This is a genomic window from Caballeronia sp. ATUFL_F2_KS9A, assembly GCF_023630765.1.
Lineage (GTDB): Bacteria > Pseudomonadota > Gammaproteobacteria > Burkholderiales > Burkholderiaceae > Caballeronia > Caballeronia zhejiangensis.
The window spans coordinates 167,325-280,497 of record NZ_JALQEK010000001.1; the positions used below are offsets into that span (position 1 = coordinate 167,325).

Here is a 113,173-nt window from a genome sequence, read left to right on the forward strand (position 1 = left end):
GACCTGCGAGGCGTCCGTCAGGCGTTCCGCGCGCACCTTCTCGCGCAGTGATTCGAGCAGGAATTCCGTTGCATCGACGCCGGCGTCGGACATGAGCAGCGCGGTTTCGAGCTCTTCGTAGAGATCCTCGTCGATCTTCGCGCTGACGAAAATCCCTGTCAGATTGGAGCTCGTCTTCGAAAGACCGTGCCGCAGACGCGAGATCCACGATTTTTTCGCGGCCGCATCGAGCGTCGGCGGCGGCACGACTTCCTCGCTCGCCTGATCCGTCTCTGGGCCGCGCGCCCATTGCGATTGCGTGCGCCCTTGCCAGTATTCCTTCGATTCCTCCGAGGGCGGTGCGGCGGGCGGCGTGGGCGCAGCGGGAGCGACGGGTTCCGCGGGCGCCGGTTCCTCCGGCTGCACTTGCTCCGACGGCGTTTCCGCGGAAAGCGCCTGACGTTCCAGCTCGGCGTCGGAGATTTCTTCGTCTTCGGCCGCCTCGACGGATTCGTCCTGAGGCGCGTCGAGCGGCGCATCAGCCGGCTTTTTGAATTTCTTGAAGAAGCTGAACATGGATGTGTGACGATGATGCGCGCGTGATCCGATGGCCCTGTGCGCGCTTTCGAGTCGTTTTTGCGCGAGGCCCGCGCGATGGGATGGAAGCGGCATATTTTATCAGGCGCTGCCGTGCGCGCCCGTGCGGCTCCCGTCATGGCGTGCGTGTGGTAACGTTGGCTTTCATTGCTCGCGCCATCCGATCTCAAGCAAAAACACGCCGGCGCGCCCGACTCCCACCTTCCTTTTATGCCTCGCTCGTCCGCTACCCGCTCCGCCCTGACCAGCCACACGCCATCGCGCGGCGGCAAACCGCACACGATCCGCATCATCGGCGGAGACTGGAAGCGCACGCCGCTGCCCGTGCTCGATCTCGATGGCCTTCGGCCCACGCCGGATCGCGTGCGTGAGACCCTCTTCAACTGGCTCGGCCAGGATCTCTCCGGACAACGTTGTCTCGACATGTTCGCCGGTAGCGGCGCGCTCGGTTTCGAAGCCGCGTCGCGCGGCGCGGCGCGCGTGCTGATGATCGAACGAAGCGCGAAGGCGGCCGCTCAGATCCGCGCGAATCAGGCCAAGCTCGGCGCGCGCAACATCGAGATCGCGGAGGCCGATGCGCTGCGGCTCGTCGCGAGCCTCGCGCCCGGTTCGTTCGACGTGATCTTTCTCGATCCGCCTTTCGGCGATCACGCGTTGCTATTGCGGGCGCTCGAGCTGACGGCGCCGCTCGCTTCGCCCGATGGCGCGATTTACGTCGAATGCGGCGATGCGCTGGACATGTCCGGCATCGATGCGCTCGCCGGCTGGAGCGTCGTGCGCGAGGGCAAGGCGGGCGCCGTCCGCTATCATTTGCTGCGCCGCGAAAATGAGGAATAATGCGCGTTCCCGATTTCGACGCAGCCGATTTCGCGGGAAACGAGGCAGAGCTGGTCGTCGCAGCCACGCGGCCCAGTGTAAATAGAAGAGGAGAAGCTCATGGTTGTCGCCGTGTATCCGGGTACGTTCGACCCGCTCACCCGCGGGCATGAAGACATCGTGCGGCGCGCATCGAGCATTTTCGATCAGCTCGTCGTGGGCGTCGCGGACAGCCGCGCGAAGAAGCCGTTTTTCTCGCTGCAGGAACGGCTCGATATCGCGCACGAGGTCCTCGGGCATTATCCGAACGTGCAGGTGAGCAGTTTCACCGGGCTATTGAAGGATTTCGTGCGCAAGAACAACGCGCGCGTGATCGTGCGCGGATTGCGCGCCGTCTCCGATTTCGAGTATGAATTCCAGATGGCCGGGATGAACCGCTATCTGCTGCCCGATGTCGAGACGATGTTCATGACGCCGTCCGATCAATATCAGTTCATCTCCGGCACCATCGTGCGCGAGATCGCGCAGCTTGGCGGCGACGTGAGCAAGTTCGTGTTCCCGTCGGTGGAAAAGCGGTTGATGGACAAGGTCGGCGAGCAGACGCAGAAAGATCCGGCGGCGCCTTGAGACGCTGGGCCCGCGCACTTATCTGCGAAGGTGCGCGGGTTTATGCCGGAAGCCATCCGGCAAGAAGAGAGTGAAGCATGTCCCTGATCATTACCGACGAGTGCATTAACTGCGACGTTTGCGAGCCCGAGTGCCCGAACGACGCAATTTCGATGGGTCCCGAGATTTACGTCATCGACCCGAACAAATGCACGGAATGCGTCGGCCATTTCGACGAGCCGCAGTGCCAGCAAGTGTGCCCGGTGGAATGCATTCCGCGCGATCCGGCGCACGCCGAATCGCCCGAACAGTTGATGGCCAAGTACCACGCGCTGATGGCCGCGAAGGGCAATTCCTAAGCGACGATCTCCGTCAATGCAGCGACGAGCGCATCGCATTCGGCCGGCGTGCCGATGGAAATGCGCAGATGCTGATCGATGCGCGGCAGTTTGAAGTGGCGCACGAAAATTTCCTTCGACTTTAGCGCCGCGGCGAGCGTCGCGGCATCGTGCGCGGGATGTTTCGCGAAGACGAAGTTGGCTGCGGACGGAACGACATCGAATCCAAGCGTCTGTAGCTGCGCGCTCAACTTCTCGCGGCTCGCGATCACCTTCGCGCAACCCTCCTCGAACCACGCCTGATCTTCGTACGACGCGATTGCCGCGACTTGCGCGAGGCGGTCGAGCGGATACGAATTGAAGCTGTCCTTCACGCGCGTGAGCGCCTCGATGAGCGCCGGATCGCCGAACGCAAAGCCGACGCGCATACCCGCCAGCGAACGCGCTTTCGACGTCGTCTGCACGACGAGCAGGTTCGGATGGGCGTCGATCAGATTCACGGCCGATTCCGCGCCGAAGTCCACATACGCTTCATCGATGATGACGGGTGCATCCGGATTCGCCTTCAGCAGCACTTCGATTTCCGACAGCGGCAGGGCGCGGCCCGTCGGCGCATTCGGATTCGGCAGCAGCACGCCGCCGCATGGCGCGCGGTAATCGTCGACATCGATGGCGAAATCGGCGTTCAGCGGCACGGTCTCGTATTCGACGCCGTAAAGCTGCGCGTACACGGGATAAAAGCTGTAGGTTATGTCGGGAAAGCGGATCGGCTTGTCGTGCTTGAGCAGCGCCTGGAACGCGTGCGCGAGCACTTCGTCCGAACCGTTGCCCGCGAAAACCTGCTCGATGCGCAATCCGTGATGGTTCGCGACGGCCTCGCGCAATGCACGCGCGGTCGGATCCGGATATTTGCGCAGCGACGCGCCGTCCGCGCCGAGCTCGTGGCGGATTGCATCGACGACGCGCGGCGACGGCGGATACGGATTCTCGTTGGTGTTCAGCTTGACGGGATGCGCCAGCGCGGGCTGCTCGCCCGGCACATACGGCGTCAGACGATGGACGATATCGCTCCAGAAACGGCTCACTGTCGGCTCCAAATCAAGAATTGCGGTGCAGGTTCATCATCGCACGCTCGGTTTCGCCTGCGACGACGAACGGCATCACGGCGAGCGCGCGCTCGATCGACTGATCGATCACGTCCTGTTCCTCGCGGCGCGGCGGCTTGAGGACGAAGTTCGCGACATCGGGTTTCGCGCCCGCGCGCGCGCCTTCGGGAATCAGATCACGCGGATGCCCGATCCCGATGCGCAGCCGCCAGTACTGCTGCGACGAAAGATGCGCGGAGATGTCCTTCAGGCCGTTGTGTCCGCCGCTGCCGCCGCCGAGCTTCATCTTGACGGTGCCGGGCGGAAGATCGAGTTCGTCGTGCGCGACGAGAATTTCGTCGGGGAGAATCTTGAAGAACTGCGCGAGCGCAACGACCGATTGCCCTGAGCGATTCATGAACGTCTGCGGTTCGAGCAGATGCACTTCGTGGCCGTGCAGACGTCCTTTGCCGTAGAAACCGTGGAAACGGCGCTCTTCGCGCAACGTGGCGCCGGCGTCGCGTGCGAACTGGTCGACGAACCAGAAGCCCGCGTTATGCCGCGTCGCCGTGTATTCGGCGCCCGGATTGCCCAGGCCGACGATCAGCTTGATCATGTCGAGTCTTGTAGAACGAAAAAAAACCCGCCGGGGCTTGCGCGCCGGCGGGTCACGTCGACCGTTCTTGCGAACGGATCGAGAGGATAGCGATATTCCGCGTGCTTACTCGGCTGCCGGCTTGTCGCCTTCAGCTTCGCCAGTCCCTTCCGACACGACGGCAGCCGGAATGGTCGCCGAAGCCACCACCGGATTTTCCGCCTCGACGGAGATCGTCAGGCTCACGCCCTTCGGCAGCGGGATGTCCTTCGCGTGCATCGTCTGGCCGGCTTCGATCTTCGCCAGATCGATTTCCAGGAACTCAGGCAGGTCTGCCGGCAGGCATTCCACTTCCAGTTCCGTCACGACGTGCGAGATCACCGCGCCCGACAGCTTCACGGCCGGGTTGGTTTCCTGGTTCATGAAATGCAGCGGCACCTTGGTGTGCAGCTTCTTCTTCGCGTCGACGCGCTGGAAGTCCACGTGCAGCACGAGCTGCTTGAACGGGTGGTATTGCACGTCGCGCAGCAGAACTTGTTGCGACTTGCCGGCCACTTCCAGGTCGAGAATCGACGAGTGGAAAACTTCTTTCTTCAGGGCGTGCCACAGGGCGTTGTGGTCGAGTTCGACCAGTTGAACGTCCGTTTCACCGCCGTACACGATACCCGGGGTCTTGCCCGAGTTACGCAGGCGGCGGCTCGCACCCGTACCTTGCTTGCTACGCTCGAAAGCGACGACTTTCATATTCGACTCCTATATCTGCCCGCGACCAGGCAGGGAAACCGGGATCATCGAAAACGTGTGATCCCACAACAAGCGACGCGAACCTTCGTCCGTTCGCGCCGATCATGCAAAAACGCGAAGCCTCTGCTTCGCGTTCCTTGCTCGATTCTGATTAACCTTCGGCGAAGAGCGACATCACCGAGTCGCCGCGCCGGATTCGGGAGAACGTCTCCGCGAGCAAACCCGCGCTCGACAGCGGACGGATCTTCGCGCACGCGAGCGATTCGGCCGAAAGGGGAATCGTGTCCGTGACGACGAGTTCGTCCAGCTCCGACGCCGTGATGCGCGCCGCCGCGCCGCCCGACAGAACGGGGTGCGTCGCGTATGCGAAAACCTGTTTCGCGCCACGATCCTTCAATACTTGCGCGGCCTTGCACAGCGTGCCGGCGGTGTCGACCATGTCATCCATGATGACGCAGGTGCGGCCTTCCACTTCACCGATGATGTTCATCACTTCAGCGACATTCGCCTTCGGACGGCGCTTGTCGATGATCGCGAGGTCCGTGTTCAACTGCTTGGCGAGCGCACGCGCGCGCACCACGCCGCCGACATCCGGCGACACGACCAGCAGATGGTCATGGTTCTGCTTGCGCAGATCGCCGAGAAGAACGGGTGTTGCGTAGATGTTGTCGACGGGGATGTCGAAGAAGCCTTGAATCTGGTCGGCGTGAAGGTCCATGGTGATCACGCGATCGACGCCGGCAATTTCCAGCATGTTCGCGACGACCTTCGCCGAGATGGCCACTCGCGCGGAACGCGGACGGCGGTCCTGGCGCGCATAGCCGAAGTAGGGGATGGCTGCGGTGATCCGGCCTGCGGATGCGCGCTTGAGCGCATCGACCATGATCATCAGTTCCATCAGGTTGTCGTTCGTGGGAGCGCAGGTGGACTGCAGAACGAATACGTCTTTGCCCCGAACGTTTTCCTGAATCTCGACCATGATCTCGCCGTCTGAGAAGCGGCTGACCATCGCTTTGCCGAGAGGAATACCAAGGATTTTGACGACTTCCTGTGCAAGCGCGGGATTAGCGTTGCCAGTAAAAACCATCAGGCCGTCACTGCTCATCGTGCACCTGTCTGCGGCTGGAGGCGAGAGGAAAAACGCGAGAAAAGGAATGGCAGGGGAGGAAGGACTCGAACCCTCGCATGCCGGAATCAAAATCCGGTGCCTTGACCAACTTGGCGACTCCCCTACACAACTCTGAGTCTCGCCGGGAAGTGTAGGACATACCCGGCAAAACGAAACCTATGACGCGAAAGCGAAGAGAGGATGAGAATCCAGACTTGCCGTTACCACACTCTTCCAGCTTGCCGGCAGTTTGGCTTGCGCCATTTCTGCTTCGGCTCGGCTGGCGAAAGCGGCAAACACGCTTGCTCCAGATCCGGTCATTCGCGCCGGTGCGAGATTGGAAAACCACTCGAGCACCTTTGCAACTTCCGCGTACTTTCCTGCAACCACAGCCTGCATGTCGTTTCGACCGAAGCTGTCTGGCCAGTTTGTGTCTGACCTTTGCTGTGCAAGAAAGTCCATCATTGTGACGACTTTCGTATCCCGTGTCAAGCTTTTTTCGGAGAAAATCGCCGCGGTGGGGACGTGAGCATCAGGCGTTACTACGAGGAAGAAACGTTTCGGCAGATCGACTGCCTGGAGCGCCTCACCTACACCTTCTGCGAAAGCATTTTGCCCGAAGACAAAAAACGGCACGTCCGCGCCGAGTTGCAGGCCGAGATTCTGCAGAATCTCACGCGAAAGATCAACACCCCAGAGACGATTTAACGCTAAAAGAGTTGTCGCCGCGTCGGAACTGCCTCCGCCGAGGCCCGCGCCCATTGGCAAACGCTTGTCGATCTCGATCTCCGCGCCGAACTTCGTCCGCGTGTGCTGCTGGAGCAAACGTGCGGCCCGCACGACGAGATCGTGTTCTTCGGGCACGCCCGGCACGTCGGTCTTGCGCATGATGACGCCGTCGTCGCGACGCCTGAAGTGCAGATGGTCGCCCCAGTCGAGCAACTGGAAAACGGTCTGCAGCGAATGGTAGCCATCCGGACGGCGGCCCGTGATGTGCAGGAAAAGATTCAGCTTCGCGGGCGCGAGGCAGTCACGAAGCGTTTCGTTCGATGAGGACATGCGTGATGCTTTGAACCGAAAGCGGCTGAGTTATTGATCGAGCACGAGCTTGATGTCGAGCGGCGGTTCGCTGCGCGTGAGATTCACGCGCTTCACGCCGGTTGCCGGCGCGTCGGCATAGGCGAGATAGTCGATCGTCCATCCGTCCTGCTTGATTTCTTTCGGACGGCCGTTGTCCGCGCCCGGATCGAGCGTGGTCTGTGCACGCGAGCTAGGCGCGGCCGACGGCTGGAGCCAGTAGCGCAACCCTTCGACCGGCAGCGCGAAGCCGAGCGTGTTCTGCATGAGTTGAGATACGTTGTCGGCGCTGACGGGTTGCCGGTTCGGCAATTCGAGCGTCGCGAGCGACGGCGATGAAGTCACGATCGCCATCGTCTGGCCGAGGGGATTGCGCAACTGCAGCGTGACGGTGTCGCCCGTCTCCTGCCAGTCGAAATTGCCGTAGGCGTTGCGCGGCGTGCCGTTCTGGTCGTTGTACTGCACGGCGAAGCGTCCGTGATACATGCGGCTCGTCTGCGTCGCGAGCGACGTGGATGCGTTCGTCGTCGTGGGAACGCGCGGTTCCAGCGCGCAACCGGACATTACCAGCGCGGCGGCCGCCGCGATGCCGAGCGCGCCACGTCGAAGCGATGCGCCGGCGAATGAATCGAATGCGATCAAAGGTCGTTCACCTGAAGTCGTTTCAGCGTTTTGACGAGCGTGTCGTTGTCAGGTTCGAGCTTCTGCGCTTGCCGCCATGTGGCGCGTGCCTGATCCTGCTGCCCTGACTTCCACTGCACCTCGCCCAGATGCGCGCCGATTTCGGCATTCGGCTGAAGGTTGTAGGCGTTCTTGAGGATCTTCTCCGCCTCGGCCGCATTGCCCTGACGGAAGCGCGCCCAGCCGAGACTATCCATGATGAACGCGTCGTTCGGGGCGAGCGAAACCGCTCGTTCGATCAGCTTCACCGCTTCGTCGAGCCGCTGATTGCGATCGACGAGCGAATAGCCGAGCGCGTTGTACGCTTGCGGGTTGTTCGGCTGCGTCCGCATCAAAGTGCGAAGCTGCGTTTCCATGACGTCGTAGTGACCGTTCTTCTCGGCGGCCATTGCGTAGTCGTACGTCAGATCGGGATCGTCGGGGAACGCGGCGACCGCCTTCGCGAGATTCGCCTCCGCTTCCTTGTAGCGATGCGCCTCGAAAAGAATCGCCGAATCAGTGCGTGCGAGCAGCGCCAGATCGCGCGGATCCGAGCTTTGCAGATTGCCGATCAGCGCGCGTGCATCGTCGACCTTGCCTTGCTTCGCGAGCAGTTGCGCGCGCGTGATCTGCGCAGGCAAATACTGCTGGCTCGTGCGCGGAATCTTGTCGAGCCACTGGCTCGCGGCGTCGTCGTTCTTTTGTTCCAGCGCCAGTTGCGCGAGATAGATATAGGCCTGACCAGGATCCGCGCCCGGCGTGTTTTCCGCCGCCTTCGCGTATTGGTTCAAGAAATCCTGCGCCTTGTCGAACTGCTTTTTCTGGATGTTGATGAGCGCGAGCGCCATCAACGGCGTCAGGTCCTTCGGGTCGTTCTTGCGCATGATCTCGAACTGCTTCTGCGCGTCGTCGAGCCTGTCGGCGGACAGATACAACTGCGCGAGCGCGAGCCGCGCGTCATGCGATTTCGGATTCTTGTCGACGTATTTCTCGAACGACGCGATGCCTTCCTTGCGCTCTTCCGGGCCCATGCGCGCAAGCGTCAGCGCGGCAGGCAGGTAGTCCGGCTTGAGTTGCAACGCCTTTTCGAGCGATGCCTTCGCGCCCGGCGGATCATCCGCGACGAGCTGCTGACGTGCGAGCGCGAGTTGCGCTTCGGGCCGGTTCTGATCGTTTTGCGTCAGGTCCTTGAGCACGTTCAGGCCACCGACACGATTCGGCCCGCGCGCGAGTAAGGTCTGAAGAGAAAGTATGGCGTCGCCGCGCTGGTCCGGTGCCACCTTCGCGAGTTCGCGTTCGAGCGTCGGCTTCGCGTCTTCGGGCTTGCCGCCGACGATTAGCAGCGATGCGCTCAACTGCGCCGCGCGATCGGAATGCGGCGCGAACTGCTGCCAGAGCTGCGCCGACGTGAGCGCGTCGTTCGGGCTTTGCGCGGCGATCGCGATTTCAGTCGCGCGCTGCGCGAAACGCGGATCGTGCGTGTCGCGGGCGAGCGCGAGATAGGTCTGGAATGCGGGCGCGGGCTGGCCGCGCTGCAATGCGACTTCGGCCGCCAGAACCTGGAACACGATCTGGCTCGACATTGTCACATTCGGCAGATCTTGTGTCTCCGCGCCGCTGACGGGCGCGGTCAGCAGATCGGCGGCGTTTTGCGCGTCGGCCTGATCGTCGGCGCTCGGAACGGGCGTGGCGTTCTGCGCCTGGGCGTGCGCGGGCGCGAACGCGAGCGCGGCCATCGCGAGCGCAACGGCGCCGGCGATTCGCGACATTGGCATGGCGAACGAATGCGTCGAACTGGACTGACGCTTCGCAAACAGCTTCATGACGAACGAGTTCATGGAAATCCAGACAATGTTTCAGTCGATTGTAACGCGGTCGCTAAAATACCGGCACAAACGCCAGAGCAAGTCTCTCTCCAGAAAAATGCCCGAACTGCCGGAAGTCGAAGTCACTCGCCGCGGAATCGAACCCTATGTCGCCGGACGGCGCGTCGAGCACGTCGACGTGCGTACGCCCGCGCTGCGCTGGCCCATCCCGAAGCATCTTCCGAAGACGCTCGGCCATCTGAAAATCGACAAAGTAGAGCGGCGCGGGAAGTATCTGCTGTTCGAAACCGTCGAAGGCTGGCTGATCGTCCATCTCGGCATGACCGGCACGCTGCGGGTGCTGCGGCATGTGCCGCAGCCGCCCGAGGCGGCGAAGCACGATCACGTCGATATCGTGTTCGACGATTTCATTCTCCGTTTTCGCGATCCGCGCCGATTCGGTGCGATTCTCTGGCATCCGCGCTCGGACGGCGACGTGCTCGAACATCCGCTGCTCGCGAGCCTCGGCGTCGAGCCGTTTTCGCCGGAGTTTTCGGGCGCGCTGCTGTTCCGCGAGACGCGCGGGCGCAAGGTGTCGGTGAAACAGGCGCTGCTCGCGGGCGGGATCGTGGTGGGCGTCGGCAATATCTATGCGTCGGAGAGCCTCTTTCGCGCGGGCATCCGGCCGACGACCGCCGCCGGGCGCATCTCTCTCGTGCGCTATGACCTGCTCGCGGACGCCGTGCGCGTGACGCTCGCCGCCGCCATCGACAAGGGCGGCAGCACGCTGCGCGATTTCGTCGGCAGCAACGGCGAGTCGGGCTACTTCCAGCTCGACTATTTCGTCTATGATCGCGCGGGCCTGCCGTGCCACGTCTGCGGCACGGCGATCAGGCAAATCGTCCAGGGACAGCGCTCGACGTACTTCTGCCCGCGCTGCCAACGCTAATATCCGATGCTCGCTCTCACCGATTTTTCGTCGCGCCTCATCGCGTGGCAACGCATTCACGGCCGTCACGACCTGCCGTGGCAGAACACGCGCGATGCTTACCGCATCTGGCTGTCGGAGATCATGCTGCAGCAGACGCAGGTTTCCACCGTCATTCCGTACTACGCGCGATTTCTCGAACGCTTTCCGACGGTATCGGCGCTCGCCGATGCGCCCATCGACGACGTCATGGCGCTCTGGGCCGGGCTCGGTTACTACTCGCGCGCGCGCAATCTGCACCGCTGCGCGCAGGCCGTCGCGTACGAGCACGGTGGCGCGTTTCCGCAGACCGTCGACGAACTCGCGCTGCTGCCGGGCATCGGACGATCGACGGCAGCGGCGATCGCGTCGTTCGCGTTCGGCGCACGCGCGACGATCCTCGACGGCAATGTGAAGCGCGTGCTCGCGCGCGTGTTCGGCGTCGAAGGTTTTCCGGGCGAGAAGAAAGTCGAGAAGGCGATGTGGACGCTCGCGGAATCGCTCTTGCCGGAAGCCGCGAACAACAACGATGTGACCGCTTACACGCAAGGCCTGATGGACCTCGGCGCGACGCTGTGCGTGCGCGGCAAGCCGGACTGCCCGCGCTGTCCGTTCGCATCGGATTGCGTGGCGAAGGTCGAAGGGCGTCAGCGCGAGTTGCCCGCCGCGCGCCCGAAGAAAGCCGTGCCGACGCGCAAGACATGGATGCTGGTCCTGAGGGACGGCGATTCGATCCTGCTGCAGAAGCGTCCGTCGATCGGAATATGGGGCGGATTGTGGAGCCTGCCCGAAGCGGCGGACGAAGCCGCGCTAGCGCAAGTCGCGCAGCGTCTCGGCGCCGATGAACATCTGCAGCGACTCGCGCCGATGTCGCACGCATTCACGCACTTCAAGCTGGATATCGAGCCGCGGCTCGGCGAGGCGCGCCAGGCGCCGCGCGACTTGATGGACCTCGAAACCGTCTGGGCGTCGCTCGCGAAGATCGACGCCTATGGCGTGCCCGCGCCGGTGCGCAAGCTGCTCGACGCGCTGACAGGCACGCTCCTCTAAAGCAGTTGATGATGCTGCATGTAGTGATGCACGACGTCGATGCGCGCGCCGGCGTCCATCAACTCCATGAGCTTCTGGCGTGCGCGCATCGGGATCGGCAGGATTTCGGCGAGGCGGTTGGAGACCCAGGTGGGATCGTCGTATAGAAAGGGCTCGACGAAGGGCAGATTCTGCGGCTCGCGTTCCTTGATCGTGTCGATGATGCGCTCCAGCACTTCTGCGCACGCGCCGAATTTCGCGAGCGCCTCGGCGCCCTGCAGCGGCTGATCTTCACCCAGCAACTCGGCCGTGCCGACGATCAGATTGCTCGGCTCGACACGATGATCGGTGAGCCGGAAACGATCGGTTCCGCGTGCCTGCACGAGCAGGAGACCGAAGGTATCGACATCGCATTCCGCGATTTCGGCCAGGCAGCCGATGCTTTCCGGCACCGACGGATCGCCCGGCGAGGCGACTTCGTGCCCGCTCTTGAGCAGGCACACGCCGAACGGCGTCTGCTCGCGCAGACACTCGCGCGCCATGTCCAGATAGCGTGCCTCGAATATCTTGAGCGGCAGCAGGCCGCCGGGAAAAAGCACGGTGTGAAGCGGAAACAGCGGCAAGTCGGCCAGAACAGGATTCGCGGACATCGCGTCCCTCCAGGATGGACCGCCGGCGCGGCGATCAGGTTCGCGTGGATCGCGCTACCCGGCGGGGATGGGCGCGTCACGATGCCGCACGATCACATTTGCCGTCTCGCAAAAGCGCGCGGCGAGCGCCTCCGCGATGAACACCGAGCGATGCTGGCCGCCCGTGCAGCCGATCGCGACAGTGAGATAGCTGCGGTTGTCGTCGCGAAAACGCGGCAGCCATTTGCCGACGAACGCGCCGATATCGTCGATCATCTCGCCGACCAGCGGCTGCGCGGTGAGGAAATCGATGATCGGTTTGTCGAGGCCCGTGAACGGGCGCAATTCGCGGTCGTAGTACGGATTGGGCAGCGTCCGGACGTCGAAGACGAGATCGGCGTCGAGCGGCACGCCGCGCTTGAAGCCGAACGATTCGAACATCAGCGTGAGGTCGGCGGCGTCGGTTTCGACGAAGCGCTTGACCCACGCGCGCAGAACGTTCGCGCGCAAATTGCTCGTGTCGATCTGATGGCCGTATTCCGCGAGGCCCGCGACCAGTTCGCGCTCGCGTTCGATCGCTTCGGCGAGCGAGTTCAGCACGCCGACATCGGCTTCGCGCATCGGCGGGCCCGACAGCGGATGACGCCGGCGCGTCTCGGAGAAACGCTGGATCAGCGACTGCGTGCTCGCGTTGAGGAACAGCACGCGCAGATCGAAGTCCTTCGAGAGCTTGTCGATGATGGACGGCACTTCATCGAGCGAGAGACTCGAACGCGCGTCGATCGCGACGGCGAGGCGCGTCTGGCCTTCTTTCGCGAGATAGTCGGCGAGTTCGGGCAGAAAGCGCGGCGGCAGGTTGTCGACGCAATAGTAGCCGCCGTCTTCAAGCGCGTTCAGCGCAACGGACTTGCCGGAACCGGAGATGCCGGTGATCAGGATGATACGCATGGGTCTCGGGAAATTCGCTTTTCCTAAGCTTAGCACCTGCGCCCGATTCGTTTCGGCGCGCGCTCAGATCAGCTTGCCGGGAAACTGGCTGTCGGGATCCTGCATCGCAAGGCGTTGGCGATCCATGAAGTCGCGCAAGGTATCGATGCCGCGCAGTTGCAGAATCGTGTTGCGCACCGCGGCCTCGACCAGCACGGCGAGGTTGCGGCCCGCGGCGACCTGAATCGTCACCTTGCTGATCGGCAGGCCGAGCACGTCGACGGTCTGGCTTTCCAGCGGCAGGCGCTGGAATTCGCCGTCCGGCCGGCGCACGAGTTGCACGATCAGCTTGAGCTTCATCTTCCGGCGCACGGCGGTTTCACCGAAGATCGTCTTGATGTCGAGCAGTCCGAGGCCGCGCACTTCGAGCAGATTTTGCAGCAGCGGCGGACAGCGGCCTTCGACGAAATCGGGGCCGAGGCGCACGAAATCGACGGCGTCGTCGGCGACGAGTCCGTGGCCGCGGCTGATGAGCTCCAGACCGAGCTCGCTCTTGCCGAGACCGGAGTCGCCGGTGAGCAGCACGCCCATCCCGAGGATGTCGATGAACACGCCGTGCAGCGTCGCGCGCGGCGCGAGAATGCGCGACATGTACGCGCGCAGGCTGTCGATAACGGCCGCCGCCGACATGCGCGTCGTGAAGAGCGGCGTCGACGAGCGCGTGCAGCGCAGAACGAGCTCCGGCGGCGCGCCCACTTCGCCCGCGACGACTAGAAACGGCGGCTCGAGCGCGATCAGCTCGGCCATGTGGCGCGAGCGGTCTTCGTCGGACTGGCGCTGGTAGTAGTTGATCTCGGCGTCGCCGAGCACCTGGATACGGTTCGGGTGAATCAGGTTCAGGTGACCGACGAGGTCGGCGCTCGACGTCGCGTTGGCGACCGTCTCGCTCGAAAAGCCGCGTTCCCAGCCTTCATGCCCGGTGAGCCAGCTGAGCTTAAGAGCGGCGGCGTTGTCGTCGAAAATGCTTTGGGCGTTGATGCTGGACGTATCCATGAGACCGGAACTCCGTTGGAAGCCGGGAGCAGCCTTTGCGTCACGACGAAGCGGGTCGCTTCGATACGCTGCATGGCGCTGCGTTTGACCGATTGTGCCCCAGAAGCCTTGCGTAAGCGAGGCGCGCCCGGCGCCGAGGCGGCACGGACGCGCAACGCTATGTTCGGGTGGCTATTACGGTTGCCATTGCGTGAGCACCTGATAGAGCGCGTCACGATCTTCTTCCTTGTGCAGACGCTCGCGCGCCTCGGTGTCGGAGAGCAGTTGGGCGATCTCCGACAGAATTTCAAGATGCTGCTGCGTCGCCTGTTCGGGCACAAGCAGGAAGATGAGCAGAGAGACCGGCTGGCCGTCGGGGGATTCGAACGCGACGGGTTCGGCGAGACGCACGAAGGCGGCGAGCGGTTGCTTCAGCCCCTTGATGCGGCCGTGCGGAATGGCGACGCCTTCGCCGAGGCCGGTCGAGCCGAGGCGCTCACGCGCGAAGAGATTGTCGGTGACGGTGCTGCGAGCGATGCCGTTCTGGTTCTCGAAAATCAGGCCCGCTTGCTCGAATACGCGTTTCTTGCTGGTAACGGACAGTCCGAGAACCACGTTCTCGATGGGAAGAAATTTGGCTAAACGATTCATGTTGGCAGGCGAAAGCGTGGCCTGATAGCTCCTCATCGTGGCCGCTGTCTAAAAGCGCTCACGGCGATGGTGAAACGGAAAGTGCGCTGGCGGCGTTGCCTGCAGCGTGCCTGTCGTGCGACCCCGAAAATTACCGGACCATTATAGAACAGGGCACTGCCCGATGGTGCGCCGCGCAATGGCACGGTTTTCAATTCAATGTGCAGGACAAAGCCCTGAAAATCAATGGCTTGTATCACCTAGCGGCAGAAATCCAACAAAAAAGCCGCCAGTCCGGGCGGCTTCGGTTCGGTGCATGCGCCGATCCATCGTTTCCGGATATTCGAGGACTCCCTCCAATCAGCCCCGCCGTCCTGTGGCGGCGGGTTTGCTGTCATCCGGCGATCAGACTTCGTGCATGCCGTGCTTCATGCTCACGGCGACGGCGCTTCCATCTCATGCGACTCGCCGCGGTACTTCACGGACTCATGGGCGTGGCCCTGGATCTTGTCCTTGTGCTTGATGACCTGCCGATCCAGCTTGTCGACCATCAGGTCGATGGCCGCGTACATATCAGCGTCACAACTCTCGATGAAAATGTCCTTGCCCTTCAGGTGCAGGTTGATTTCCGCCTTCTGCCTCTTTTCCTTTTCCCTATGATTGTCGACCGAGAGGACCACGTTGCCGTCGATCACTTGATCGAAATGACGGAGCACCCTGTCCAGTTTCGTGATCACATACTCGCGCAACGCAGGCGTCAATTCGAGGTGGTGTCCACTGATCTTCAGATTCATAGTTGCTCTCCAAGCTAATGGCCGCTAGGCCACGTCGGCTCGTCCGATACCGGTCGGCAATGTGTCCCGCCGGCGCGTCATCCTGGCGCGCTTGACAAACGGGGCGCATCGGCCGGCACGTCCGCGCTTTCGCGTTGCGGCCGGTAAACGCCCATCGCAACACGCGATGGACTACAGAGACGGGTCATAGAGACTTGCGCAGATTCACTGCCGGGATCTTGAGGGCTTCGCGGTACTTGGCTACGGTGCGCCGCGCTACCACGAATCCTTGTTCCGCCAGCAGTTCGGCGATGCGGCTGTCTGAAAGAGGAGTTTTGGGGTCTTCCGCTCCTATCAGTTGCTTGATGAGGGCCCGGATCGCCGTTGACGATGCCGCGCCTCCTGTGTCGGTCGAAACGTGCGATCCAAAGAAGTACTTAAATTCAAGCGTCCCGAATGGGGTGAGCATGTACTTGCCTGTGGTCACACGAGAAACCGTCGACTCGTGTAAACCCAGCGTATCAGCAATCTCCCGCAAAACCAAGGGGCGCATGGCGATTTCGCCATGTGCAAAAAAGTTCTTCTGACGCTCGACAATTGCCTGCGCGACACGCAGGATCGTCTCAAACCTCTGCTGAATGTTCTTGATGAGCCAGCGCGCTTCCTGAAGCTGCTGACGCAACGAACCGCTGCCCGGATCGCCGCGATTGTTGCGCAGGATGTTCGCGTACAAATGGTTGATGCGCAGCTTCGGCACGATCTCCGGGTTGAGTTCAGCCGTCCAGCCGCCCGACGTCTTGCGCACGAGAATGTCCGGAACGACGTAGTCTGCTTCGCTCTTGCCATACGCCGCGCCCGGAAACGGCTCCAGCGACTTGATGAGCAAATGTGCGTCCCGGAGGGCGTCGTCGCTTGCCTTCAACTGTTTGCGCAGGCGCGTGAAGTCGCGCGCGGCGAGCAATTCCAGATGATTCGTGACGATCTCGAGCGCCAGCGTGCGCGTTGGCGAGCCATCGAGCCGCAGCAACTGCAGCTTCAAGCATTCCGATGCCGAGCGTCCGCCCACGCCGGGCGGATCGAAACTCTGCAGCAACGCGAGTGCCGCGCTCAGTTCGTCGAGATCGACTTCGAGTTCTTCGGGAAGATCGGTTTGGACTTCATCGAGCGATGCCGTGAGATACCCGTCCTCGTCCAGCGACTCGATCAGAAACGTGACGAGCGCCCGATCGCGCTGATTCGCCGCGGTCATGCGCAACTGCGCGGTCAGATGGTCGCGCAGCGTCGTGGTCGATTCGTGGATTTGCAGCGGCGGCAGATCGTCGTCGTCGGAAGCGTTGTTAGAACGGCCGTAGTCTTCCAGATTCCATGAACTCGAGTCCTGACCGCTGTCGGAACCCAGGCCGTTGTACTCGTCGACGCCTTGCGGCTCGCTGTTTTCCGAACGCTCGGAACTGGAACTGCTCGACGTGGAGCCGTTGCTCATCATCGAATCCGGCGGCGCGCTCGATGTGGCCGGCGCCGCGATCAGCGAACCGTCCGCGGCGACGCGCAAAGGGCTCGCAATCCAGTCGTCGTCGTTCTCGAGCAGCGGATTCTGAGCGATGGCCATCGCGACTTCCTGCTGCAGTTCGAGCGTCGACAACTGCAGCAGCCGGATCGACTGCTGAAGTTGCGGGGTCAGCGCAAGATGCTGCGAGAGGCGGAGTTGGAGGCTGGCTTTCATGGCAAAGTTTTAATCATTGTAGAGAGTTTGCCACGCGCGCGAAACCTCGCGGGGATTCCAAAAAAGCGCATGCCGCCCACGGGGGCGGCACGTAAGTTTTGCAACTTTCGCATGATGCGGCGCACTATCAATGCGGCCTTTGCGACGGTGCGCTCACATGCGGAAATGCTCGCCGAGATAGACGCGGCGCACGCTTTCGTTCTCGATGATTTCGCTCGGCGCGCCCGCCGCGAGCACGGTGCCGTCGCTGATGATGTAGGCGTGATCGCAAATGCCGAGCGTCTCGCGCACGTTATGGTCGGTAATCAAAACGCCGATGTTGCGCTGCTTCAGAAACTTCACGATTTTCTGAATTTCCAGCACCGCGATCGGATCGACGCCCGCGAAGGGTTCGTCGAGCAGGATGAAGCTCGGGTTGGTCGCGAGCGCCCGCGCGATCTCGACGCGACGGCGCTCTCCGCCCGACAGCGACAGCGCCGGATTCTCGCGAAGATGCGCGATCTGCAACTCGTCGAGCAAGGCTTCGGCGCGCTGTGTTATGGCGTCTTTTGACAGGCGTTTGCCCGACGCATCGGTTTGCAGTTCCAGCACCGCGCGGATGTTCTGCTCGACAGTGAGCTTGCGAAACACCGATGCTTCCTGCGGCAGATACGACAGGCCGAGGTGCGCGCGCTGGTGGATGGGCAGAAGGCTGATCGAGTTGCCGTCGAGATCGATTTCGCCGGCATCGAGCGGCACGAGACCGACGATCATATAGAACGACGTGGTCTTGCCCGCGCCGTTAGGGCCGAGCAACCCGACCACTTCGCCGCTCTTCACATCGAGCGACACGTCCTTCACCACGGTGCGCGAGCCGTAACGCTTCTTCAGATTGCGGACGACGAGCGAACTCGACTCGCCTTCCGGCTTACGGTGGGGCATGGCGGGCGAATTCACTGCTGCGGCGTTCCTTGAATGGTATTCGACGGAGAAAGCGTGGCAGGCGAACCGTTCAGCGGCGCGGCGCCGCCTGAACGCGGCGCGAGCATCGCGCGCACGCGGCCGCTCGGATTGCCGGGTCCGGCCTGGTCCTTGCCCGCGCTTGCCGTGTAGAAGTCCTTCTGGCCGTCATAGGTGATCACGCTGCCGTGCACTTCGTCCTGCACGGTCGTCAGGCCTTGCAGGCGGCGCACGACGGCGCGCGTCGTGAGCTTCGTGAAGTCGTTCTTACCGTCGTAATCGATTCGCACCGCGTTGCCGTCGATGTACTCGTTCAGACCGTCACGCTTCTGGCGGAAATACGAGAGATTGTTGCCGGTCGACGTGCCGGTCGCGTACTGATAACCCTGCGGGTCTTGCGTCACCTCGACGCGGTCGGCCTTGATCACGATCGTGCCTTTCGTCGCGACTACGTGACCGGTGAAGATGTTCTTCTGATTGAGATCGTCGTACGACATGTTGTCCGCTTCGATGTTGAGCGGTTTGTCGCGGTCGGCCTTTTCGGCGTGCGCCGGCAGCGCGGCCAGCGCGACCGCGATGGTCAGGGCGGCAGCGAGCCCGGCCCGCACGGCGTGCGTGGCACGGCGCGCGAGCATTGCGCGCGCAGGGCCGCCATCGGGACGAGGGAACCTTTCGTTCATGCAGTCACAATTCGGATGGGAGTGCCGGGATTACTTGGACGAACCGCCGTTGATATCCGTGGCTGCGATCGCGCCGCGCACGTTACCGAACAGCTTCATCACCCGGGTCACGTTGTTGTAGTTCATGCCAGAGGCCGTCATCACCGACGGGCCGCGCTGAAGTCTAACCGGTTTTTCCGTTTCGATGACATCGTCGTTCACCAGCACGCGAAAATGCTGGGAATCCGCCTGCATCTGCGGATCTCCGTAACCGGCCGCGCGCACGATGCGCGCGTCGTCGTAGAGATCGACGATCGAGACGTCGCCGTTGACCGTGCCGCGCTGGGCCGTCGCCGTGACGGTCGGCTTCATCGGCTGGAACATTCGCATCGCGGGCAGCGTGAGCTCGCTGATCTCGTCGTCTTCGTAATGCACCATCGACTTCGCCGTCAGACGATATTGCGTCGTGCCGGTGGCGTCGAGTTCGGAAACCGAAAAGTTGTTGGCGAAGTAGTCGGGCGTGTGGCGCTTCTCGGGCGCGGGCGCCTGCTGTGCTGGAGGCAGCGTGGCCTGCAGCAGCCAGTAGGTGATGCCGGCCAGCGCCGCCACCGCGAGAAGCGGCAGGAGCGAGGCGAGCTTTCCGGGGCGCGGCATGGCCTCAGCCTCCGAGCGCTGCGGCGAGCAGTTCGTCGTAGCGATGTTGCGCGCGCAGGATCGCGTCGCAGACTTCGCGCACGGCGCCGTGGCCGCCGCGCGCTTCCGCGACCCAGTGCACGCGCTGAGTTACTTCGGGATGCGCGTTCGCGGGCGCGGCCGCAAAGCCGCAGCGGCGCATCACCGCGAGATCCGGCCAGTCGTCGCCCATGTAGCCGCATTCGTCGGCCGGGATGCCGGTGGCTTCGAGAAGTTCGGCGAGCGCGACGGTTTTATCGCCGACGCCCTGATAGAGATGCGTGATGCCCAGCTCGCGCGCGCGCGCCGCGACGATGCCCGATTGCCGTCCCGTGATGATCGCCGTCTGCACGCCGACCGACTGCAGCATCTTCACGCCGTGGCCGTCGAGCGAATTGAACGACTTCATCGCGTCGCCTTCGGCGGTGAAATAGAGACTGCCGTCGGTGAAAACGCCGTCGACGTCGAACACCATCAGCTTCAGACGGCTCGCGCGTTCGGCGGCGGTGAGAGGCTTCTGCGCCATCAGATTACCTTCTTGGAGAAGAGGTCGTGCATGTTCAGTGCGCCGATCAGCGTCGCATCGGCGTCCACGACCAGCATCTGATTGATGCGAAAGCGCTCCATCAGTTCCACGGCTTCGACCGCGAGATGATCCGGCGCAATCGTGCGCGGATTACGGGTCATGACATCGGCGAGTTTCAACGCGCGGAAATCGCCGTCGCGCTGCAGGATGCGGCGCAGGTCGCCATCGGTGAAAATGCCGTGGACGTGACGATTTTCGTCGATGACCGCGGTCATGCCCATGCGCTTGTCGGTGATCTGGAAGAGCGCGTCCGCAACGGTTGCGTCGAGCGAAACGACCGGCACTTCGTCGCCTACGCGCATCACGTCGCGCACATAGGTGAGCAGGCGCCGCCCGAGCGCGCCGCCCGGATGCGAGCGCGCGAAGTCGTCGGGACCGAAGCCGCGCGCGTCGAGCACGGCTACGGCGAGCGCATCGCCGAGCGCCATGGCGGCGGTCGTGCTGGCCGTCGGCGCGAGATTCATCGGACACGCTTCCTTTTCGACGCGTGCATTCAGATGCATGTCCGCCAGTTGCGCGAGACTCGATTCGGGACGGCCGGTGATCGCGATCAGCTTTGCCCCAAGCCGCTTGATGAGCGGCAGAATGGCGACGAGTTCCTCGGTTTCGCCCGAGTTCGACAGCGCGATGAAGATGTCGTCGGCGGTGACCATGCCGAGGTCGCCGTGGCTCGCTTCGGCCGGATGCACGAAGAACGCCGGCGTGCCGGTGGAGGCGAGCGTCGCGGCGAACTTGCGCGCGACGTGGCCCGACTTGCCGATGCCCGAGACGACCACGCGGCCGCGGCAGCCGAGCAGCGTTTCGACCGCGTTCGTGAAGTTGTCGTCGAGGAGTTCGGAGAGCCCGCGAACGGCGTCGGCTTCGATCTGAATTACGTTGCGAGCCAGCGCCAGCGCCCGGTCGCCATTGATTTTCGCTATCATGCGCGGAGTATAGCAAAGGCGATTCCGGGCCGCCCCCTACGGAGCCCGGTGCGCCGCCGTCTATCCGCCCCCGCAAGCCCTGTCGTCAGGGGCCTTTTTAAGATGCCGGAGCGCCCGATTCACGCGCCTCGGAACGCTGACGAACGAGGACGCTAGTCGGATGCCGATTTCTCCGCTCGAAATGACGCTGTTGCTGCTGCTCTGCTCCGTGGCAGGCGTCGTCGTATTTCGCTATTTCAACCTGCCGCCGATGCTCGGCTATTTGACGGTCGGCATCATCGTCGGGCCGCACGCGGCGGGCATCGCGCCGGACACCGACCGCGCGCAGCATCTCGCCGAATTCGGCGTCGTGTTCCTGATGTTCTCCATCGGGCTCGAGTTTTCGCTCTCGAAGCTGCGCTCGATGCGGCGCATCGTGTTCGGACTCGGCGCGAGCCAGGTCGGTGCGACCATCGCGCTCGCGATGATCTTCGGCTGGATCGCCAATTTCTGGATCGGCATGTCGTGGCAGGCGAGCTTCGCGCTCGGCGGCGCGATGTCCATGTCCTCGACCGCCATCGTCAGCAAGCTGCTCGCCGAGCGGCTCGAGCTCGAATCCGAGCACGGCCGCAACATCTTCGGCGTGCTGCTGTTTCAGGATCTGGCGGTCGTGCCGCTGCTCATCATCATCGCGGCGTTCGGCAACGGCCAGTCGTCGCAGCTCGCGATGTGGCTCGGCATCGCCGCGGTGAAAATCGTCATCGCGTTGACGGTGCTGCTTTTCATCGGCCAGAAGTTCATGACGCGCTGGTTCGACCTCGTCGCGCGGCGCCGCTCGCAAGAGCTGTTCATGCTGAACCTGCTGCTCGTGACGCTGGGCGCGGCGTTCATCACCGACAAGTTCGGTCTGTCGCTTGCGCTCGGCGCGTTCATCGCGGGCATGCTGATCGCGGAGACGCCGTATCGGCATCAGGTGGAAGAGGACATCAAGCCTTTCCGCGACGTGCTGCTCGGTCTGTTCTTCGTGACGACCGGCATGCTGCTGAATCCGCGCGTGATCTGGGAGCATCCGTTTCTCGTGCTCGGCTTTTTCGTCGTGCCGATCCTGCTCAAGGCGGTGATGATCACCGGTCTCGCGCGCGCCTTCGGTGCGACGCCGGGCGTCGCGATGCGTACGGGCCTCGGTCTCGCGCAGGCGGGCGAGTTCGGCTTCGTGCTGCTGAATCTGATTCTGGATTCGCATCTCGTCGATTCCACGATCCTGCAAGCCATTCTTTCCGCGATGCTGCTCTCGATGCTCGCCGCCCCGTTCATCATCCAGAACGCGGACCGGATCGTGCTGCGGCTCTCGTCGACGGAATGGATGCTGCAATCGCTGCAAATGACGAAAATCGCGACGCAGAGCCTGAAGCAGAGCGGCCACGTCATCATCTGCGGATACGGCCGCGCCGGGCAGAACCTCGCGCGCATGCTGGAGCAAGAGGGCATTTCGTATGTCGCGCTCGATCTCGACCCGGATCGCGTGGCGGCGGCAGCGGCGGCGGGCGAATCGGTCGTGTTCGGCGATGCCGGGCGGCGCGAGTCGCTGCTCGCGGCGGGCCTGCATCGCGCGGCGACGGTCGCGATCACGTACGCGAACACGCCGTCCGCGATGCGCGTGCTGCACAACATCCACGAACTCGCGCCGACTTTGCCGGTGATCGTGCGCACCGTCGACGACGCCGATCTCGAAAAGCTCACCGCGGCGGGCGCGACGGAAGTGATTCCGGAGATCGTCGAGGGCAGCCTGATGCTCGCATCGCACACGCTCGTCCTGATGGGCGTGCCGATGCGCCGCGTCGTGCGGCGCGTGGAGGAAATGCGCGATGCGCGCTACAGCCTGCTGCGCGGCTATTTCCACGGCGCCGACGACGTCGACGACGACGATGGCCACGAGCAGGTCCGGCTACAATCCGTACCCATCGACGCAAATTCCGAAGCCGTCGGGCATTCGCTCGACGATCTCGGACTCGTCGGCAACGGTGTCGAAGTGACCGCGATCCGGCGCCACGGCATCCGGGGCGTCGCACCGGACCCCGAAACCAAGCTGCGCGCGAACGATATCGTCGTGCTGCGCGGCCTGCCCGAAGTGCTGGCGCAAGCCGAGGAACGGCTCTCGCGCAATCGCCGGGCAGCCTAGCTTCCCTCTTTTGTCACCAAGGCGAACGCGCGGCCTCACGGCGCGGACTCCGGAGAAGTCATGTCCATTACCCCCTCGCACGCCCAGCTCGACGCCGCGCGTTTCATCAAGGAGCGCGTGCGCACCGTCGATAACTGGCCGCAGCCCGGCGTGCAGTTCCGCGATATCACGACCATCCTGCAAGACCGCAAGGCGCTGCGCATGCTGATCGACCTGTTCGTGCAGCGCTATATCGACGAAAACGTGAACGTGATCGCCGGCATGGACGCGCGCGGCTTCATCATCGGGCCGATTCTCGCGTACGAGCTGAGCCTCGGTTTCGTGCCGATCCGCAAGAAGGGCAAGCTGCCGTACAAGACGCTCGAACAGTCGTACGAGCTGGAATACGGCCGCGCGACCGTCGAGATTCACGAGGATGCGTGCAAGCCGGGCGACCGCGTCGTGATCGTCGACGATCTCGTCGCGACCGGCGGCACCATGATGGCCGGCAAGATCCTGCTGGAGCGGCTCGGCGCGCAAGTAGTCGAGGCGGCGGCGATCATCGATCTGCCGGATCTCGGCGGCTCGAAACTGCTGCGCGAAAATGGCGTGCCGCTTTATACCGTGTGCGAATTCGCCGGACATTGACATGCCCAACTTTCTGCTCTTTCTCGCGGCTTCCGTCGCGATCACCGTCGCGCCGGGGCCGGACAATCTTCAGGTGCTCGCGCGCGGCATTTCGCAAGGACGGCTCGCGGGCGTAGTCGCGGCGTGCGGGTTCGCATTCGGCGTGATCTTCCATACGACGCTCGCGGCGCTCGGCATTGCGGCACTGCTGCGTTCGTCGCCGATGGCGTTTCAGGCGGTGAAACTGGCGGGCGCGGCGTATCTCGTGTGGATCGGCATCAAGGCGCTGCGCAGCCACGGCCTCGCGACCGCGCACGCGCGCCCGAGCCAGCCGCTTACGACCGTGTTCCGCCAGAGCGTGATCGGCAACATGTTGAATCCGAAAGTGACGCTGTTCTTCATCGTGTTCCTGCCGCAGTTCGTCGATCCGCACGGCGCGCAAAGCGTGATGCTGCAGATGTTCGAACTCGGCGCGCTCTTCATGCTGCAGACGGTCGTCGTGTTTTCGCTTTTCGGCATCGGCGCGGGAATGATCGGCGCGTGGCTGAAGCGCCGTCCGCGCGTGGGCGTGTGGCTCGACCGGCTCGCGGGTGTCACGTTCATCGCGCTCGGCATTCGCGTCGCGCTCAAGGACTGAGAGATGCCGCTCGCTTCGATCGTTGCCGCACGCCGCTTCGTTGCCGCCGCGCACCTACCGTTCTTTATCGGCGATGAACGCGTCGGCTGGATTCGCCGATCCGACGTCGACGCGCTGCGCCGCTGGCCGGACGTCTTCGTGATCGACGCCGCTTCGGTTCGCCTGCACGCAGCGCTCGCCGATGTGAACGCGCGCAGCGCCGCGCTAGGCGCGGTCATCGGCGCGCTTTTCGCCGAAGGCAAAATTCCCGGTTGGCGCGACGAAACCTACGCGATCCGCAACGGCTTCGACGCCGCGCCGCTCGCGTTCATCGAGCGTGCGGCGTCGCGCTTCTTCGGCACGATGACCTACGCGGTGCATCTGAACGGCATCGTAAAATACCGGGATAAGGCGCCGCAGTTGTGGATCGCGCGCCGCAGCGACACCAAGGCGACCGATCCCGGCATGCTCGACAACGTCGTCGCGGGCGGCATCGGCTGGGGTTTCGCACTCATGCCGACGCTCGTGAAGGAATGCTGGGAAGAGGCGGGCATGAGCGCCGAACTCGCTTCGACGGCGACGCCCGGCCGCACGTTTCATGTGCTTCAGTCGCTTCCGGAAGGCACGCAGGCCGAGCAGATCTTCGTGTACGACGTCTCCCTGCCGCCCGATTTCGCGCCGCACAATCAGGACGGCGAAGTCGGCGAGCATCGCCTTGCGCGCATCGAGGACGTCGCGCGCTGGATCGAAGAGGGCAAGCTCACCGTCGATGCGAGTCTCGCGACGCTCGATTGCATGCTGCGTCATCAGTGGATCGACGAAGACGCGTGCGAAGGCATCGACGCGCTGTTCGAAGCGCCGCAAATTTGAAAGAACCGAACGAGGAAAGGTCATGTCGACCGAACATAGTTTTTATCTGAAGTTGTCGTGTCCGGACCGGCCGGGAATCGTGCATGCCGTGTCGGGCTTCCTGTTCAATCTCGGCGCCAATATCCTCGATTCCGCGCAGTTCGGCGACAGCCGCACCGGCGAGTTCTTCATGCGCGTGCATTTCCAGCAAGTCGGCGGCGATCCGGGCCTCGACGCGCTGCGCAAGTCGTTCAGCGATCTCGCCGATGAATTCGGCATGCGCTGGGAACTGCACGACGCATCGGTCAAGCCGCGCGTCGTCATCATGGTGTCGAAGATTGGCCATTGCCTGAACGATCTGCTGTTCCGCTATCGCACCGGGCAATTGCAGATCGAGATTCCGGCGATCATCTCGAATCACAAGGATTTTTATCAGCTCGCGGCGAGCTATGACATCCCGTTCCATCATCTTCCGCTGCTCAACGCGACGTCCGAAGCGAAGGCCGCGCAGGAAGCGCGCGTAATGGAAATCGTCGATCAGCACGACACCGATCTCGTCGTGCTCGCGCGCTACATGCAGATTCTGTCGCCGGATTTGTGCGCGAAGCTGTCGGGACGCGCGATCAACATTCATCACTCGTTCCTGCCGAGCTTCAAGGGCGCGAAGCCGTACTATCAGGCGTTCGATCGCGGCGTGAAGCTGATCGGCGCGACCGCGCACTACGTCACGTCCGATCTCGACGAAGGCCCGATCATCGAGCAGGAAGTGGAGCGCGTCGATCACAACATGACGCCGGATCAACTGACGGCGATCGGCCGCGACGTCGAATGCGTGACGCTCGCGCGCGCGGTGAAGTGGCATGCCGAGCATCGCATTCTGCTCAACGGACACAAGACGGTCGTGTTCCGCTAGATCGCGCTTTCGGAAAGACAAAGCCCGCCGGTTCAGGCGGGCTTTTTTACGCTCAGACGAGCCGCAGATAAATCAGCTCGCGCTTGATATATCCGTAGAAAATCGGCGCGGCGATGACGCCGGGAATGCCGAACGCGGCTTCCATTGCGAGCATCGCGAGTAGCAGTTCCCACGCGCGCGCCTCGATCTGCCCGCCGATGATGCGCGCGTTCAGGAAGTATTCGAGCTTGTGGATCAGGATCAGGAACGCGAGCGACGCGACCGCCGTGCCGAACGACACCGACAGCGAAATGCCGACGATGATCGTGTTCGAAATGAGATTGCCGATCACCGGCAGCAGCCCGACGATGAACGTGACGAGCACGAGCGTTTTCGAAAGCGGCAGCCGTTCGTGAAAGAGCGGCAGTGCGACGAGAAGATACAGCGCGGTGAAGACTGCGTTGATCGCTGAAATCTTGATTTGCGCGAACACGATGCGGCGGAAGGCATCGGAGAAGCGCGACACGCGCGCGACGAGCGCGGTGGAAAGCGGCAGCCGATGGTGCGTCGCCCGCGGCGCGCTCACCGCGATAATCGCGCCGACGATCATGCCGATTACGATATGACCGAAGCCGCGCGCCATCTCCTTGCCGCCTTGCTGGAGCATCTCGGCGTGCTTGTGCATCAGCTCGGTGGCTTTGTCCTTCATCTGCACGGTGTCCACGGGCAGGTAATTCGCGAGCCAGTCGGGCACGGACAGCCGCGCGCTCGACGTGATGCTCATCAGCTGATCGAGCAATTTCTGGACGCTCGGGAAGTCGCGCTCGAAATGTTCGATGGTGGCGATGGTCGCGCCCGTCAGCCCGCCGACGATGATCGCCGAAATCAGCCCGACCGCGATGAGACGCGCGCCCCGGCTGACCACATGCCGCTCGATCAGCGGCGCGATCATGTGCGTAAGCTGAAAAACCAGCATGCCGGCGAGCAGGCCGCCGAGCAATTGCAGCCTGAGCGTGAGATACAGCGCCAGCAGCGCAAGGACGTAGCTGCCGATCTCCACCGCCGACAGCTTCGGCAAGCTCATGTCGCTCGTCAGCCTGACGTGGCGCGTGGGCAGGTCCCGTACACGCGCTTCCTCGTTGGCCGCTTCGTTGCGCTTCGCCATGACTGCGTTCCTTTTCCCCTGCTGCGTACGACGGTTATTCGTGCCGCGGCGCGCGCGGCGCATTTCGACGGTCCGGCTGACAGCGCTTCGGCAGCCAGACCGGCGCCGTGAATCAGGCCGCCGATTTGGCTCGTTGCAACAAGGGTGCCAGATATCTGCCGGTAAAGCTCGCCTTCGACTTCGCAACCTGCTCCGGCGTCCCCTGGGCGATGATCTGCCCGCCGCCGGCGCCGCCTTCCGGACCGAGATCGATGACCCAGTCGGCAGTTTTGATTACGTCGAGATTATGCTCGATGATTACGACAGTATTACCCTGATCGCGCAATCGATGAATCACTTCGAGCAAAAGCGCGATGTCGTGGAAGTGCAAACCGGTCGTCGGCTCGTCGAGGATATATAGCGTCCGACCGGTATCGCGCTTGCTCAGTTCCAGCGAAAGCTTGACGCGCTGGGCCTCGCCGCCCGATAGCGTCGTCGCGGACTGGCCGAGCCGGATATAGCCGAGACCGACGTCGAGCAGCGTTTTCAGCTTGCGCGCCACCACCGGCACCGCCTTGAAGAACTCGTGCGCGGCCTCGACCGTCAGGTCCAGCACTTCGCTGATGTTCTTGCCCTTGTACTGGACTTCCAGCGTCTCGCGGTTGTAGCGCTTGCCGTGACACACGTCGCAGGGCACGTAGACATCCGGCAAAAAGTGCATTTCTACCTTCAGAACGCCGTCGCCCTGACAGGCTTCGCAGCGGCCGCCCTTCACGTTGAACGAGAAGCGGCCGGGGTCGTAGCCGCGCTCCTTCGCCGCCGGCACGCCTGCGAACAGTTCGCGGATGGGCGTGAACAGTCCGGTGTAAGTGGCCGGATTGCTGCGCGGCGTGCGGCCGATCGGCGACTGATCGACGGCGATCACTTTGTCGAAGTGTTCGAGACCTTCGATCGACTCGTACGGTGCGGGCTCCGTCGCCGAGCCGTACAGATGCTGCGCGACCGCGTGCTGCAGCGTGTCGTTGATGAGCGTCGACTTGCCAGAGCCTGACACGCCCGTCACGCAGGTCAGAAGTCCGACGGGCAAATCGAGCGTCACGCGCTTCAGATTGTTGCCGTACGCCTCGACGATGCGCAGCGTGCGCTCGTCCGGCGCGGTGCGCTCGGCGGGATAGCTGATCGTGCGCTTGCCGGACAGATACTGCCCGGTAATGGAATTCGCGTCCTTTTGCACCTGCACCGGCGTGCCTTGCGCGACGATCACGCCGCCGTGCTCGCCCGCGCCCGGTCCCATGTCGACGACGTAATCGGCCATGCGGATCATGTCCTCATCGTGCTCGACGACGATCACCGAATTGCCGATATCGCGCAGATGCTTGAGCGTGTCGATCAGCCGGTCGTTGTCGCGCTGATGCAGGCCGATCGACGGCTCGTCGAGCACGTACATCACGCCCGTAAGGCCGGAGCCGATCTGCGACGCGAGCCGGATGCGCTGCGCTTCGCCGCCCGAAAGCGTCTCCGCGCTGCGTTCCAGCGACAGATAATCCAGCCCGACGTTGTTCAGAAACGAGAGCCGCGCGACGATTTCCTTGATGACCTTGTCGGCGATTTCGCCCTTCGCGCCCTCCAGACGCAGCGTCTGGAAATAGCCGAGCGCATCGCGTAGCGGCCAGCCGCTGATTTCATAGATGCCGCGCGCCTGTTCTTCTGCGCCGACTTTCACGAAGCGCGCTTCGCGCCGCAGACGCGTGCCTTCGCACGCCGGGCACGGCTGATTGTTCTGGTATTTCGCGAGTTCTTCGCGCACCGCCGCCGAATCGGTCTCGCGATAGCGCCGCTCCAGATTCGGGATGATGCCTTCGAACGCATGCTCGCGGACCGACGCGCGCCCGCGCTCGTTAATGTACGAAAACGGAATCGCCTGCTTGCCCGAGCCGTACAGAAGAATCTTGCGCACTTTCTCGGGCAGATCCTCGAACGGCGCGTCGATTTCGAATTCGTAGAATGCCGCGAGGCTCTGCAGCATCTGGAAATAGAACTGATTGCGCCGGTCCCAGCCCTTTACCGCGCCCGCCGCGAGCGACAGCGACGGATGCGCGACCACGCGCTTCGGATCGAAGAACGTGATCTGTCCGAGACCGTCGCATTCCGGGCACGCGCCCATCGGATTATTGAACGAGAAAAGACGCGGCTCCAGTTCCGGCAGCGAATACGAGCAGATCGGACACGCGAATTTCGAGCTGAAGAGCTTCTCCTTTTCGGTGTCCATTTCGAGCGCGATCGCGCGGCCGTCGGCGAGACGCAGCGCGGTTTCGAACGATTCCGCGAGGCGCTGCTTCATGTCCGGCCGCACTTTGAGACGGTCGATCACGACGTCGATCGTGTGCTTGTCGTTCTTCTTGAGCTTCGGCAGCGAATCGACTTCGTAGATTTTCGCGACGCCTTCGTTCGCCGTGCCGCCGCCCGAGCGGATGCGAAAGCGGATGAAACCCTGCGCCTGCATTTCCTCGAACAGCTCAACGTGCTCGCCCTTCCGATCCGCGACGACCGGCGCGAGGATCATCAGCTTGGTTTCTTCAGGCAGCGCGAGTGCGGCGTCGACCATTTGCGAGACGCTTTGCGCCTCCAGCGGAATCAGATGATCCGGGCAATACGGCGTGCCGACGCGCGCGTACAAAAGACGCAGGTAATCGTGAATTTCAGTGACGGTGCCGACCGTCGAGCGTGGATTGTGCGACGTGGCCTTCTGCTCGATCGAAATGGCCGGCGACAAACCTTCGATCAGATCGACGTCCGGCTTTTCCATCAGCTGCAAAAATTGCCGCGCATACGCCGAGAGGCTTTCCACGTAACGGCGCTGGCCTTCCGCATAGAGCGTGTCGAACGCGAGCGACGACTTGCCCGACCCCGACAGCCCCGTGATCACGATCAACTTATGGCGCGGCAAGTCGAGATTGACGTTCTTCAGATTGTGGGTGCGAGCCCCACGAATACGAATTTCTTCCACGAGTTCGTTCCGGCGTTTTTCGGGTGCTTTCGGATGTTTTCAGCGGCGCTTTCATCTGTCCGGACGGGCCACGAAGCCATTGCCGGGCGGAAAGAGAGGGGGCCAAACCTGCTACTATAACGACTTTTAAAGGGCGCAGCGCCCGAGCCCAAGGGCCGGATGCGCGTCGATCGGCCGGCGCGGGGACTTGCCGGCCAAGTACGGGAGAGCGCCGACGCATCGAGCGGCGCGCTTTTAGCCGTGCGATTCCATATAGTGCCGTTTCGAGCAAGAACAAGGCGGCCGCGCCTGGCTGCGCCGCAGGCCAGGCCAGACGCGACCCTCATCCTTTTCCCGTTTCTGATGTCCAATCCGTCTGCCACGTCCACACGTCTGTCTGCGCCGGAGTTGCGCGCGACCGTGTCGCTCGCTGCCATCTTCGCGCTGCGCATGCTCGGTCTTTTCATGATCATGCCGGTGTTTTCGGTGTACGCGAAAACCATCCCCGGCGGCGACAACGTGCTGCTCGTCGGCATTGCGCTTGGCGCCTACGGCGTCACGCAGTCGATGCTCTACATCTTCTACGGCTGGATTTCCGACAAGCTCGGGCGCAAGCCGGTCATCGCGTTCGGCTTGCTCGTCTTCGCGGTGGGCAGCTTCGTCGCGGCCGCCGGGCATTCGATGACGTGGATCATCGCCGGGCGCGTGATCCAGGGCATGGGCGCCGTTTCGTCTGCGGTGATCGCGTTCATTGCCGATCTCACGCACGAGGAAAACCGCACGAAGGCGATGGCGATGGTCGGCGGCAGCATCGGCGTGTCGTTCGCGGTGGCGATCGTCGGCGCGCCGATCGTGTTCCACTGGGTCGGCATGAGCGGGCTTTTCACGGTGATCGGCGTCCTGTCGATCCTCGCGGTGGGCGTGGTGTTCTGGATCGTGCCCGATCCGCCCGCGCATCCGGTTCACGTCAAGGCGCCGTTCGCGGAAGTGCTGCACAACGTCGAGTTGTTGCGCTTGAACTTCGGCGTGCTCGTGCTCCACGCGACGCAGACCGCGCTTTTCCTCGTCGTGCCGCGCATTCTGGTGGACGGCGGGTTGCCGGTCGCATCGCACTGGAAGATTTACCTGCCCGTGATGGCGCTCGCGTTCGTGCTCATGGTGCCGGCCATCATCGCCGCCGAGAAACGTGGAAAAATGAAGAGCGTGATGCTGAGTGCGATCGGGCTTATCCTGATCGGCCAGTTGTTATTGGGCGCGGCTCCCCATACGCTGTGGTCCGTGGCAGCCATTCTGTTCGTGTACTTTCTCGGCTTCAACGTGCTGGAGGCGTCGCAGCCGTCTCTGGTGTCGAAGCTTGCGCCGGGCACGAGAAAGGGCGCGGCGGCGGGCGTGTACAACACGACGCAGTCGATCGGCCTTGCCCTCGGCGGGGTGATCGGCGGCTGGCTGCTGAAGCTCGACGGGCCGAGCGCGGTTTTCTTCGCGTGTTCGGCGCTGGTGTTGGCGTGGCTCCTCGTCGCTGCATGGATGAAGCCGCCACCGCGCAGAACAGAGCGCGCGGCCTGAGAGAAATTGGAATCATCGAATCGAGCCGACAGGGTGCAATCGAATCCACGTCTGAAGACGAGATCGGTCCAATCGCATCTTTCGGCTGACAGTTAGCAAGGAATCTACCGGAGAAATCATGGCATCAGTCAACAAGGTCATTCTCGTGGGCAATCTGGGCGCCGACCCGGAAACCCGCTACCTCCCGAGCGGCGACGCCGTGGCCAATATTCGTCTCGCGACGACGGACCGCTACAAGGACAAGGCCTCCGGCGAATTCAAGGAACTCACGGAGTGGCATCGCGTGGCGTTCTTCGGCCGGCTCGCCGAAATCGTCAACGAATATCTGAAGAAGGGGTCGTCGGTTTACATCGAAGGGCGTATTCGCACGCGCAAATGGACCGATCAATCGGGCCAGGAGCGCTATTCGACCGAAATCGTCGCGGATCAGATGCAGATGCTCGGCGGTCGCGGCGGCGCCGGTGCCGGCGATGATGGCGGCTACAGCCGCAGCGCGCCGATGGATCGTTCGGGCGGCGGTGGCGGTGGCGGCGGCGGACGCGCGCCCGCAGGCGGTCGTGCGAGCGGCGGCTCAGCAGGCGGCGGTTCCAGCCGCCCGAGCGCGCCGGCAGGCGGCGGCTTCGACGACATGGACGACGATATCCCGTTCTAAAGAATCACCGGCAATTCGCGCATCGGAAGATGGGCCTCTGGCTGAAACAGCCTGAGGCCCATTTTTTTTTGAGTCGGCGAGGCGCTTCCTGATTGCGGTGTGATCTATTGCTCGCGCCGGAGCCTATTAAGCGCTCGGCGCCTGATAGTCGCGCTCGTACGCCATCAAGTGCACACCAACTATTCCGCAGTCTAATCGGATTTATCCTATGGCCTGCAAATTGGTCACATTCTATTTTTGAGGCGATTATCCGAGAAAATAAACGCAATCTTTATTTGCTTGTCGTCATCTAATTGAGGTTTTTGAAGGTTTGCGGTTTATGTGTTTCTGGTAAACGCGAATCGGAAAGCCGTGCTTAATCGTGCCGCGTGGATTAATCCGTTGCGCGCTGTTGCAGCCCACAAGCATTTTCACCGAGACCAAGAATAACCGGGGGCCTCTTGAAGCTTCGAATAGTACTGGCTGACGATCATCCTTTCGTTCTCCTTGGGATGAAGGCCATCTTCGCCGCCGCAGACGGATTAGAGGTCGTCGGCGAGGCGAATAATGCGAGCACTTTGTTGGCAGAACTCGCGGTCAAGCCGTGCGATGTGCTGGTCACGGACTTCGCCATGCCCGAGCCGGGCGTGGATGCAAATGACGGCCTCCGTCTCATTCGCAAGGTACGCCAGGATTTCCCCGACCTCTGCATCGTCGTGCTCACAAGCGTGAGCAACGTCGCGATTTTGCGCTCCATCCTGAATGCCGGCGCGATGAGCCTCGTTAACAAGGCCGAACCCATCGAACTCGTGGTGACGGCCGTGCGGCATGCGAGCGTCGGACGCCGTTTCGTGAGCGCCTCGTTTGTCGCGGCGCTTGCGGAAGCGGGCACGGAGACCGAATTTTCGCCGGAGGAGCCGCGCCTGTCCGTGCGAGAGATCGAAGTCGTCCGCCTGTTTGCCAAAGGCCATTCGATTACCGAAATAGCAAAAGAACTCGATCGCGATGTTCGCACGATCAGCCGTCAGAAACGTGATGCGATGAATAAGCTAGGCGTAAGAAACGATCCCGGGTTATTCGCGTTTGTGCGCGCACGCGGATTAGGATGAGTTTTTGGCGCACTGAAATGGTTTCGGATGCATCTTATGTATCTAAATTTTTCGATGCCGGATGATCGACCTTCTCTTTTTTGGATGTGAATTCTGGTCCGCAGGACTAGAAGGGGTTTGAGGCAATGGAGTTCTGGAACGGGAACCAGGTGTTCTCGCACGCTAAACGGATAAGGCTCGCAATAGCGGATGATCATCCTCTCGTCATCCTCGCCGTCGAGCGACTCGCTGGGAATTTTCCCAATGTAGAGGTGGTAAGTCGTCACGCTAATTCGACCCAACTCGAAGAGTCGCTTGCTCGCGGCGAGTGCGACGTCGTCGTCATCGACTATTTCATGCCGGGCGGACGTTACGGCGACGGCGTCGAGCTGATTCAGCATGTGGCGAACCAGTATCCGGAGGTCAGGATCGTCGTCATGTCGCGCAGTGGCGACGCCGCGCTCGTCAAGCAGGCGCTGGAAGCGGGAGCCCACGCGTTTCTAAGCAAGGAAGACCGGCTCGAACTGATCTACGTCGCGATTGTTTCGGTCATCGCCAATGAAACCTATCTTGGGCCCGCAATACGCCGCACGCTCGCGCTCGCGGATTCCGAAAGCCACGCGCGTTTCATTCGTCAGCGGCTCACGAGCCGCGAACTGGAAGTGATCGAGCGCTATGCACGCGGCGCGAATGTCACCGAGATCGCGAAGGAACTCGATCGCAGCGTGAAGACGATCAGCGCCCAAAAATGCGCGGCCATGCGAAAGCTCGATTTATCGACAGACGCGGATTTGTATCGATTTATCGCGGACAGTGGCTTGATCTAGACGCATCGCATAGCGCGCACGCCCCGCAAGCCCTGAGGCCAGCAAGAACGCATAACAGAATGAGAACAAGAACGCCGAAACGCGCCATCGTTGCGGATGACCATCCGGTCGTCATCAAGGGTATTCAAACCCTGCTCGAGCGAGATGGCGCGGTGCGCGTGGTCGCCACCGCGTGCGACACGCTGGAACTTGCCGAAGCAATCGATACCACGCCGTGTGACTTCATCTTCTCCGACATCGGTATGCGCGGTATCGACGGGGAAAGCAGCTCGATCACCTTTCTCAGGCGTCTGACCTGGCAGGAAAAGCGGCCGAAGATCATCGTGCTCACGATGATCTGCCAAACGCGAATGCTGGCCGGGCTCGTTCAGCTCGGCGTAGACGGCGTGATCGACAAGCGCGACGGACTCGAATGCCTGCACGACGCGATATCCGTCGCTGAAGCCGGCGGCTGTTTCCTCTCCCCAACCGTGGAGGCGGCCGTGCGCCATTTGCCCGCGACATCGCCGGCGCGCGTGGGCGTACTGAGCCGACGCGAATGGGAGGTCTTCCAGCTCTACGCTCGCGGTCTTCTGGTCCATGAGATCGCTGAGCACTTCGGACGAAGCCGCAAGACGATCGCGACGCAGAAGCGTGCCGGCATGCGCAAGCTGGGACTCGATAGCGAGGAGGAGCTGGTCGCCTACTTTCAGCAAGTCGGCCTGGTCTGAAGTGGTGTAGCCGTCGCCGATGCCCGGTTTAGGAGCAAATTGGGACGGTTCTGATTCGATCCTGATACGCAGCGGCTCAGACTCAAGACATTTGCACTCGACAGGCAAGCACGAAGCGCGGCGACTCGTAGCGGTCAAAAGCCGTGAATCGGCGTCATCGAGATCTTGCTCAGACGGCGCAGCAACGGTCCTTGCCGCGCCGGCCCGCATCCGAAGGATTCGAATTGAGATTTCTGTTCGCGCGTTGTTTGCTCCTTTTCAGCCTGATCGCGCCATCGTTCGGCAATGCGGCCGACCCGCATGCCTACGCTTCCCAGCCGACTTCTGGACTTCGAAAAAATACAAACGACGCAACGGCCAGCGTCCAACTCGATGAGCCCGAGCGCGGTTATTTGCGCACGCTGAATCCGATCGCCGTCGGCTTGATAGAAGCGTCACGCGGTCGTCCGGATCAGCCGCTTCAGCCGCCGGAAGTCGCGCTCGCCAAAATCGAACAGTCCCTCGGCGTCACGTTCGAGCCGAAGCGATTCAACGACTGGCCCACGGCCGCATCGGCGTTTCAACGCGGCGAAATCGAAATGATCGTCGCACCGAGCCCGCCCGGAACCTTGAACTACGCGATGCATTCCGAGTTGCAGCCGCTCGACCTGTTGATCAAGCGGGCGTTCAGGCAAGCCGAGACGCAAGCCGTCGCCAGGCAGGCGGCATCCGCGACCACGCATATCTCCGCGTTGCGCTTGCTGCCTGCGCTCATCGGCATCGCAGCCGTCTTGTTCGTGACGCTGCGCGCTTTCGTCCGATTGCAGCAGGAAATGGGACGGCGCATGGAGACCGAGCAGCGTCTGGCTACGCAACTCAGTTTCCAGCAGACCATGATGGAGGTGGTGCCGTATCCCCTCGTCGCGAAGGACATGCAGAATCGCTACATCGCGGTGAATCGTGCCTTCGAAGAAGCGCTCGGCGTTCGACGCGGAGACGTTCTCGGACGCACGAGCGTCGAAGTCACGGCGTGGGGAGACGCGCACAGCCGCGTGCTTCACGAGTTGACCAGCACGACGCTCAAAACGGGTCAACGTCAGGAAGTCGAAGCGGAATTTGCCGACAACAGCAATCACTCGCGCTGCGGGCTTTTCTGGACGGGCGCGTTCAATGCGTCGAACGGGGAGCGAGCGGGCGTCGTCGGCACGATGATCGACATCACCGATATTCGCGACGCCGAAACGCGCGCGCGGCAAACCGAGCGGCGTCTTCACGACGTGACGCGATCGCTGCCGGCGGTCGTGTTCCAGTTGCGCCGCGCGAGCGACGGCACGTACAGCCTTCCTTATATCGATGGCGATACGCGTCAGTTGCTCGGTCTGGACGTCGCCGCTCTGGCCGACGATCCGATTCACGCGCTGACGCACGTCCACGACGAAGACAGCGCCCGGCTTCTCGCGGAAATCGAAACTTCGGCGCGGACACTCGAGCCGCTGCACACCGAGTTTCGTTCGACGGTGGAAGGCGTGCACCGCTGGATTCGCGCGGATCTCGTCGCGCACCGCGAAGACGACGGCGCCGTGGTCTGGAGCGGCTATTGGGCCGACGCGAGTGTCGAGCACGCCCGCGCCGACGAACTCGCCCGCGCGCGCGACGCAGCCGAAGCCGCATCGCGCGCGAAGGACGACTTCCTCGCGATGATGAGTCATGAAATCCGTACGCCGATGAACGGCGTGCTCGGGCTCGTCGAAGTGCTCGAAAATACGCGTCTGAACCCCGACCAGTCGCAAATGCTCGGCATGATTCAGGATTCGGCGAGCGCGCTCCTGCAGATTCTCGACGATCTCCTCGACTATTCGAAGATCGAGGCCGGCAGGCTGACGATCGAGTCCACGCCGATCGATTTGCGCGAACTCGTCGATAGTGCGGTGGGCCTGCTCGCCGCAAGAGCGCACGAAAAGGGCCTGCGCGTGCGCGTCGACGTGGCGCCCGAAGTGGCCGCGGCGGTCAGGGGCGACAGCGTGCGGCTCAGGCAGGTTCTCTTCAATCTGATGAGCAACGCGATCAAGTTCACGATCAAGGGCGATGTCGCGCTGCACGTTCGCGCGGTCGAGCACACCGAGTCGGCGCAGGTGATCGAACTGTGCGTGAAAGACACGGGCATCGGGATCGCTCCGGACGCGCAGCGAAGCCTCTTCGAGCCGTTCGTGCAAGCTGAAACCTCCACGACGCGGCGCTTCGGCGGCACCGGGCCCGGCCTGACGATCTGCAATCGTCTCGTCGCGCTGATGGGCGGCGCGATGAGCCTTGAAAGCGCGCTGGGCGTCGGCACGACAATGACCGTTCGTCTCACGATGCCCGTCGAGACCTTGCATTATCAGATCGACGGATTGCGCGGCAAGCGAGGCATCGTGGCGATCGACGACGATCGCGTCGCGGCGGCCCTCGTGCACTATGGCGAGGCGCTTGGTCTGCAATTGCTGCGCTACACGCCCGACGAACTCGCGCGATCAGAACACGAGTTGCTCGAAGACATCGAGATCGTCTTTCTGAGCGATACGCACAAGCACGCTTCGCCATCCGCTTCGCGTGTGATCCACGTAACCGAAAAGCCGAAGCCGACCGGATACCGCATTCTCGAAGACGACATCCGCGTGAGCGTCAATCCGATTTCATGGCACGGCCTCGGCGCGGCCTGCGTCGCCGCATTGACAGGCATGCCGCAGGTCGCATCGGGCGTCACGCATTCGCACGAAGCGAAGATGGTGGCGCCCGACCGGGAAGACGCGCTGCGCAGCGGCAGGCTCGTGCTCGTCGCCGAAGATCATCCGGTGAATCAGGAGCTGATCCGAAATCAGCTTACCCTGCTGGGTTTCGCGTGCGATGTCGTGCACGACGGCGCCGAGGCATACGCTGCCCTCGCTGACACCCGATACGGATTCCTGATTACCGATTGTCACATGCCGAACATGACGGGCTACGAACTGGCTCGACGCATCCGTTCGGATGAATCCGGCGCGTCGCGTCGCTTGCCGATCCTCGGCGTCACGGCGAGCACGGCGCCCGACGAATTGCGCAAGTGCCGTGAGGCGGGCATGGACCACTGTCTCGTGAAGCCGACCCGGCTCGCTACCTTGCGGGAGCATCTGAACCGATGGTGGATCACGAATGACCCCGCGCCCGAAGCCGTTACACATTCCGCTCAGCGAACCGATGTACCGGCCCGCGACGATGACGAACTCGATCTGAGCGCCATGGCGCAACTATGGGGCAGCGAAGCGACCGTCAAGGCGTTGCTGGATGCGTTCGTGTCGTCGTTCCGCGAGGATCTCGTGGCGCTTCGGCAATTGCTCGATCGCGGCACGGTCGATGATCTGCGGGACTGGCATCATCGCGTCGTCGGGGCGGCGAGCGTGTTGCAGTATCGGCCGCTGCTCGGCGCGCTGGAGGAGTTTCGTCGCGATCTGCATGTGAAATCGCGCGACGTGCGCCGTCGCGAGGGACTTGCGTTGATCGCGCGATGCGAGCAGTCGTGGACCGTATCCACGCGCAAGGCGCCGCAATTCTCTGACCGGGCGCTTTCTTATTCCGTAGGTGTGCAGGGACTCGCATCGGCGAGTTCGCCATCGCGGAAATAGGCGAGCGCGAAATCGACGAACGCGCGTGTCTTGGCCGAAACGTGCCGGCGTCCCGGGTAGACGATAGACACTTCCTTGTCAGCGTCCTTGAGCGTATGGCCGGGCAGCAGTCGCACGAGCGAACCCACCTCGATATCCTGCGCCACGTAGCTCTCCGGGAGCACCGCGATTCCCATTCCGGAAAGCGCCGCCTGCCGCAACATGTGCGAACTGTTCACGTTGTATGCCGGATCGAGTTCGACGCTTTCCGTCTCTCCCGACGGTCCGATGAAGGACCACGTCGATCCATGGATATCCGAAGACGGCGCGAGAAACTCATGTGACGCCAGCGATGCCGGCCCGACGGGCGCGCGGCGTTGCGCCAGATAAGCCGGTGCGGCGACGAGCACCGCCGCGACTCTCACCAACGGGCGGTTGATCAGCATGCCGCTGTTCACGAGATGCGGCACGACGATGCCGACGTCGAAGCCCTCCGCGACGAGATCGACCGGACGATGCAGCAGCGTCAGGCGCAACTTCACGTTCGGGTATCGCTCGCGGAATCCGCGCAGCATTGGCGTGAGTCCGAGCAATGAGAATGATGCCGACGCGACGAGCTTGAGCGTGCCCGAAGGATCGACCGAACTGTTCCCCACTGACGCTTCGATCGTCTCGATCTGTTCGATCACTGCACGGCAGCCGTCCGCATAGGCGCGACCGGCCTCGGTTAGCGACACGCTGCGCGTCGTGCGGTTCAGCAAGCGCGTGTTGAGATGCGCCTCGAGCAACGAGACGTAGCGCGTTATCACGGCGTTGGATAGATCGAGCGCGTTGGCGGCACGGCCGAACGATTCGGTTTCCGCCACTTTCAGGAAGACGCGCATCGCCTGGAGCTGATTCATTGAGCGATCGATGTGAGAAGCGCATTTCGAACGCTTCGAGTATGCCGATAAATGCCGGCGGCTAAAGCGCGGCCTCGCGTGCGCGATGTTAGAGCGCGATGACAAGCTGGGGAATCGGAGTGTTCTGATCGGAGACGAATGTCTCAATGCGACCACTGTGGCATGAACGCAACTCGTGTCCATAGGCGCGTTCGCACGGCGCTAATCGGATGACGCGTAAGTCCATGCGGCCTAAGCGTTAACCCATCCCGAAATTGAACTTTTCGAATTATTCGAAAAGGTTTTTGTGATTCCTTTGGCGGTTTCTCAAAAATAGCGGGCAATAAACTTTGCCGTGCCGAATATCGGTGCTGAACAAGACGAGCGAAGACGGGAGTCCGAACTCGACAGGCGTTTGGCCTGAAGCAACCCATCGAGTCTCAAGACTCAAAGGAATACACATGAAAAAGACTCTGATCGTAACGGCCGTCGCCGCTCTGGCCGGTTCGTTCGCAACTGCTGCAAGCGCGCAAAGCAGCGTCACGCTGTATGGTCTGGTCGATGCGGGCCTGACGTACGTCAACAACGTGCAAGCTCCGTTCGGCGCAGGCTACGAAAAGGCAAGCGCGTGGGGCGTGACCAGCGGCAATCTGCAGAACAGCCGTTGGGGCTTGCGCGGCGCTGAAGACCTCGGCGGTGGCATGAAAGCCGTCTTCACGTTGGAAAACGGTTTCAACATCGCGAACGGCACCAGCGATGGTCGCCAGTTCGGCCGTCAGGCTTACGTCGGTCTGTCGATGGCGCAAGCGGGTACTCTGACGCTCGGTCGTCAGAACGACGCTGTTGCTGACTATCTCGGCCCGTTGAGCGCGACCGGCTCGTGGGGCGGCACGTACTTCGCGCACCCGGGCGATCTGGACAATCTGGACGGTAACGCTTTCCGCATTAACAACTCCATCAAGTTTGTGAGTGCGAACTATTCCGGCCTGTCGTTCGCTGGCGCATACGGCTTCTCGAACACCGCGGGCAGCTTCGCCGCAAACCGTGCATACAGCCTCGGTGCGGGCTATGCGAATGGTCCCTTCAAGTTCGGCGCGGCATATACGCAAGCGAACGGTTACAACTCGAACAACGTCGGCGCGATCACGGAGGTTCCGGTAACGCTGTTCACTCCGGCCGATCAAGACACAGCACGCGTGCGTACGTTCGGTGCGGGCGGTAGTTTCACGACCGGTGCTATGACGTTCGGTCTGGTTTGGACGCAGATCCGCCTCGACAACAATAGCAACGCCGCGCTTGATTCTTCGTCGATTACCAATAACTACGAAATCAACGGCCGCTACGCACTTAGCCCGGCACTGTCGGTTGGTGCGGCTTACACCTTCACGTACGCCAAGACCGAAGATCCGCTGGAGGAGTCCAGGCGCGTTCGCCGTCACCAGTTCGGTTTGCAGACGGACTATGCATTGTCCAAGCGCACCGACATCTATGCTGAAGGCGTTGTGCAGATCGCGAGCGGCGGTGGAGACGGCGTGTACCCGCGCGCTGCTATCAGCGGCGCAGGCGACGCTTCCTCGAGCAGCCGTCAGGTTCTCCTGACGACGGGTATCCGTCACCGCTTCTAAAGCGGTCAGAGCAGTACCAAGCTGTTGTAGCTAGCTAGAGAAGGGCGCCGCGAGGCGCCCTTTTCGCATGGGCGCGCCCGCTTTCACCGAAGAGAAATGCGTCACGCATTTGAATTGATCTACCATGGCGATGCGGTCCTACCAGCAAAACGCGCACTGACCGCGACCAGGAGAGCAATGATGATCTCGACATGCCGACCACATGTCCGCTGGATACCCATTCTGCTGCTCGCGACGCTCGCCGCGAGCCCCGCTCACGCCGACTCCGTCGCGCTAAAAGCGAACCTCCAGCCTTCGAGCGAAGTTCCGCCGCGCGTGAGCAAAGGCCACGGCATCCTCGACGCCACTTTCGACACCGACACCAAAGTGCTGACTTGGACCGCGACTTATGCGGAGCTATCGGGTCCGGTGACGATGGCGCATTTCCACGGCCCCGCGCCGGTCGGGCAGAACGCGAAGGTGCAAGTGCCCGTCGACAAGAAAGCGCTCGCGAGCCCGATGAAAGGACAAGCGACGCTGACGGACCCGCAAGTCACCGATCTCATGGCGGGTCAGTGGTATTTCAATATTCACACGCAGGAGAACCCGACCGGCGAGATACGCGGTCAGGTGGTGCCTGTCGATTGACGCTCGGCGACGATGAGTTGGCAAAGCGCCTTCGCGTGCTGGGTCGTAGCGAAACGCGTGCGTCCGCACAGCGCGCATCCCACGCTCGACGTCGAACTCGCGCGCGACTACGCGTCGCGCCGGCTCTGGTCGCCGCGCGTGCCGAAAGGATGGCGGCTCGACATCCGCGAGACAATCGGCGATGCACCGCTGCGCGGCGAATGGCTCATCCCGCCGACAACGCCGCGCGCAACGATTCTTTATCTGCACGGCGGCGGTTATTACTTTTGCTCGCCCCGCAGTCATCGAGCGATTACGTTCGGATTGGCGATCCGCGCGAATGCCAGCGTTTTCTCGCTTGATTATCGTCTTGCGCCGGAACATCGCTTTCCAGCGGCGCTCGACGATAGCGTCGCGGCCTATCGTCGGTTGCTCGAAAACGGGGTGCCGGCGCAATCGATCGTCATCGCGGGCGATTCCGCGGGCGGCGGCCTCGCGCTCGCGACGCTTCTCTCGCTGCGCGACGCAGGCGATCCGCTTCCGGCCGCAGCCGTGCTGTTTTCACCGTGGACGGATCTGACGTGCAGCGGCGAGTCGATGCGAACCAACGACGGCCGCGACCCGATGTATCACGCGTCGGCGTTTCCCAAAGTGGCCGAGCATTATCTCGGCGCGGCGGACGCGCGCAATCCTTACGCGTCGCCCGTTTTCGGGGATTACGAAGGCTTGCCGCCGCTCTTCATCCAGGCCGGCGATACGGAATTGCTCCTCGACGACGCCACCCGCGTCGCAGCCAAAGCGCGCGCGGCGGGCGTGCGCGTCGAAATGGAAATCTGGCGCGGCGTGCCGCACATCTTCCAGATCTGGGCGCCGTTCATGCCCGAGGCGCGCGAAGCGCTCGCGCACGCCGCCGCATTCATCGAATCGACGGCGGCGGCGACGAATGCTCATCGCCCGCCCATGACCTCGATCGTCTGATACGCGCGCTCGACCGCCGACGCGCCGTATCGACGCTCGAGTCTGCGCACGGTGAAGTGCCCATGCGCCATCTGCTGGAAATGGTCGATGAACACGGTGTTGACCATCGCGCCGAGCACCGCGCCGATCGCCGGAATCGACTTCGCCGCGACCTGCTCGCTGACCTGCACCGAAAACCGCGATGCGACCGTCTGCAGGAACTTGAGCAGCGCCGTCGATCCGTGACTGCTCAGACCCTTGGCGGCGATCTCGTTTGTCGCGCGCGAGACCGACTGCGCAAGCGCGCCGCGCACGATGAAATAGCCGAGATCGGCGTTGTCGTCGTCGGTTTTGGTGCCGCCCATGCCGAGCACCATCATGCATTGCAATTGCGCCTCGACTCGATGCACGTCCTCGCCTTCGCTGCGCGCGATATCGCAGATCGAGCGGAACATCAGCGTCGTCGTAACGGGCAACTCGACAGGCAACGCGAACAGTCCGAATGCGCCGCCCGCCGCGCCGGTCGTCGCGACGGCGAGTTTGTGCATCAGGTTGTGCGGCTTGTCGGGCGGCGGCGCGAGTAGCGAATCGGAGGGCGCGCTCTTGCCGAGCGTGCGCAGCGCGACCTGAAGGCATTTCTTCAGCGCGAGCTGCGTCGCGTCGTCGACTTTTTCCTGCGCGGCGGCCGGCAAGCGGCCCATCAGCTTTTCGATGGGCGCGCCGACGACACTCGCCAGCTTCATCGTCAGCGACGGGCTTTCCAGCAATTCCTTCGCGCGGGCAAGGGCCGCGAAATCTTCGGTCGTAAGCGGCGAGGTGATGATCGGCGTCGGTTCCATGCGAGGGTTCTATCCGGGAAAAGGTAAGTTGACACGCAGAATTAGAGTGCGCGCCCGTGCTATGATTCCATTTCCGTTGACTAGTCAATCATTGCGCTTACAAAGATGGCCGTTCATACAGCCGCGCATCATTCCAGCGGGCAGGTGCTGCCTTTTCGCGAATCCCTCATGGCGATGCTGGGCGTTTCGTTCGTCACGATGCTCGTCGCGCTCGATCAGACTGTGGTCGGCACCGCGCTGCCGACGATCGTCGCGGAGCTTAAAGGCTTCGATCTCTACGCGTGGGTCGCCACGTCGTATCTTCTGACTTCCGTCATCACCGTGCCAATTTTCGGACGCCTCGGCGATTACTACGGCCGCAAGCCGTTCGTGATCGCGTCGATCGTCGTGTTCACCGTCGCCTCCGTGCTGTGCGGGCTCGCCAACAGCATGATGTTCCTCGTGCTCGCGCGCGGCTTGCAAGGCATCGGCGGCGGGATGCTCGTCGGCACGGCGTTCGCGTGCATCGCCGATCTTTTCCCCGATAACGTCGTGCGCCTGCGCTGGCAAGTGCTGATGAGTTCCGCGTTCGGCATCGCGAACGCGGTCGGGCCGTCGCTCGGCGGCTTCCTCACGCAGTATTACGGCTGGCGTTCGGTCTTCTACGTCAATCTGCCGGTGGGCATCGTGTCGCTCTTTTTCGTGTGGCGCTTCCTGCCGCATCTGCGGCACGTCGCGCATGAAGGCAAGATGCGCCTCGACTGGCCGGGCGCCGCGCTGATCGCGGTGGCGCTCGGCGCGCTGCAATTGTTCGTCGAAATGCTGCCGAAACACGGCTTCGGCGCGGAATCCGTCGCGCTGCTCGCGATGAGCGTCGCCGCCGGCTTCGCGCTGTGGAAGTGGGAAATGCGCTGCGATTACGCGATCCTGCCCATCGACATGTTTCGCAACAAGGCGCTCGCCGCGCTCTTCACGCTCGCGATTCTCGGCGGTTTCACGATGTTCTCGCTGCTCTTCTATGCGCCGCTGCTGTTCCAGGGCGGCTTCGGCATGTCGCCGAAGGACGCGGGCATGATGATTACGCCGCTCGTCGTGTTCATCACGATCGGCAGCATCGTGAACGGGCGCATCGTCACGCGCCTGAAGAACGCCAATCTGATGCTGTACGTCGGTTTCGCGCTGCTCGCGGTGTCGTGTCTCGGCATCGTCGTCGCGACGCACAACATGCCGCGTTCGCTGCTGCTCGTCGTCATGCTGCTCGGCGGACTCGGCCTCGGCTTCGTCATGCCGAATCTCACCGTGTTCGCGCAACAGACCGCGGGCCGCGCGCATCTGGGCATCGCGACGGCGCTTTTGCAGTCGCTGCGCATGATCGGCGGGATGATCGGCACGGCGCTCACCGGCACGCTCGTCGCGCATCTCTATGCGAGCGGCGTGAATCTCGCGCTGGAAAAAGATCACGCGATGCATTGGGCCGCTGATCTCTCCGATCCGCAAATCCTCATCAATCGCGAAGGTCAGGAGACGCTGCTTGCGCAACTGAGCGCGGCGGGGCATAACGGCGCGATGCTGCTCGAAGCCGCGCGCGAAGCGCTCGTCGCCGCGATCCACATTGGTCTCGCGCTCGCGGCGGTGATCGCGGTGGTGTCGTTGTGGCAGTCGCGCCGCGTTCCGCCGGTGCGACTGAAAGGGCCGCAAGAGCCGGTCATCCTCGCCGAATGATAGAGAAAGAGCATGAATGAACAGGACCGTATCGCCGTGGTGCAGCAATTCGGGCGCACATATCGCGCGTTCATGTCGGCGTTCGAGACGGCCGTCGGCCAGCCGATGCCACGCTGGCGCATTCTGCTCGCGTTGCACGAGCACGCGGGCGTGCTGTCGCAGAAGCGGCTCGTCGAGCATCTGAAAGTGGACCCGGGCGCGCTGACGCGTCAGCTAAAGACGCTGGAAGGACTCGGTTGGATCGTGCGCAGCGTCGATGCACGCGACAATCGCGTGTCGAATGTCGCGCTGACGGCGCAAGGACGCGCCATCGCGGAAGATGGTTTGCCGCGACGCAATGCGTTCCTTCACGACACGATGGCTTCGCTGCCCGACGAGGCCATCGAGGCCTTGTCGAGCGCGCTGCACATGTTCGAGGGACGCCTTCAGGAAGTGGCGGCCGCGAATGCCGCATCGGCGGCCGCGCTAGAAGAAAAGGCTTAGAAGAACGTTTCGATCACTTCGGTGACGCGATACTTCGGGTCGACGACCAGAATCTGACGCCACTTGTCGAACGTCAGGCACGGATGCGAGATATCGAACGCGATCATGTCGCCGACTTTCACGTCGTCGCCCGGCTTGATGCGCAAGTACGCGTGCTGATCCATCAGGCCGAAAGTCTCCCAGCCTTCGTCGGGCGATACGTCACGCGGCGCTTCGTTGCCCGGACGATAATGCTTCGCCGGCTCCGGCATGCCCGCATCGAACGCGGAATCGCGCTTGCCCAGACCGATGATCGCGCGGTCCGGTTCCGGAATCGACTGCACGTACGCCCATAGTTGCAGCGCCGGCTTCAGACCTTGGCCCATCTTCTTCGCGATAGGATTGCGCGCGAAAATCTCGTTCTGCGCTTTCTTGTAGATGCCGACGTCGTGCGTCAGATAGCAGCCCGGCCGCAGGACGACCTCGATCGCATCGCTGTTGGCCTTCGCGAACTCGTCGGCGACGACGTCGTACCACGCCGATCCCGCGCCCGACAGAATCGCCGGCTTGCGCGCGATCTTGCCTTCGCCGATCAGCTTGCGCGTGACATCGACCGCGCTCTTCAGAAACTCGCGCACCTTGGTTTCGTCCTGCAGCACGCCTTCATACAACTCGATGCCCGCGAGTTCGATCGTGCCGTTCCAGCGCGCGATCGCGGCGAGCACGGCATCGCGCTGCGCGTCATCGCGCACGCCGGTGCGTCCGCCCGGCACCCCGAGTTCGATCAGCACGTTCAGCTTCTTGCGCACCGAGCTGAAAAATTCGCCGAGCTGATCGACGCCATCGGCTGAATCGACGAGACAGAAGAACTCGAAACTCGCGTCCGTGAGCAATTCGGCGATCATGCCCATGTTGCGTTTGCCGACGAGCTGATTCGCCATCAGGACGCGATGCACGCCGCCGCGATACGCCGCGCGCACCTGATGCGCGGTCGCGAGCGTAATGCCCCACGCGCCGGTGTCGAGCTGACGGCGGAAAAGTTGCGGCGCCATCGTCGTCTTGCCGTGCGGCGCGAGCTTCACGCCGTATTCGCCGACAAAATCCTGCATCCACTTCAGATTGTGTTCGATGCGATCCGAATAGAGGACGGCGGCGGGCAGGCTCACGTCCTCTTCGAGCAGATTCCATTGCAGGCGCGACGCGTCGTTCAATTGGATGCCCGTGCCGGGCACCATGCCGAGGCCCTTGCCGAACGGGTCGATCGTCGCGTTCTGATAGTTTGTAACTTTCATGTGCTGCCACTCCATCGTCCGTTTAAATAAACCCCGCGCGCAGTGCGATGTGCGTCAAGGTTGACGGTGCCATGTTAACCAAAGTAGCATCCGGGAAGGAAATGTTATTTAGTAACACGGGCTCATCGTAAACCATGAACGGCCACGCCGACACGCTCAGTTTCGACATCGTCGCACGCATCGCGGAGCGGGCGCCCGAGTTGCGCGGGGCCGAGCGCAAGGTCGCCGCGCTGATTCTCGACGACATCGTGAGCGCGTCGCGCGCGAGCATCGGCGCGCTGGCGGACAAGGCCGAGGTCAGCGTCGCGACGGTGACGCGTTTCGCGAAAGCCGTCGGTTGCGAGGACGTGCGCGAACTGAAGCTGCGGCTCGCGCAGGCGGCGGGCGTCGGACAGCGTTTCTTCCGGCGCGACGCGGACGCCGTGCCCGATTCGCTCGCCGCGCGCATCTTCGAGGAAGTGCAGGCGACGCTCGCGCAGAATCAGGGCGCGCTCGCCGCCGCGCCGATCGCCGAAGCCGCGGATGCGCTCGCGGCCGCGTCGATGATCTACGTGTTCGGCATGGGCGGCGGCTCCACGGCGCTCGCCGACGAAATGCGCTTTCGCCTCGTGCGGCTCGGGCGGCCGGTCGCGTCGTATCAGGACGGGCTGTTGCAGCGCATGGTGGCGTCGACGTTATCGAAGGAACATGTGGTCGTCGCGCTTTCGGTGACGGGGCAGACGCCCGAGATCGTCGAAAGCTGCGCGCTGGCGAAGCAGTACGGCGCGCGCCTGATCGCGCTGACCGCGCCCGCATCGCCGCTCGGCGCGCTCGCGGACTGGCTGATTCCGGTCATCGCGATCGAAACGGATTTCATCTACAAGCCCTCGTCGTCGCGTTACGCGATGATGATGGCGCTCGATTTGCTCGTCACCGAACTGGCCGTCAAGCAGGCCGATCACAGCCGCGAACTGTTGCGCCGCATGAAGCACGCGCTCGATTCGCATCGCGGCGGCGGCGAGCGTCAACCTTTGGGAGACTGATCATGGAATCGTTGAAGGCCGACACGCTGATCGTCGGCGCGCGCGTGATCGACGGCACGGGCGCGCCCGCCGTCGAACGCGATGTCGCCGCGCGCGACGGACGCATCGTTGCGATCGAGGCGCCGGGCGGTCTCGCGGACTGGAGCGCCGACGACGTGTTCGACGCGCAAGGCAAAGTGCTCGCGCCCGGTTTCATCGACGTCCACACGCACGACGACACGCACGTGATCCGCTCGCCGCAGATGATGCCGAAGATCACGCAGGGCGTGACGACGGTGATCGTCGGCAATTGCGGGATCAGCGCGTCGCCGGTGACGCTGAAGGGCGATCCGCCCGATCCGATGAACCTGCTCGGTGACGCCGCCGCGTTCGCGTACCCGACTTTCGCGTCTTACGTCGCTGCCGTGAATGCCGCGCGCCCGACGGTGAATGTCGGCGCGCTCATCGGCCATACGGCGCTGCGCAACAATCATATGGACCGGCTGGATCGCGGCGCGTCCGCCGATGAAGTCGCCGCGATGCGCGCGCAGCTCGAAGAAGCGCTGGATAACGGCGCGCTCGGATTGTCGAGCGGATTGGCGTATGGCTCGGCGTTCAGCGCGCCGCCCGAGGAAGTGCAGGCGCTCGCCGAGCCGCTCGCGAAAGCGGGCGCGCTCTACACGACGCACATGCGAACCGAGTTCGACGCCATTCTCGACGCGATGGACGAGGCGTATCGCGTCGGGCGTCATGCACGCGTGCCGGTGGTGATTTCGCATCTGAAGTGCGCGGGGCCGTCGAACTGGGGACGCAGCGCGGAAGTGCTCAAGTCGATCGAAGCGACGCGCGACGGGCAGCCGGTCGGATGCGATTGTTATCCGTATAACCGCAGTTCATCGACGCTGGACTTGAAGCAGGTGACGGGCGATATCGACATCACGATCACCTGGTCGACGCCGCATCCGGAGATGGCCGGCAAGCTGATCCGCGAAGTCGCCGACGAATGGAAGGTGACGCAGCAGGAAGCGGCGAAGCGCTTGCAGCCGGCGGGCGCGGTGTATCACAACATGTCGGAAGACGACGTGCGGCGCATTCTTTCGCATCCCGCGACGATGGTCGGTTCGGACGGTTTGCCGAACGATCCGCTGCCGCATCCGCGTTTGTGGGGCGCGTTTCCGCGCGTGCTCGGCCACTATGCGCGCGACGAAGGCGTGCTGACGCTCGAAGAAGCCGTGCGCAAGATGACGAGCCTGTCGGCGCGGCGTTTCAGCATCGCGGAGCGCGGCGAAGTGAAGGTCGGCTATCACGCGGATCTGGTCGTGTTCGATCCGGAGCGCGTGATCGATTCGGCGACGTTCGCGAATCCGCAGCAGGCGGCGGACGGCATCGACGCGGTGTGGGTGAATGGCGTTTTGACGTATCGCGAGCAGGCCGTGACCGGCGCGCGAGCGGGACGTTTCGTGGCGCGCGGTTCCGCATCCAAGCTGGATGCGGCCGGCGCGTTTTGAGCACTGATTCGAGTCAGGAAAAGGAGTCTGAAAGATGAAGCGTTATGGCGTGGAAGGTGGCAAGGGACAAGGCGGCGCGCATATGCCGTTCGCACGCGCGGTCGAGGCCGATGGCTGGCTGTTCGTGTCGGGCCAGACGCCGATGGAAGATGGCGAAGTGATCAACGGCGGCATCGTCGAGCAATCGCACAAGGCGATTCAGAACGTCATCGCGATTCTGAAGGAGGCGGGTTACGGCACCGAGCACGTCGTGCGCTGCGGCGTGTGGCTGGACGATCCGCGCGATTTCGCGTCGTTCAACAAGGTGTTCAAGGAGTACTTCGGCGCGAATCCGCCGGCGCGGGCTTGCGTGGTGTCGTCGATGGTGATCGACTGCAAGGTCGAGGTGGATTGCGTGGCTTATAAGAAGGCGTAAGAAGGCGAACATGCGATCGCGGCTCTGATTCCTGTGAAGCAGAGCCGCGTCGTTATTCACTGCCGCGCCAGCCGCGCATTATCCGGCATCGGCAAGTTGAAATTCGTTCTGAACGGATTGATATCCAGCCCGCCGCGCCTCGTATAACGCGCATACACCGCGAGCCGTTCCGTTTTGCACTCCCGCATGATGTCCATGAAGATGCGCTCGACGCATTGCTCATGAAACCCCGTATGTTCGCGGTAAGACACGATATACCGCAGCAATCCCGCGTGATCGATCTGCCCGCCGTAATAGCGGATCTGCACGCTGCCCCAGTCCGGCTGTCCCGTAACCGGGCAATTCGATTTCAACAGGTTCGAAAACAACGTCTCGTCGACGGGCGCTTCATCGTGCGCGGCCTTCAATAACGAAGGATCCGGCGAGAAAACATCGCAATCGAGATCGAGCCGGTCGAGCGACAAACCATCGAACTCTTCCATCGTGAGCTTGCCGAAATCGGCCGGCGCGGCGAGTTGCACCGAAACCGTCGCGCCGCAAACGGCGGACACATCGCGCTTGATTGCCGCGCGCACGTCGTCGATCGAATCGAATTGCGTCTGCGCGAACGAGCCGAGATACAGCTTGAACGACTTCGATTCCACGATGTTCGGCGAATCCGCCGGCACGAAGAACGTCGCGACCGCGATCTGCGGCTTGCCGCGCTTGTTCAGCCACGACAACTCATACGCGTTCCAGATATCCGTGCCGAAGAACGGCAGACGCGCGGGCACGGCGATCGCATCGCGCGCGCGCTTGCGGTCGATCGGAAACAGCAGCGACGCATCGTACTGTTCGGTGTAATGGACGGGCTTGCCGAGCGGAGATTGATCGGGTGTCATGATGCGTTCGCTATGCCGCTGAGAACGTGCCCCGTCGCGGTGACGACGCGAGCCGATTCGCAGTGGCGAATTTGATCGTCGAAGAAAAAGTCGGGTTCGAATTCGCGCAGGAATTCTCCCTTGTCGAGTCCGCCGAGAAACATCGCTTCGTCGATTTCGATGTTCCACGCCATCAGCGTGCGGATCGCGCGCTCGTGCGCCGGCGCGGACCGCGCGGTGACGAGCGCCGTGCGGATGTGCATCGGCTGATCGTCGTGATCGTCGGCGATGCGCTGCAATTTGTTGAGCGCGGCGAGCAGCGGCTTAAGCGGACCGTCCGGCAGCGGCGACTCGCGTTTGTCCAATTCATGCCCGACGAACGCATGCAAACCATCGCTTTGAAACACGCGCTCGGCTTCGTCGGAAAAGAGCACGGCGTCGCCATCGAACGCGATGCGGATTTCGTCCGCGTAACGGCTCGCGGCGCGCGGCGTTTCCGGCAGCACGCGCGCGGCGGGAAAACCGGCGGCGAGCGCGTCGCGCACATCGTCCGGATTCGCCGATAGAAACAGCGACGCCCGCAACGGTTTCAGATACGCAAACGGCGAACGGCCGCGCGTGAACACGCCGCGCTCGATCGCAAGTCCGTGTTCGCGGCACGAATGAAACGCGCGCAGCCCGCTGATCGGATCGCTGCGCGACAGGATCACCACTTCGACGCGCTGTTCATCCGCGTTCAGCGCGAGCAGCTTGCGGATCAGCCCGAACGCGACGCCGGGTTTCGCGGGCGTGTCGAGCCGCGAGCGTTGCAGCGCTTCGTATTGCGCGAGATCGCCGGTCTCGAAGACGCGGTTCTCTTCCTCGAAATCGAACAGCGCGCGCGACGAAATCGCGACGACGAGCTTGTCTTCGAGCGTGAACTTCGGCATTTCGATTTACGCCAGAAACAGCTTGTAGACCGGATTCGCGCCTTCGTCCCACCACGGATAGCCGAGCGTCGCGAGGAAGCGCTCGAACTCCGCGTTGTCCGACTGCGGCACCTGAATGCCGACGAGAATCGAGCTGTAATCCGCGCCCTGATTCCGGTAATGGAACAGGCTGATGTTCCAGTCGGGCGCCATCGACGAAAGGAACTTCATCAGCGCGCCCGGACGTTCCGGAAACTCGAAGCGCAACAGACGTTCGTCGCGCGCGAGCGGCGAATGTCCGCCGACCATGTAGCGAATGTGCTGCTTCGAGAGCTCATCGTGCGAAAGGTCGACGGTCGCGAAACCATGCTCGATGAACGACGACATCATCTGCGCGGTTTCCTTGCGCGACTTGATCTGCACGCCGACGAAGATATGCGCGGCTCTTTCATCGGCGATGCGGTAATTGAACTCGGTCACGCTGCGTGTGCCGACGAGCTCGCAGAAGCGCCGGAAGCTGCCGCGCTCTTCGGGAATCGTCACGGCGAACACGGCCTCGCGCGCCTCGCCGACTTCCGCGCGCTCCGCGACGAAGCGCATGCGGTCGAAGTTCATGTTCGCGCCCGACGTCACCGCGATGAGCGTCTTGCCCTCGATGCCCTCGCGCTCCGCGTACAGCTTCGCGCCCGCGACCGCGAGCGAGCCGGCGGGTTCGAGCACGCTCCGCGTGTCCTGGAAGACATCCTTGATCGCGGCGCAAAGGGCATCGGTATCGACGGTGATGACTTCATCGAGCAACTCGTTGCACAGCCGGAACGTTTCCTCGCCGACGAGCTTCACCGCCGTGCCGTCCGAAAACAGGCCGACTTCGGAGAGCGTCACGCGCTCGCCCGCCTTGATCGACTGCGCCATCGCGCAGGAATCCTCGGTCTGCACGCCGATCACCTTGATCTCCGGGCGCACCGCCTTGATGTACGCCGCGACGCCCGCAGCCAGCCCGCCGCCGCCGATCGGGCAGAAGATCGCGTGGATCGGACCCTGATGCTGGCGCAGGATTTCCATCGCCACCGTGCCTTGTCCGGCGATCACGTCCGGATCGTCGAACGGATGCACGAAGGTCAGGCCGCGCTCTTCCTGAAGCTGCACGGCGCGCGCGTAGGCGTCGCTGTACGACTCGCCCGCGAGCACGATTTCGACCGTCGGTCCGCCGTGCGCGCGAATCGCGTCGATCTTCACTTGAGGCGTGGTCGTCGGCACGGCGATCACCGCGCGGCAGCCGAGCCGCGCCGCCGACAGCGCCACGCCCTGCGCGTGGTTGCCCGCCGACGCCGTAATCACGCCGCGTGCGAGCACGTCTGCCGGGAGCTGCGCCATCTTGTTATAGGCGCCCCGAATCTTGAACGAGAAAACCGGCTGATTGTCCTCGCGCTTGAGGAACACGGAGTTGCGCAGGCGCGCGGACAGGTTGCGCGCGGGTTCGAGCTCGCTTTCACGCGCGACGTCGTACACGCGCGCGGTCAGCACTTTTTTCAGGTAGTCGGGATGTGTCATGCGAGAAATCGTCAGGCGGCCGCGATGCGCGCAGGTTTTTGAGAGCGAAAGCATCAATGATAGCGCCATCCGCGCGCGTTCCGGGCGCGCCGTGTGCTTCGACCGTCCGGACGGTCGTGTAAAAAAGCGTCGAAAATGACATGAACGCGTCGCGAATCCGCACGCAAAAGCCCCTTCTCGCTGCTAGCGCCCGCAAACGCGCGTTTGCCCGATGGGTTAGAATTTCCTTTTACGAATCAGCAATCAGGATCGGCAGATGCACCGGCAGCTTCGGATCGATTTTCTGGCGCATGTTTCCCGCGAGTCGCATCCCGCGGCGGAAAGGCATGCGCGCCACGCGCGATCGTGGCGTTGATCCAGGGCACACCGAAGGCGCTGTGACGAGCCCGGCGGCCTTCGCCAAGAGAAGTTTCATTCGAAAATTTGCGCCCCCACGCGCATCGCCGGCATTTCCGCTTTTCTAGCGCGAGCGCCGGCACACCGAACCGTCGAACATGAACGCACCTCAAGCCTTCGATCCGAACGGCGCCCATGCCGCCTTGGCGCTCGATATCGAGCCGCGTCTCCGCGAAATTCCCTATAACTACACGTCGTTTTCCGATCGTGAAATCGTCATGCGGCTCCTCGGCGACGAAGCCTGGGCCGTGCTCGACGAACTGCGCAACGAGCGCCGCACCGGCCGTTCGGCGCGCATGCTGTACGAAGTGCTCGGCGACATCTGGGTCGTGCGGCGCAATCCGTATCTGCAGGATGACCTGCTCGACAATCCGAAACGCCGGGCGCTGCTCGTCGAAGCGCTGAATCACCGTCTCGCCGAAATCGAAAAGCGCCGCAGCGCCGATCTCACCGCGCATAGCGACGAAGCCGGCAGCCGCGAACGCGCCGAGCGCGTGCAGTTGCTGGTCGCCGCCGCGCGCCGCGCCGTCGATGATTTCGCCGCCGAGTTCGGCCGCATGGCCGACTTGCGCCGCCGCGCGTCGCGTGTTCTGGGCAAGGAAACGCAGAAGGACAACATCAAGTTCGACGGCCTGTCGCGCGTCGCGCACGTCACCGATGCAACCGACTGGCGCGTCGAATACCCGTTCGTCGTGCTGACGCCGGACACCGAAGCCGAAATCGCCGGACTCATCAAGGCGTGCTTCGAACTCGGGCTTACCGTTATTCCGCGCGGCGGCGGCACCGGCTACACCGGCGGCGCGATTCCGCTCACGCCGTTTTCGGCGGTCATCAACACGGAAAAGCTGGAACAGCTCGGTCCCGTCGAAATGACGGATCTGCCGGGCGTCGATCACAAGGTCGCGACGATTTTCTCCGGCGCGGGCGTGGTCACGCGGCGCGTCACCGAAGCGGCGGAGCAGGCGGGCTTCGTGTTCGCCGTCGATCCGACTTCGCTCGATGCGTCGTGCGTCGGCGGCAATGTCGCGATGAACGCGGGCGGCAAGAAGGCGGTGTTGTGGGGCACGGCGCTCGACAACCTCGCGTGGTGGCGCATGGTCGATCCGGAAGGCAACTGGCTCGAAGTCACGCGTCTCGATCACAACTGCGGCAAGATTCACGACGTCGAAGTGGCGCGTTTCCGGCTCGACTGGTTCGACGGCAATCGTCCGCCGGGCGAGAAGCTGCTGCGCACCGAAAGCCTCGACATCGCCGGGCGCACGTTCCGCAAGGAAGGGCTCGGCAAGGACGTCACCGATAAATTCCTCGCCGGGCTGCCCGGCGTGCAGAAGGAAGGCTGCGACGGTCTCATTACGTCCGCGCGCTGGATTTTGCACAAGATGCCCGCGCATACGCGCACCGTCTGCCTCGAATTCTTCGGCCAGGCGCGCGATGCGATTCCGAGCATCGTCGAAATCAAGGACTATCTGTTCGAGACGTCGAAGCAGGGCGGCGCGATCCTCGCCGGCCTCGAACATCTCGACGAACGCTATCTGCGCGCGGTCGGCTACGCGACCAAGAGCAAGCGCAACGCGTTTCCGAAGATGGTGCTGATCGGCGATATCGTCGGCAATGACGCCGATGCCGTCGCCGCCGCCACATCGGAAGTCGTGCGCATGGCGAACGGCAAGAGCGGCGAAGGCTTCGTCGCGGTGAACGCCGAGGCGCGCAAGCGTTTCTGGCTCGACCGCTCGCGCACGGCCGCCATCGCGAAGCACACGAACGCGTTCAAGATCAACGAAGACGTCGTGATTCCGCTCAATCGCATGGGCGAGTACACGGACGGCATCGAGCGCATCAACATCGAGTTGTCGCTGAAGAACAAGCTGCAACTCGTCGACGCGCTCGAAGCGTTCTTCCGCAACGGCAAGCTGCCGCTCGGCAAGTCCGACGACGCGAACGAAATTCCGAGCGCCGAACTGCTCGAAGACCGCGTGCAGCAGGCGCTCGATCTGCTGAAGCGCGTGCGTGAGCGCTGGACGTTCGTCGGCGACAAGCTCGACATGTCCTTGCGCGAGGCGCAGCACTATCTCGTCAATCTGGGCTACGAAGCGCTCGCGGAAAAGTTCGCGGATCGCGTCGACATTCAGCCTGACGCCAACGTGTTCCATGTCGCGCAGGACCGTACGGTGCGCGTGTCGTGGAAGCAGGAAATCCGCGCGGAACTGCGCCAGATCTTCAACGGCGGCGAGTTCAAGCCGATCCTCGACGAAGCGCAGGCCATCCACAAGCAAGTGCTGCGCGGGCGCGTCTTCGTCGCGCTGCACATGCATGCGGGCGATGGCAACGTGCACACGAACATTCCCGTCAACTCCGACAACTACGCGATGCTGCAGGACGCGCATCACGCGGTCGCGCGCATCATGAAGCTCGCGCGTTCGCTCGACGGCGTGATCTCGGGCGAGCACGGCATCGGCATCACGAAGCTGGAATTCCTGACCGAAGACGAAATCGGCGATTTCCGCGCGTACAAGCAGCGCGTCGATCCGCATGGCCGCTTCAACAAGGGCAAGCTGTTCGACGGCGCCGATCTGCGCAACGCCTACACGCCGTCGTTCGGGCTGATGGGCTACGAGTCGATCATCATGCAGCAGTCGGATATCGGCGCGATTTCCGAGTCGATCAAGGACTGCCTGCGCTGCGGCAAGTGCAAGCCGGTCTGCGCGACGCACGTGCCGCGCGCGAACCTGCTCTACAGCCCGCGCAACAAGATTCTCGCGACGTCGCTGCTCGTCGAAGCGTTCCTGTACGAAGAGCAGACGCGCCGCGGCGTGTCGATCAAGCACTGGGACGAGTTCAACGACGTCGCCGATCACTGCACGGTCTGTCACAAGTGCGTGACGCCGTGTCCGGTGAAGATCGATTTCGGCGACGTGTCGATGAACATGCGCAATCTGCTGCGCAAGATGGGCAAGAAGAAGTTCAACGCCGGCAACGCGGCGGGCATGTTCTTCCTGAACGCGACCAATCCGCAGACCATCAATCTCGCGCGCAACGTGATGATGGACTTCGGCTACAAGGCGCAGCGTTTCGGCAACGATGTGCTGAAGAAGATCGTCAAGAAGCAGACGGCGCAGCCGCCCGCGACGGTCGGCAAGCCGCCGGTCGTGACGCAGGTGATCCACTTCGTCAACAAGAAGATGCCGGGCAATTTGCCGAAGAAGACGGCGCGCGCGCTGCTGGATATCGAGGACAACAAGATCGTTCCGATCATCCGCAATCCGCAGACGACCACCGTCGATTCGGAAGCCGTGTTCTATTTCCCCGGCTGCGGCTCGGAACGTCTGTTCTCGCAAGTCGGGCTCGCGACGCAAGCGATGTTGTGGGAAGCGGGCGTGCAGACCGTGCTGCCGCCGGGCTATCTGTGCTGCGGCTATCCGCAGCGCGGTTCCGGCCAGTACGACAAGGCCGAGAAGATCGTCACCGACAATCGCGTGCTGTTCCATCGCGTCGCGAATACGCTGAACTATCTCGATATCAAGACCGTGGTCGTGTCGTGCGGAACGTGCTACGACCAGCTCGCGGGCTATGAATTCGAGAAGATCTTCCCGGGCTGCCGGATCATCGACATTCACGAGTTCCTGCTCGAGAAGAACATGAAGCTCGACGGCGTGACCGGCACGCGCTACATGTATCACGATCCGTGTCACTCGCCGATCAAGACGATGGACCCGGTCAAGCTCGTCAACGATCTGATGGGTTCGCAGAACGACGGCTACAAGATCGAGAAGAACGATCGATGCTGCGGCGAATCGGGCACGCTGGCGGTCACGCGTCCGGACATCTCGACGCAAGTGCGCTTCCGCAAGGAAGAAGAGATTCGCAAGGGCGCGGCCAAGTTGCGCGGCATTCCGCTCGTCGCGGAAGCGGGCTCGAACGCGATCAATCCGATGAACGCGTCTGCGGGCTCGGCCGGCGCGGCGCCCGGTTCGGTGCTCTCCGCAGGCGATGGCGCGCAGACCAACGGCACGGACGTGAAAATCCTGACGAGCTGCCCGTCGTGCCTGCAAGGTCTGTCGCGCTACAACGAGGACGCCAACGTCGAGGCGGACTATATCGTCGTGGAAATGGCGCGCAAGGTGCTCGGCGAAAACTGGATGGAACAGTACGTCGAACGCGCGAACAATGGCGGTATCGAGCGCGTGCTGGTGTAATAGCGAAATCGAGGTTTGATTCGCTAGAGGTATGAGATGGACTGTGTGTTTTGCCGTGAAGACGGCGGCGAAGTGCTGTGGTCGGACGACACGTTGCGCGTCGTCCTTGCCGATGAGCCCGACTGGCCGGGCTTGTGTCGCGTGATCTGGGGCGCGCACGTCGCCGAAATGTCCGATTTGCCGGATGCCGACCGCGTGCGCGTGATGACCGCCGTCAACGGCGTCGAGCGCGCGATGCGCCGCGTGCTCGTGCCGGAAAAGATCAATCTGGCAAGTCTCGGCAATCAGGTGCCGCACGTCCACTGGCACGTCATTCCACGCTTTTCCAACGATTCCCGCTTTCCTCTGCCGATCTGGGCGCCGCGCCAGCGCACGGTGTCCGAATCGCAGCTATCGAAGCGCCGCGCGCAGGCCACGCTTTTGCGCGAACAGGTGCGCAACGAGCTGAACCAGGCCTTCGGCCATCAATAAGACGAGATCATGAGCGGACTCACTTCCACGACGCCGATTCCCACCGGCGTCGTCGTGCATTCGAAATCGCGCGTGCTGGAGCTGCAATACGGCGACGAGTCGTATCGCGTGCCGTTCGAGCTTCTGCGCGTCTATTCGCCGTCCGCCGAAGTGCAGGGCCACGGCCCCGGACAGGAAACGCTGCAGACGGGCAAGCGCGAGGTGACGATCATCGGCGTCGATCCGGTCGGGCACTATGCGCTGCAACTCAATTTTTCGGACGGTCACAATACCGGCATCTATTCCTGGGACATCCTGCACGACCTGGCGACGCGTCAGGACGAACTGTGGCGCGAGTATCTGGCGAAGCTGGAAGCCGCCGGCGTGGACCGAGACGCGCCGATGGCCGCAAAACCATCCGGCGGACACTGTCACTGAGCAATAGGGCTGCGGCATAACGCCGCATAGCCGGCGCGAGTTTTGCGCAGACATAGAACGAACAACAGGCGAGGAAAACGCGCGATGAGCAAGACCCACTTCGGATACGAAACGGTCGAAGAGCAGGACAAGGCGAAGAAAGTGGCGGGCGTGTTTCATTCCGTCGCGGGCAACTACGACTTGATGAACGACCTGATGTCCGGCGGACTGCATCGGATCTGGAAACACTTCACGATCGGGCAGGCCAAGGTGCGGCCGGGCTACAAAGTGCTGGACATCGCCGGCGGCACGGGCGATCTCGCGATGGCGTTTGCCAAGCAGGCCGGCGAGACGGGCGAAGTCTGGCACACGGACATCAACGAATCGATGCTGCGCGTGGGCCGCGACCGGCTGATCGACAAAGGCGTGCTGACGCCCGCGCTGCTCTGCGACGCCGAAAAGATCCCGTTCCCGGCCAATTATTTCAATGTGGTTACAGTTGCCTTCGGTCTTCGTAACATGACGCATAAGGATCGCGCGTTGGCCGAAATGACGCGCGTGCTGAAACCCGGTGGAAAGCTGCTCGTGCTGGAATTTTCGAAAGTATGGGAGCCGCTAAAGAAGCCGTACGATGTCTACAGTTTCAAGATTTTGCCGTGGCTTGGCGAAAAAGTGGCCAAAGATGCGGATAGCTATCGGTACTTGGCCGAGTCCATCCGCATGCACCCGGACCAGGAAACTCTCAAAACAATTATGGAACAAGCGGGCCTGGATCGAGTCGAATATTACAATTTGTCAGGTGGCGTGGTAGCGTTACACGTCGGGACCAAATTTTGATGTTCCACTCTCTTAAGGATTCGATATGTTCGATTCGCGCAAACCCCAATCCCGGGGTTTCCTGAACCTCTTCTTCAGGAAGGCCGGAATCTTGGCGCTGGCTGGCGTTATTGCGGCCGGCGCAATCTTCGCGGAAACGGCGGAAGCCAAGCGCATGGGCGGCGGCCGCAGCATGGGCCGTCAGTCGGCCACGGCAACGCAGCAGCATCAGGCGACGCCGCCTTCGCAGTCTCAATCGATGCAGCAGAACAACGCAGCGCAGGCACAGCGCGCGCCGGCCGCGCCGGCCGCACCCGCCGCGGCGCAACCCGCGCGCAATCGCTGGCTCGGGCCGATCGCCGGTCTCGCGGCGGGTCTCGGCATCGCGGCGCTCCTGTCGCACTTCGGGCTGGGCGAGGCGTTCGCCGGCGCGATGGCCAACATGATCATGATCGCGTTGATCGTGCTGGCGGCCGTCATGCTGTTCCGCTTCATCATGCGCAAGCGTCAGGGCAACAACACGCCGGCATACGCGGGTGCCGGATCTGCTTCGGGTTCGCCGTACGGCGCGGCCGCGCGCCAGAGCCTGAATCAGGAACCGCCGCAAATGCCGCAGCAGCCGACCGGTTTCGGTGCCAACTACATCGAATCGCCGGCGACGCAAGCGGTCGCGAATCCCAACGTGCCGGCGGGCTTCGACACCGAAGCATTCGTGCGTAACGCGAAGGTCTACTTCGTGCGTTTGCAGGACGCGTGGGATCGCGGCAACGTCAACGACATCCGCGAGTTCACGACGCCCGAGATGTTCGCCGAGGTGAAACTCGACGTCGACGCACGCGGCAGCGCGCCGAACCGTACCGACGTGGTTCAGCTCAACGCCGATGTGCTCGGTGTCGAGGACCGTGCGTCCGAGTATCTGGCGAGCGTGCGCTTCCACGGCCTGATCCGCGAGTCGGAAGGGGCGGCGGCGGAACCGTTCGTCGAGGTCTGGAACCTGTCGAAGCAGAAGTCGGGCAACGAAGGCTGGCTGCTGGCGGGCATTCAGCAGGTCAGTTGAGCTTGACCATGCCCTTGGCCGAATGGCCAGGGCGCCGGCAACCGTCGGTGTGATGGCCGGTTGCGAAGGTAGAATAGAAACCCGCGCGAGAAGTGTCCCGCGCGGGTTTTTTCATCTCACAGCCGATGACGAACGCAGACGAATCCGCCCGTCCCGCAGCAAATCCCGCCTTGAAGACCGCGTCCAGTGGATTCGCGGCCGCCGTGAACCATCTGCTCGTGCGCGAGCCCTGGGCGCTCGAGCGGCTCAAGCCTTATGCAGGCAAGCGCGTGAAGCTGTCGTGCGGGCCGGTTTCGATCGCGCTCGTCGTGCAGCCGGACGGTCTCTTCGCGGCAACCACGGAAGCGGAAGCGGGCGCATTCGACGTGACGATCGCCGTGCCGCTCGACGCGCTGCCCGCGTTCGTGCAAGGCGGCCAGGCGGCGGTGATGAAACACGTTCGCATCGAGGGCGACGCCGAATTCGCGACGACGCTCGCCAAGCTGGCCGAACATCTGCGCTGGGATCCGGAAGAGGATCTGGCGCGCGTAATCGGCGACGCGCCCGCGCATCGCGTTGGCATCATCGCGCGGGCGGTGCAGGAGCAGGCGCAGCGCACCGGGCGCAATCTTCTTGACACCTTCACCGAGTATTTCCTCGACGAGCGCCCGCAACTCGTGCGCAAGAGCGCGCTCGACGCATTCAATGCCGAGCTTTCGAAAGCGCGCGATGCACTGGCGCGCGTCGAAAAGCGCATCGAAAGAATCGAACGGCAAACCGAACAATCCCGGCCGGCGAGCGGCGCCTCAGCGCGATCCGGCGGCGAGTCTGTGCGCGACTCGCACGAATAACGAGCTGAAGCAAATTCGAACCATGCGTTTTCTGCGTTTCCTCAAGATTTTTTTCACGATCGTCCGATTCGGTCTCGATGAGCTGGTGATGAGCGGCATCGACGATCGTCGCGTGCGCTACCTCATGCGTATCACGACGTTCGGCCGCAGGTTCGACGTCGAGCGCGGCATCCGCTTGCGGCTCGCGCTGGAAAGCCTCGGGCCCATCTTCGTGAAGTTCGGGCAAGTGCTGTCGACGCGGCGCGATCTTCTGCCCGTCGATGTCGCCGACGAGCTCGCCAAGCTTCAGGATCAGGTGCCGCCGTTCGATTCGGCGGTGGCCGTGTCGATCATCGAGAAATCGCTCGGTGCGCCCATCGACGAATTGTTCGACGATTTCGAGCGCGTGCCGGTGGCGAGCGCGTCGATCGCGCAGGTGCATTTCGCGAAGATCAGGAACGGCGAGCACGCGGGAAAGGCCGTCGCGGTGAAGGTGTTGCGCCCAGGCATGCTGCCCGTGATCGACTCCGACCTCGCCCTGCTGCGCGACATCGCGACGTGGGCCGAGCGCCTCTGGGCGGACGGCCGGCGTCTGAAACCGCGCGAAGTGGTCGCGGAGTTCGACAAATATCTGCACGACGAGCTCGATCTGATGCGCGAGGCCGCCAACGGCAGCCAGTTGCGCCGCAATTTCCAGGGGCTCGATCTGCTGCTCGTGCCGGAGATGTACTGGGACTTGTCCGCGCCGACGGTGCTCGTCATGGAGCGCATGGTCGGCGTGCCGATCAGCCAGGTGGAGACCTTGCGCGCCGCGGGCGTCGATATTCCCAAGCTGGCGCGCGAAGGCGTCGAGATTTTCTTCACACAGGTGTTCCGCGACGGCTTCTTTCACGCCGACATGCATCCCGGCAACATTCAGGTGAGCCTCGATCCGGCGACGTTCGGGCGCTATATCGCGCTGGATTTCGGCATCGTCGGGGCGCTTTCGGACTTCGACAAGAACTACCTCGCGCAGAACTTCCTCGCCTTCTTCAAGCGCGACTATCACCGCGTCGCGACGCTGCACCTCGAATCCGGCTGGGTGCCGCCGAGCACGCGCGTCGAGGAACTGGAAAGCGCGATCCGCGCGGTCTGCGAGCCCTATTTCGATCGCGCGCTGAAGGACATTTCGCTCGGGCAGGTGCTGATGCGCCTTTTCTCGACGTCGCGACGCTTCAATGTCGAGATTCAACCTCAACTCGTGCTTCTGCAAAAGACGATGCTCAACGTCGAAGGACTCGGGCGCTCGCTCGATCCGGAGCTGGATCTGTGGAAAACGGCCAAGCCGTATCTCGAGCGCTGGATGAACGAGCAGATCGGCTGGCGCGGCTGGTACGAGCGCCTTCAAATGGAAGCGCCGCAGTGGAGCAAGACGATTCCGCAGCTGCCGCGGTTGATTCACCATATTCTGGCGGAGCGCCACGACGCGCCGAAAAGCGGCAGCGACGAACTGATGCGAATGCTCCTTGCGGAGCAGAAGCGCACGAACCGCCTGCTCGTCGCGGTGCTCGTTGCCGGTGTCGTCGCGATGGCGGGCGCGGGCTTCGTAATCGCGCAGTTCTGGCTCCATCCCTGAGGGCGCGCAGCATGAGCGATCCGACGAACTCAAACGTTCCCGATTTCGAAAACCGCGATCCGAACTCGCCGGGCTTCTGGGATGAACGTTTCGGTCAGCACTTCACGCCGTGGGATCAGGCCGGCGTTCCGGAGATGTTCAAGAGTTTCGTCGCGTCGCGCAGTGCGCAGAGTGTGCTGATTCCGGGCTGTGGCAGCGCGTACGAAGCGCTCCATCTTGCCGAACGCGGCTGGCCGGTCCGCGCAATCGACTTCTCGCCGGCCGCTGTCGAGGCGGCGCGCGCGCAACTCGGCGCGCATGCGGGCGTCGTCGAAGAGGCGGATTTTTTTGCGTATGTGCCGCCGTTTTCGCCGGATTGGATCTACGAGCGCGCGTTTCTCTGCGCGCTGCCGAAGACCCGCTGGCAGGATTACGCCAGCCGGATGGCGGCGTTGCTTGCGCCCGGCGCGCTGCTGGCGGGCTTCTTTTTCATCGGAGCGACGCCGAAAGGGCCGCCTTTCGGAATCGAGCGCGCCGAACTGGATGCGCTGCTGTCGCCGCACTTCGAATTGATCGAAGACCGCGAGGTGAGCCACTCGATACCCGTATTCGCCGGCCGCGAGCGCTGGATGACGTGGCGGCGAATCTGAGCCAGCCGGCTTGAAATTCGCCGCCGACGCCCTGAAATATTGCGCGGTTAATCTTGCGCCCGCGGTCCCGAAAAGCGCGGGCCAATATCGGTTTGCGGCTATAATTCAAGGCTTTGCAAGCGTCGACAGATCATTGTAGGAAGAGTGCCATGCCGATTTACGCGTACCGTTGCGCCGACTGCGGCCACGAAAAAGACGTGCTTCAGAAACTGAGCGATGCGCCGCTCACGCAGTGTCCCGCCTGCGGGAAGGACACTTTTTCGAAGCAGGTGACTGCCGCCGGATTCCAGTTGAAGGGTTCAGGCTGGTATGTCACCGACTTCCGTGGCGGAAACAGCAATGCCGGCAACAAGAGCAACGCGGCCGCGTCTGACGCATCGGCGGCGAAATCGGACGATGCCGCTTCGGCCGGTTCCGGCAACTCTAATTCGAGCGATAGCGCGACGCCGGCGAGCACGCCATCATCCTCGGATGCCGCCAAACCCGCCGCGGGCGCGTCCGCATCGTCGAGCGCCGCCTGAGCGCCAGACGGCCGGCGCGGCGGGCCACATGCCGCGCCGATGACCTCGTAGACCGCGCTCAGCCGAGCGCGACCCGCCTGCCAAGCCGAATCTCCGACGCACTCGAGAGCCGGCGCAGCCTTCGCCCCGTGTAAATGACCACGAAAAAGACTACGCTGAAAACCGTGTTCCTCACCGGCCTGCTCGTGCTGGTGCCGCTCGCCATCACCTTGTGGGTGCTCGGGCTCGTGATCGGAACGATGGACCAGACGCTGCTTCTGCTGCCGCAATCGTGGCAGCCCGAGCGGATCGTCGGCTTTCATCTGCCGGGCGTGGGCGCGGTGCTGACGCTTGCGTTCATTTTCATCGTCGGGCTGTTGACGCAGAACTTCGTCGGCCAGAAGCTCGTGAAATGGTGGGACGCCATCCTTCGTCACATTCCGGTCGTCGGCCCGTTGTACACGAGCGTGAAACAGGTGTCGGACACGTTGCTGTCTTCGAGCGGCAACGCGTTTCGCAAGGCGCTCCTGATCGAGTATCCGCGCAAAGGCTCGTACACCATCGGATTTCTCACGGGCATTCCGGGCGGCGACGTGCTGAATCATCTCGATGAAGAGCACGTGAGCGTCTATGTGCCGACGACGCCGAACCCGACGTCCGGCTTCTTCCTGATGATGCCGAAAAGCGAAGTCGTCGAACTGGACATGACCGTCGACGCCGCACTGAAGTACATCGTCTCGATGGGCGTGGTGGCCCCTTCGCCGAGCGCACCGACACCGGTCGCGCCAGCCCGCCGCCCCACCGAGCCGCCGATGTAATGCCGGCGCGCGCGCAGCGAGAGTCAGCCGCGAGAGAGCATGACCCGAGCGCGCGAGCCGTTGATTAACGAACAACGAAAGACACAACATCATGTCGATGCGATCTGAATACTGCGGTCTGGTGACCGAGGCCCGACTGGGCGAAACCGTCTCGCTGTGCGGCTGGGTGCATCGCCGGCGCGATCACGGCGGCGTTATCTTCATCGACTTGCGCGACCGCGAAGGCCTCGTTCAAGTCGTCTGCGACCCGGACCGCGCCGAGATGTTCAAGGTGGCCGAAGGCGTGCGCAACGAGTTCTGCGTGCAGGTGAAGGGCGTCGTGCGCAACCGTCCGGAAGGCACCGTCAATGCGAACCTCACGAGCGGCAAGATCGAAGTGCTGTGCCACGAACTCGTGGTGCTGAACGCATCGGTGACGCCGCCGTTCCAGCTCGACGACGACAACCTGTCAGAGACCACGCGCCTCACGCATCGCGTGCTCGACCTGCGCCGTCCGCAGATGCAGAAGAATCTGCGCCTGCGCTATCGCGTCGCGATGGAAGTGCGCAAGTATCTCGACGCGCAGGGCTTCATCGACATCGAAACGCCGATGCTGACCAAGAGCACACCGGAAGGCGCGCGCGACTACCTCGTGCCGTCGCGCGTGAACGCGGGCCAGTTCTTCGCGCTGCCGCAGTCGCCGCAATTGTTCAAGCAATTGTTGATGGTCGCGAACTTCGACCGTTACTACCAGATCACCAAGTGCTTCCGCGACGAAGACCTGCGCGCCGACCGTCAGCCGGAATTCACGCAGATCGACTGCGAAACCTCGTTCCTCACCGAGCAGGAAATCCGCGATCTGTTCGAGAACATGATCCGCCACGTCTTCAAGGAGACGATGGAAGTCGCGCTGCCCGAGAAATTCCCGGTCATGCTGTACTCGGAAGCGATGCGCCGCTTCGGCTCCGACAAGCCGGATCTGCGCGTGAAGCTCGAATTCGCCGACCTGACGGATGCCGTGAAGGACGTCGACTTCAAGGTGTTCAGCATGCCGGCCAACTCGAAGGACGGCCGCGTCGCGGCGCTGCGCGTGCCGAAGGGCGGCGAGTTGTCGCGCGGCGACATCGACGGCTACACGGAATTCGTGCGCATCTACGGTGCGAAGGGTCTCGCGTGGATCAAGGTCAATGACAAGACCAAGGGCCGCGACGGCCTGCAAAGCCCGATCGTCAAGAATCTGCATGACGCGGCGCTCGCGGCGATCATGGAGCGCACGGCGGCGGAAGACGGCGACATCATCTTCTTCGCGGCGGATCGCGCGAAGGTCGTGAATGACAGCCTCGGCGCGCTGCGTCTCAAGATCGGTCATTCGGAATTCGGCAAGGCGAACGGCCTGCTGGAAACCGGCTGGAAGCCGCTGTGGGTCATCGACTTCCCGATGTTCGAGTACGACGAGGAAGAGAACCGCTACGTGGCCGCGCATCACCCGTTCACGAGCCCGAAGGACGAGCACCTCGAGTATCTGGAAACGGACCCGGGCCGCTGCCTTGCGAAGGCGTACGACATGGTGCTGAACGGCTGGGAAATCGGCGGCGGTTCCGTGCGTATCTTCCAGGAAGACGTGCAGAGCAAGGTGTTCCGCGCGCTGAAGATCGGCGCTGAAGAAGCCCGCCTGAAGTTTGGCTTTTTGCTCGACGCGCTGCAGTACGGCGCGCCGCCGCATGGCGGCATCGCGTTCGGTCTGGACCGCATCGTCACGCTGATGTCCGGCGCCGATTCGATCCGCGACACGATCGCGTTCCCGAAGACGCAGCGCGCGCAGGATCTGCTCACGCAGGCCCCGAGCGAAGTGGACGAGCGCCAGTTGCGCGAGTTGCACATCCGTCTGCGTCAGCCGGAGCAGAAAGCGCAATAAGCAGCTTTCGTTGTCGATGTGATGAAAAAGGCGCCGGGTGCGCCTTTTTCGTTTTTTGCGTTACAGTCTTTGGGCATAGACAGATAAAGAAACGCGCGTTCAAAAGCTCATGCAGAAGCCGCCCAAAATTCCCGAATCCGTCCTCGTCGTCATTCATACGCCCGAGCTCGACGTGCTCATCATCGAACGCGCGGATCACAAGGGCTTCTGGCAATCGGTGACGGGCTCGAAGGATCACATCGACGAGCCGCTCATCGAGACCGCCGCGCGCGAGGTGCAGGAAGAGACGGGCATCGTGATAGGCAGCGCGCTCGTGCCCGAGAACGCGCTGCTCGACTGGCATCACAGCATTCAGTACGAGATTTATCCGCAATGGCGGCATCGCTACGCGGAAGGGATCATGCGCAACACTGAGCATCAGTTCAGCCTGCTCGTGCCACATTGTCTCGAAGTGACGCTCGCGCCGCGCGAACACACCGCGCATCTCTGGCTGCCGTTTCGCGAGGCCGCCGACCGATGCTTCTCGTGGTCGAACCGGGAAGCGATCCTGCAATTGCCCGAGCGCCTCGCGGCGCATAACCGATGATCGGACTGCGTCCCCGGCGCAGTTTCAAGCGGCTGCGCCAGGCGCTGTTCTCCGGCCGCCGGCCGCCGCGCTTATGCTTTACGACGGGCAATCACGTCAGGCTCTTCAAAGGTGGCGTGCAGTTCTTTCCGGCGTTGATCGAGCGGATCGACAACGCGCGCAAATCGGTGTCGCTCGAAACCTACATCTTCGCCAACGACGACATCGGTCGCGCCGTCTCCGATGCGCTCGTGCGCGCCGCCGAGCGCGGCGTCACGGTGCGCGTGATCACGGATGGCATCGGCACGGAAAGCAATCTGCCGATGTTCGAGCTCTGGAAGGCGCGCGGCGTCGAGCATCGCATCTATAACCCGCATCTGCTGTTCGGTCCGCAAGGCTGGTCGCGCACGCATCGCAAGCTCGCGCTGATCGACGAGACCTTTGCGTTTTGCGGCGGCATCAATATCGTCGACGACTACGACCAGAACGGCACGCGTCTGGAGCGTCCGCGCTGGGATTTCGCGATGGAGGCGCAAGGCCCCGTCGTCAAGGACGTGCGCGAAGCGTTCGATCTCCAATGGCAGCGCATCCGGCTCGGCGTGAAGCCGCGTCAGCCGTCGCAGCCGGGTTGTGAAACGCAAGAGAGCGATCGCGCGCCCGGCCGATGGAACGCCCGTCGCGCCATGCTGGCACGCCGGCGCGCGCGTCTCGGCGAGATTCACGCGGTCGATCGCCCGTGCGTCGCGTTCGTCGCGCGCGACAATCTGCTCAACCGGCGCGCGATCGAAAAGGCGTATCTGCGGGCGATCGCGAACGCCGAGAGCGAAGTCCTGCTGGCGAATCCTTACTTCATGCCGGGTCGCAAGCTGCGGCGCGCGCTTGTCAACGCGGCGGAGCGCGGCGTGCGCGTGTCCCTCGTCATCGGTCGTAAAGAGTTCGTCGCGCTCGATTACGCGACGCCGTTTCTCTACGGCAATCTGCTCAAGCATGGCGTGAGGATCGCCGAGTATGAGAAGACGATGCTTCACGGCAAGGTCGCGGTAGTGGACGCGGACTGGGCGACCATCGGCTCATCCAATCTCGATGCGCTTTCGCTCGTGCTCAACAACGAGGCCAACATGGTGCTCGTCAATCATTCCGAGATCGCGGGGTTGCACGACGCCATTCTTCAGGCTTTTGACGAAGGCCGCCCCATCGACGAAAAACACTATGCGGCGCGGCCCGTTACGGAGCGCACGCTTAATTGGCTGGCTTATAACACGTACCGGCTGATGATGAAGGTGATCACTATCGGGCAGTACGATTAACCTGCCTTTTAGCAGCGATTGCGCAAAAATACATACCGACAAGCAGCGCTGGAGAAGGCTTCCCACGAATCGGGAAATTCGGGCAGTCACTTACAGGCAGTCCGTACATAAAACGCGACAATGAACCCGGACATTGTTGAGATTTATCCTATAGACAAGGCTTGGCGTTTTAGAAATGCGTGTCTAAAAATCTGCTTGTATCACCAACGTTCGGCCATAATAATAGAACGGCCGTTCGATTTTACGGGTCACATAAGAACGGTAGGGACATCATGCGAAAAGGCGAACAGACGCGGGCCGCGATTCTCGACGCAGCGCTGGAGTTGGCAAGTCGGGACGGGCTGGAAGGGCTGACGATCGGCCTGTTGGCCGAACGGATGCAAATGAGCAAGAGCGGTGTGTTTGCGCATTTCGGGTCGCGCGAGGACTTGCAGGTGGAAGTGGTGCGCGAGTACCACAGGCGCTTCGAAGATGAGGTGTTCTTTCCGAGCCTGCGTGAGGTGCGAGGCCTGCCGCGATTGCGCGCGATGATGAATCGCTGGATGGAGAAACGCATCCAGGAAGTGACCACGGGTTGTATCTATATCAGCGGAGCGGTGGAGTACGACGACCGCGCCGCGAGCGCCGTGCGCGAGCAGCTCGTGCATAGCGTGAGCATGTGGCGCGAGGCGCTGCTGCGCGCGATCCGCCAGTCGAAGGACGAAGGGCATCTGAAGGCGGAAACCGATCCGCATCTGATGTTGTTCGAGCTGTACAGCTTTACGCTCGGCCTGCATCACGACGCGCGCTTCCTGCATCTGCCGGAAGCCGTGCAACTGACGCGGGACGCGCTGGAAAAGACGATTCAGTCGTATCAGACGTCGAGTGCGGGCGCGAATGGAAGCGTTGCGCAGCCGACTCCGATCCCGGCCACGAATCTGACATCGCAACAGACCGACAGCCGTTAGCGGCGCCGTTCGAATCGACAAAGGGTTCGGCGGCGCGCAACCAGACGCTTGAAGAAACTGGAGAGACTCATGGGACAGTACGCCGCCCCCCTTCGCGACATGCAGTTCGTGCTGCACGAAGTGCTGAACGTGGAAGCCGAATTGAAGAGCATGCCGAAGCATGCCGACCTCGACGCCGACACCATCAATCAGGTGCTCGAGGAAGCCGGGAAGTTCTGCTCCGAAGTCGTGTTCCCGCTCAATCAGAGCGGCGACCGCGAAGGCTGCACTTACGAGGGCGATGGCGTCGTGAAGACGCCTGCCGGCTTCAAGGAAGCTTATCGGCAGTACATCGATGCAGGCTGGCCCGCGCTCGGATGCGATCCCGAGTATGGCGGCCAGGGTTTGCCCGCGTTCGTGAACAACGCGCTCTACGAAATGCTCAACTCGGCGAATCAGGCCTGGACGATGTATCCGGGCCTGTCGCACGGCGCCTACGAATGCCTGCATGCGCACGGCACGCCGGAGCAGAAGTCGACGTATCTCTCGAAGCTCGTCTCGGGCGAGTGGACCGGCACGATGTGCCTCACGGAACCGCATTGCGGAACGGACCTCGGCATTCTGCGCACGAAGGCCGAGCCGAATCCCGACGGCTCGTACGCGCTCACCGGCACGAAGATCTTCATTTCGAGCGGCGAGCACGACATGGCCGAGAACATCGTTCATCTGGTGCTCGCGCGTCTGCCCGGCGCGCCGATGGGCACCAAGGGCATCTCGCTTTTCATCGTGCCGAAGTTCGTACCGGACGCGAACGGTGCGGTCGGTGCGCGCAACGACATCAAGTGCGGCTCGATCGAGCACAAGATGGGCATTCATGGCAACGCGACCTGCGTGATGAACCTCGACGGCGCGAAGGGCTGGCTCGTCGGCGAGTCGAACAAGGGCTTGAACGCGATGTTCGTGATGATGAACGCAGCGCGTCTGGGCGTCGGCATGCAGGGTCTCGGGCTGACTGAAGTCGCGTATCAGAACTCGCTCGTGTACGCGAAAGAGCGTCTGCAGATGCGCTCGCTGACCGGCCCGAAGGCGCCGGAGAAGGCCGCCGATCCGATCATCGTGCATCCGGATGTGCGTCGCATGCTGCTCACGCAGAAGGCCTATGCCGAGGCAGGCCGCGCGTTCACGTATTGGGCGGCGTTGAATATCGACAAGGAACTGTCGCATGCGGATGAAGCCGTGCGCGCCGAAGCCGCCGATTTTGTCGCGCTGCTGACGCCGGTCATCAAGGCTTTCCTGACCGATAACGCGTTCGAAGGCACGAACATGGCGATGCAGATCTACGGCGGACATGGCTTCATCTCCGAATGGGGCATGGAGCAATACGTCCGCGATGCGCGCATCAACATGATCTACGAGGGCACGAATTCCATTCAGGCGCTGGACCTGCTGGGCCGCAAGATTCTCGGCGACATGGGCGCGAAGCTGAAGCGCTTCGGCAAGCTGGTTGCGGACTTCGTCGAGCAGGAAGGCGTGAAGCCGGAGATGCAGGAGTTCATCAATCCGCTCGCGGATATCGGCGAGAAGGTGCAGAAGCTCACGATGGAGATCGGCATGAAGGCCATGCAGAATCCCGATGAGGTCGGGGCTGCTGCTGTGCCCTATCTGCGCACTGTCGGGCATCTCGTGTTTTCTTATTTCTGGGCGCGGATGGCGAGGGTTGCGCTCGATCGTGCCTCGGGCGGTGATGCTTTCTATAAGGCCAAGCTGGCCACCGCGCGGTTCTATTTCGCCAAGCTGCTGCCTGAGACCGCTTCTACGATTCGCGCTGCTCGGGCCGGTGCCAAGCCTATGATGGATTACGACGAAGCGTTGTTTTGATGTTTTTGCTTTCGCTTCTGCTTTCGCTTCCGGGTGATCCCGTTTTCGTGTCGGTCTATTAGCACTGCCCCTGTGCGGGGCGGCAGTGCTAATGGACCGACGCGAAAACAGGATTGCACGAAGGCGGAAGCGAACCCGAGCGAAAGCGAAAGCGAACAAAAAAGCGAAAGCCGCAGCAAGACGAAACCCCAAACATTCACGAACCCCGGAGTGACCCCACCGTGAACGTCAAAAAAGTCGCCGTGCTCGGCGCGGGCGTGATGGGCGCGCAGATCGCCGCCCATCTGATCAACGCCCGCGTCCCGGTCATGCTCTTCGACCTTCCGGCCAAGGAAGGCCCGAAGAACGCCATTGCGCTGAAGGCCATCGAGAATCTGAAGAAGCTGTCGCCCGCCCCGTTCGGCGTGAAAGACGACGCTCAGTACATCGAGCCCGTGAACTACGACGACGACATCGAGAAACTGAAAGAATGCGATCTCGTGATCGAAGCCATCGCGGAGCGCATGGACTGGAAGCACGATCTCTACAAGAAGGTCGCACCGCACATCGCGCCGCACGCGATCTTCGCGAGCAACACGTCGGGCCTGTCGATCACGGAGCTGTCGAACGGCTTCTCCGATGAACTCAAATCGCGCTTCTGCGGCGTGCACTTCTTCAATCCGCCGCGCTACATGCATCTGGTCGAGCTGATCCCGACCGCATCCACGAAGCCCGGGATCCTCGATCAACTCGAAACGTTCCTGACGAGCGTGATCGGCAAGGGCGTCGTGCGCGCAAAAGACACGCCGAACTTCATCGCGAATCGCGTCGGTGTGTTCTCGATTCTCGCGGTCATCGCCGAAGCCGAAAAGTTCGGCCTGCGCTTCGACGAAGTCGACGATCTCACCGGCTCGCGCCTCGGCCGCGCGAAGTCCGCGACGTTCCGCACAGCCGATGTCGTCGGTCTCGACACGATGGCGCACGTCATCAAGACGATGCAGGACAACCTGCCCGACGATCCGTTCTTCGCCGTCTACAAGACGCCGCCCGTGCTCGACGCGCTCGTCAAGAACGGCGCGCTCGGCCAGAAGACGGGCGCGGGTTTCTATCGCAAGGAAGGCAAGGCGATCAAGGTTCTCGATCCGAAGACGGCTTCTTATGTCGATGGCGGGGCGAAAGCCGACGAACTCATCGGCCGCATTCTGAAGCGTCCGCCAGCCGAGCGTTTCAAGCTCTTGCGCGAAACGGACAACAAGCAGGCGCAGTTCCTCTGGGCGATCTTCCGCGACGTGTTCCACTACATCGCGGTCCATCTGGAATCGATCGCGGACAACGCGCGCGACGTCGATCTCGCGATCCGCTGGGGCTTCGGCTGGAACCAGGGACCGTTCGAAAGCTGGCAAGCCGCGGGCTGGCAGCAGATCGCGAAGTGGGTCCAGGAAGACATCGATGCAGGCAAGGCGCTCTCGAACGCGCCGCTGCCCGCGTGGGTGCTCGATGGTCCCGTCGCCGAGAAGAACGGCGTGCACACGGACGAAGGTTCGTGGTCGCCCGCCGCGCGCCGTTTCGAGCCGCGCTCGAGGCTGCCCGTGTACGAGAAGCAGGTGTTCCGCGCGCCGCTCGTCGGTGAGACGGGCGCCGATCCGAAGACCTACGGCAAGACGCTCTTCGAAACCGAAAACGTGCGCGCGTGGCTCGACGACGATCAAAGCGATGTCGTGATCGTGTCGTTCAAGTCGAAGATGAACACCATCGGTCCGGGCGTGATCGACGGCCTCACGCAAGCCATCGAACTCGCGGAGAAGGAATACCGTGGCGTCGTGATCTGGCAGCCGACTTCGCTGCAACTCGGCGCGCCGGGCGGTCCGTTCTCGGCGGGCGCGAATCTCGAAGAAGCGATGCCCGCGTTCATGATGGGCGGCGCGAAGGGCATCGAGCCGTTCGTGAAAAAGTTCCAGCAAGGCATGATGCGCGTGAAATACGCGAACGTGCCGGTCGTGTCGGCGGTTTCGGGCATTGCGCTCGGCGGCGGTTGCGAGCTGCTGCTGCATTCGGCGAAGCGCGTCGCGCATGTCGAGAGTTATATCGGTCTCGTCGAAGTGGGCGTCGGTCTCGTGCCGGCGGGCGGCGGTCTCAAGGAAGCGGCACTGCGCGCGGCGGAAGCGGCGAGCGCCGTCAACGCGACCAGCGATCTGCTCAAGTTCCTGCAGAAGTCCTTCGAAAACGCGGCGATGGCGAAAGTGTCGTCCTCCGCATTCGATGCCCGCGCGATGGGCTATCTGAAGCCGTCCGACACGATCGTCTTCAACGTGCACGAACTGCTCGACATCGCGAAGAAGGAAGCGCGCGCATTGAGCGCATCGGGCTATCGTCCGCCGTTGCGCGCGAAGCAGGTGCCGGTCGCGGGCCGCTCGGCGATCTCGACGATCAAGGCGTCGCTCGTCAACATGCGCGACGGGCGCTTCATCAGCGATCACGACTATCTGATCGCGAGCCGTATCGCCGAAGCCGTGTGCGGCGGCGATGTCGAAGCGGGCAGTCTCGTCGACGAAGAATGGCTGCTGGCGCTGGAGCGCCGCGCGTTCGTCGAGCTGCTCGGCACGCAAAAGACGCAAGAGCGAATCATGGGCATGTTGCAGACCGGCAAGCCGGTGCGTAACTAAGCGGAGCTGCATAAGATGAGCAAACAACTTCAAGACGCATACATCGTCGCCGCGAGCCGCATGCCGATCGGCAAGGCGCCGCGCGGCGTGTTCAGGAACACGCGCCCGGACGAGCTGCTCGTCCACGCGATCAGATCGGCCGTCGCGCAGGTGCCGGGGCTCGATACGAACGTGATCGAGGACGCGATCGTCGGCTGCGCGATTCCCGAGGCCGAGCAAGGACTGAACGTCGCGCGCATGGGCGCGTTGCTCGCGGGCTTGCCGAACACCGTCGGCGGCGTCACGGTGAACCGCTTCTGCGCGTCGGGCCTGACGGCGCTCGCGATGGCGGCGGACCGCATCCGCGTCGGCGAAGCCGATGCGATGATCGCCGGCGGCTGCGAGTCGATGAGCATGGTGCCGATGATGGGCAACAAGCCTTCGCTGTCGCCGCATATCTTCGATCGCAACGAAGATGTCGGCATCGCGTACGGCATGGGGCTGACGGCGGAGCGCGTCGCGGAACGCTGGAAGGTGAGCCGCGAGGCGCAGGACGCGTTCGCCGCGGAGTCGCATCGCAAGGCGTTGGCCGCGCAGCAAGCGGGCGAATTCGCCGATGAAATCGCCGCATACACGTTGAACGAGCGCTTCCCCGATCTCGCATCGGGCGAAGTTCGCGTGAACGCGCGCGAGATCGCGCTCGACGAAGGTCCGCGCGCGGATACGTCGGTCGAAGGTCTCGCGAAGCTGCGTCCCGTGTTCGCGAACAAAGGCTCGGTGACGGCGGGCAACAGCTCGCAGACGTCGGACGGCGCCGGCGCGCTGATCGTCGTGTCGGAAAAGATCCTGAAGCAGTTCAACCTCACGCCGCTCGCGCGCTTCGTGAGCTTCGCGGTGCGCGGCGTGCCGCCCGAGATCATGGGCATCGGGCCGAAGGAAGCGATTCCGGCCGCGTTGAAGGCGGCGGGCCTGAAGCAGGACGATCTCGACTGGATCGAGCTGAACGAAGCGTTCGCGGCGCAGGCGCTCGCGGTGATCGGCGATCTCGGACTCGATACGTCCAAGGTCAATCCGCTCGGCGGCGCGATCGCGCTCGGCCATCCGCTCGGCGCGACGGGCGCGATCCGCGCGTCGACGGTCGTGCACGGCCTGCGTCGCCGCAACCTGAAGTACGGCATGGTGACGATGTGCGTCGGCACCGGCATGGGCGCGGCGGGCATCATCGAGCGGCTTTGACGCAAACGGTCCGCGAGTGCCGAAAGCTCGCGGACCGACAAAGGAGACAGCGGATGGAGATTCAGATCGAACGCGCGGACGGCGTGCTGAGCATCGTGCTCAATCGTCCGGAAAAGAAGAACGCGATCACCGCGGCGATGTATCAGGAAATGGCCGACGGCCTCTACGAAGCCGAGATGGACCCGACCGTGCGCGCGGTGCTGATCCGCGCGAACGGCACGACGTTCTCCGCCGGCAACGACCTCGATGACTTCCTGAACGATCCGCCGAAGGGACTCGACGCGCCCGTCTTCCAGTTCCTGCGGCGCATCGCCGGTTTTCCGAAGCCGATCGTCGCGGCGGTCGCGGGCACGGCGGTCGGCATCGGCACGACGATGCTCCTGCATTGCGACATCGTCTACGCGAGCCCGAACGCGAAGTTCTCGCTGCCGTTTTCGCAACTGGGGCTGTGTCCGGAAGCGGCGTCGAGCCTGCTGCTGCCGCGCACGGCGGGTTATCAGCGCGCGGCGGAAAAGCTCTTGCTGGGCGAAGCGTTCGACGTGAACGAAGCGATCGGCATGGGCTTCCTCAACGGCGCGATCGATGCCGCCGAACTCGACGCCTACGCGTTCGACAAGGCGAAGCGGCTCGCGCTCCTGCCGGCGTCGTCGCTGCGCGTGACCAAGTCGCTGATGAAAGGCGCGCACGCGCACGAAGTGACCGCGCGCATGGAAGACGAAGCCGCGCATTTCTCGCGGATGCTCGTCGCGCCCGAAGCGCGCGAGGCGTTTCAGGCGTTCTTCGAGAAGCGCAAGCCGGACTTCAGCAAGTTCGAATAGCTCGGATAGTTCGAATAGCGCGCTTCACTCGACATCGTATTCGACGAAGCTGTTCTCGCGCGCGAAGCTGACGAGCCGCAGGCCCGCCTGCTTCGCGATCGAAATGGCGAGCGAGGTCGGCGCGGAAATCGTCGCGATCATCGGCACGCCGACGCGCGCCGATTTGCGCACGAGTTCATAGCTCGCGCGGCTCGACAGGAACACGAAACCTTGCGTCGTGTCCTCGCGGCGCAGGATCAACTGGCCGATGAGCTTGTCGAGCGCGTTATGCCGCCCGACGTCCTCGAAGGCGTAGCGCACTGCGCCGTTTTCGTCGCACCACGCGGCGGCGTGCAGACCGCCCGTCAGCTTCGTCAATTGCTGATGCGCGGGCAATTCGCGCGCGGCGCGTTCGATCGCATCGGGCGCGAGACGATTCAGAAAGCCGGTCTCCGGCACGCGTTCCGGCTGAAGATCGAGCAAGTCGATGCTTTCGATGCCGCACACGCCGCATCCGGTGCGCCCGGCGAGCGCGCGCCGCTTGTCCTTCAGCGACGCGAAAGCCTGCTGCACGACCTGCAGATGCACTTCCGCATGCGGCAACGCGACGCCGTCATCCCGCAAATAAACCTCGATATCGTGGATATCGCTGCCGCGCTCAACTATGCCTTCCGTCATCGAAAAGCCCACTGCGAACGCTTCGAGATCGCGTGGCGTGCACATCATCACCGCGTGCGAAATGCCGTTGAAAACCAGCGCGACGGGCCATTCCTGACCGACGTTGTCAGCGGCGATCGCAACTTCGTTCTTGCGATGCCTGCGCACCTGGCGCTCGACGAAGCCGGGTTGGTCGTCGGTTTCGAGTTGTTCCACTTCAATGCTCCTGACCGCTCACTTCGAGTAAAGTCGGGTATGTGACTTGCTGCCAAAAGTTGCTGTCCGCACGCATCGCGACGCGAACAGCGGCTAGATTGCAATGGTTCCAGCCAGATCCAAGGCCCTACAATAACTTAAGCGGGCATCGCGCGCCGCGCCGCCCGCTTCAATCCAACGAGGCTTCGCTATGGGACTTTACGACGCCGCGCGTCTCTTCGGATTCGAAGTCGAATCCTCTGACAATCTGCGCTTCATTCCGCTTGCCGTGCGCTTCAATCTCGACCGCTTCGGCATGCGCATCTCGCTTGACCAATGGCAGCAGCTTCCTTACGAAGATCGCGCGTTGCTGGCGCGCTTTCCGATCGAAGAAGAGGCCGAGCTCGAGAAGAACTTCGACCTCGCGCTTGAAGAGATGCTGAAGACGCACGCCAATGCCGCGCCCGAAAAGATCGAACGCGACCCCGATCCGGTGTGGATGCACGCCGATGCCGTGCCGGAAACCGTGATCCGTCAAAGCAGCCTCTCCGGGATCAGCGCGCCGAGTCTCGATCGCTGGGGCCAACTCGATCGTTTCCAGCGTTACGCGCTCGCGAAACTCTCGCGCAACACGGACAAGGTCAATCACGATTTCCTGCCCGCGATGAAAGAGTTCGGTCTCACGGAGTGAGCACGCGGCTCGCAAACGTTAAGCAGCCGCTTTAATCAGATTATTTGCGGGTGAGCCCTAAATGTCGGGCGAGAGGCGCCGTTAATGGACGTTATCCATTAATCGGGCGTGGAGCCGTTCGCCACGCCGCGCATTGCGTTCGATGTGCGCGCATCAAAGGGATTAGCCCGCTCTTCATGACTCGATTCCTCTCCAGAGGTTTGCTCGTCAACATTGCCGTCGTGCTGGCCGCGCTCGGCGCCAACGCGTTCGTCGCCTGCGAGCGGATCGGCGGTCTGCGTGAAAGCGACGCGCGCACCTTGCGCTCGATGAGCCTGCTGCGCGACCTCGCGAACTATCGCAGCACGCTCGGCGAATCGCTGACGCAACTGAGCCGCTTCGAAGCGACCGGCATCGCGGAAACCGCAGCGGGCCATCAGGAACGCGTGGCGCATCTCGACGCGCTCGAAAGCGGCCTGCGCGCGCAGTTCGAGATGGAGCCCGGCATGATGGGCGCATTCGATGCGCTCGCCGCCCGCGCCGCCGTCATGCGGCACGACGCCGACGTCGCCTTCGAGCGCGCGAGGAAGGCGAGCCCCGACGCGTCCCGTGCATGGGCCGATGCGGCGTTCGTTACGCTCGGCGAGGATCAGCAAGGCGTCGACGACGAGCTCGCGGCGGTGCGCTCGCGCATCGACAACGCGACGATCGGCGCGCTCGATCAGTCCGCGCGGGCGTCGAGCGGCGCCATGCTGCTGCTCGTCTTCACGATGCTCGCGGGCAGCGCCGTGCTGATCTGGCTCTTCGCGAGTCGCGAGCGGCAATCGCGCGAGAAGCTCGGCGCGGGGCGCGCGCGCCAGCGCAGCAACGAGCGCTTTCGCGGCATGTTCGAGGCGCATCCGGTGCCGATGTGGATCGTCGATAGCGAGACGATGCGCTTCGTTGCCGTGAATCAGGCCGCGATCGAACACTTCGGCTTCAACGAGCCGGAGTTCATGAACATGACGCTGCGCGATCTGCATCATGCGGACGACTTCGACAGCTTCGCCGCGCGTCTTGCGCGCAGCGGCGGCGAAGGCGGCGAGCGGGGCGAGCGCGCTCAGTCGGGACGAGGTTCGGCGGGCGTCTGGCGCTATCGCTGCAAGGACGGATCGATCGTGGGCGCGGACGTGTCGCATCACTCGCTCATCTACTCGAGCCGGCCGGGCATCTTCATGCTGGCGAACGACGTGACCGACCGCATCAACGCGGAAGCCGAAGCGCGCCGCTCGAACGAGATGCTCGAAGCGGTCATCGACAACATTCCGCAGCGCGTGTTCTGGAAGGACCGCGAACTGCGCTATCTCGGCTGCAACAATGCGTTCGCGCGCGATGCGGGTCTCGCGTACAACGAGCAGGTCATCGGCAAGACGGATTTCGACTTGCCGTGGAGCGCGCTCGCGGATCTCGTGCGCGCGGACGACGAAGAGGTCATCGTCACGACCGTGCCGAAGATGCATCACGAGCGCGACATCGTGATGGGCGACCAGTTGCGCACCGTCGTTTCGAGCAAGCTGCCGTTGCTCGACGGCGAAGGGCAGACCATCGGCGTGCTCGGTTCGTATCACGACGTCACCGATCACAAGCGCGCCGAACTCGCGCTGCGTCTGCAAAGCCGCGCGCTGGACGCGAGCGTGAACGCGATTCTGATCACCGGCGTCGTCGATGGCGCGAACGTGATCGAGTATGCGAATCCGGCGTTCAAGCGCATCACGGGTTATGACCCGAGCGAGGTCATCGGCCAGGATTGCCGCTTTTTGCACGGCCCGGACGGAGATCAGGAAGGGCTAACGTCGATCCGCCGCGCCCTCGATGCGAACATGGAAGCGAGCGTCGTCGTGCGCAACTATCGCAAGGACGGCGCGCTCTTCTGGAACCAGCTCTTCGTCGCGCCGGTGCCGAACGCGCAGGGCATGACCACGCATCACATCGGCATCATCAACGACGTGACCGATCTGATGCGCTATCAGGAAGAGCTCGAATATCAGGCGAATTACGACACGCTCACGCGCCTGCCGAATCGCAATCTGCTGAAAGATCGCCTGCAGCACGCGATAGAAACGGCGCGGCGGCGCGATGCGAAGATCGCAGTCGTGTTCATGGATCTCGACGGCTTCAAGAACGTCAACGACAGTCTCGGCCACAGCGTCGGCGACCGTCTGCTTGCGGTGATCGCGGAGCGGCTCGCGCGCTCGGCGCGTACGAGCGATACGGTCGCGCGTCACGGCGGCGACGAGTTCGTCGTCGTGCTGCCGGACATCACCGACGAAGCCGGTCTCATCGTGTGGATGGAGCGCACGCGCGCGGCGATCTCCGAACCGGTGTGGATCGACGACACCGAGCTGTATGTCGGCTGCAGCATGGGCGCGAGTCTTTATCCGCAAGACGGCGACGACGCCGAAACCGTGATGAAGAAGGCCGACCTCGCGATGTATCGCGCGAAGGACATGGGCCGCAACAACTATCAGTTTTATCAGCCGGAGATGAACGCGAGCGTCGGCGCGCGCATGAATCTCGAACGGCGCTTGCGGCGCGCGCTGCGCGACGGCGAATTCCTGCTGCACTATCAGCCGCAGGTCGACATGTCGACGCGTCAGATCGTCGGCATCGAAGCGCTCGTGCGCTGGCACGACCCCGAGCAAGGGCTCGTGTCGCCGGCGTCGTTCATTCCGGTGGCGGAGGAGAGCGGGCTGATCGGACCGCTTTCCGAATGGGTGCTGCGCGAAGCGTGCCGGCAGAACAAGGCGTGGCAGGATGCGGGGCTGCCGCCGGCGCGCGTGTCGGTGAACTTGTCGGCGCGGCATTTCCAGCAGCGCGACATCGCCCGGCTCGTGACTTCTGTGCTCGAAGAGACGGGCCTTGCGCCGCGCTATCTCGAACTCGAACTCACCGAAAGCGCGATCATGCGCAACGCCGAGGAAGCGATCACGATGCTCTCGGAGCTATCGGCGCTCGGCATCGGTATTGCAATCGACGACTTCGGCACCGGCTATTCGAGCCTGTCGTATCTCAAGCGCTTTCCGGTGCATCGGCTGAAGATCGATCGCTCGTTCGTCGCGGATATCGGCTCGTCGGGCGACGATGAAACCATCACGTCGGCGATCATCGCGCTCGCGCATTCGCTCGAGATGCAGGTGATCGCGGAGGGCGTCGAAACGCACGCGCAGCACGATTTCCTGCGCGAGCGCGATTGCGACGAAATGCAGGGCTACCTTTTCTCGCGCCCGATGCCGCACGAGGCGATTCCGGGCCTTTTGCAGCAGGGCGTGCTGCCCCACTAATCGATTTTTATCAGTCCAGCGACGGCAGCACGCGCGGGCGGCGATCGCGGTCAGTCGCGACGTAGGTGAGCGTCGCTTCCGTCACCTTGACGACTTCTTCGGCGAGGCTCATGCGCTGCGCCCAGACTTCGACCGACACCGTGATGGACGTGTTGCCCGTCTTGACGATGTCGGCGTAAAAGCTCAGCAGATCGCCGACGAAAACCGGGTGCTTGAACAGGAACGAATTCACGGCGACGGTCGCGACGCGGCCGTTCGCGCGGCGGCTCGCCGGAATGGAGCCGGCGATATCGACCTGCGCCATGATCCATCCGCCGAAGACGTCGCCGTGGACGTTGGCGTCGGCGGGCTGCGGCACGACGCGCAGCGCGACGTGTTTCTCAGGAAGATTGGGATGGTCGGTCATGGGAGGCGTTCCGGTTTGCAAGGCGGCGCGAAGGCTGGCGCGCGTGAGCGGCCTCTTGAACCTTCTGCGACAATGCCTATTTATGAATGAGCCCGATTGCGCGCGACGTCGCGCCAGGGCTTGCAGCAAATTGTACGGGAAAGCATCCAGACGAAGTTGCGCCCGTTTCGACGATAAAAACCTTCCCCACGCCGCGCCCGACTCCATTCGCGCGACGCGCTCGAACGATACGAACTCATGCGCCGCTTCCCGAACGCAGAGCCCGGGCCCGCGCAGCAAGGCCCGCGCAACGACTGGCAGACGATCCGCTCGCTGCTGCCTTATCTCACGACGTACAAATGGCGCGTCGCGTTCGCGCTGACGTGCCTCATCGGCGCGAAGGTCGCGAACCTCGGCGTGCCGATCGTGATGAAGCGCATCGTCGACGGCCTCGCTTCCGTGCAGCATCTCACCGCGCTCGGACGCGCGAACGATTCGCCGGGCATCGTGCTGATCGGCGGAATCGGGCTGCTCGTCGTCGCGTATGCGGCCGCGCGGCTTTCTACGTCGCTCTTCACCGAGTTGCGCGAACTGCTCTTCGCCAAGGTCACGGAAAGCGCCGTGCGGCAACTCGCGCTGCAAGTGTTCCGGCATCTGCATTCGCTGTCGCTGCGCTTTCATCTGGAGCGACAGACGGGCGGCATGTCGCGCGATATCGAACGCGGCACGCGCGGCATCCAGCAGCTCGTTTCGTATTCGCTCTACAGCATTCTGCCGACGCTCGTCGAGGTCGGGCTCGTGCTCGCGTTCTTCGTGACGAAGTACGAGGCGTATTACGCGATCGTCACGTTCATCGCGCTCGTCACGTATATCGTGTTCACGGTGAAGGTGACGGAGTGGCGCACGCACTTTCGCCGCACGATGAACGATCTCGATTCGAAAGCGAATTCGCGCGCGATCGATTCGCTGCTCAACTACGAGACCGTGAAATACTTCGGCAACGAAGAGTGGGAAACGCGCCGTTACGATGAAAATCTTCAGCGCTATCGCGCGGCCGCGATCAAGTCGCAGCGCTCGCTGTCGATGCTGAACTTCGGGCAGCAGACGATCATCGGCGTGGGGCTCGTTTTCATCCTCTGGCGCGCGACGCAGGGCGTGATGGCGGGGCGTCTGACGCTCGGCGATCTCGTGCTCATCAACACCTTCATGCTGCAGTTGTACATTCCGCTGAATTTTCTCGGCGTCGTGTATCGCGAACTCAAGCAGGCGCTGACCGACATGGATCGCATGTTCACGCTGCTCGGCGCGGGCCGCGAAGTGCCCGATGCGCCGAACGCGCCCGCGCTTGCCGTGCGCGGCGGCGAAGTGCGCTTCGAGAACGTGAGCTTCGCGTATGAGAAGGCGCGGCCGATCCTGCATGGCGTCGATTTCACGATTCCCGCGGGCACGACGACGGCGGTCGTCGGACACAGCGGCTCGGGCAAATCGACGCTCGGCCGGCTGCTCTTTCGCTTCTACGATCTCGATCGCGCGCAGGGCGGCAGCATTCGCATCGACGGGCAGGACATTCGCGACGTCACACAGGATTCGTTGCGCGCGGCGATCGGCATCGTGCCGCAGGACACCGTGCTCTTCAACGATTCGATCTATTACAACATCGCGTACGGGCGTCCTTCGGCGAGCCGCGACGAAGTGATCGCGGCGGCGCGCGCGGCGCATATTCACGATTTCATCGAGGCGTTGCCGGCGGGCTATGACACGGCCGTCGGCGAGCGTGGATTGAAGCTGTCGGGTGGCGAGAAGCAGCGCGTCGCGATCGCGCGCACGCTGCTCAAGAATCCGCCGATTTTGATCTTCGACGAAGCCACGTCCGCGCTCGATTCGAAGTCCGAGCGCGCGATTCAGCACGAACTCGACTCGATCGCGCGCGAGCGGACGACCCTCATCATCGCGCATCGGCTATCGACGGTCGTGCATGCGCAGCAGATCATCGTGATGGATCACGGGCGCATCGTCGAGCGCGGCACGCATGCGGAGTTGCTGCGTGCGGGCGGGCTGTTCGCCCAGATGTGGGCGCTTCAGCAACAGCGCGCCGCCAGCTCCGGCGAAGGAGAGGCGGCGCTGGCGACACTGGGCGAATGACGCGCTGTCCTCACTCCATCGCGTGCGCGCCGCCGATGGCGACGCCATCGTGCGATTGCGAAGCCGTCGACGACCAGCGCAGCCACTGACCGCGCAGTACGAAGAGCGCGCCGAACGCGCACGTTGCGAGCACGCCGAACGTGGCGAAGCCCATTTGATAGCTGCCCGTGCTTTCCTTCGCGATGCCCATGATGACCGGCAGATAGAACCCGCCGATACCGCCCGCTGCGCCGACGATTCCCGACAGCAATCCCGTCTTGCCCTTCCAGCGATGCGGGACGAGCTGGAACGTCGAGCCGTTGCCCAGGCCGAACGCGATATACAGGCAGATGAGAATCGCGAGACCGCCCGCGACCGGCGGCATCCAGATCGCGAACGCGAAGTCGCCGATGGCGATGGCCGCGAGCAGCACGAGCAGCGCACGCACGCCGGTCACGCGATCGGCGACATAACCGCCGAACGGACGCACGATCGCGCCGAGAAACGCGAGCAGCGACATGAAGAGGCCGGCTTCGAGCTTCGGCATCTGATAAAGCGAGGTAAGCAGCAGCGTCACATACGACGACATGCCGACGAAACCGCCGAACGTGATGCTGTAAATGAGCATGATGACCCACGTATCGCGCTCGCCGAGCACCGACCGATAATGCCGCGGCAGCACCGCGATCGCAATGAGCGCGCCGATCACCGGCAAGAGCAGCACGCCCGCCTTGCCGCCGCCGAACACGCCCGCGTTGACCGCGAGCACCAGCACGATCAGGCTCACGAGCGTCACCGCGAAGCTCGACAGCGCGCGCATCGTGCTGCCGGTTTTCACGCCGGCGTCGGACGCCCATGCGAAGAGCGCGACGCCCGTAATCGCGAGCAGCGGCAGCGCGGCGGCGGTCGACATCTGCCAGCCGAAGGCATCGGCGAGATGCGGGAACAGGAAGCCGTCGAGCACCGCGCCGATGTTGCCTGCCGCGGCGAGTCCGAGCACGAGGCCCTGCACCTTCGGCGGATAGTTGCTGCCAGCCATCGGCAACGCGACGGCGAAGCTCGCGCCGCCCATGCCGAGGAACACGCCGAGCACAAGCAACACCGCATACGACGGCACGCCGGGCATGAGCGGCAGCACGATCGACGGAATCGACGAGAGCAGGACGCCCATCAGCGCGACGCGCCGTCCATCGGTCGATTGATAGAGGTTGCCGAGCGTCACGCGCAGAATGGCGGCGGCCAGCACCGGCACCGCGACGAGAAAGCCTTGCTGCGCGGCGGACATCGTCACGTCGCGTCCGATGAACGGCGCGAGCGGCCCATACAGTACCCAGACGGTAAAGCCCGTATCGAAGTAGAGGAAGCAGGCGAGGAGCGAGCGCCAGTTGCCGCTCTTGAGCGATGCGATCAGATTGGACATTGCGGGTTCCGTATATGCGCGTACTGCCGAATGAGCACGCGACGGCCCCGAAAATTGCAAGCATCATGCCAATGGAATGCATATTTACCGATGCGCCGGGTAGCGCAAGGGTCGGCGAGGGATCAGAGCACGCGTGAGGTTCCGCGTCCCGCAAACCGACAGCACCGCGTCCGTGCGTGACCGCATGCGAATGGTGCGCCGCGCCTTCGCACGGCTCATGCGCCCGCTAGAATGCGTTCTTTGCCAAGGAAGCGCCGCGCGCGCCCGAGAAACGCATGGAACTGAAATGGCTGGAAGACTTCGTGTCGCTCGCGGAGACGCGCAGCTTCAGTCGATCCGCCGAGCTTCGGCACATCACGCAGCCCGCGTTCTCGCGACGCATTCAGGCGCTCGAAGCGTGGCTCGGCACGGAACTCATCGACCGGTCGGTGTATCCGACGCGCCTCACGCAAGCCGGCAACGTGTTCTACGAGCAGGCGCTCGCGATGCTCTCGCAGTTCCACGAAGCGCGCACGCTGTTGCGCGGACAAGGCGGCGTGCCGTCGGCGACCATCGAATTCGCCGTGCCGCACACGCTTTCGCTCACGTATTTTCCGCGCTGGCTCGAACACATCGAGGCGCGGCTCGGACGCATCCGCACGCGGCTGCGCGCGCTCAATGTGCACGATGCGGTGCTGTCGCTCGTCGAAGGCGGTGTCGATCTCGTGATGGGCTATCACCATCCGAGTCATCCGGTTGCGCTCGATCCCGCGCGCTACGACATGCTCACGCTCGGCGCCGAACCGATCAGCCCGTTTTCCGCCGTGACCAAAGGCGGACGCGCGCGCTTCACGCTGCCCGCGACGGCCGAATCGCCGGTGCCGTATCTGTCGTACACGCCTAATGCGTACCTCGGGCGCATGACGGAAGTCATCATCGCGACCGCGCCGACGCGCCTCTATCTCGACAAGGTCTATGAAACCGACATGGCCGAAGGTCTGAAAGCGATGGCGCTCGCCGGTCATGGCGTCGCGTTCCTGCCGCACAGCGCTGTCGAGGATGCAGTGGAAGAAGGGCGGCTCGTGCGCCTCGATCGCGGCACGCGCGGCACGCCCGCCGGCCAGTTCACGCTGACGATGGAAATCCGCCTTTATCGCGACAAGCTCGCAGCGCAGGGCGAAGAGCCGCGACAGGCATTGATGCGCGCGCTATGGGACGCGGTCGGTGAGGAATTGCTGAAGGCGCAGCCTGAGAAGCCCGCGGCATAAGGCTCCGCGACGTTATGCAAGTTTTGCATGACGGGATAAGGAAACGGCATTGGATTTGGAAACGACGTTTTTCGACAATGAGCGAATTCCTTCACCGCTGGAGCATCAATGTCTGCCTCGAAGCAACCTGTGCAAGCGCCGGACGCAAAACACGCTATCCCGTCGTATCTCCATGCCGATGATCTCGGTCCCTGGGGAAACTATCTGCAACAGGTCGATCGCGTTGCCCCGTATCTCGGTTCTCTCTCCCGCTGGCTCGAAACCCTCAAGCGCCCGAAGCGCATTCTCGTCGTCGATTGCCCGATCGAGCTGGATAACGGCACCGTCGCGCATTTCGAGGGTTATCGCGTGCAGCACAACACGTCGCGCGGTCCCGGCAAGGGTGGCGTGCGTTACCACCAGGACGTGACGCTCTCCGAAGTGATGGCGCTGTCCGCGTGGATGTCGGTGAAGAACGCGGCGGTAAACGTGCCGTACGGCGGCGCGAAGGGCGGCATTCGTGTCGATCCGCGCACGCTGTCGCGTGGCGAACTGGAACGCGTGACGCGTCGCTATACGAGCGAGATCGGCATCATCATCGGGCCGAACACGGACATTCCCGCGCCGGACGTGAACACGAACGAGCAGATCATGGCGTGGATGATGGACACCTACTCCATGAACCAAGGCCAGACGGCAACCGGCGTCGTGACCGGCAAGCCGATTTCGCTCGGCGGTTCGCTCGGCCGCAAGGAAGCGACGGGGCGCGGCGTGTTCGTCGTCGGCACGGAAGCGGCGCGGCGCATCGGCATGGAGATCGAAGGCGCGCGCATCGCGGTGCAGGGCTTCGGCAACGTCGGCGGCATCGCGGCCAAGCTGTTCCAGGAAGCGGGCGCGAAGGTCATCGCCGTGCAGGATCACACGGGAACGATTCATAACTCGAAGGGCATCGATACCGTCGCGCTGCTCGATCACGTCGCGAAGAACGGCGGCGTGGGCGGCTTCGCGGGCGCGGATCCGGTACAGGCGGAAGAATTCTGGATGATCGAAAGCGACATCCTCATTCCGGCCGCGCTGGAAAACCAGATCACCGAGAAGAACGCGTCGAAGATCCGCACGAAGATCGTCGTCGAAGGCGCGAACGGCCCGACCACGACCGCGGCCGACGACATCCTCAACGACAAGGGTATCCTCGTGATCCCGGACGTGATCGCGAATGCGGGCGGCGTGACCGTGTCGTACTTCGAATGGGTGCAGGACTTCTCGAGCTTCTTCTGGACCGAGGACGAGATCAATCAGCGTCTCGAGCGCGTGATGCGCGAAGCGTTCGCGGGCGTGTGGCAGGTCGCGAGCGAGCACAAGGTATCGGTGCGCACGGCGGCGTTCATCGTCGCGTGTACGCGCATTCTGCAGGCGCGCGAGATGCGCGGGCTGTATCCCTGATTCGGTGTCAGGCGGTCGTGCCCTTTAATTGATTGCGGGCGGCATTTCATTCGGAATGCCGCCCGCATTTGCATGAAAGCGACAAGTCGGCCGACTCGCTGCATTCGGTCAAGCATGGTCACAAAAACGCCAGTAATATGCGCGGTCGCACCGGGTTGCACCCTTACGGCGACAGCGTCTCAGAAATAAGACGGTCGTGGGTTAACAATCATTCTTTCAGAATAATTACCCTGCTAAACTTGCCCCGGTTTTTCGCCACAGGAGATCGAACACATGAAGGTTAAAAAGGCTGCGCTGCTCGTCGCCGCGCTCGGGTTTCTCGCCACCGGCGCATACGCTCAAGACGCCGGCACGCTGAAGAAAATCAAGGACACGGGCGTGATCTCGCTGGGGCATCGCGAATCGTCCATTCCGTTTTCCTACTATGACGACAAGCAGCAAGTCGTCGGCTACTCGCATGAGTTCGCGCTGAAGGTCGTGGACGCGGTCAAGCAGAAGCTCGGCATGTCCGACCTGAAGGTGAAGCTCACGCCGATCACTTCGCAGAACCGCATTCCGCTCGTGCAGAACGGCACCGTCGATATCGAGTGCGGCTCGACGACGAACAACGCCGAGCGTCAGCAGCAAGTTTCCTTCTCGAACACGATCTTCGTGATCGGCACGCGCCTCATGACCAAGAAGGATTCGGGCGTGAAGGACTGGGCCGACCTGAAGGGCAAGACCGTCGTGACGACCGCCGGCACCACGTCCGAGCGCCTGCTTCGCAAGATGAATCAGGACAAGAACATGGGCATGAACATCATCAGCGCGAAGGATCACGGCGAGTCGTTCCTGACGCTGTCGACCGGCCGCGCCGTCGCGTTCATGATGGACGATGCGCTGCTCGCGGGCGAGCGCGCGAAGTCGAACAACCCGAACGATTTCGTGATCGTCGGTGCGCCGCAATCGCATGAAGCGTACGGCTGCATGATCCGCAAGAACGATCCGGAGTTCAAGAAGGTCGTCGACGACGCGATCGCCAAGGTCGAAACCTCGGGCGAAGCCGACAAGATCTACAAGAAGTGGTTCGAAAGCCCGATTCCGCCGAAGGGTCTCAACCTCAACTTCCCCGAAAGTGAAGACATGAAGGCTCTCTACAAGAGCCCGAATGACAAGGCAATCGACTAACCGGTTCGGTAATCGAACAGACGAAACGGAAGGAGCTTGCTTCTTCCGTTTCTTTTTGGAGTGAGTCCATGTCTTATCACTGGAACTGGGGCATCCTGCTGAGTCCGGTTTCGACCGGCGAGCCCACCACCTATCTCGGCTGGCTGATTTCCGGCTTCTGGGTGACGATCACCGTGTCGCTCGCGGCCTGGGTGATCGCGCTCGTGGTCGGCTCGTTGTTCGGCATCTTGCGCACGGTCCCGAATCGCACGCTGGCGGGCATCGGCACCGTCTACGTCGCGATCTTCCGCAACATTCCGCTGATCGTGCAGTTCTTCGTCTGGTATCTCGTGATACCGGAATTGCTGCCGCCTTCCATCGGCAACTGGTTCAAGCAACTGCCGCCCACCGCGCAGTTCTTTTCGTCGTCGATCATCTGTCTCGGGCTTTTCACTGGCGCACGCGTGTGCGAGCAGGTGCGCTCGGGCATCAACGCGCTGCCGCGCGGACAGCGCAACGCGGGTCTCGCGATGGGCTTCACGCAATGGCAGACGTATCGCTACGTGCTGATGCCGGTCGCGTACCGCATCATCGTGCCGCCGCTCACGTCCGAGTTCCTCAACGTGTTCAAGAACTCGGCGGTCGCGTCGACCATCGGTCTGCTGGATCTGTCCGCTCAGGCGCGCCAGCTCGTCGATTACACGGCGCAGACGTATGAATCGTTCATCGCGGTGACGATCGCCTACATGCTCATCAACCTCGTCGTGATGCAACTGATGCGCTGGGTCGAGGCGAAGACGCGGTTGCCTGGCTACATCGGAGGCAAATAAATGCATCAGTTCAACTGGAGCGGTGTGCTCGCGTCGTGGCCCACGCTGATGACGGGCGCGAAGATCACGCTGCAGATCACCGTGCTCGCCATCGTGGTCGGCATCATCTGGGGCACGATTCTCGCGCTGTTCCGCCTTTCGGGCGTGAAGCCGCTGCAATGGTTCGCGAGCGCGTACGTCACGCTGTTCCGCTCGATTCCGCTCGTGATGGTGCTGCTGTGGTTCTTCCTGATCGTGCCGCAGCTGTTGCAAAACGTGCTCGGACTGTCGGCCGACATCGACATCCGTCTTGCCTCGGCGATGGTCGCGTTCTCGCTGTTCGAAGCCGCGTACTATTCGGAAATCATCCGCGCCGGCATTCAAGCGGTGCCGCGCGGTCAGGTGAACGCGGCGTTCGCGCTCGGCATGACCTACGGCCAGGCGATGAAGCTCGTCGTGCTGCCGCAGGCCTTCCGCGCGATGGTGCCGCTCTTGCTCACGCAGGCGATCGTCCTGTTTCAGGATACGTCGCTCGTCTACGTCATCAGTCTCGCGGACTTCTTCCGCACGGCGACGAACATCGGGGATCGAGACGGCACGTCCGTCGAAATGGTTCTGTTCGCGGGCGCGTGCTATTTCGTGATTTGCGTGGTGGCGTCGGCGCTCGTCAAAAGTCTTCAGAAAAAGGTCGCAAGATGATCTCTATCAAGAATGTTTCCAAGTGGTACGGGCAGTTCCAGGTGCTCACCGACTGCACGACCGAAGTGAAGAAGGGCGAGGTCGTCGTGGTGTGCGGCCCGTCGGGTTCGGGCAAGTCGACGCTCATCAAGACCGTGAACGGCCTGGAGCCGTTCCAGAAGGGCGAAATTACGATCAACGGCCAGTCGCTGACGGACAAGAAGACGAATCTGTCGAAGCTGCGTTCGAAGGTCGGCATGGTGTTCCAGCACTTCGAGCTGTTTCCGCATCTGACGATCACGCAGAACCTGACGCTCGCGCAGATCAAGGTGCTCGGCCGTTCGAGCGACGAAGCCACGCAGAAGGGCATGAAGCTGCTGGATCGCGTCGGCCTGCGCGCGCATGCGGACAAGTTTCCGGGCCAGTTGTCCGGCGGTCAGCAGCAGCGCGTGGCGATTGCGCGCGCGCTGTCGATGGACCCGATCGCGATGCTCTTCGACGAGCCGACGTCCGCGCTCGATCCGGAGATGATCAACGAAGTGCTCGACGTGATGGTCGAACTCGCGCAGGAAGGCATGACCATGATGTGCGTGACGCACGAAATGGGCTTTGCGAAGAAGGTGGCGAATCGCGTGATCTTCATGGATCGCGGGCTCATCGTCGAGGACGATCAGAAGGAAGCGTTCTTCGCGAATCCGAAGTCGGATCGTGCGAAGGATTTCCTCGCGAAGATCCTGCACTGAGTCTCGGCTCGGCAAAGCAAAACGGCGCTTCCGAAAAGAAGCGCCGTTTTTTATTCGATCCCGAGTTCCGATTCCATCGCCGCTGTCGTCCGTATCTCGTCGATCTTCAGCGCGGATCCGATGCACGCCTTCGCGAGCGGTTCGGCCGCTTTCCTCGCCACTTCCTCCGGCACCGGAATATTCGTCGCGCGGGCGAGATCGCCGCACTGGAACATCGCGAGATCGCCGGGGGCGAAGCGCGTCCAGATTTCGTTGTCGGTGAGCGGCGACGTCGCGATCACGGCGACGCGGTCTTCCGGCGTCGTGTACTTGGCGAAATCGATCGACATGTCGGCATCGATCAGATGCGCGGTCGAGAACGGCCAGCTACGCACCAGGTAGTACAAATGCGTCGAGCAGTGCGAGAAGAGCGCCTGCCCGTTCGACATCAGAAAGTTGAAGACGCCGTATTGCGTGATGTCGCGGGTAAGTTCGGCGAGCGCGTCGAAGAGTTCGTCGAGCGGCGGCTGCGAGCACGGAAACGCGCGCCGCAAGCCTTGCAGGAGCGCGCAGAAGGCAAGCTCGCTGTCCGTCGTGCCGACCGGCTGATATACGCCGGTGAGTTCGGGTGCGTGGCCTTTGAGGTCGCCGTTGTGCGCGAAGATCCAGTGCCGGCCCCACAGTTCGCGCATGAACGGATGGCAGTTCTCGAGCAGGATATGCCCCTGCGTCGCCTTGCGGATATGCGCGATCGTGTTCTTCGACTTGATCGGATAGCGCTTCACCATGTCCGCGAGCGGCGAACTGGCGGACGACTGATGATCGATGAAAAGCCGGCAGGCCTTGTCCTCGAAAAACGCGATGCCCCAGCCGTCGGCATGATGATCGGTGACGCCGCCGCGCGCCGCGAAGCCGGTGAACGAGAACGTCACGTCGGTCGGTTCGGCGCAGTTCATTCCGAGAAGTTGGCACATGATGCTGAGGCGGTCGGCTTTTGGCCTGTTGTTACAATACGTCCGACAAGCATATCACCGAGACCGAATCGAAAAAAACGCGCAAACGCTCGTCGATGCGCGCGTTGTGGAAATTCCACGGCGATTTTTTCCGGTCCTTGCGTGGACTTGCGCCATTCCAACGTTCCCCGTCATCTCGCCATGTCCGCTACTTCATCCTCGCCCAATTCGCTCACGATCGCGCGTCCCGACGACTGGCATCTGCACGTGCGCGACGGCGCGACGCTCGCGGCCGTCCTGCCGCACACGGCGCGCCAGTTCGGCCGCGCAATCATCATGCCGAATCTGAAGCCGCCCGTGACGACGACGGAAATGGCCGCGGCCTATCGCGAGCGCATTCTGGCGGCGCTTCCGAAGGGCGCGCGCTTCGAGCCGTTGATGACGCTCTATCTCACCGACAACACGCCGCCCGACGAAATCCGCCGCGCGAAGGAAAGCGGCTTCGTGCATGGCGTGAAGCTGTATCCGGCGGGCGCGACGACCAATTCCGACGCAGGCGTGACGGATCTGCTCGGCAAATGTGCGAAAACGCTCGAAGCGATGCAGGAAGTCGGCATGCCCTTGCTGACTCACGGCGAAGTGACCGATAGCGACATCGACGTGTTCGATCGCGAGAAAGTGTTCATCGACCGCGTGATGACGCCGCTGCGCCGCGATTTTCCCGCGCTGAAAGTCGTGTTCGAGCACATCACGACGAAGGACGCCGCCGATTACGTGCGCGACGCGGACGGCGAGATCGGCGCGACGATCACCGCGCATCACCTGCTGTACAACCGCAACATCATGCTGGTCGGCGGCATGCGTCCGCATTACTACTGCCTGCCGGTGCTGAAGCGCGAGACGCATCGCGTGGCGCTCGTCGAAGCGGCGACGTCGGGCAATCCGCGCTTTTTCCTCGGCACGGACAGCGCGCCGCATCCGAAGGGCTTGAAGGAGCACGCGTGCGGTTGCGCGGGTTGCTACACGGCGCTGCACGCGCTCGAACTCTATGCGGAAACCTTCGACAAAGCCGGCGCGCTCGACAAGCTCGAAGGCTTCGCGAGCTTCCACGGCGCGGACTTCTACGGTCTGCCGCGCAGCAAGGAATCGGTGACGATCGAGCGCGGTTCGTGGACGTTGCCCGCCGAATTCACCGCCGGCGATTCGACCGTCGTGCCGCTGCGTGGCGGCGAATCGATCGGCTGGCGTTTCGTGGACGCGCAGTAAGCACGCCGACGTGAGCGCGGGTTTCGCCGATATCGACTGGGCGCGGCCTTGGCTCGCGTCCATCGAAGCGCGCGGCAGGCGCTGGCAGACGGCGGCGCTCGCGGGTTACGACAACTATCTCGCGACATTGAACGACGACGCCACGGCCGCCGCGCAGGTCACGGGCCGCGGCAAGCCGCTTGCATTCATCGCGCAGGAAGCGCTGCCTTCGGGTGCGTCGTACGAAGGTCACATCGCGCAGACCGGCTGCGTGCCGACGCGCCACAATCTCCACGATTTCTTCAACGCCTCGATGTGGTTCGCGTATCCGCGCATCAAGGCGGCGCTCAACGCGCGGCAGGCCGAGCAGATCGATACGCTCGGCATCGGACCGACGCGCGGCGGCGTGCGCGACGCGCTAACGCTCTTCGATGAAAACGCGGTGTTCTTCGCCTGCGCCGATGCATCGCTTGGACGCGCGCTGCGCGGTTTCGGCTGGCGCACGCTCTTCGTCGGCGAGCGCGCGGCGTGGGGCACGCGCTGCGAGGCGCGCATTTTCGGGCACGCGTTGCTGGAAAAGCTCGTCGCGCCGTACAAGGCGTGTACGGGACACGCGTGGATCGTCGATGTTCCCGCCGACTATTTTTCGCTCGACGATGCCGCGCGCCGCGCGTTCATCGACGGATGCGTGTCCGAACGGCTGAACGCCGCGCCGATCGACAGCCGCGCGTTCGCGCCGCTGCCGGTGCTGGGCGTGCCGGGCTGGTGGGACGCGAATGCATCGCCCGATTTCTACGACGACGTTTCCGTCTTTCGACCGGGCCGCCGATCGCGCGGATGCTAAAATGACGAGTTGCAAAGCGGGCCAGGCAATCGCGGCCTCCGAGGTGAAAGCCGAAGAGGGCGAGGAAAGTCCGGACTCCACAGGGCAGGGTGATGGCTAACGGCCATCCGTGGCGACACGCGGAACAGGGCAACAGAAAGCAAACCGCCGATGGCTCCGGGCGCAAGTCCGGAGATCAGGTAAGGGTGAAACGGTGCGGTAAGAGCGCACCGCGGACGTCGCGAGACGTTCCGGCACGGTAACCTCCACCCGGAGCAATTCCAAATAGGCAGGCGCGCATCTTCGCGATGCAGGACGGGGCCCCCGTTCGTCTGCGGGTAGGAAGCTTGAGCGCGTCAGTAATGACGCGTCTAGAGGAATGATTGCCACGCGCGTCGCTTTCGGGCGGCGCGTGCACAGAATCCGGCTTATCGGCCCGCTTTGTCGTCATTCAAAAGAGAAGAGCCGGCGTCTCGCGACGTCGGCTCTTTTCGTTTTTGCTTCCGATGAAACTTACGCTTCGACGATCTCGAACGAATGCGTCAGCTCCGCCGATTTCGCCAGCATGATCGACGCCGAGCAATATTTGTCGTGCGACAGGTTGATCGCGCGCTCGACGGTCGCCGGGTTCAGGTTCTTGCCCGTCACGGTGAAGTGAAAGTGGATCTTCGTGAAGACTTTCGGGTCTTCGCTCGCGCGGTCGGCCTTCAGCGTGACCGAGCAGCCCTGGATTTCCTGACGGCTCTTTTTCAGGATCATCACGACGTCGTAGGCGGTGCATCCGCCGGTGCCGAGCAGCACCATTTCCATCGGGCGCGGTGCGAGATTGCGGCCGCCGCCTTCCGGTGCGCCGTCCATGTTTACGAGATGGCCGCTTCCCGTCTCGGCGGCGAAGGCCATGCCGTCTTGTCCCATCCAGCTAACTTTGCATTCCATGCTCAGGCTCCAGCTGCTCAGCGCGTCGTTACAGAGGCTACATTGTAGCGGTTCGGAATTTTTCCACCGGTCGCTGCTTACGAGCATCTACCGGTTGACGAAGCGTAAATCGGCGCGGCGATTCTGATGCCGGCCGTGAGCGCGCCAGTCGAGGACGGGCTCTAAAGGCTCATCGCGACGGCGTCCAAGCAGTCGCGGCCCGTAAACATCTGAAAATAAAGGCCTTTCTGGGGACATGTCCATTGTGCTCACATTCCAGATTATGAAATCATCTTCCACCATGCAAATCTTCTTGCTTTGCAGCATGACCGTGCCTATACTCGTTTCTGTCTCCTCCACCTCCTCCTTTGGTGGATTAAGCCCGAGCCAAGCTGCTCGGGCTTTTTTTCGTCCTCGCGCCTGTCGAAGCATTCTTTTGACGCGGCGACCAAATTCCCTTTATAATTCAAAGTTCTCTTCGCCACACGCCCGCGGAGAGAGGCTTGTGAGAGCCTGCACGCGCCCGGTTTCGACCTGAGCGCACTCATATAAGCAGGGCCGAACAAGACACAGTTCAAGGGCAGATCAATTTTTTGGATCGATCATGAAGACGTTTTCCGCAAAAGCCGAAGAGGTGACGCGCGAATGGTACGTGATTGACGCGACGGATAAGGTTCTCGGCCGTGTCGCCAGCGAAGTGGCACGCCGTCTTCGCGGCAAGCACAAGCCTGAATTCACTCCGCACGTCGACACCGGTGATTTCATCATCGTCGTCAATGCCGGCAAGTTGAAGGTCACCGGCAACAAGACCACGGACAAGAAGTACTATCGTCACTCGGGCTACCCGGGCGGCATCTACGAAACGACGTTCGGCAAGATGCAAGAGCGTTTCCCGGGCCGCGCGCTCGAGAAGGCTGTCAAGGGCATGCTTCCGAAGGGTCCGCTCGGCTACGCGATGATCAAGAAGCTGAAGGTCTACGCCGAAGCAACGCATCCGCATACGGCTCAACAGCCTAAAGCGCTCGAGATCTAAGGGGAGCCCACATGATCGGTAACTGGAACTACGGTACGGGCCGCCGCAAGAGCGCCGTCGCTCGTGTCTTCATCAAGTCGGGCAAGGGCGAAATCATCGTCAATGGCAAGCCCATCGCCGACTACTTCTCGCGTGAAACGTCGCTGATGATCGTGCGCCAGCCGCTCGAACTCACGAACCACGCCACCACGTTCGACATCAAGGTCAACGTGAACGGCGGCGGCGAGACGGGTCAAGCCGGTGCGGTTCGCCACGGCATCACCCGCGCGCTGATGGACTACGACGCTACGCTCAAGTCGCAACTGTCGAACGCAGGCTTCGTCACGCGTGACGCGCGTGAAGTGGAACGTAAGAAGGTCGGTTTCCACAAGGCACGCCGCCGCAAGCAGTTCTCGAAGCGTTAAGCGCTTCTTGCCGGACGGGTTCCGGCGAAGCTGCAAAAGCCGCCCGCACGCCCTGTGCAGGCGGCTTTTTTCGTTTTGGCGCGTTTGGGCTGGACCATGTCGAATTTTCATATAGCCCATTGATTCCATGGACATTCGGCACGATATTGAGATCAGCCCTACAATAGCGGCTAGAAGCTTAATTGGAGAATTCGAATGAGCGCTGTCAGCGACACCCCCACGACCGAAATGCCGATGCCGTTCGTCTTCACCGACGCGGCTGCGGAAAAGGTCAAGTCATTGATCGATGAAGAAGGCAATCCGGATCTGAAGCTGCGCGTGTTCGTGCAAGGCGGCGGCTGCTCGGGTTTCCAGTACGGTTTCACGTTCGACGAAGAAGTGAACGAAGACGACACCGTCATGGACAAGGCTGGCGTGCAGTTGCTCGTCGATTCGATGAGCTATCAGTATCTCGTCGGCGCGGAGATCGACTATAAGGACGACATCAACGGCGCCCAGTTCGTCATCAAGAATCCGAACGCCACGACGACTTGCGGTTGCGGTTCGTCGTTCTCGGTCTAAGCGTGCATTTCTGACGCTGAAGAAAACGGAGCCTCAGCGGCTCCGTTTTTTGTTAACGCGGATAAATCGCGCCGAGCACGCGCTCGCCCGCCGCGCCCGTCACCGCGGGCAGATTGCCCGGCTCGCGCGCGACACAGCGCATCGCGAGCCACGCGAAAGCAAGCGCTTCCACTTGTTGCGGCGGCACGCCGAGCGCCTCGGTCGTCATCACGGGAACGCCTGCGATTTTGCTGCCTTCGAGCGCCTGCTGGAGCATCTTCATCAACACAGGATTGCGTGCGCCGCCGCCGCACACGTACACGGCGCGCGTGTCCGGCGCGTGTCGCGCGATCTCGCGCGCGACGGTCGTCGCGGTGAGGGCCGTGAGCGTCGCCTGGACATCGGCGGGAGCGAGGTTCGCGAAGGCTGCGAGCTTCGCGTCCATCCACGCCGGATTGAACAGATCGCGCCCTGTGCTCTTCGGCGGCGCGAGGTCGAAAAACGGTTCGTCGAGTAGCGCGTCGAGAAGCGATTGATCGATTCGGCCTTTGGCTGCGAACTGCCCGCCGTCGTCATAGGCGCGCTGTGTGTGGCGCAAAGCCCATTCGTCGATCAGCGCGTTGGCCGGGCCGCAATCGAAGCCGCGCACGTCTCCGTTCGCCGCGAGAATCGTGATGTTGCTGATGCCGCCGAGGTTGCACACGACGCGCGTCTCGTTCTTTTCGCCGAACACGGTCGTGTGGAACGCCGGCACGAGCGGCGCGCCCTGGCCGCCCGCGGCGACATCGCGGCTGCGGAAATCGGCGACCACGTCGATGCTGGTCATCTCCGCGAGCAACGCCGGATTGTTGATCTGCCGTGTGTAGCCTTTGTCAGGCCGGTGCCGCACCGTCTGGCCGTGCACGCCGATCGCGCGCACCTTCGTCGCCGAGCATCCGCTCATGCTCTGCAGTTCGTGGCAGCAGACGGCATAGCGTGTCGCGAGCGCATTCGCGGCGAGCGCTTCGCGTTCGAGTTCGTTGTCGCCGGGCGACTGCAATTCGAACAGCGCATCGCGCAAGCCTTTGGAAAAGGAGACATGCGCCTCGCCGAGCACGACGGGCGGCTTGCCCGTCGCGAACTGGACCGCGACACCATCGACGCCGTCCATGCTGGTTCCGGACATCAAACCGAAGTACACGCCGTCCGCCTTGCCGGTTTCGATTGCTTCGGTTTTCTTTCCCACGCTGATCTCCTCGTCGATGCCGATGTTGCCAATCAGCGGCGATTATCCGCGTTACGGGGCGAATCGTTAAGACGCGATTCCACACTCCTGAGCGCCGAATGCCGCGCAAAACCGCGCGATCAGACACGAAAGGGCGCGAATGCCCGCGTCATCGCGTAAAATCGTGAGCCTGAACAAGCAATTGCGCGCGATTTCGTCATTTTCCGCGCCCCACTTCTCGACGCGGCATCTGCGCAGGCCACGCCACCGCATCGCCGGTCATCGAACCCTTTTGACTTCACAAGCCGCAAGCATGACCACTGATTCCAACGCGCCCAGCTTCCCGATCACCGAAGATGTCAAAAGCGCGCTCGCCATCGCCAAGCGCGGCTGCGACGAACTGCTGATCGAAGACGAATTCGCGCAGAAGCTCGCGCGAAGCGCCGCGACGGGCAAGCCGCTGCGTATCAAGCTCGGCCTCGATCCGACCGCGCCCGACATTCACATCGGCCATACGGTCGTGCTGAACAAGATGCGCCAGTTGCAGGATCTCGGCCACCAGGTCATTTTTCTGATCGGCGATTTCACGTCGCTGATCGGCGATCCGTCTGGCCGCAACGCGACGCGCCCGCCGCTCACGCGCGAGCAGATCGAGATGAACGCGAAGACGTACTTCGAGCAGGCGGCGCTCGTGCTGGATCGCGAAAAGACCGAAATCCGCTACAACAGCGAATGGTCGATGCCGCTCGGCGCCGACGGCATGATCAAGCTCGCATCGCGCTACACGGTCGCGCGCATTCTTGAGCGCGAGGACTTCACGAAGCGCTTCCAGGGCGGCGTGCCCATTTCGATCCACGAATTCCTCTATCCGCTGATGCAGGGCTACGATTCCGTCGCGCTCAACGCGGATCTCGAACTCGGCGGCACGGACCAGAAGTTCAATCTGCTCGTCGGCCGCGAGTTGCAGAAGCAGTACGGCCAGGAACAGCAGTGCATTCTGACGATGCCGCTGCTCGAAGGTCTCGACGGCGTCGAAAAGATGTCGAAGTCGAAGAACAACTACGTCGGCATCAGCGAGAAGCCGACCGAGATGTTCGGCAAGCTGATGAGCATTTCGGACGTGCTCATGTGGCGTTACTTCGAACTGCTGTCATTCCGCCCGATGAGCGAAATCGAAGGCTACAAGCGCGAAGCCGAAGGCGGCCGCAATCCGCGCGACTTCAAGGTGATGCTGGCGCAGGAAATCGTCGCGCGCTTTCACTCGCCGGCGGATGCCGAGCGGGCGCTCGAAGACTTCAATCATCGCGCGAAGGGCGGCGTGCCCGACGACATTCCGACTGTCACGCTCGCAGGCGCGCCGGTCGCGATCGGCCAGCTGCTCAAGCAGGCGGGACTCGTGCCGTCGACGAGCGAAGCGCTGCGCAACATCGAGCAGGGCGGCGTGAAGATCGACGGCGCGACGGTCTCCGACAAGGGGCTGAAGGTCGAAGCGGGCGAGTTCGTCGTGCAGGTGGGCAAGCGCCGCTTCGCGCGCGTCACGCTGACGGCGTAAGCCGATGATCGCGCTCATTCAGCGTGTGAAGCGCGCCGATGTGCGCGTGGGCGAGCGCGTGACCGGCGCGATCGACGCGGGCCTGCTCGCGCTGGTCTGCGCCGAGCGCGGCGACAGCGAAGCCGCCGCCGACAAGCTGCTCGCGAAGATGCTCGGCTACCGCGTGTTCAGCGATGCAGCGGGCAAGATGAATCTCTCGGTGCAAGGCGTTGCCGGCGGCTTGCTGCTCGTCTCGCAGTTCACGCTTGCCGCCGACACGAACAGCGGCTTGCGCCCGAGCTTCACGCCCGCCGCGCCGCCCGACGAAGGCAAGCGGCTCTTCGATTATTTCGTGACGCAAGCGCGCGCGAAGCATCCCGTCGTCGAAACGGGCGAGTTCGGCGCGGAAATGCAGGTGTCGCTCGTGAACGACGGGCCAGTCACTTTCTGGCTTCAGGTACGACCATGACGACTCAGGTTCTCTTTATTCGACACGGCGAAACCGACTGGAACCGCATCAAGCGCATTCAAGGGCATATCGACATCCCGTTGTCCGAACATGGCTTTCTGCAGGCGGAACAGCTCGGCCGGCGTCTGGCGCACGACGGGCGCATCGACGCGGTCTATTCGAGCGATCTGCAACGCGCGCAGCAGACGGCGCGTCCTTTCGCGGATGCGCTCGGGCTCGACGTGCGGTTATCGGAGAACTTGCGCGAGCGTTTCTATGGCGCGTTCCAAGGCCACGACAGCGACGAGATCAACGACAAGTTTCCCGCCGAATATATCGAATGGCAGACGCGCGACCCCGGCTTCTCGCCACCCGGCGACGGTGAATCGCAGCGCGTGTTTTATCACCGCATCGTGCATGCGATTGAACCGATCGTCGCGGCGCACGCGGGCGGGCGCATCGCGGTCGTCGCGCATGGCGGCGTGCTCGATTGTGTGTACAGGTTCGCGATGAACCTGCCGTTGCAGGAGCCGCGCAACTGGCCGCTGCTCAATTGCAGCGTGAACGTGGTGGACTATGCCGATGGCGGCGCGAAGGTCGCGTCGTGGGGCGATATCGCGCATCTGTCGACGGACACGGACGACGACAATCTGCGCAAGCGGGCCTAGCCGTTGTTCGTATCCCAAAGATCCCGAATCGGCCCCGCATCCGGCGCAGCAAGACCGAAGTGCCGATACGTGAGCATCGTCGCGACCCGTCCGCGTGGCGTGCGCTGCAAAAAGCCCTGCTGAATCAGATACGGCTCCAGCACGTCCTCGATCGTGTCGCGCTCCTCGCCGATAGCCGCAGCGAGGTTATCCACGCCGACCGGCCCGCCATCGAACTTGTGCAGGATGGCTTCGAGCAGCTTGCGGTCCATCAGATCGAAGCCGACGGGATCGACGTCGAGCATTTTCAGCGCTTTGTCGGCGACGTCGGCGGTGATCATGCCGTTCGCCTTTACTTCGGCGTAATCGCGCACGCGGCGCAGCAGCCGATTCGCGATACGCGGCGTGCCGCGCGAGCGCTTTGCGATTTCCAGCGCGCCTTCCGGCACGATCTCCGCCTTCAACAACGACGCCGATCGCGACACGATGCGCGCCAGTTCGCTCGCGTTATAGAACTCCAGCCGCGACACGATGCCGAAGCGGTCGCGCAGCGGGTTCGTCAGCATGCCCGCGCGCGTGGTCGCGCCGACTAGCGTGAACGGCTGCAGATCCAGTTTCACGCTGCGTGCGGCCGGCCCTTCGCCGATCATGATGTCGATCTGATAATCCTCGAGCGCCGGATACAGGATTTCCTCGACGACCGGCGAAAGCCGATGAATTTCGTCGATGAACAGCACGTCGTTCGCTTCGAGATTCGTGAGCAGCGCGGCGAGATCGCCCGCGCGCTCGAGCACCGGTCCCGACGTCTGCCGCAGATTCACGCCCATTTCCCGCGCGATGATGTGCGCGAGCGTCGTCTTGCCGAGACCCGGCGGCCCGAACAGCAGCACGTGATCGAGCGCTTCGGAACGGCGCTTCGCCGCCTCGATGAAGATTTCGAGCTGGCCGCGCGCCTTTTCCTGCCCGATGTATTCATCGAGCTTGTGCGGACGCAGTGCGCGCTCGAACGCTTCCTCGTTCGGCGAGACGGGCGAGGCCGAGATGACGCGTTCGGCGGCGAGTTTGTCGGTTTCGATCATTTTTCGATTGTACAGCGAGCTTTTGCGCGACGAAGCTGGCCGAATGGCCTAGGCAATCAGCCCTTCGAAAGCGCCTTCAACGCCAGCTTGATGCCCTCGGACACGCCCGTTCCGGCCGGCACGTTCTTGACCGCGGCGAGCGCTTCCTTCTCCGAATAGCCGAGCGCGAGCAGTGCGTTGAGAATGTCGGACGCGTGATCGGACTGCGAAACCGTGCCCGCGATGGCGCCGAGATCCGCGCCGAGCTTGCCTTTCAGTTCGAGCAGCAGGCGCTCCGCCGTCTTCTTGCCGATGCCCGGCACGCGCGTGAGGCGCGCGGCGTCCTGCGTCGTCACGGTTTGCGAGAGCTCGTGCACGCTCATGCCCGAAAGCACCGCGAGCGCCATGCGCGCGCCGATCCCGCTGATCTTCAGCAACTCGCGGAACGTCGAACGCTCCTGCGCGGTGAGAAAACCGTACAGCAGATGCGCGTCCTCGCGCACGATCAACTGCGTGAGAAGCACGACCTTCTCGCCGGCATTCGGCAGGTTGTAGAACGTGCTCATCGGCACGTCGATTTCGTAGCCGACGCCGTTGCAATCGACGAGCAAATGCGGCGGATTTTTTTCCAGCAGAACGCCGGCGATGCGACCGATCATGTTTGGTATTCGTAGAGGAAATTAGCCGATGAGACGACCGCGCCGCACGCGCAAGCCCTTCTTGGCCAGCCCCGGCGCGATGCCGCCCAGGGCCGCGAGGCCGGTGCCGCCGTGCGCGTGACAGATCGCCATGCCGAGCGCATCGGCGGCGTCGGTGCCGGGCACGCCGGAAAGCGACAGCAGACGCACGACCATCTGCTGCATCTGTTCCTTGGTCGCGCGTCCGTAGCCGACGACCGCCTGCTTCAGTTGCAGCGCCGTGTATTCGGCAACCGGCACGCCGCTCGCGACGAGCCCGCAGATGGCCGCGCCGCGCGCCTGCCCGAGGAGCAGCGTCGACTGCGGATTCACGTTGACGAAGACTTTTTCGATCGCCGCCTGATCCGGATTGTGCTGCGCGATGAGCGTCGAGATGCCGCTGAAAATGGTGTTGAGACGCGAAGGCAGATCCGCCTCGGCCGTCTTGATGACGCCGCTCGTCACGTAGTTGAGCGTGTGCCCCGTCTTCTCGATGATGCCGAAGCCCGTCACGCGCAGGCCGGGGTCGATGCCAAGGATTCTCATTCGTTCGCGTTTCGCGGCTCGTTGAAACTAAAAAGGCCTGTTTGCGCCGTTCGAAGCGCAAACAGGCCAATCTTAAATGAAGCGGCCGCGATCAATGGCGGAAATGACGCGTGCCCGTGAAAATCATCGTGATGTTGTGCTCGTCGGCGGCGGCGATCACTTCGTCATCGCGCATCGATCCGCCTGGCTGGATCACGCAGGTGGCGCCCGCGTTCACGACGACATCGAGGCCGTCGCGGAACGGGAAGAACGCATCCGATGCCACCGCCGAACCGTTCAGCGTCAGACCGGCGTTCTGCGCCTTGATGCCCGCGATGCGCGCCGAATCCACGCGGCTCATCTGGCCTGCGCCGACGCCCATCGTCATGCCGTTCGCGCAGAACACGATCGCGTTTGACTTCACGAACTTCGCGACGCGCCACGCGAACATCAGATCGTCCATTTCCTTCGGCGTCGGATGACGCTTCGTCACGACGCGCAATTCGTGCGGCTGCACGTTCTTCGCATCGAGCGATTGCACGAGCAGACCGCCGCCGACGCGCTTCAGATCGAACGCGTTGTGGCCGTCGCCGAGCGCGATCTGCAAGAGGCGCACGTTCTGCTTCGCCGCGAACACGGCGCGCGCCGCCTCGCTGAACGACGGCGCGATCAGCACTTCGACGAACTGCTTCGCGACAGCCTGCGCCGCCGCTTCGTCCACTTCACGATTGAACGCGATGATGCCGCCGAACGCCGAAGTCGGGTCCGTCTGGAACGCCTTCGAATACGCTTCGGCCGCATTCGCGCCGAGCGCCACGCCGCACGGATTCGCGTGCTTGATGATGACGCACGCCGGCGCGTCGAACGTCTTCACGCATTCCCACGCGGCGTCCGAATCTGCGATGTTGTTGTACGACAGTTCCTTGCCCTGCAACTGCTCGTAGTTCGCGAGCGCGCCGGCCGGCACGCTCAGATCGCGATAAAAGGCCGCGTTCTGATGCGGATTCTCGCCGTAACGCAAATCCTGCACTTTCTCGAACGCGAGATTGAACGTCGCCGGATACGTATTGCGGCTCGAATGCTGCAGCTCTTCGGTCAGGCTCGTCAGATAGTTCGTGATCGCGCCGTCGTACTGCGCGGTGTGCGCGAAGACTTTCGTCGCGAGACGGAAATTCGTCTTGTAGCCGACGTTGTTGCCGTTTGCGCGCATCTCGTCGAGGACGGCGGCGTAATCGGCCGGATCGACGACGACCGTCACGTCGCGATGATTCTTCGCCGCCGAGCGCAGCATCGTCGGACCGCCGATGTCGATGTTCTCGATCGCGTCTTCCAGCGAGCACTCTTCCTTCGAGACCGTCTGCACGAACGGATACAGATTCACCACCAGCAGATCGATGGTCGGAATGTCGTGCTTTTCCAGCGCGGCCATGTGCTCGGGCAGGTCGCGGCGCGCGAGAATGCCGCCGTGAACCTTCGGATGCAGCGTCTTCACGCGCCCGTCGAGCATTTCCGGAAAGCCGGTGTAATCGGCGACTTCGGTCACGGGCAGGCCCGCGTCGGCGAGCAGTTTCGCCGTGCCGCCGGTCGAAAGGAGCTTGACGCCAAGCGCCGACAGCGATTTGGCGAAATCGACGATGCCGGATTTGTCGGAAACGGAGAGGAGCGCTTGCTTGATCATGATGAACACTGAAACCGAAAAGGGAAACCAGGCCGGACCAAGGCGCGCGCCTCAGTCCGATGAATCAAATCAATCCGTGCTGCTGAAGCTTCTTGCGTAAGGTGTTGCGGTTGATGCCGAGATACTCGGCCGCGAGCGATTGGTTTCCGCCCGCCTGCTCGAGCACCACTTCGAGCATCGGTTTTTCCACGCACGAAATCACCATGTCGTACACGTCGTGCGGGTTGGAGCCGTCCAGGTCCTGAAAATAGTTGTCGAGGCTCTGGCGGACGCATTGTTCGATGTTATGTCTGCTCATGCGGCAATCAGTCGGTCTGTCGTGTTGTTGAGCCCGCCGCACGATTCTTCCCCGTCCGCGTCCTCGGCGTCACCGGCCTCGTCCACATAGACGAGACGGTCCGACAACGCCTTTTGCGCGTCAAAGAATTCGTTGACAGCGAGCAATTGTTCTTTGGTCGTGTCCAGCGTATTCATCCGGTGCCGGAAGGTGTTGGCGCCGGAAAGGCCGCGAGTGTACCAGCCGATATGCTTGCGCGCAGTCCGAACGCCCGTGAATTCCCCATAAAAGGCGTAGTGATCTTCGAGGTGCTCGTTCATCACCTGCTGGATCTCGTCGATGCGCGGCGGCGGCAGGCGCTCGCCGGTATTCAGAAAGTGTTCGATCTCGCGAAAGAGCCACGGACGGCCCTGCGCCGCGCGGCCGATCATGATGGCGTCGGCGTGCGTGGCGGCGAGCACGTCGCGCGCTTTCTCGGGCGTGGTGATGTCGCCGTTCGCGACCACCGGAATCTTCACCGACGCCTTCACTGCCGCGATGGTTTCGTACTCCGCGTCGCCCTTGTAGAGATCGGCGCGCGTGCGGCCGTGGACGGTGAGCATCGAAATGCCGGCTTCCTGCGCGATCCGCGCGATGGTCAGCGCGTTCTTGTTCTCGCGATTCCAGCCCGTGCGAATCTTGAGCGTGACCGGCACCGCGTCCGGCCCCACGCCGACCGCCTGGACGACGGCCTCCACGATGCGCGCGACCAGCGGCTCGTTCTGCAGCAGCGCGGAACCCGCGGCCACGTTGCAGACCTTCTTCGCCGGGCAGCCCATATTGATGTCGATGATCTGCGCGCCGTTCGCGACGTTGTGGCGCGCGGCCTCGGCGAGCATCTGCGGATCCGCGCCCGCGATCTGCACGGAAATCGGCTCGACCTCGCCCGCATGGTTGGCGCGGCGCATGGTCTTCTCGCTCTTCCACAACTGCGCGTTCGACGCGACCATCTCCGACACCGCGTAGCCCGCGCCCATGCGCTTGCAGAGCTGCCGGAACGGGCGGTCGGTGACGCCTGCCATCGGTGCGACGAACAGGTTATTGCGCAGGACGTGTGAACCGATTGTGGGCATGAAGGCTAAACGATCCGCGCTGTCGGTGCCGGCGAGAAGCCGCGTCAGGCGGATGCAACGTTGCTGAAGGGGAAACAGCTATTTTAACGCGAAGAGCGTGCTGAAATTAAGAGCAATCGCGTGCAAGTCATTAAATCTTCTATGAAAGAACGGCCGGCCATAGAGGATAAGTTCCCGGACTTCGCCTGGACGATTGCCCTTTTTTCGTGCTCGATCAGCGCCTTTGACCGAACATCATCTGACGGGCGAGGGCCGTTTTTACCGGCGGAAGGAATTCGAGAGCGGTCAGCGCGAGACCGCGCATCGCCGCAAACGGCGGGAAATCGACCGTGAAGATGCGCGCGAGCGTATCGGTGGCGCCGATCGTCAGGCGCCGGTCCAGCGCACGGCGCTGCGCGAAACGGGCGAGCGCGAGCGGCCGGGGACCGTCGGCGGACAGCGCGTCGGTGAGCGCGAGCGCGTCGCGCAGGCCGAGATTCAGGCCCTGTCCGGCAACCGGATGCAGCGTCTGCGCGGCATTGCCGATCGCGACGGTGCGCCGGTCGACGAGCACGTCGAGCGCGGTCAGCCCGAGCGGAAACGCCGCGCGTGACGCGATGCGCGTGAAACGGCCCATGCGCGTGCCGAACGCAGCGCCGAGTTCGGCGAGGAAAGTGTCGTCGTCGAGCTGCATGCGGCGCGCGGCTTCGTCGGGCGAGCAGCACCAGACGAGCGAATAATCCGCGTGACGCTGGCCGCCGCACGGCAAAAGCGCGATCGGCCCTTCCGGCGTGAAGCGCTCCCACGCGACATTCGCGCGCGGATCGGACACGCTTACCGTGCCCACGATGGCCGTTTGCCCGTAATCGCGCGCGCGGCGCTCATCGGATGACTCGCCTTTCTGATAAAGACCGCCTTCCGCGTTCACGAGCACTCTCACGCGGACGGAGCGCTCGCCTTGCGCCGATTGCAGCGGCAAGGTGACGCCGTCGTTGTCCTGCAGCGGCGCGAGCGCGGACGTGTCAGTGAGCCAGTCGACCTTCGTTGCGCGTACCGCATCGGCGAGCGCGCCGACGAGCGAACCGTAGCGCACCACGTAGCCCAGTTCGGGCAACTCGTGCTCGTCGTGCTCGATCAACGTGCGGCCGAAATACCCGCGCTGCGAGACATGGATGCGGCGGATCGGCGTGGCATCGCCCGGAAAGCCGAGCGGTTGCAGCATCACGCGGCTTCCGTGCGAAAGCGCGAGCGCACGCGGATCGTTGGCGGCGGCTGCGGGCGTGCGCGCGTCGATCAGCGCGATGGACAGCCGTGACGTCGCGCTGCGCCGGGCAAGCCAGCCGGCGAGCGCGAGCCCGACCGGCCCCGCGCCGACGATGGCGATGTCGTAATCGAAATGCGGTTCGATGCCTTGAACGTCGCTCATGGTCAATTTGCGTTTGATTCGCGCATCAGCGCTTCGATTTCGTCGGCGGCGACGGGCACTTCGCGCGTGAGCAACTCGCAGCCGTTTTCGGTGACGATTGCGTCGTCCTCGATGCGAATGCCGATATTCCAATATTGTTCCGGCACGTCTTCGGCGGCGCGCACGTAGAGACCCGGCTCGATCGTGAGCGCCATGCCGGGCGCGAGCGCGCGCCATGGTCGTGCGCCTTGCTCGTCGAGCGGGCCGTCGGCTTCGCGGTATTCGCCCGCGTCGTGCACGTCCATGCCGATCCAGTGTCCCGTGCGATGCATATAGAAGCGCGCGTAGGCACGTTGCGCGAGGACGTCGTCGACGCTGCCGAACTTCGCCTTGTCGAGGATGCCGGTATCGAGCAGGCCTTGCGACAGCACTTTCAACGCAGCCTGATGCGGCGCGTCGAAGCTGACGCCGGCGCGTGTGGCATCGATGGCCGCGGCTTGCGCGGCGAGCACGATTTCGTACAGTTCGCGCTGCGCCGTAGTGAAACGGCCGCTAGCGGGGAACGTGCGCGTGATGTCGGATGCGTAGCCGTCCAGTTCGCACGCGGCGTCGATGAGAATCAGGTCGCCGTCGCGCGCGATCGCGTTGCCAGCCGGATAGTGCAGCACGCAGGTGTTCGCGCCCGCCGCGACGATCGATCCATACGCCGGCGACTGCGCGCCGTGGCGGCGGAACGTGTACAGCAATTCGGCTTCGATTTCGTACTCGCGCATGCCCGGGCGGCACGCGCGCATCGCGCGACGGTGCGCTTCGGCGGAGATCGATGCCGCGCGGCGCATGATCGAGATTTCGTGCGCGTCTTTCACGAGGCGCATTTCGTCGAGAACCGGCAGCAGGTTCTCCGCGCGGGCGGGAGCGCGCACGCCGGTGCGGCTTTGCGCGCGCACGGCGGCGAGCCAGGCGCGCACCCGGGCATCCAGTTCCGCCGATGTGCCGAGCGCGTAGTGAAGCGCGGGCTTGTCGGCGATCAGGCGCGGCATCTCCTGGTCGATCGAATCGATGGCAAACGCGGCGTCGAAGCCGAAAGCGTCGCGCGCGGCGTCGGGGCCGAAGCGGAAGCCTTCCCAGGTTTCGCGCTCCGCGTTCTTCTCGCGACAAAAAAGCATCGACACGGGCTCGCCATCCTGCGCGCTCGCGTTCAGCACGAGCGTCGCTTCGGGTTCGTTGAAGCCCGTCAGATAGTAGAAGTAGCTGTCGTGACGGAAAGGGTAGTCCGTGTCGCGGTTGCGCAGGACTTCCGGCGCGGTCGGCACGATGGCGACGCCGCCGCCGCGTGCACGCAACGCGGCGAGCACGCGCTCGCGACGCGCACGGTAAATGTCGACGGCGATGGGGCTGGCGAGTTCGGTCGTTGAGTTCATGCGCCGATTGTAGCGCCGGCTTCACGATGCGCGCACTCGGCCATTCGACATAGGCCAAAACGACGGCGACGCGTGAATTTGCCTATGCCATTCGGCCTAGTGGCGCGGCGAGTGACCGCGCCGCATACTCATTCGCCAGCGGGACGATTGCGCACGCTGCCCGCGATCAGATCGAAGCGAAACAGGCGGCATTCGAGCGCGCCGTTGAAAAGCGGCGTTTTCGTCGATTCGCGCAGCCGCAGCAAGCCCGGCAACTTGCGGTCGGACGTGAGCACGTAGGCGCGCCATCCCGGAAAGCGCTGTTTGAGCGCGTTGCCGAAGGAGACGAAGAACTCGGTGTCGGCCGGATCGGGTTGCGCGCGGGCGAAGGCGTCCTCGTCTTCGCGGCGGGAGCGCGCCGTATCGCGAATTTCGCCGCGCGGGCCGCGTCCGCGCACTTCGATACGTTCGCCGTACGGCGGATTCGCGATCAGAATGCCGGGCGCGTCGGTCGGCGGGACCATATTGCGGGCATCGACTTGCTTGAGCGAAAGGTCGGTGATGCCCGCGCGGGTCAGGTTCGCGCGCGCTTTTTCGAGCATGTCGCCGGAAATGTCGCTGCCGAAGATGCTCAACTCGGCTTGCGACGCACGCGCGGCGCGGCGTTGTTCGAGCGCGGCCGTCTTGAGCTTCTGCCACATGCCGGGATGGAACGGCTTCAGCTTTTCGAAGCCGAAGCGCCGATCGTTGCCCGGCGCGATGTTGAGCGCCGTTTGTGCGGCTTCGGCGAGGAAGGTGCCGCTGCCGCACATCGGGTCGAAGAGCGGCGTGCCGGGCGTCCATCCGGTCAGGCGCAGAATGCCCGCGGCGAGATTCTCGCGCAGCGGCGCGGCGCCCTTGTCCAGGCGCCAGCCGCGTTTGAAGAGCGGCTCGCCGGAGGTATCGAGATAGAGCGTGCACTCGTTCAGCGTGAGGAACGCGAACACGCGGACGTCGGGCTGGGCGGTGTCGATGCTCGGGCGCGCCCCGGCCACGTCGCGCAGGCGATCGCAGACGGCGTCCTTCACGCGCAGCGTCGTGAATTCGAGGCTTTTCACCGGCGATTTGATTGCGGTGAGATCGACGCGCATCGTCTGGCTGGGCGTGAACCATTGCTCCCAGCGCTGACGATGCGTGAGTTCGTAGATGTCTTGCTCGTTGCGATAGGGGCCTTGCGCGACTTTGAGAAGCACGCGGCTCGCGATGCGCGAATGCAGATTCGCCGCCATGCCCGCGACCCAACCGCCCCGAAAGTGCACGCCGCCGGGCACTTGCGTGCCGACGATCAGCGATCCGCCGCCGGAAAGGGGCGCGTCGGCCACGTGCCTTTCCCCGATCTCCGCCAACTCGGCGGCAAGCGGTGCTTCGAGACCGCGCGGGCAGGGGACGAACCAGTCGAAGAGGGGGGAGGCCATGTGGTGCTTTTTCGGACGTGTAAAGGCGGTATTGTACGCGGGGTGTTACAGCTGGCATGCGGTGCGGTTTCGTTGCCGGAAAAAGAAAGCGCCAGCTTCCTCGAATGCGGAAGCTGGCGCGATCGGTTCGGGGGATTCGAACCGGCTTGGCGCCTAATCCACCGCCTTCATCATCTCCTCGACCACCTTCTTCGCGTCCCCGAACACCATCATCGTCTTGTCCATATAGAACAGTTCGTTGTCGAGGCCGGCGTAACCTGCCGCCATCGACCGTTTGTTCACGATGATCGTCCGAGCCTTGTACGCTTCGAGAATCGGCATCCCCGCGATCGGCGATTTCGGATCGGTCTTCGCGGCCGGGTTGACGACGTCGTTCGCGCCGAGCACGAGCACCACGTCCGTCTGACCGAACTCGCTATTGATGTCCTCCATCTCCTGAACCATCTCGTACGGCACTTCGGCTTCCGCCAGCAGCACGTTCATGTGCCCCGGCATCCGCCCCGCGACGGGGTGAATCGCGTACCGCACATCGATGCCTTTCTCGACGAGCTTGTCGGTCAGCTCCTTCAACGCGTGCTGCGCGCGCGCGACCGCGAGGCCGTAACCCGGCACGATCACCACGCTTTCCGCGTTGCCGAGCATGAACGCGGCGTCATCGGCGGAACCGGATTTGACGGGGCGCTGCTCCGTCGATCCGCCCGCCGCCGCACCGCCCGCCTCGCCGCCGAAGCCGCCGAGAATCACGTTGAAGAACGAGCGGTTCATTGCCTTGCACATGATGTACGACAGAATCGCACCCGACGAGCCGACGAGCGAACCCGCGATGATCAGCATCGGATTGTTCAGCGAGAAGCCGATGCCCGCCGCCGCCCAGCCCGAGTACGAGTTCAGCATCGACACGACCACGGGCATGTCCGCGCCGCCGATCGGAATGATGATGAGCACGCCCAGCGCGAACGCGATGATCGTCATGATGATGAACGGCAGCCACGATTCGGTGAGCATGAAGATCACGCCGAAGCCGATCATCGCGATGGCGAGCAGCAGGTTGATCAGATGCTGTCCCGAGTACGTGACCGGCGCGCCCTGAAAGAGCCGGAACTTGTACTTGCCCGAGAGCTTCCCGAACGCGATGACCGAGCCCGAGAACGTGATCGCGCCGACAAACGTGCCGATGAACAACTCGACCCGATTGCCATACGGAATCGGCTCGCCGAGCGGTGCGAGCCCGAACGCGGCGGGCTCCGCCACGACACCATAGGCGATGCAGACAGCCGCGAGACCGATCAGCGAGTGCATCGCCGCGACGAGCTCGGGCATCTTCGTCATCTCGACTTTTGCCGCGATGTACGCGCCCGCGCCGCCGCCGATGATCAGCGCGACGAACAGCAGCGACAGCCCGAGCGCGAGATTCGCTTCGAGAAACGCGGCCTGCTTCACGATCAGCGCGAGCGTGGTGAGAATGGCGATCGCCATGCCCGCCATGCCGAACGTATTGCCGATGCGCGCGGTCTTCGGATTCGACAAGCCCTTCAACGCCTGAATGAAGCACACCGAGGCGATGAGATACAGGAGAGTAACGACGTTAAGGCTCATTTACGCGCCCTCCTTGCTCGTGATCTTCTTGGGCTCTTTCTTCTTGAACATCTCGAGCATTCGCCGTGTGACGAGAAAGCCGCCGAACACGTTCACGGCCGCGAGCAGCACCGCGAGCGTGCCGAAGAACTTGCCCGCCGCGCCGACCGTCAGGCCGACAGCCAGCATCGCGCCGACGATGACGATCGCCGAAATCGCGTTGGTCACGGCCATGAGCGGCGTATGCAGCGCGGGCGTGACGTTCCACACGACGTGGTAGCCGACGTAAATGGCCAGCACGAAGATGATGAGGTTGATCACCGTGTGATTGATGACGTCCATGTGCGTCTCCGTTCAGGCCGTGGCGCGGGCGAGTTGTCCGTTGCGGCACTGGAGCGTGGCCGCGACGATATCGTCCGCGAGATCGATGTTGAGCGTGCCTTCCTTCGTGATGATCAGCTTCAGGAAGTCGAGAAGATTGCGGGCGTAGAGCGCGGAGGCATCGGCGCCGACCATCGAAGCGAGATTCGTGTGGCCGACGATATGCACGCCGTGCTTCATCACCACCGTGTCGACTTCGGTGAGCGGACAGTTGCCGCCTTTCCTGCCCTCGAACTCGGGACCGCGTCCGGCGGCGAGATCGACGATCACGGAGCCCGGCTTCATGTGCTTCACCGTTTCGACAGAAATCAGCGTCGGCGCGGGGCGGCCGGGAATCAGCGCCGTCGAGATGACAATGTCCGCCGCCTTCGCACGTTCGTGCACCTGCGCCGATTGCCGCGCGAGCCAGCTCGGCGGCATCGGGCGCGCGTAACCGCCGACGCCTTCCGCCGCTTCGCGTTCCTCATCGGTTTCGAACGGCACGTCGACGAACTTCGCGCCGAGCGATTCGATCTGCTCCTTAACCGCCGGACGCACATCGGATGCTTCGACGACCGCGCCCAGACGCTTGGCCGTCGCGATTGCCTGCAAGCCCGCGACGCCTGCGCCGAGCACGAGCACGCGCGCCGCTTTCACGGTGCCGGCGGCGGTCATCAGCATCGGCATGAAGCGCTGGTAATACTGGCAGGCCATCAGCACGGCCTTGTATCCGGCGATGTTCGCCTGCGAAGACAGCACGTCGAGACTCTGCGCGCGCGTCGTGCGTGGCGCGGCTTCGAGCGCGAACGCAGTGACGCCCGCCGACGCGAGCCGCGCGGTGTTCTCTGTATTGAAAGGATCGAGCATGCCGATGAGCACGGCGCCCGGCTTGAGCATCGCCAGTTCGCTTTCGCTCGGCGATTGCACCTTGAGGACGATCTCGGCGGAAAAGGCCGTGGCGGCATCGACGAGATCCGCGCCTGCTTGCGCGAACGCATCGTCGATATAGCTTGCCGGCAAGCCCGCGCCGCTCTGGACAG

At 63.0% G+C, this 113,173-nt stretch carries 105 protein-coding genes, 1 tRNA gene and 1 other RNA gene (2 of these 107 only partly in view); 60 read left to right on the forward strand and 47 right to left on the reverse strand.

The window, feature by feature from the left end; all coding sequences use genetic code 11:
- A protein-coding gene (gene ftsY, locus NCS67_RS00840) for a signal recognition particle-docking protein FtsY (protein WP_250433601.1) crosses the window boundary here: on the reverse strand, positions 1-555 show its 5' portion. Its footprint begins 681 nt before the window's first position; the window shows 555 of its 1,236 coding nt (coding positions 1-555); its start codon is at positions 553-555; the stop codon falls past the left edge of the window.
- A gap of 231 nt (positions 556-786) precedes the next feature.
- On the opposite strand from ftsY, the gene rsmD reads away from it, so the two are divergent.
- The 3 genes from rsmD (at position 787) to NCS67_RS00855 (ending at position 2,357) form a co-directional block, all read left to right on the forward strand.
- Positions 787-1,413 (forward strand): 16S rRNA (guanine(966)-N(2))-methyltransferase RsmD, encoded by a 627-nt coding sequence (rsmD, locus tag NCS67_RS00845; protein ID WP_034470529.1) that lies wholly within the window; start codon positions 787-789, stop codon positions 1,411-1,413.
- A gap of 99 nt (positions 1,414-1,512) precedes the next feature.
- Positions 1,513-2,019: a pantetheine-phosphate adenylyltransferase gene (coaD, locus tag NCS67_RS00850; RefSeq protein WP_008351711.1), complete on the forward strand. Its 507-nt coding sequence runs from the start codon at positions 1,513-1,515 to the stop codon at positions 2,017-2,019.
- A 77-nt stretch (positions 2,020-2,096) separates the two neighbouring features.
- Positions 2,097-2,357, forward strand: a complete 261-nt coding sequence (locus NCS67_RS00855; protein WP_008351708.1) for a YfhL family 4Fe-4S dicluster ferredoxin — start codon at positions 2,097-2,099, stop codon at positions 2,355-2,357.
- On the opposite strand, the gene hisC is transcribed toward NCS67_RS00855, so the two are convergent.
- The 8 genes from hisC to NCS67_RS00895 all read right to left on the reverse strand — a co-directional run bounded on the left by hisC (position 2,354) and on the right by NCS67_RS00895 (position 9,443).
- Entirely contained in the window at positions 2,354-3,421 is a 1,068-nt protein-coding gene (hisC, locus tag NCS67_RS00860) for a histidinol-phosphate transaminase (RefSeq protein WP_239294303.1), read from the reverse strand. The two genes, NCS67_RS00855 and hisC, sit on opposite strands and share 4 nt — an antisense overlap.
- A gap of 13 nt (positions 3,422-3,434) precedes the next feature.
- Positions 3,435-4,037 (reverse strand): aminoacyl-tRNA hydrolase, encoded by a 603-nt coding sequence (gene pth / locus NCS67_RS00865; protein ID WP_008351704.1) that lies wholly within the window; start codon positions 4,035-4,037, stop codon positions 3,435-3,437.
- A gap of 105 nt (positions 4,038-4,142) precedes the next feature.
- Complete coding sequence (locus NCS67_RS00870; RefSeq protein ID WP_034470532.1) at positions 4,143-4,760, reverse strand: 50S ribosomal protein L25/general stress protein Ctc; 618 nt, start codon at positions 4,758-4,760, stop codon at positions 4,143-4,145.
- A gap of 151 nt (positions 4,761-4,911) precedes the next feature.
- Entirely contained in the window at positions 4,912-5,865 is a 954-nt protein-coding gene (locus NCS67_RS00875; protein ID WP_008351701.1) for a ribose-phosphate pyrophosphokinase, read from the reverse strand.
- Between the two features lie 50 nt (positions 5,866-5,915).
- Positions 5,916-5,992, reverse strand: a tRNA-Gln gene (locus tag NCS67_RS00880).
- A 53-nt stretch (positions 5,993-6,045) separates the two neighbouring features.
- Complete coding sequence (gene ispE / locus NCS67_RS00885) at positions 6,046-6,927, reverse strand: 4-(cytidine 5'-diphospho)-2-C-methyl-D-erythritol kinase (RefSeq protein WP_034470535.1); 882 nt, start codon at positions 6,925-6,927, stop codon at positions 6,046-6,048.
- A gap of 30 nt (positions 6,928-6,957) precedes the next feature.
- Positions 6,958-7,587 carry a lipoprotein insertase outer membrane protein LolB gene (gene lolB / locus NCS67_RS00890; protein ID WP_250433604.1) on the reverse strand — a complete coding sequence of 210 codons (630 nt, stop codon included), beginning with the start codon at positions 7,585-7,587 and terminating at the stop codon, positions 6,958-6,960.
- Positions 7,584-9,443: a tetratricopeptide repeat protein gene (locus NCS67_RS00895; RefSeq protein ID WP_175979773.1), complete on the reverse strand. Its 1,860-nt coding sequence runs from the start codon at positions 9,441-9,443 to the stop codon at positions 7,584-7,586. The genes lolB and NCS67_RS00895 overlap by 4 nt, the downstream gene beginning before the upstream one ends.
- 85 nt (positions 9,444-9,528) lie before the next feature.
- On the opposite strand from NCS67_RS00895, the gene mutM reads away from it, so the two are divergent.
- Together mutM and mutY are read left to right on the forward strand one after the other, a co-directional pair.
- Complete coding sequence (gene mutM / locus NCS67_RS00900) at positions 9,529-10,359, forward strand: bifunctional DNA-formamidopyrimidine glycosylase/DNA-(apurinic or apyrimidinic site) lyase (protein WP_008351696.1); 831 nt, start codon at positions 9,529-9,531, stop codon at positions 10,357-10,359.
- Positions 10,360-10,365: 6 nt separating this feature from the next.
- Positions 10,366-11,427 carry an A/G-specific adenine glycosylase gene (mutY, locus tag NCS67_RS00905; RefSeq protein ID WP_250433605.1) on the forward strand — a complete coding sequence of 354 codons (1,062 nt, stop codon included), beginning with the start codon at positions 10,366-10,368 and terminating at the stop codon, positions 11,425-11,427.
- Here the strand turns inward: mutY and NCS67_RS00910 are convergent.
- The 11 genes from NCS67_RS00910 to kdsD form a co-directional block, all read right to left on the reverse strand.
- Positions 11,424-12,056 (reverse strand): LON peptidase substrate-binding domain-containing protein, encoded by a 633-nt coding sequence (locus tag NCS67_RS00910; protein ID WP_008351694.1) that lies wholly within the window; start codon positions 12,054-12,056, stop codon positions 11,424-11,426. The two genes, mutY and NCS67_RS00910, sit on opposite strands and share 4 nt — an antisense overlap.
- A 54-nt stretch (positions 12,057-12,110) precedes the next feature.
- Positions 12,111-12,983 (reverse strand): RNase adapter RapZ, encoded by an 873-nt coding sequence (rapZ, locus tag NCS67_RS00915; RefSeq protein ID WP_008351693.1) that lies wholly within the window; start codon positions 12,981-12,983, stop codon positions 12,111-12,113.
- Positions 12,984-13,046: 63 nt separating this feature from the next.
- Positions 13,047-14,015 (reverse strand): HPr(Ser) kinase/phosphatase, encoded by a 969-nt coding sequence (gene hprK / locus NCS67_RS00920; RefSeq protein WP_008351692.1) that lies wholly within the window; start codon positions 14,013-14,015, stop codon positions 13,047-13,049.
- A 174-nt stretch (positions 14,016-14,189) separates the two neighbouring features.
- Complete coding sequence (ptsN, locus tag NCS67_RS00925) at positions 14,190-14,645, reverse strand: PTS IIA-like nitrogen regulatory protein PtsN (RefSeq protein ID WP_008351691.1); 456 nt, start codon at positions 14,643-14,645, stop codon at positions 14,190-14,192.
- 413 nt (positions 14,646-15,058) lie between these two features.
- Entirely contained in the window at positions 15,059-15,418 is a 360-nt protein-coding gene (gene hpf / locus NCS67_RS00930; RefSeq protein WP_008351690.1) for a ribosome hibernation-promoting factor, HPF/YfiA family, read from the reverse strand.
- Between the two features lie 184 nt (positions 15,419-15,602).
- Complete coding sequence (locus NCS67_RS00935) at positions 15,603-17,120, reverse strand: RNA polymerase factor sigma-54 (RefSeq protein WP_034470542.1); 1,518 nt, start codon at positions 17,118-17,120, stop codon at positions 15,603-15,605.
- 153 nt (positions 17,121-17,273) lie between these two features.
- The gene (lptB, locus tag NCS67_RS00940; protein WP_085955336.1) at positions 17,274-18,041 is read right to left on the reverse strand and encodes an LPS export ABC transporter ATP-binding protein; all 768 of its coding nucleotides are present in this window, start codon (positions 18,039-18,041) and stop codon (positions 17,274-17,276) included.
- An 11-nt stretch (positions 18,042-18,052) separates the two neighbouring features.
- The gene (gene lptA, locus NCS67_RS00945; protein ID WP_033536543.1) at positions 18,053-18,739 is read right to left on the reverse strand and encodes a lipopolysaccharide transport periplasmic protein LptA; all 687 of its coding nucleotides are present in this window, start codon (positions 18,737-18,739) and stop codon (positions 18,053-18,055) included.
- Between the two features lie 30 nt (positions 18,740-18,769).
- Positions 18,770-19,372: an LPS export ABC transporter periplasmic protein LptC gene (gene lptC, locus NCS67_RS00950; protein ID WP_008351682.1), complete on the reverse strand. Its 603-nt coding sequence runs from the start codon at positions 19,370-19,372 to the stop codon at positions 18,770-18,772.
- Positions 19,373-19,376: 4 nt separating this feature from the next.
- On the reverse strand, positions 19,377-19,916 hold the full coding sequence (locus NCS67_RS00955; protein WP_175979774.1) for a KdsC family phosphatase: 540 nt from the start codon (positions 19,914-19,916) through the stop codon (positions 19,377-19,379).
- Entirely contained in the window at positions 19,916-20,899 is a 984-nt protein-coding gene (gene kdsD / locus NCS67_RS00960; RefSeq protein WP_008351678.1) for an arabinose 5-phosphate isomerase KdsD, read from the reverse strand. The genes NCS67_RS00955 and kdsD overlap by 1 nt, the downstream gene beginning before the upstream one ends.
- A gap of 160 nt (positions 20,900-21,059) precedes the next feature.
- Between kdsD and NCS67_RS00965 the strand changes: the two genes are divergently transcribed.
- From NCS67_RS00965 to purU, 5 genes are read left to right on the forward strand one after another with little or no spacing between them, the layout of a single operon-like run.
- Positions 21,060-23,057, forward strand: a complete 1,998-nt coding sequence (locus tag NCS67_RS00965) for a monovalent cation:proton antiporter family protein (protein ID WP_008351676.1) — start codon at positions 21,060-21,062, stop codon at positions 23,055-23,057.
- Between the two features lie 60 nt (positions 23,058-23,117).
- Positions 23,118-23,684, forward strand: a complete 567-nt coding sequence (locus tag NCS67_RS00970; RefSeq protein ID WP_008351675.1) for an adenine phosphoribosyltransferase — start codon at positions 23,118-23,120, stop codon at positions 23,682-23,684.
- Position 23,685: 1 nt separating this feature from the next.
- Positions 23,686-24,300: a LysE family translocator gene (locus NCS67_RS00975; protein WP_250433608.1), complete on the forward strand. Its 615-nt coding sequence runs from the start codon at positions 23,686-23,688 to the stop codon at positions 24,298-24,300.
- A gap of 3 nt (positions 24,301-24,303) precedes the next feature.
- A complete protein-coding gene (locus NCS67_RS00980; protein WP_250433610.1) occupies positions 24,304-25,149 on the forward strand; it encodes an NUDIX hydrolase in 846 nt (281 codons plus the stop codon).
- A 22-nt stretch (positions 25,150-25,171) separates the two neighbouring features.
- Positions 25,172-26,041, forward strand: coding sequence for a formyltetrahydrofolate deformylase (gene purU / locus NCS67_RS00985; RefSeq protein WP_008351670.1), 870 nt, complete (start codon positions 25,172-25,174; stop codon positions 26,039-26,041).
- A gap of 52 nt (positions 26,042-26,093) precedes the next feature.
- Here the strand turns inward: purU and NCS67_RS00990 are convergent, their stop codons facing one another.
- Complete coding sequence (locus NCS67_RS00990) at positions 26,094-27,185, reverse strand: AI-2E family transporter (protein ID WP_008351668.1); 1,092 nt, start codon at positions 27,183-27,185, stop codon at positions 26,094-26,096.
- Between the two features lie 112 nt (positions 27,186-27,297).
- Positions 27,298-30,171 (reverse strand): excinuclease ABC subunit UvrA, encoded by a 2,874-nt coding sequence (uvrA, locus tag NCS67_RS00995; RefSeq protein ID WP_250433612.1) that lies wholly within the window; start codon positions 30,169-30,171, stop codon positions 27,298-27,300.
- Positions 30,172-30,513: 342 nt separating this feature from the next.
- On the opposite strand from uvrA, the gene NCS67_RS01000 reads away from it, so the two are divergent.
- The 5 genes from NCS67_RS01000 to NCS67_RS01020 all read left to right on the forward strand — a co-directional run bounded on the left by NCS67_RS01000 (position 30,514) and on the right by NCS67_RS01020 (position 34,972).
- A complete protein-coding gene (locus NCS67_RS01000; protein WP_250433623.1) occupies positions 30,514-31,716 on the forward strand; it encodes an MFS transporter in 1,203 nt (400 codons plus the stop codon).
- A gap of 118 nt (positions 31,717-31,834) precedes the next feature.
- Complete coding sequence (locus NCS67_RS01005) at positions 31,835-32,368, forward strand: single-stranded DNA-binding protein (protein ID WP_175979779.1); 534 nt, start codon at positions 31,835-31,837, stop codon at positions 32,366-32,368.
- A 440-nt stretch (positions 32,369-32,808) separates the two neighbouring features.
- Positions 32,809-33,456 carry a response regulator gene (locus tag NCS67_RS01010; protein WP_033536542.1) on the forward strand — a complete coding sequence of 216 codons (648 nt, stop codon included), beginning with the start codon at positions 32,809-32,811 and terminating at the stop codon, positions 33,454-33,456.
- 125 nt (positions 33,457-33,581) lie between these two features.
- Positions 33,582-34,262, forward strand: coding sequence for a response regulator (locus NCS67_RS01015; protein ID WP_033536541.1), 681 nt, complete (start codon positions 33,582-33,584; stop codon positions 34,260-34,262).
- Between the two features lie 59 nt (positions 34,263-34,321).
- Positions 34,322-34,972 (forward strand): response regulator, encoded by a 651-nt coding sequence (locus NCS67_RS01020; protein WP_008351659.1) that lies wholly within the window; start codon positions 34,322-34,324, stop codon positions 34,970-34,972.
- 134 nt (positions 34,973-35,106) lie between these two features.
- Here NCS67_RS01020 and NCS67_RS01025 read toward each other — a convergent pair whose 3' ends face one another.
- On the reverse strand, positions 35,107-35,274 hold the full coding sequence (locus NCS67_RS01025; protein WP_250433626.1) for a hypothetical protein: 168 nt from the start codon (positions 35,272-35,274) through the stop codon (positions 35,107-35,109).
- Between the two features lie 90 nt (positions 35,275-35,364).
- On the opposite strand from NCS67_RS01025, the gene NCS67_RS01030 reads away from it, so the two are divergent.
- Entirely contained in the window at positions 35,365-38,589 is a 3,225-nt protein-coding gene (locus NCS67_RS01030) for an ATP-binding protein (RefSeq protein WP_350029124.1), read from the forward strand.
- Here NCS67_RS01030 and NCS67_RS01035 read toward each other — a convergent pair.
- Complete coding sequence (locus NCS67_RS01035) at positions 38,535-39,470, reverse strand: LysR family transcriptional regulator (RefSeq protein WP_250433627.1); 936 nt, start codon at positions 39,468-39,470, stop codon at positions 38,535-38,537. The two genes, NCS67_RS01030 and NCS67_RS01035, sit on opposite strands and share 55 nt — an antisense overlap.
- Positions 39,471-39,910: 440 nt before the next feature.
- Here NCS67_RS01035 and NCS67_RS01040 point away from each other — a divergent pair, with 440 nt between their 5' ends.
- From NCS67_RS01040 to NCS67_RS01050, 3 genes are all read left to right on the forward strand, one after another.
- Complete coding sequence (locus NCS67_RS01040; RefSeq protein ID WP_175979781.1) at positions 39,911-41,074, forward strand: porin; 1,164 nt, start codon at positions 39,911-39,913, stop codon at positions 41,072-41,074.
- Between the two features lie 180 nt (positions 41,075-41,254).
- Positions 41,255-41,701 (forward strand): CHRD domain-containing protein, encoded by a 447-nt coding sequence (locus NCS67_RS01045; RefSeq protein WP_250433905.1) that lies wholly within the window; start codon positions 41,255-41,257, stop codon positions 41,699-41,701.
- Between the two features lie 12 nt (positions 41,702-41,713).
- The gene (locus tag NCS67_RS01050) at positions 41,714-42,658 is read left to right on the forward strand and encodes an alpha/beta hydrolase (protein ID WP_250433629.1); all 945 of its coding nucleotides are present in this window, start codon (positions 41,714-41,716) and stop codon (positions 42,656-42,658) included.
- On the opposite strand, the gene NCS67_RS01055 is transcribed toward NCS67_RS01050, so the two are convergent.
- Positions 42,628-43,476: an EcsC family protein gene (locus NCS67_RS01055; protein WP_008351653.1), complete on the reverse strand. Its 849-nt coding sequence runs from the start codon at positions 43,474-43,476 to the stop codon at positions 42,628-42,630. The genes NCS67_RS01050 and NCS67_RS01055 overlap by 31 nt on opposite strands.
- A 105-nt stretch (positions 43,477-43,581) precedes the next feature.
- On the opposite strand from NCS67_RS01055, the gene NCS67_RS01060 reads away from it, so the two are divergent.
- Positions 43,582-45,177: an MFS transporter gene (locus NCS67_RS01060; RefSeq protein ID WP_250433631.1), complete on the forward strand. Its 1,596-nt coding sequence runs from the start codon at positions 43,582-43,584 to the stop codon at positions 45,175-45,177.
- Positions 45,178-45,189: 12 nt separating this feature from the next.
- Complete coding sequence (locus NCS67_RS01065; protein ID WP_008351651.1) at positions 45,190-45,660, forward strand: MarR family winged helix-turn-helix transcriptional regulator; 471 nt, start codon at positions 45,190-45,192, stop codon at positions 45,658-45,660.
- Here NCS67_RS01065 and NCS67_RS01070 read toward each other — a convergent pair.
- Positions 45,657-46,931 carry an amino acid deaminase gene (locus NCS67_RS01070; protein ID WP_250433633.1) on the reverse strand — a complete coding sequence of 425 codons (1,275 nt, stop codon included), beginning with the start codon at positions 46,929-46,931 and terminating at the stop codon, positions 45,657-45,659. The genes NCS67_RS01065 and NCS67_RS01070 overlap by 4 nt on opposite strands.
- A gap of 134 nt (positions 46,932-47,065) precedes the next feature.
- On the opposite strand from NCS67_RS01070, the gene NCS67_RS01075 reads away from it, so the two are divergent.
- The 3 genes from NCS67_RS01075 to NCS67_RS01085 are packed head-to-tail and all read left to right on the forward strand — an operon-like array spanning position 47,066 to position 49,855.
- Complete coding sequence (locus NCS67_RS01075; protein WP_250433635.1) at positions 47,066-47,953, forward strand: MurR/RpiR family transcriptional regulator; 888 nt, start codon at positions 47,066-47,068, stop codon at positions 47,951-47,953.
- A 2-nt stretch (positions 47,954-47,955) separates the two neighbouring features.
- Positions 47,956-49,440, forward strand: a complete 1,485-nt coding sequence (locus NCS67_RS01080; RefSeq protein ID WP_250433637.1) for an N-acyl-D-amino-acid deacylase family protein — start codon at positions 47,956-47,958, stop codon at positions 49,438-49,440.
- Between the two features lie 34 nt (positions 49,441-49,474).
- Positions 49,475-49,855, forward strand: coding sequence for a RidA family protein (locus tag NCS67_RS01085; protein ID WP_008351642.1), 381 nt, complete (start codon positions 49,475-49,477; stop codon positions 49,853-49,855).
- Positions 49,856-49,911: 56 nt separating this feature from the next.
- Here the strand turns inward: NCS67_RS01085 and queF are convergent, their stop codons facing one another.
- Genes queF through ilvA form a run of 3 tightly spaced genes read right to left on the reverse strand, consistent with a single transcriptional unit; the run spans position 49,912 to position 53,174 of the window.
- Complete coding sequence (gene queF, locus NCS67_RS01090; RefSeq protein WP_034470572.1) at positions 49,912-50,736, reverse strand: NADPH-dependent 7-cyano-7-deazaguanine reductase QueF; 825 nt, start codon at positions 50,734-50,736, stop codon at positions 49,912-49,914.
- On the reverse strand, positions 50,733-51,644 hold the full coding sequence (locus NCS67_RS01095; protein WP_008351638.1) for a 5'-nucleotidase: 912 nt from the start codon (positions 51,642-51,644) through the stop codon (positions 50,733-50,735). The genes queF and NCS67_RS01095 overlap by 4 nt, the downstream gene beginning before the upstream one ends.
- Before the next feature lie 6 nt (positions 51,645-51,650).
- Complete coding sequence (gene ilvA, locus NCS67_RS01100; protein WP_008351636.1) at positions 51,651-53,174, reverse strand: threonine ammonia-lyase, biosynthetic; 1,524 nt, start codon at positions 53,172-53,174, stop codon at positions 51,651-51,653.
- Positions 53,175-53,668: 494 nt separating this feature from the next.
- On the opposite strand from ilvA, the gene NCS67_RS01105 reads away from it, so the two are divergent.
- The 18 genes from NCS67_RS01105 to NCS67_RS01190 all read left to right on the forward strand — a co-directional run bounded on the left by NCS67_RS01105 (position 53,669) and on the right by NCS67_RS01190 (position 76,119).
- The gene (locus tag NCS67_RS01105; protein WP_034470575.1) at positions 53,669-57,763 is read left to right on the forward strand and encodes a DUF3683 domain-containing protein; all 4,095 of its coding nucleotides are present in this window, start codon (positions 53,669-53,671) and stop codon (positions 57,761-57,763) included.
- Positions 57,764-57,799: 36 nt separating this feature from the next.
- Positions 57,800-58,234 carry an HIT family protein gene (locus NCS67_RS01110; protein WP_008351633.1) on the forward strand — a complete coding sequence of 145 codons (435 nt, stop codon included), beginning with the start codon at positions 57,800-57,802 and terminating at the stop codon, positions 58,232-58,234.
- A 9-nt stretch (positions 58,235-58,243) separates the two neighbouring features.
- A complete protein-coding gene (locus NCS67_RS01115) occupies positions 58,244-58,651 on the forward strand; it encodes a gamma-butyrobetaine hydroxylase family protein (RefSeq protein ID WP_008351631.1) in 408 nt (135 codons plus the stop codon).
- A gap of 84 nt (positions 58,652-58,735) precedes the next feature.
- A complete protein-coding gene (gene ubiE, locus NCS67_RS01120; RefSeq protein WP_250433648.1) occupies positions 58,736-59,467 on the forward strand; it encodes a bifunctional demethylmenaquinone methyltransferase/2-methoxy-6-polyprenyl-1,4-benzoquinol methylase UbiE in 732 nt (243 codons plus the stop codon).
- Positions 59,468-59,492: 25 nt separating this feature from the next.
- Complete coding sequence (locus NCS67_RS01125; protein WP_008351625.1) at positions 59,493-60,503, forward strand: Tim44 domain-containing protein; 1,011 nt, start codon at positions 59,493-59,495, stop codon at positions 60,501-60,503.
- A gap of 125 nt (positions 60,504-60,628) precedes the next feature.
- A complete protein-coding gene (locus tag NCS67_RS01130) occupies positions 60,629-61,333 on the forward strand; it encodes a ubiquinone biosynthesis accessory factor UbiJ (protein WP_051996412.1) in 705 nt (234 codons plus the stop codon).
- A gap of 22 nt (positions 61,334-61,355) precedes the next feature.
- On the forward strand, positions 61,356-62,927 hold the full coding sequence (gene ubiB, locus NCS67_RS01135) for a ubiquinone biosynthesis regulatory protein kinase UbiB (protein WP_008351622.1): 1,572 nt from the start codon (positions 61,356-61,358) through the stop codon (positions 62,925-62,927).
- 11 nt (positions 62,928-62,938) lie between these two features.
- Positions 62,939-63,556, forward strand: a complete 618-nt coding sequence (locus NCS67_RS01140) for a methyltransferase (protein ID WP_250433651.1) — start codon at positions 62,939-62,941, stop codon at positions 63,554-63,556.
- A 149-nt stretch (positions 63,557-63,705) separates the two neighbouring features.
- Complete coding sequence (locus NCS67_RS01145; protein WP_008351617.1) at positions 63,706-64,077, forward strand: FmdB family zinc ribbon protein; 372 nt, start codon at positions 63,706-63,708, stop codon at positions 64,075-64,077.
- A gap of 134 nt (positions 64,078-64,211) precedes the next feature.
- On the forward strand, positions 64,212-64,874 hold the full coding sequence (locus NCS67_RS01150) for a DUF502 domain-containing protein (protein WP_008351614.1): 663 nt from the start codon (positions 64,212-64,214) through the stop codon (positions 64,872-64,874).
- 91 nt (positions 64,875-64,965) lie between these two features.
- Entirely contained in the window at positions 64,966-66,768 is a 1,803-nt protein-coding gene (gene aspS / locus NCS67_RS01155; protein WP_008351612.1) for an aspartate--tRNA ligase, read from the forward strand.
- A gap of 109 nt (positions 66,769-66,877) precedes the next feature.
- On the forward strand, positions 66,878-67,354 hold the full coding sequence (gene nudB / locus NCS67_RS01160; RefSeq protein WP_008351611.1) for a dihydroneopterin triphosphate diphosphatase: 477 nt from the start codon (positions 66,878-66,880) through the stop codon (positions 67,352-67,354).
- Positions 67,351-68,640 (forward strand): phospholipase D-like domain-containing protein, encoded by a 1,290-nt coding sequence (locus tag NCS67_RS01165; protein WP_034470584.1) that lies wholly within the window; start codon positions 67,351-67,353, stop codon positions 68,638-68,640. Before nudB ends, NCS67_RS01165 begins: the two co-directional genes overlap by 4 nt.
- Positions 68,641-68,912: 272 nt before the next feature.
- Positions 68,913-69,587: a TetR/AcrR family transcriptional regulator gene (locus tag NCS67_RS01170; RefSeq protein WP_008351607.1), complete on the forward strand. Its 675-nt coding sequence runs from the start codon at positions 68,913-68,915 to the stop codon at positions 69,585-69,587.
- Positions 69,588-69,656: 69 nt separating this feature from the next.
- Positions 69,657-71,444 carry an acyl-CoA dehydrogenase C-terminal domain-containing protein gene (locus NCS67_RS01175; protein ID WP_008351605.1) on the forward strand — a complete coding sequence of 596 codons (1,788 nt, stop codon included), beginning with the start codon at positions 69,657-69,659 and terminating at the stop codon, positions 71,442-71,444.
- A 221-nt stretch (positions 71,445-71,665) separates the two neighbouring features.
- Positions 71,666-74,086 (forward strand): 3-hydroxyacyl-CoA dehydrogenase/enoyl-CoA hydratase family protein, encoded by a 2,421-nt coding sequence (locus NCS67_RS01180; protein ID WP_350029125.1) that lies wholly within the window; start codon positions 71,666-71,668, stop codon positions 74,084-74,086.
- A 15-nt stretch (positions 74,087-74,101) separates the two neighbouring features.
- Positions 74,102-75,301 carry an acetyl-CoA C-acyltransferase gene (locus tag NCS67_RS01185; protein WP_250433653.1) on the forward strand — a complete coding sequence of 400 codons (1,200 nt, stop codon included), beginning with the start codon at positions 74,102-74,104 and terminating at the stop codon, positions 75,299-75,301.
- Between the two features lie 53 nt (positions 75,302-75,354).
- Positions 75,355-76,119, forward strand: a complete 765-nt coding sequence (locus NCS67_RS01190) for an enoyl-CoA hydratase (protein WP_008351601.1) — start codon at positions 75,355-75,357, stop codon at positions 76,117-76,119.
- A gap of 24 nt (positions 76,120-76,143) precedes the next feature.
- On the opposite strand, the gene fdhD is transcribed toward NCS67_RS01190, so the two are convergent.
- Positions 76,144-76,971: a formate dehydrogenase accessory sulfurtransferase FdhD gene (gene fdhD / locus NCS67_RS01195; RefSeq protein WP_250433655.1), complete on the reverse strand. Its 828-nt coding sequence runs from the start codon at positions 76,969-76,971 to the stop codon at positions 76,144-76,146.
- Between the two features lie 190 nt (positions 76,972-77,161).
- Here fdhD and NCS67_RS01200 point away from each other — a divergent pair, with 190 nt between their 5' ends.
- Together NCS67_RS01200 and NCS67_RS01205 are read left to right on the forward strand one after the other, a co-directional pair.
- Positions 77,162-77,641: a nitrate reductase associated protein gene (locus tag NCS67_RS01200; RefSeq protein WP_008351596.1), complete on the forward strand. Its 480-nt coding sequence runs from the start codon at positions 77,162-77,164 to the stop codon at positions 77,639-77,641.
- 176 nt (positions 77,642-77,817) lie between these two features.
- Positions 77,818-80,940: a sensor domain-containing protein gene (locus NCS67_RS01205; protein WP_250433657.1), complete on the forward strand. Its 3,123-nt coding sequence runs from the start codon at positions 77,818-77,820 to the stop codon at positions 80,938-80,940.
- Between the two features lie 10 nt (positions 80,941-80,950).
- Here the strand turns inward: NCS67_RS01205 and NCS67_RS01210 are convergent, their stop codons facing one another.
- Entirely contained in the window at positions 80,951-81,346 is a 396-nt protein-coding gene (locus NCS67_RS01210) for an acyl-CoA thioesterase (protein ID WP_008351593.1), read from the reverse strand.
- 237 nt (positions 81,347-81,583) lie between these two features.
- Here NCS67_RS01210 and NCS67_RS01215 point away from each other — a divergent pair, with 237 nt between their 5' ends.
- Positions 81,584-83,467, forward strand: a complete 1,884-nt coding sequence (locus NCS67_RS01215) for an ABCB family ABC transporter ATP-binding protein/permease (RefSeq protein WP_008351592.1) — start codon at positions 81,584-81,586, stop codon at positions 83,465-83,467.
- A 10-nt stretch (positions 83,468-83,477) separates the two neighbouring features.
- Here the strand turns inward: NCS67_RS01215 and NCS67_RS01220 are convergent, their stop codons facing one another.
- Positions 83,478-84,866, reverse strand: coding sequence for an MFS transporter (locus tag NCS67_RS01220; RefSeq protein ID WP_175979791.1), 1,389 nt, complete (start codon positions 84,864-84,866; stop codon positions 83,478-83,480).
- 275 nt (positions 84,867-85,141) lie between these two features.
- On the opposite strand from NCS67_RS01220, the gene NCS67_RS01225 reads away from it, so the two are divergent.
- The 6 genes from NCS67_RS01225 (at position 85,142) to NCS67_RS01250 (ending at position 90,911) form a co-directional block, all read left to right on the forward strand.
- Positions 85,142-86,113 (forward strand): LysR substrate-binding domain-containing protein, encoded by a 972-nt coding sequence (locus NCS67_RS01225; RefSeq protein ID WP_008351590.1) that lies wholly within the window; start codon positions 85,142-85,144, stop codon positions 86,111-86,113.
- Positions 86,114-86,221: 108 nt separating this feature from the next.
- Entirely contained in the window at positions 86,222-87,535 is a 1,314-nt protein-coding gene (locus NCS67_RS01230) for a Glu/Leu/Phe/Val family dehydrogenase (RefSeq protein ID WP_008351589.1), read from the forward strand.
- A 273-nt stretch (positions 87,536-87,808) separates the two neighbouring features.
- Positions 87,809-88,702 carry a glutamate/aspartate ABC transporter substrate-binding protein gene (locus NCS67_RS01235; RefSeq protein WP_008351588.1) on the forward strand — a complete coding sequence of 298 codons (894 nt, stop codon included), beginning with the start codon at positions 87,809-87,811 and terminating at the stop codon, positions 88,700-88,702.
- 68 nt (positions 88,703-88,770) lie between these two features.
- Positions 88,771-89,511, forward strand: a complete 741-nt coding sequence (locus tag NCS67_RS01240) for an amino acid ABC transporter permease (protein ID WP_008351587.1) — start codon at positions 88,771-88,773, stop codon at positions 89,509-89,511.
- Positions 89,512-90,189: a glutamate/aspartate ABC transporter permease GltK gene (gene gltK, locus NCS67_RS01245; protein WP_008351586.1), complete on the forward strand. Its 678-nt coding sequence runs from the start codon at positions 89,512-89,514 to the stop codon at positions 90,187-90,189. It begins immediately after the preceding gene.
- The gene (locus NCS67_RS01250) at positions 90,186-90,911 is read left to right on the forward strand and encodes an amino acid ABC transporter ATP-binding protein (RefSeq protein ID WP_033536539.1); all 726 of its coding nucleotides are present in this window, start codon (positions 90,186-90,188) and stop codon (positions 90,909-90,911) included. The genes gltK and NCS67_RS01250 overlap by 4 nt, the downstream gene beginning before the upstream one ends.
- 50 nt (positions 90,912-90,961) lie before the next feature.
- Here the strand turns inward: NCS67_RS01250 and NCS67_RS01255 are convergent, their stop codons facing one another.
- The gene (locus NCS67_RS01255) at positions 90,962-91,864 is read right to left on the reverse strand and encodes a class II glutamine amidotransferase (RefSeq protein WP_075583487.1); all 903 of its coding nucleotides are present in this window, start codon (positions 91,862-91,864) and stop codon (positions 90,962-90,964) included.
- Positions 91,865-92,044: 180 nt separating this feature from the next.
- Between NCS67_RS01255 and pyrC the strand changes: the two genes are divergently transcribed.
- The 3 genes from pyrC (at position 92,045) to rnpB (ending at position 94,358) form a co-directional block, all read left to right on the forward strand.
- On the forward strand, positions 92,045-93,109 hold the full coding sequence (gene pyrC, locus NCS67_RS01260) for a dihydroorotase (RefSeq protein WP_175979792.1): 1,065 nt from the start codon (positions 92,045-92,047) through the stop codon (positions 93,107-93,109).
- Positions 93,110-93,119: 10 nt separating this feature from the next.
- A complete protein-coding gene (locus NCS67_RS01265; RefSeq protein ID WP_033536582.1) occupies positions 93,120-93,932 on the forward strand; it encodes a DUF3025 domain-containing protein in 813 nt (270 codons plus the stop codon).
- 13 nt (positions 93,933-93,945) lie between these two features.
- Positions 93,946-94,358, forward strand: an RNA gene (gene rnpB, locus NCS67_RS01270) — RNase P RNA component class A.
- A 66-nt stretch (positions 94,359-94,424) separates the two neighbouring features.
- Here rnpB and NCS67_RS01275 read toward each other — a convergent pair.
- On the reverse strand, positions 94,425-94,847 hold the full coding sequence (locus NCS67_RS01275) for an OsmC family protein (protein WP_014190403.1): 423 nt from the start codon (positions 94,845-94,847) through the stop codon (positions 94,425-94,427).
- Between the two features lie 583 nt (positions 94,848-95,430).
- Here NCS67_RS01275 and rplM point away from each other — a divergent pair.
- From rplM to erpA, 3 genes are all read left to right on the forward strand, one after another.
- Complete coding sequence (gene rplM, locus NCS67_RS01280) at positions 95,431-95,859, forward strand: 50S ribosomal protein L13 (protein WP_008351572.1); 429 nt, start codon at positions 95,431-95,433, stop codon at positions 95,857-95,859.
- 11 nt (positions 95,860-95,870) lie between these two features.
- Positions 95,871-96,263 carry a 30S ribosomal protein S9 gene (gene rpsI, locus NCS67_RS01285; protein WP_008351569.1) on the forward strand — a complete coding sequence of 131 codons (393 nt, stop codon included), beginning with the start codon at positions 95,871-95,873 and terminating at the stop codon, positions 96,261-96,263.
- A gap of 195 nt (positions 96,264-96,458) precedes the next feature.
- The gene (erpA, locus tag NCS67_RS01290; RefSeq protein ID WP_008351567.1) at positions 96,459-96,824 is read left to right on the forward strand and encodes an iron-sulfur cluster insertion protein ErpA; all 366 of its coding nucleotides are present in this window, start codon (positions 96,459-96,461) and stop codon (positions 96,822-96,824) included.
- Between the two features lie 52 nt (positions 96,825-96,876).
- Here erpA and NCS67_RS01295 read toward each other — a convergent pair whose 3' ends face one another.
- Entirely contained in the window at positions 96,877-98,007 is a 1,131-nt protein-coding gene (locus tag NCS67_RS01295) for an anhydro-N-acetylmuramic acid kinase (RefSeq protein WP_409017202.1), read from the reverse strand.
- Between the two features lie 313 nt (positions 98,008-98,320).
- On the opposite strand from NCS67_RS01295, the gene tyrS reads away from it, so the two are divergent.
- The 3 genes from tyrS to NCS67_RS01310 are packed head-to-tail and all read left to right on the forward strand — an operon-like array spanning position 98,321 to position 100,654.
- Positions 98,321-99,559: a tyrosine--tRNA ligase gene (tyrS, locus tag NCS67_RS01300; RefSeq protein ID WP_008351563.1), complete on the forward strand. Its 1,239-nt coding sequence runs from the start codon at positions 98,321-98,323 to the stop codon at positions 99,557-99,559.
- A gap of 4 nt (positions 99,560-99,563) precedes the next feature.
- The gene (dtd, locus tag NCS67_RS01305; protein WP_008351561.1) at positions 99,564-100,007 is read left to right on the forward strand and encodes a D-aminoacyl-tRNA deacylase; all 444 of its coding nucleotides are present in this window, start codon (positions 99,564-99,566) and stop codon (positions 100,005-100,007) included.
- On the forward strand, positions 100,004-100,654 hold the full coding sequence (locus tag NCS67_RS01310) for a histidine phosphatase family protein (RefSeq protein WP_250433659.1): 651 nt from the start codon (positions 100,004-100,006) through the stop codon (positions 100,652-100,654). Before dtd ends, NCS67_RS01310 begins: the two co-directional genes overlap by 4 nt.
- Here NCS67_RS01310 and ruvB read toward each other — a convergent pair.
- The 12 genes from ruvB to NCS67_RS01370 form a co-directional block, all read right to left on the reverse strand.
- Positions 100,651-101,712: a Holliday junction branch migration DNA helicase RuvB gene (gene ruvB / locus NCS67_RS01315; protein WP_008351556.1), complete on the reverse strand. Its 1,062-nt coding sequence runs from the start codon at positions 101,710-101,712 to the stop codon at positions 100,651-100,653. The genes NCS67_RS01310 and ruvB overlap by 4 nt on opposite strands.
- A gap of 56 nt (positions 101,713-101,768) precedes the next feature.
- A complete protein-coding gene (ruvA, locus tag NCS67_RS01320) occupies positions 101,769-102,350 on the reverse strand; it encodes a Holliday junction branch migration protein RuvA (protein WP_008351554.1) in 582 nt (193 codons plus the stop codon).
- Between the two features lie 21 nt (positions 102,351-102,371).
- Positions 102,372-102,914, reverse strand: a complete 543-nt coding sequence (ruvC, locus tag NCS67_RS01325; protein WP_008351552.1) for a crossover junction endodeoxyribonuclease RuvC — start codon at positions 102,912-102,914, stop codon at positions 102,372-102,374.
- Positions 102,915-103,005: 91 nt separating this feature from the next.
- Positions 103,006-104,571: a bifunctional phosphoribosylaminoimidazolecarboxamide formyltransferase/IMP cyclohydrolase gene (purH, locus tag NCS67_RS01330; protein ID WP_250433661.1), complete on the reverse strand. Its 1,566-nt coding sequence runs from the start codon at positions 104,569-104,571 to the stop codon at positions 103,006-103,008.
- Between the two features lie 64 nt (positions 104,572-104,635).
- Complete coding sequence (locus NCS67_RS01335; RefSeq protein WP_008351548.1) at positions 104,636-104,869, reverse strand: Fis family transcriptional regulator; 234 nt, start codon at positions 104,867-104,869, stop codon at positions 104,636-104,638.
- The gene (gene dusB / locus NCS67_RS01340) at positions 104,866-105,960 is read right to left on the reverse strand and encodes a tRNA dihydrouridine synthase DusB (RefSeq protein ID WP_034470615.1); all 1,095 of its coding nucleotides are present in this window, start codon (positions 105,958-105,960) and stop codon (positions 104,866-104,868) included. Before dusB ends, NCS67_RS01335 begins: the two co-directional genes overlap by 4 nt.
- A gap of 214 nt (positions 105,961-106,174) precedes the next feature.
- Positions 106,175-107,365 (reverse strand): UbiH/UbiF/VisC/COQ6 family ubiquinone biosynthesis hydroxylase, encoded by a 1,191-nt coding sequence (locus tag NCS67_RS01345; protein WP_250433663.1) that lies wholly within the window; start codon positions 107,363-107,365, stop codon positions 106,175-106,177.
- A 2-nt stretch (positions 107,366-107,367) separates the two neighbouring features.
- The gene (locus tag NCS67_RS01350; protein ID WP_250433665.1) at positions 107,368-108,765 is read right to left on the reverse strand and encodes an aminopeptidase P N-terminal domain-containing protein; all 1,398 of its coding nucleotides are present in this window, start codon (positions 108,763-108,765) and stop codon (positions 107,368-107,370) included.
- A 128-nt stretch (positions 108,766-108,893) separates the two neighbouring features.
- Entirely contained in the window at positions 108,894-110,198 is a 1,305-nt protein-coding gene (locus tag NCS67_RS01355) for a THUMP domain-containing class I SAM-dependent RNA methyltransferase (protein ID WP_033536536.1), read from the reverse strand.
- 153 nt (positions 110,199-110,351) lie between these two features.
- The gene (locus NCS67_RS01360; RefSeq protein WP_008351540.1) at positions 110,352-111,794 is read right to left on the reverse strand and encodes an NAD(P)(+) transhydrogenase (Re/Si-specific) subunit beta; all 1,443 of its coding nucleotides are present in this window, start codon (positions 111,792-111,794) and stop codon (positions 110,352-110,354) included.
- Positions 111,795-112,115 carry an NAD(P) transhydrogenase subunit alpha part 2 gene (locus NCS67_RS01365; RefSeq protein ID WP_008351539.1) on the reverse strand — a complete coding sequence of 107 codons (321 nt, stop codon included), beginning with the start codon at positions 112,113-112,115 and terminating at the stop codon, positions 111,795-111,797.
- A gap of 12 nt (positions 112,116-112,127) precedes the next feature.
- A protein-coding gene (locus NCS67_RS01370) for a Re/Si-specific NAD(P)(+) transhydrogenase subunit alpha (RefSeq protein ID WP_250433668.1) crosses the window boundary here: on the reverse strand, positions 112,128-113,173 show its 3' portion. Its footprint extends 100 nt past the window's final position; 1,046 of the gene's 1,146 nt are visible here — the last part of the coding sequence; its start codon lies beyond the right edge, outside the window; its stop codon occupies positions 112,128-112,130.

Bases quoted from the DNA above. Each gene is read 5' to 3' on its own strand.
- rsmD (WP_034470529.1), top strand. From the start codon at position 787: ATGCCTCGCTCGTCCGCTACCCGCTCCGCCCTGACCAGCCACACGCCA.
- coaD (WP_008351711.1), top strand. From the start codon at position 1,513: ATGGTTGTCGCCGTGTATCCGGGTACGTTCGACCCGCTCACCCGCGGG.
- NCS67_RS00855 (WP_008351708.1), top strand. From the start codon at position 2,097: ATGTCCCTGATCATTACCGACGAGTGCATTAACTGCGACGTTTGCGAG.
- pth (WP_008351704.1), bottom strand. From the start codon at position 4,037: ATGATCAAGCTGATCGTCGGCCTGGGCAATCCGGGCGCCGAATACACG.
- NCS67_RS00870 (WP_034470532.1), bottom strand. From the start codon at position 4,760: ATGAAAGTCGTCGCTTTCGAGCGTAGCAAGCAAGGTACGGGTGCGAGC.
- NCS67_RS00875 (WP_008351701.1), bottom strand. From the start codon at position 5,865: ATGAGCAGTGACGGCCTGATGGTTTTTACTGGCAACGCTAATCCCGCG.
- ispE (WP_034470535.1), bottom strand. From the start codon at position 6,927: ATGTCCTCATCGAACGAAACGCTTCGTGACTGCCTCGCGCCCGCGAAG.
- NCS67_RS00895 (WP_175979773.1), bottom strand. From the start codon at position 9,443: ATGAACTCGTTCGTCATGAAGCTGTTTGCGAAGCGTCAGTCCAGTTCG.
- mutM (WP_008351696.1), top strand. From the start codon at position 9,529: ATGCCCGAACTGCCGGAAGTCGAAGTCACTCGCCGCGGAATCGAACCC.
- mutY (WP_250433605.1), top strand. From the start codon at position 10,366: ATGCTCGCTCTCACCGATTTTTCGTCGCGCCTCATCGCGTGGCAACGC.
- NCS67_RS00910 (WP_008351694.1), bottom strand. From the start codon at position 12,056: ATGTCCGCGAATCCTGTTCTGGCCGACTTGCCGCTGTTTCCGCTTCAC.
- rapZ (WP_008351693.1), bottom strand. From the start codon at position 12,983: ATGCGTATCATCCTGATCACCGGCATCTCCGGTTCCGGCAAGTCCGTT.
- hprK (WP_008351692.1), bottom strand. From the start codon at position 14,015: ATGGATACGTCCAGCATCAACGCCCAAAGCATTTTCGACGACAACGCC.
- ptsN (WP_008351691.1), bottom strand. From the start codon at position 14,645: ATGAATCGTTTAGCCAAATTTCTTCCCATCGAGAACGTGGTTCTCGGA.
- hpf (WP_008351690.1), bottom strand. From the start codon at position 15,418: ATGAATCTGAAGATCAGTGGACACCACCTCGAATTGACGCCTGCGTTG.
- NCS67_RS00935 (WP_034470542.1), bottom strand. From the start codon at position 17,120: ATGAAAGCCAGCCTCCAACTCCGCCTCTCGCAGCATCTTGCGCTGACC.
- lptB (WP_085955336.1), bottom strand. From the start codon at position 18,041: ATGCCCCACCGTAAGCCGGAAGGCGAGTCGAGTTCGCTCGTCGTCCGC.
- lptA (WP_033536543.1), bottom strand. From the start codon at position 18,739: ATGAACGAAAGGTTCCCTCGTCCCGATGGCGGCCCTGCGCGCGCAATG.
- lptC (WP_008351682.1), bottom strand. From the start codon at position 19,372: ATGCCGCGCCCCGGAAAGCTCGCCTCGCTCCTGCCGCTTCTCGCGGTG.
- NCS67_RS00955 (WP_175979774.1), bottom strand. From the start codon at position 19,916: ATGGCGCAGAAGCCTCTCACCGCCGCCGAACGCGCGAGCCGTCTGAAG.
- kdsD (WP_008351678.1), bottom strand. From the start codon at position 20,899: ATGATAGCGAAAATCAATGGCGACCGGGCGCTGGCGCTGGCTCGCAAC.
- NCS67_RS00965 (WP_008351676.1), top strand. From the start codon at position 21,060: ATGCCGATTTCTCCGCTCGAAATGACGCTGTTGCTGCTGCTCTGCTCC.
- NCS67_RS00970 (WP_008351675.1), top strand. From the start codon at position 23,118: ATGTCCATTACCCCCTCGCACGCCCAGCTCGACGCCGCGCGTTTCATC.
- NCS67_RS00975 (WP_250433608.1), top strand. From the start codon at position 23,686: ATGCCCAACTTTCTGCTCTTTCTCGCGGCTTCCGTCGCGATCACCGTC.
- NCS67_RS00980 (WP_250433610.1), top strand. From the start codon at position 24,304: ATGCCGCTCGCTTCGATCGTTGCCGCACGCCGCTTCGTTGCCGCCGCG.
- purU (WP_008351670.1), top strand. From the start codon at position 25,172: ATGTCGACCGAACATAGTTTTTATCTGAAGTTGTCGTGTCCGGACCGG.
- NCS67_RS00990 (WP_008351668.1), bottom strand. From the start codon at position 27,185: ATGGCGAAGCGCAACGAAGCGGCCAACGAGGAAGCGCGTGTACGGGAC.
- NCS67_RS01000 (WP_250433623.1), top strand. From the start codon at position 30,514: ATGTCCAATCCGTCTGCCACGTCCACACGTCTGTCTGCGCCGGAGTTG.
- NCS67_RS01005 (WP_175979779.1), top strand. From the start codon at position 31,835: ATGGCATCAGTCAACAAGGTCATTCTCGTGGGCAATCTGGGCGCCGAC.
- NCS67_RS01015 (WP_033536541.1), top strand. From the start codon at position 33,582: ATGGAGTTCTGGAACGGGAACCAGGTGTTCTCGCACGCTAAACGGATA.
- NCS67_RS01020 (WP_008351659.1), top strand. From the start codon at position 34,322: ATGAGAACAAGAACGCCGAAACGCGCCATCGTTGCGGATGACCATCCG.
- NCS67_RS01025 (WP_250433626.1), bottom strand. From the start codon at position 35,274: ATGCGGGTCGGCCGCATTGCCGAACGATGGCGCGATCAGGCTGAAAAG.
- NCS67_RS01035 (WP_250433627.1), bottom strand. From the start codon at position 39,470: ATGAATCAGCTCCAGGCGATGCGCGTCTTCCTGAAAGTGGCGGAAACC.
- NCS67_RS01040 (WP_175979781.1), top strand. From the start codon at position 39,911: ATGAAAAAGACTCTGATCGTAACGGCCGTCGCCGCTCTGGCCGGTTCG.
- NCS67_RS01045 (WP_250433905.1), top strand. From the start codon at position 41,255: ATGATCTCGACATGCCGACCACATGTCCGCTGGATACCCATTCTGCTG.
- NCS67_RS01050 (WP_250433629.1), top strand. From the start codon at position 41,714: ATGAGTTGGCAAAGCGCCTTCGCGTGCTGGGTCGTAGCGAAACGCGTG.
- NCS67_RS01055 (WP_008351653.1), bottom strand. From the start codon at position 43,476: ATGGAACCGACGCCGATCATCACCTCGCCGCTTACGACCGAAGATTTC.
- NCS67_RS01060 (WP_250433631.1), top strand. From the start codon at position 43,582: ATGGCCGTTCATACAGCCGCGCATCATTCCAGCGGGCAGGTGCTGCCT.
- NCS67_RS01065 (WP_008351651.1), top strand. From the start codon at position 45,190: ATGAATGAACAGGACCGTATCGCCGTGGTGCAGCAATTCGGGCGCACA.
- NCS67_RS01070 (WP_250433633.1), bottom strand. From the start codon at position 46,931: ATGAAAGTTACAAACTATCAGAACGCGACGATCGACCCGTTCGGCAAG.
- NCS67_RS01075 (WP_250433635.1), top strand. From the start codon at position 47,066: ATGAACGGCCACGCCGACACGCTCAGTTTCGACATCGTCGCACGCATC.
- NCS67_RS01080 (WP_250433637.1), top strand. From the start codon at position 47,956: ATGGAATCGTTGAAGGCCGACACGCTGATCGTCGGCGCGCGCGTGATC.
- NCS67_RS01085 (WP_008351642.1), top strand. From the start codon at position 49,475: ATGAAGCGTTATGGCGTGGAAGGTGGCAAGGGACAAGGCGGCGCGCAT.
- queF (WP_034470572.1), bottom strand. From the start codon at position 50,736: ATGACACCCGATCAATCTCCGCTCGGCAAGCCCGTCCATTACACCGAA.
- NCS67_RS01095 (WP_008351638.1), bottom strand. From the start codon at position 51,644: ATGCCGAAGTTCACGCTCGAAGACAAGCTCGTCGTCGCGATTTCGTCG.
- ilvA (WP_008351636.1), bottom strand. From the start codon at position 53,174: ATGACACATCCCGACTACCTGAAAAAAGTGCTGACCGCGCGCGTGTAC.
- NCS67_RS01105 (WP_034470575.1), top strand. From the start codon at position 53,669: ATGAACGCACCTCAAGCCTTCGATCCGAACGGCGCCCATGCCGCCTTG.
- NCS67_RS01110 (WP_008351633.1), top strand. From the start codon at position 57,800: ATGGACTGTGTGTTTTGCCGTGAAGACGGCGGCGAAGTGCTGTGGTCG.
- NCS67_RS01115 (WP_008351631.1), top strand. From the start codon at position 58,244: ATGAGCGGACTCACTTCCACGACGCCGATTCCCACCGGCGTCGTCGTG.
- ubiE (WP_250433648.1), top strand. From the start codon at position 58,736: ATGAGCAAGACCCACTTCGGATACGAAACGGTCGAAGAGCAGGACAAG.
- NCS67_RS01125 (WP_008351625.1), top strand. From the start codon at position 59,493: ATGTTCGATTCGCGCAAACCCCAATCCCGGGGTTTCCTGAACCTCTTC.
- NCS67_RS01130 (WP_051996412.1), top strand. From the start codon at position 60,629: ATGACGAACGCAGACGAATCCGCCCGTCCCGCAGCAAATCCCGCCTTG.
- ubiB (WP_008351622.1), top strand. From the start codon at position 61,356: ATGCGTTTTCTGCGTTTCCTCAAGATTTTTTTCACGATCGTCCGATTC.
- NCS67_RS01140 (WP_250433651.1), top strand. From the start codon at position 62,939: ATGAGCGATCCGACGAACTCAAACGTTCCCGATTTCGAAAACCGCGAT.
- NCS67_RS01145 (WP_008351617.1), top strand. From the start codon at position 63,706: ATGCCGATTTACGCGTACCGTTGCGCCGACTGCGGCCACGAAAAAGAC.
- NCS67_RS01150 (WP_008351614.1), top strand. From the start codon at position 64,212: ATGACCACGAAAAAGACTACGCTGAAAACCGTGTTCCTCACCGGCCTG.
- aspS (WP_008351612.1), top strand. From the start codon at position 64,966: ATGTCGATGCGATCTGAATACTGCGGTCTGGTGACCGAGGCCCGACTG.
- nudB (WP_008351611.1), top strand. From the start codon at position 66,878: ATGCAGAAGCCGCCCAAAATTCCCGAATCCGTCCTCGTCGTCATTCAT.
- NCS67_RS01165 (WP_034470584.1), top strand. From the start codon at position 67,351: ATGATCGGACTGCGTCCCCGGCGCAGTTTCAAGCGGCTGCGCCAGGCG.
- NCS67_RS01170 (WP_008351607.1), top strand. From the start codon at position 68,913: ATGCGAAAAGGCGAACAGACGCGGGCCGCGATTCTCGACGCAGCGCTG.
- NCS67_RS01175 (WP_008351605.1), top strand. From the start codon at position 69,657: ATGGGACAGTACGCCGCCCCCCTTCGCGACATGCAGTTCGTGCTGCAC.
- NCS67_RS01185 (WP_250433653.1), top strand. From the start codon at position 74,102: ATGAGCAAACAACTTCAAGACGCATACATCGTCGCCGCGAGCCGCATG.
- NCS67_RS01190 (WP_008351601.1), top strand. From the start codon at position 75,355: ATGGAGATTCAGATCGAACGCGCGGACGGCGTGCTGAGCATCGTGCTC.
- NCS67_RS01200 (WP_008351596.1), top strand. From the start codon at position 77,162: ATGGGACTTTACGACGCCGCGCGTCTCTTCGGATTCGAAGTCGAATCC.
- NCS67_RS01205 (WP_250433657.1), top strand. From the start codon at position 77,818: ATGACTCGATTCCTCTCCAGAGGTTTGCTCGTCAACATTGCCGTCGTG.
- NCS67_RS01210 (WP_008351593.1), bottom strand. From the start codon at position 81,346: ATGACCGACCATCCCAATCTTCCTGAGAAACACGTCGCGCTGCGCGTC.
- NCS67_RS01215 (WP_008351592.1), top strand. From the start codon at position 81,584: ATGCGCCGCTTCCCGAACGCAGAGCCCGGGCCCGCGCAGCAAGGCCCG.
- NCS67_RS01220 (WP_175979791.1), bottom strand. From the start codon at position 84,866: ATGTCCAATCTGATCGCATCGCTCAAGAGCGGCAACTGGCGCTCGCTC.
- NCS67_RS01225 (WP_008351590.1), top strand. From the start codon at position 85,142: ATGGAACTGAAATGGCTGGAAGACTTCGTGTCGCTCGCGGAGACGCGC.
- NCS67_RS01230 (WP_008351589.1), top strand. From the start codon at position 86,222: ATGTCTGCCTCGAAGCAACCTGTGCAAGCGCCGGACGCAAAACACGCT.
- NCS67_RS01235 (WP_008351588.1), top strand. From the start codon at position 87,809: ATGAAGGTTAAAAAGGCTGCGCTGCTCGTCGCCGCGCTCGGGTTTCTC.
- NCS67_RS01240 (WP_008351587.1), top strand. From the start codon at position 88,771: ATGTCTTATCACTGGAACTGGGGCATCCTGCTGAGTCCGGTTTCGACC.
- gltK (WP_008351586.1), top strand. From the start codon at position 89,512: ATGCATCAGTTCAACTGGAGCGGTGTGCTCGCGTCGTGGCCCACGCTG.
- NCS67_RS01250 (WP_033536539.1), top strand. From the start codon at position 90,186: ATGATCTCTATCAAGAATGTTTCCAAGTGGTACGGGCAGTTCCAGGTG.
- NCS67_RS01255 (WP_075583487.1), bottom strand. From the start codon at position 91,864: ATGTGCCAACTTCTCGGAATGAACTGCGCCGAACCGACCGACGTGACG.
- pyrC (WP_175979792.1), top strand. From the start codon at position 92,045: ATGTCCGCTACTTCATCCTCGCCCAATTCGCTCACGATCGCGCGTCCC.
- NCS67_RS01275 (WP_014190403.1), bottom strand. From the start codon at position 94,847: ATGGAATGCAAAGTTAGCTGGATGGGACAAGACGGCATGGCCTTCGCC.
- rplM (WP_008351572.1), top strand. From the start codon at position 95,431: ATGAAGACGTTTTCCGCAAAAGCCGAAGAGGTGACGCGCGAATGGTAC.
- rpsI (WP_008351569.1), top strand. From the start codon at position 95,871: ATGATCGGTAACTGGAACTACGGTACGGGCCGCCGCAAGAGCGCCGTC.
- erpA (WP_008351567.1), top strand. From the start codon at position 96,459: ATGAGCGCTGTCAGCGACACCCCCACGACCGAAATGCCGATGCCGTTC.
- tyrS (WP_008351563.1), top strand. From the start codon at position 98,321: ATGACCACTGATTCCAACGCGCCCAGCTTCCCGATCACCGAAGATGTC.
- dtd (WP_008351561.1), top strand. From the start codon at position 99,564: ATGATCGCGCTCATTCAGCGTGTGAAGCGCGCCGATGTGCGCGTGGGC.
- NCS67_RS01310 (WP_250433659.1), top strand. From the start codon at position 100,004: ATGACGACTCAGGTTCTCTTTATTCGACACGGCGAAACCGACTGGAAC.
- ruvB (WP_008351556.1), bottom strand. From the start codon at position 101,712: ATGATCGAAACCGACAAACTCGCCGCCGAACGCGTCATCTCGGCCTCG.
- ruvA (WP_008351554.1), bottom strand. From the start codon at position 102,350: ATGATCGGTCGCATCGCCGGCGTTCTGCTGGAAAAAAATCCGCCGCAT.
- ruvC (WP_008351552.1), bottom strand. From the start codon at position 102,914: ATGAGAATCCTTGGCATCGACCCCGGCCTGCGCGTGACGGGCTTCGGC.
- purH (WP_250433661.1), bottom strand. From the start codon at position 104,571: ATGATCAAGCAAGCGCTCCTCTCCGTTTCCGACAAATCCGGCATCGTC.
- NCS67_RS01335 (WP_008351548.1), bottom strand. From the start codon at position 104,869: ATGAGCAGACATAACATCGAACAATGCGTCCGCCAGAGCCTCGACAAC.
- dusB (WP_034470615.1), bottom strand. From the start codon at position 105,960: ATGCCCACAATCGGTTCACACGTCCTGCGCAATAACCTGTTCGTCGCA.
- NCS67_RS01345 (WP_250433663.1), bottom strand. From the start codon at position 107,365: ATGAGCGACGTTCAAGGCATCGAACCGCATTTCGATTACGACATCGCC.
- NCS67_RS01350 (WP_250433665.1), bottom strand. From the start codon at position 108,765: ATGAACTCAACGACCGAACTCGCCAGCCCCATCGCCGTCGACATTTAC.
- NCS67_RS01355 (WP_033536536.1), bottom strand. From the start codon at position 110,198: ATGGCCTCCCCCCTCTTCGACTGGTTCGTCCCCTGCCCGCGCGGTCTC.
- NCS67_RS01360 (WP_008351540.1), bottom strand. From the start codon at position 111,794: ATGAGCCTTAACGTCGTTACTCTCCTGTATCTCATCGCCTCGGTGTGC.
- NCS67_RS01365 (WP_008351539.1), bottom strand. From the start codon at position 112,115: ATGGACGTCATCAATCACACGGTGATCAACCTCATCATCTTCGTGCTG.